At 70.4% G+C, this 112,275-nt stretch carries 106 protein-coding genes and 2 riboswitches (2 of these 108 cut by a window edge); of the genes, 40 read left to right on the top strand and 66 right to left on the bottom strand.

The window, feature by feature from the left end:
- From AB0M24_RS02620 to AB0M24_RS02605, 4 genes are all read left to right on the top strand, one after another.
- Positions 1 to 870: the 3' portion of a nitroreductase family protein gene (locus tag AB0M24_RS02620; RefSeq protein WP_363759933.1), read on the top strand. Its footprint begins 126 nt before the window's first position; only the last 870 of its 996 coding nucleotides appear in the window; its start codon lies off the left edge, out of view; the stop codon is at positions 868 to 870.
- A complete protein-coding gene (gene ppsA / locus AB0M24_RS02615; protein WP_363759930.1) occupies positions 867 to 3,113 on the top strand; it encodes a phosphoenolpyruvate synthase in 2,247 nt (748 codons plus the stop codon). The genes AB0M24_RS02620 and ppsA overlap by 4 nt, the downstream gene beginning before the upstream one ends.
- Positions 3,114 to 3,289: 176 nt before the next feature.
- On the top strand, positions 3,290 to 3,784 hold the full coding sequence (locus AB0M24_RS02610; protein WP_363759927.1) for a flavodoxin domain-containing protein: 495 nt from the start codon (positions 3,290 to 3,292) through the stop codon (positions 3,782 to 3,784).
- Between the two features lie 109 nt (positions 3,785 to 3,893).
- The gene (locus tag AB0M24_RS02605; RefSeq protein ID WP_363759924.1) at positions 3,894 to 4,445 is read left to right on the top strand and encodes a DoxX family membrane protein; all 552 of its coding nucleotides are present in this window, start codon (positions 3,894 to 3,896) and stop codon (positions 4,443 to 4,445) included.
- 49 nt (positions 4,446 to 4,494) lie between these two features.
- Here AB0M24_RS02605 and AB0M24_RS02600 read toward each other — a convergent pair whose 3' ends face one another.
- The 8 genes from AB0M24_RS02600 to AB0M24_RS02565 all read right to left on the bottom strand — a co-directional run bounded on the left by AB0M24_RS02600 (position 4,495) and on the right by AB0M24_RS02565 (position 13,646).
- Positions 4,495 to 5,082: a hypothetical protein gene (locus AB0M24_RS02600; RefSeq protein WP_363759922.1), complete on the bottom strand. Its 588-nt coding sequence runs from the start codon at positions 5,080 to 5,082 to the stop codon at positions 4,495 to 4,497.
- Positions 5,083 to 5,145: 63 nt separating this feature from the next.
- On the bottom strand, positions 5,146 to 5,964 hold the full coding sequence (gene ppk2, locus AB0M24_RS02595; protein WP_363761550.1) for a polyphosphate kinase 2: 819 nt from the start codon (positions 5,962 to 5,964) through the stop codon (positions 5,146 to 5,148).
- Complete coding sequence (locus AB0M24_RS02590; RefSeq protein ID WP_363759919.1) at positions 5,952 to 8,474, bottom strand: HAD-IC family P-type ATPase; 2,523 nt, start codon at positions 8,472 to 8,474, stop codon at positions 5,952 to 5,954. The genes ppk2 and AB0M24_RS02590 overlap by 13 nt, the downstream gene beginning before the upstream one ends.
- A gap of 37 nt (positions 8,475 to 8,511) precedes the next feature.
- Positions 8,512 to 8,964 carry a universal stress protein gene (locus AB0M24_RS02585; RefSeq protein ID WP_363759916.1) on the bottom strand — a complete coding sequence of 151 codons (453 nt, stop codon included), beginning with the start codon at positions 8,962 to 8,964 and terminating at the stop codon, positions 8,512 to 8,514.
- A gap of 21 nt (positions 8,965 to 8,985) precedes the next feature.
- Entirely contained in the window at positions 8,986 to 11,565 is a 2,580-nt protein-coding gene (locus AB0M24_RS02580) for a GNAT family N-acetyltransferase (protein WP_363759913.1), read from the bottom strand.
- Positions 11,562 to 12,014, bottom strand: a complete 453-nt coding sequence (locus tag AB0M24_RS02575; RefSeq protein WP_363759910.1) for a universal stress protein — start codon at positions 12,012 to 12,014, stop codon at positions 11,562 to 11,564. Before AB0M24_RS02575 ends, AB0M24_RS02580 begins: the two co-directional genes overlap by 4 nt.
- Before the next feature lie 193 nt (positions 12,015 to 12,207).
- A complete protein-coding gene (locus tag AB0M24_RS02570; protein WP_363759907.1) occupies positions 12,208 to 13,083 on the bottom strand; it encodes a universal stress protein in 876 nt (291 codons plus the stop codon).
- Complete coding sequence (locus tag AB0M24_RS02565) at positions 13,080 to 13,646, bottom strand: CBS domain-containing protein (RefSeq protein WP_363759904.1); 567 nt, start codon at positions 13,644 to 13,646, stop codon at positions 13,080 to 13,082. Before AB0M24_RS02565 ends, AB0M24_RS02570 begins: the two co-directional genes overlap by 4 nt.
- Between AB0M24_RS02565 and AB0M24_RS02560 the strand changes: the two genes are divergently transcribed.
- The gene (locus AB0M24_RS02560) at positions 13,645 to 14,061 is read left to right on the top strand and encodes an SHOCT domain-containing protein (protein WP_363759901.1); all 417 of its coding nucleotides are present in this window, start codon (positions 13,645 to 13,647) and stop codon (positions 14,059 to 14,061) included. The genes AB0M24_RS02565 and AB0M24_RS02560 overlap by 2 nt on opposite strands.
- 77 nt (positions 14,062 to 14,138) lie before the next feature.
- On the top strand, positions 14,139 to 14,795 hold the full coding sequence (locus AB0M24_RS02555) for a response regulator transcription factor (RefSeq protein ID WP_363759898.1): 657 nt from the start codon (positions 14,139 to 14,141) through the stop codon (positions 14,793 to 14,795).
- A 3-nt stretch (positions 14,796 to 14,798) separates the two neighbouring features.
- Here the strand turns inward: AB0M24_RS02555 and AB0M24_RS02550 are convergent, their stop codons facing one another.
- Positions 14,799 to 16,463, bottom strand: a complete 1,665-nt coding sequence (locus AB0M24_RS02550; RefSeq protein WP_363759895.1) for a GAF domain-containing protein — start codon at positions 16,461 to 16,463, stop codon at positions 14,799 to 14,801.
- A 141-nt stretch (positions 16,464 to 16,604) separates the two neighbouring features.
- Between AB0M24_RS02550 and AB0M24_RS02545 the strand changes: the two genes are divergently transcribed.
- Genes AB0M24_RS02545 through AB0M24_RS02530 form a run of 4 tightly spaced genes read left to right on the top strand, consistent with a single transcriptional unit; the run spans position 16,605 to position 21,865 of the window.
- A complete protein-coding gene (locus tag AB0M24_RS02545) occupies positions 16,605 to 17,603 on the top strand; it encodes a nitroreductase (protein ID WP_363759892.1) in 999 nt (332 codons plus the stop codon).
- Positions 17,604 to 17,652: 49 nt separating this feature from the next.
- Positions 17,653 to 19,977, top strand: a complete 2,325-nt coding sequence (locus tag AB0M24_RS02540; protein ID WP_363759889.1) for a phosphoketolase family protein — start codon at positions 17,653 to 17,655, stop codon at positions 19,975 to 19,977.
- Positions 19,974 to 20,993 (top strand): acetate/propionate family kinase, encoded by a 1,020-nt coding sequence (locus tag AB0M24_RS02535; protein ID WP_363759886.1) that lies wholly within the window; start codon positions 19,974 to 19,976, stop codon positions 20,991 to 20,993. Before AB0M24_RS02540 ends, AB0M24_RS02535 begins: the two co-directional genes overlap by 4 nt.
- A complete protein-coding gene (locus AB0M24_RS02530) occupies positions 20,990 to 21,865 on the top strand; it encodes a universal stress protein (protein ID WP_363759883.1) in 876 nt (291 codons plus the stop codon). The genes AB0M24_RS02535 and AB0M24_RS02530 overlap by 4 nt, the downstream gene beginning before the upstream one ends.
- Here the strand turns inward: AB0M24_RS02530 and AB0M24_RS02525 are convergent.
- Positions 21,862 to 22,659, bottom strand: a complete 798-nt coding sequence (locus AB0M24_RS02525; RefSeq protein ID WP_363759880.1) for an SDR family NAD(P)-dependent oxidoreductase — start codon at positions 22,657 to 22,659, stop codon at positions 21,862 to 21,864. The genes AB0M24_RS02530 and AB0M24_RS02525 overlap by 4 nt on opposite strands.
- 66 nt (positions 22,660 to 22,725) lie before the next feature.
- On the opposite strand from AB0M24_RS02525, the gene AB0M24_RS02520 reads away from it, so the two are divergent.
- The gene (locus AB0M24_RS02520; RefSeq protein ID WP_363759877.1) at positions 22,726 to 23,136 is read left to right on the top strand and encodes a MarR family transcriptional regulator; all 411 of its coding nucleotides are present in this window, start codon (positions 22,726 to 22,728) and stop codon (positions 23,134 to 23,136) included.
- On the opposite strand, the gene AB0M24_RS02515 is transcribed toward AB0M24_RS02520, so the two are convergent.
- The 5 genes from AB0M24_RS02515 to AB0M24_RS02495 form a co-directional block, all read right to left on the bottom strand.
- Positions 23,120 to 24,112 (bottom strand): hypothetical protein, encoded by a 993-nt coding sequence (locus AB0M24_RS02515; RefSeq protein ID WP_363759874.1) that lies wholly within the window; start codon positions 24,110 to 24,112, stop codon positions 23,120 to 23,122. The two genes, AB0M24_RS02520 and AB0M24_RS02515, sit on opposite strands and share 17 nt — an antisense overlap.
- Positions 24,109 to 25,326, bottom strand: a complete 1,218-nt coding sequence (locus AB0M24_RS02510; protein ID WP_363761548.1) for an MFS transporter — start codon at positions 25,324 to 25,326, stop codon at positions 24,109 to 24,111. Before AB0M24_RS02510 ends, AB0M24_RS02515 begins: the two co-directional genes overlap by 4 nt.
- A gap of 44 nt (positions 25,327 to 25,370) precedes the next feature.
- The gene (locus AB0M24_RS02505) at positions 25,371 to 26,234 is read right to left on the bottom strand and encodes an alkaline phosphatase family protein (RefSeq protein WP_363759871.1); all 864 of its coding nucleotides are present in this window, start codon (positions 26,232 to 26,234) and stop codon (positions 25,371 to 25,373) included.
- 206 nt (positions 26,235 to 26,440) lie between these two features.
- Complete coding sequence (locus AB0M24_RS02500; RefSeq protein WP_363759868.1) at positions 26,441 to 26,803, bottom strand: cupin domain-containing protein; 363 nt, start codon at positions 26,801 to 26,803, stop codon at positions 26,441 to 26,443.
- Positions 26,800 to 27,168, bottom strand: a complete 369-nt coding sequence (locus AB0M24_RS02495) for a nuclear transport factor 2 family protein (protein ID WP_363759865.1) — start codon at positions 27,166 to 27,168, stop codon at positions 26,800 to 26,802. Before AB0M24_RS02495 ends, AB0M24_RS02500 begins: the two co-directional genes overlap by 4 nt.
- A 105-nt stretch (positions 27,169 to 27,273) precedes the next feature.
- Between AB0M24_RS02495 and AB0M24_RS02490 the strand changes: the two genes are divergently transcribed.
- The gene (locus AB0M24_RS02490; protein ID WP_363759862.1) at positions 27,274 to 30,234 is read left to right on the top strand and encodes an AAA family ATPase; all 2,961 of its coding nucleotides are present in this window, start codon (positions 27,274 to 27,276) and stop codon (positions 30,232 to 30,234) included.
- Positions 30,218 to 30,619 carry an SRPBCC family protein gene (locus tag AB0M24_RS02485; protein ID WP_363759859.1) on the top strand — a complete coding sequence of 134 codons (402 nt, stop codon included), beginning with the start codon at positions 30,218 to 30,220 and terminating at the stop codon, positions 30,617 to 30,619. The genes AB0M24_RS02490 and AB0M24_RS02485 overlap by 17 nt, the downstream gene beginning before the upstream one ends.
- Before the next feature lie 2 nt (positions 30,620 to 30,621).
- On the opposite strand, the gene AB0M24_RS02480 is transcribed toward AB0M24_RS02485, so the two are convergent.
- Both AB0M24_RS02480 and AB0M24_RS02475 read right to left on the bottom strand, forming a co-directional pair.
- Positions 30,622 to 32,781: a caspase family protein gene (locus AB0M24_RS02480; RefSeq protein ID WP_363759856.1), complete on the bottom strand. Its 2,160-nt coding sequence runs from the start codon at positions 32,779 to 32,781 to the stop codon at positions 30,622 to 30,624.
- Positions 32,781 to 33,149, bottom strand: coding sequence for a hypothetical protein (locus AB0M24_RS02475; protein ID WP_363759853.1), 369 nt, complete (start codon positions 33,147 to 33,149; stop codon positions 32,781 to 32,783). The genes AB0M24_RS02480 and AB0M24_RS02475 overlap by 1 nt, the downstream gene beginning before the upstream one ends.
- 291 nt (positions 33,150 to 33,440) lie before the next feature.
- Between AB0M24_RS02475 and AB0M24_RS02470 the strand changes: the two genes are divergently transcribed.
- The gene (locus AB0M24_RS02470) at positions 33,441 to 35,045 is read left to right on the top strand and encodes an AAA family ATPase (RefSeq protein ID WP_363759850.1); all 1,605 of its coding nucleotides are present in this window, start codon (positions 33,441 to 33,443) and stop codon (positions 35,043 to 35,045) included.
- Positions 35,029 to 36,150, top strand: coding sequence for a helix-turn-helix transcriptional regulator (locus AB0M24_RS02465; protein ID WP_363759847.1), 1,122 nt, complete (start codon positions 35,029 to 35,031; stop codon positions 36,148 to 36,150). The genes AB0M24_RS02470 and AB0M24_RS02465 overlap by 17 nt, the downstream gene beginning before the upstream one ends.
- On the opposite strand, the gene AB0M24_RS02460 is transcribed toward AB0M24_RS02465, so the two are convergent.
- Positions 36,133 to 37,800: a condensation domain-containing protein gene (locus AB0M24_RS02460; RefSeq protein WP_363759844.1), complete on the bottom strand. Its 1,668-nt coding sequence runs from the start codon at positions 37,798 to 37,800 to the stop codon at positions 36,133 to 36,135. The two genes, AB0M24_RS02465 and AB0M24_RS02460, sit on opposite strands and share 18 nt — an antisense overlap.
- 104 nt (positions 37,801 to 37,904) lie before the next feature.
- Between AB0M24_RS02460 and AB0M24_RS02455 the strand changes: the two genes are divergently transcribed.
- From AB0M24_RS02455 to AB0M24_RS02400, 12 genes are read left to right on the top strand one after another with little or no spacing between them, the layout of a single operon-like run.
- The gene (locus AB0M24_RS02455) at positions 37,905 to 38,447 is read left to right on the top strand and encodes a GNAT family N-acetyltransferase (protein WP_363759841.1); all 543 of its coding nucleotides are present in this window, start codon (positions 37,905 to 37,907) and stop codon (positions 38,445 to 38,447) included.
- A gap of 49 nt (positions 38,448 to 38,496) precedes the next feature.
- The gene (locus AB0M24_RS02450) at positions 38,497 to 39,450 is read left to right on the top strand and encodes a 3-oxoacyl-[acyl-carrier-protein] synthase III C-terminal domain-containing protein (protein WP_363759838.1); all 954 of its coding nucleotides are present in this window, start codon (positions 38,497 to 38,499) and stop codon (positions 39,448 to 39,450) included.
- Entirely contained in the window at positions 39,447 to 40,697 is a 1,251-nt protein-coding gene (locus AB0M24_RS02445) for an ATP-grasp domain-containing protein (protein ID WP_363759835.1), read from the top strand. Before AB0M24_RS02450 ends, AB0M24_RS02445 begins: the two co-directional genes overlap by 4 nt.
- Positions 40,694 to 41,950 (top strand): diaminopimelate decarboxylase, encoded by a 1,257-nt coding sequence (locus tag AB0M24_RS02440; protein WP_363759832.1) that lies wholly within the window; start codon positions 40,694 to 40,696, stop codon positions 41,948 to 41,950. The genes AB0M24_RS02445 and AB0M24_RS02440 overlap by 4 nt, the downstream gene beginning before the upstream one ends.
- Before the next feature lie 16 nt (positions 41,951 to 41,966).
- Positions 41,967 to 42,224 carry an acyl carrier protein gene (locus tag AB0M24_RS02435; protein WP_363759829.1) on the top strand — a complete coding sequence of 86 codons (258 nt, stop codon included), beginning with the start codon at positions 41,967 to 41,969 and terminating at the stop codon, positions 42,222 to 42,224.
- Positions 42,224 to 43,120, top strand: coding sequence for a hypothetical protein (locus AB0M24_RS02430; protein WP_363759826.1), 897 nt, complete (start codon positions 42,224 to 42,226; stop codon positions 43,118 to 43,120). The genes AB0M24_RS02435 and AB0M24_RS02430 overlap by 1 nt, the downstream gene beginning before the upstream one ends.
- Entirely contained in the window at positions 43,117 to 43,632 is a 516-nt protein-coding gene (locus AB0M24_RS02425; RefSeq protein WP_363759823.1) for a hypothetical protein, read from the top strand. Before AB0M24_RS02430 ends, AB0M24_RS02425 begins: the two co-directional genes overlap by 4 nt.
- Complete coding sequence (locus tag AB0M24_RS02420; protein WP_363759820.1) at positions 43,629 to 44,804, top strand: acyl-CoA dehydrogenase; 1,176 nt, start codon at positions 43,629 to 43,631, stop codon at positions 44,802 to 44,804. Before AB0M24_RS02425 ends, AB0M24_RS02420 begins: the two co-directional genes overlap by 4 nt.
- Positions 44,788 to 45,156, top strand: a complete 369-nt coding sequence (gene acpS / locus AB0M24_RS02415; RefSeq protein WP_363759817.1) for a holo-ACP synthase — start codon at positions 44,788 to 44,790, stop codon at positions 45,154 to 45,156. Before AB0M24_RS02420 ends, acpS begins: the two co-directional genes overlap by 17 nt.
- Before the next feature lie 4 nt (positions 45,157 to 45,160).
- A complete protein-coding gene (locus AB0M24_RS02410) occupies positions 45,161 to 46,078 on the top strand; it encodes an ATP-binding cassette domain-containing protein (RefSeq protein WP_363759815.1) in 918 nt (305 codons plus the stop codon).
- 2 nt (positions 46,079 to 46,080) lie between these two features.
- Positions 46,081 to 46,818 carry an ABC transporter permease gene (locus tag AB0M24_RS02405; protein ID WP_363759812.1) on the top strand — a complete coding sequence of 246 codons (738 nt, stop codon included), beginning with the start codon at positions 46,081 to 46,083 and terminating at the stop codon, positions 46,816 to 46,818.
- A gap of 28 nt (positions 46,819 to 46,846) precedes the next feature.
- On the top strand, positions 46,847 to 47,449 hold the full coding sequence (locus tag AB0M24_RS02400) for a class I SAM-dependent methyltransferase (protein ID WP_363759809.1): 603 nt from the start codon (positions 46,847 to 46,849) through the stop codon (positions 47,447 to 47,449).
- Positions 47,450 to 47,451: 2 nt separating this feature from the next.
- Here AB0M24_RS02400 and AB0M24_RS02395 read toward each other — a convergent pair whose 3' ends face one another.
- From AB0M24_RS02395 to AB0M24_RS02360, 8 genes are all read right to left on the bottom strand, one after another.
- Positions 47,452 to 48,324 carry a hypothetical protein gene (locus AB0M24_RS02395; RefSeq protein ID WP_363759806.1) on the bottom strand — a complete coding sequence of 291 codons (873 nt, stop codon included), beginning with the start codon at positions 48,322 to 48,324 and terminating at the stop codon, positions 47,452 to 47,454.
- Positions 48,325 to 48,370: 46 nt separating this feature from the next.
- The gene (locus tag AB0M24_RS02390) at positions 48,371 to 50,023 is read right to left on the bottom strand and encodes a choice-of-anchor B family protein (protein WP_363759803.1); all 1,653 of its coding nucleotides are present in this window, start codon (positions 50,021 to 50,023) and stop codon (positions 48,371 to 48,373) included.
- 62 nt (positions 50,024 to 50,085) lie between these two features.
- A complete protein-coding gene (locus AB0M24_RS02385) occupies positions 50,086 to 51,318 on the bottom strand; it encodes a cation:proton antiporter (protein ID WP_363759801.1) in 1,233 nt (410 codons plus the stop codon).
- A 31-nt stretch (positions 51,319 to 51,349) separates the two neighbouring features.
- Positions 51,350 to 51,580: a zf-HC2 domain-containing protein gene (locus tag AB0M24_RS02380; protein WP_363759798.1), complete on the bottom strand. Its 231-nt coding sequence runs from the start codon at positions 51,578 to 51,580 to the stop codon at positions 51,350 to 51,352.
- Positions 51,577 to 52,185: a sigma-70 family RNA polymerase sigma factor gene (locus AB0M24_RS02375; RefSeq protein ID WP_363759795.1), complete on the bottom strand. Its 609-nt coding sequence runs from the start codon at positions 52,183 to 52,185 to the stop codon at positions 51,577 to 51,579. Before AB0M24_RS02375 ends, AB0M24_RS02380 begins: the two co-directional genes overlap by 4 nt.
- A 59-nt stretch (positions 52,186 to 52,244) precedes the next feature.
- A complete protein-coding gene (locus tag AB0M24_RS02370; protein ID WP_363759792.1) occupies positions 52,245 to 52,949 on the bottom strand; it encodes a flavodoxin family protein in 705 nt (234 codons plus the stop codon).
- A complete protein-coding gene (locus tag AB0M24_RS02365) occupies positions 52,946 to 53,368 on the bottom strand; it encodes an SRPBCC family protein (RefSeq protein ID WP_363759789.1) in 423 nt (140 codons plus the stop codon). Before AB0M24_RS02365 ends, AB0M24_RS02370 begins: the two co-directional genes overlap by 4 nt.
- A gap of 11 nt (positions 53,369 to 53,379) precedes the next feature.
- A complete protein-coding gene (locus AB0M24_RS02360) occupies positions 53,380 to 55,302 on the bottom strand; it encodes a thiamine pyrophosphate-binding protein (RefSeq protein ID WP_363759786.1) in 1,923 nt (640 codons plus the stop codon).
- 75 nt (positions 55,303 to 55,377) lie between these two features.
- On the opposite strand from AB0M24_RS02360, the gene AB0M24_RS02355 reads away from it, so the two are divergent.
- Positions 55,378 to 55,992, top strand: a complete 615-nt coding sequence (locus tag AB0M24_RS02355; RefSeq protein ID WP_363759783.1) for a hypothetical protein — start codon at positions 55,378 to 55,380, stop codon at positions 55,990 to 55,992.
- Here the strand turns inward: AB0M24_RS02355 and AB0M24_RS02350 are convergent.
- Together AB0M24_RS02350 and AB0M24_RS02345 are read right to left on the bottom strand one after the other, a co-directional pair.
- A complete protein-coding gene (locus AB0M24_RS02350; protein WP_363761546.1) occupies positions 55,940 to 56,425 on the bottom strand; it encodes a hypothetical protein in 486 nt (161 codons plus the stop codon). The genes AB0M24_RS02355 and AB0M24_RS02350 overlap by 53 nt on opposite strands.
- Positions 56,426 to 56,465: 40 nt before the next feature.
- Complete coding sequence (locus tag AB0M24_RS02345) at positions 56,466 to 57,344, bottom strand: helix-turn-helix domain-containing protein (RefSeq protein ID WP_363759780.1); 879 nt, start codon at positions 57,342 to 57,344, stop codon at positions 56,466 to 56,468.
- Between the two features lie 175 nt (positions 57,345 to 57,519).
- On the opposite strand from AB0M24_RS02345, the gene AB0M24_RS02340 reads away from it, so the two are divergent.
- Complete coding sequence (locus AB0M24_RS02340; RefSeq protein ID WP_363759777.1) at positions 57,520 to 57,783, top strand: hypothetical protein; 264 nt, start codon at positions 57,520 to 57,522, stop codon at positions 57,781 to 57,783.
- A gap of 51 nt (positions 57,784 to 57,834) precedes the next feature.
- Here AB0M24_RS02340 and AB0M24_RS02335 read toward each other — a convergent pair whose 3' ends face one another.
- Positions 57,835 to 58,455, bottom strand: a complete 621-nt coding sequence (locus AB0M24_RS02335; RefSeq protein ID WP_363759774.1) for a TetR/AcrR family transcriptional regulator — start codon at positions 58,453 to 58,455, stop codon at positions 57,835 to 57,837.
- Positions 58,456 to 58,549: 94 nt separating this feature from the next.
- Between AB0M24_RS02335 and AB0M24_RS02330 the strand changes: the two genes are divergently transcribed.
- The 3 genes from AB0M24_RS02330 to AB0M24_RS02320 are packed head-to-tail and all read left to right on the top strand — an operon-like array spanning position 58,550 to position 61,472.
- A complete protein-coding gene (locus tag AB0M24_RS02330) occupies positions 58,550 to 59,740 on the top strand; it encodes an acyl-CoA dehydrogenase family protein (RefSeq protein ID WP_363759771.1) in 1,191 nt (396 codons plus the stop codon).
- Entirely contained in the window at positions 59,692 to 60,735 is a 1,044-nt protein-coding gene (locus AB0M24_RS02325) for a phosphotransferase family protein (RefSeq protein ID WP_363759768.1), read from the top strand. Before AB0M24_RS02330 ends, AB0M24_RS02325 begins: the two co-directional genes overlap by 49 nt.
- A gap of 8 nt (positions 60,736 to 60,743) precedes the next feature.
- Positions 60,744 to 61,472 carry a glucose 1-dehydrogenase gene (locus AB0M24_RS02320; RefSeq protein WP_363759765.1) on the top strand — a complete coding sequence of 243 codons (729 nt, stop codon included), beginning with the start codon at positions 60,744 to 60,746 and terminating at the stop codon, positions 61,470 to 61,472.
- Here the strand turns inward: AB0M24_RS02320 and AB0M24_RS02315 are convergent.
- From AB0M24_RS02315 to AB0M24_RS02215, 21 genes are all read right to left on the bottom strand, one after another.
- Complete coding sequence (locus AB0M24_RS02315) at positions 61,469 to 62,479, bottom strand: MBL fold metallo-hydrolase (RefSeq protein ID WP_363759762.1); 1,011 nt, start codon at positions 62,477 to 62,479, stop codon at positions 61,469 to 61,471. The two genes, AB0M24_RS02320 and AB0M24_RS02315, sit on opposite strands and share 4 nt — an antisense overlap.
- Positions 62,476 to 63,945 carry a class I adenylate-forming enzyme family protein gene (locus AB0M24_RS02310; protein ID WP_363759759.1) on the bottom strand — a complete coding sequence of 490 codons (1,470 nt, stop codon included), beginning with the start codon at positions 63,943 to 63,945 and terminating at the stop codon, positions 62,476 to 62,478. Before AB0M24_RS02310 ends, AB0M24_RS02315 begins: the two co-directional genes overlap by 4 nt.
- Positions 63,942 to 64,262: an EthD family reductase gene (locus AB0M24_RS02305; RefSeq protein ID WP_363759756.1), complete on the bottom strand. Its 321-nt coding sequence runs from the start codon at positions 64,260 to 64,262 to the stop codon at positions 63,942 to 63,944. The genes AB0M24_RS02310 and AB0M24_RS02305 overlap by 4 nt, the downstream gene beginning before the upstream one ends.
- Positions 64,262 to 64,639 carry a hypothetical protein gene (locus tag AB0M24_RS02300; RefSeq protein WP_363759753.1) on the bottom strand — a complete coding sequence of 126 codons (378 nt, stop codon included), beginning with the start codon at positions 64,637 to 64,639 and terminating at the stop codon, positions 64,262 to 64,264. Before AB0M24_RS02300 ends, AB0M24_RS02305 begins: the two co-directional genes overlap by 1 nt.
- Positions 64,632 to 65,870, bottom strand: a complete 1,239-nt coding sequence (locus AB0M24_RS02295; protein WP_363759751.1) for an FAD-binding protein — start codon at positions 65,868 to 65,870, stop codon at positions 64,632 to 64,634. The genes AB0M24_RS02300 and AB0M24_RS02295 overlap by 8 nt, the downstream gene beginning before the upstream one ends.
- A complete protein-coding gene (locus AB0M24_RS02290) occupies positions 65,867 to 66,226 on the bottom strand; it encodes a nuclear transport factor 2 family protein (protein ID WP_363759748.1) in 360 nt (119 codons plus the stop codon). Before AB0M24_RS02290 ends, AB0M24_RS02295 begins: the two co-directional genes overlap by 4 nt.
- 31 nt (positions 66,227 to 66,257) lie before the next feature.
- The gene (locus tag AB0M24_RS02285; protein ID WP_363759745.1) at positions 66,258 to 67,445 is read right to left on the bottom strand and encodes an ABC transporter substrate-binding protein; all 1,188 of its coding nucleotides are present in this window, start codon (positions 67,443 to 67,445) and stop codon (positions 66,258 to 66,260) included.
- A gap of 120 nt (positions 67,446 to 67,565) precedes the next feature.
- Positions 67,566 to 68,192: a TetR/AcrR family transcriptional regulator gene (locus tag AB0M24_RS02280; RefSeq protein ID WP_363759742.1), complete on the bottom strand. Its 627-nt coding sequence runs from the start codon at positions 68,190 to 68,192 to the stop codon at positions 67,566 to 67,568.
- A 58-nt stretch (positions 68,193 to 68,250) separates the two neighbouring features.
- Positions 68,251 to 69,009, bottom strand: coding sequence for an enoyl-CoA hydratase/isomerase family protein (locus AB0M24_RS02275; protein WP_363759739.1), 759 nt, complete (start codon positions 69,007 to 69,009; stop codon positions 68,251 to 68,253).
- A gap of 28 nt (positions 69,010 to 69,037) precedes the next feature.
- A complete protein-coding gene (locus AB0M24_RS02270) occupies positions 69,038 to 69,757 on the bottom strand; it encodes an SDR family oxidoreductase (protein ID WP_363759736.1) in 720 nt (239 codons plus the stop codon).
- On the bottom strand, positions 69,757 to 70,527 hold the full coding sequence (locus AB0M24_RS02265) for an SDR family oxidoreductase (protein ID WP_363759733.1): 771 nt from the start codon (positions 70,525 to 70,527) through the stop codon (positions 69,757 to 69,759). Before AB0M24_RS02265 ends, AB0M24_RS02270 begins: the two co-directional genes overlap by 1 nt.
- Positions 70,524 to 71,726, bottom strand: coding sequence for an acyl-CoA dehydrogenase family protein (locus AB0M24_RS02260; protein ID WP_363759730.1), 1,203 nt, complete (start codon positions 71,724 to 71,726; stop codon positions 70,524 to 70,526). Before AB0M24_RS02260 ends, AB0M24_RS02265 begins: the two co-directional genes overlap by 4 nt.
- 2 nt (positions 71,727 to 71,728) lie before the next feature.
- Positions 71,729 to 72,640 carry a phosphotransferase family protein gene (locus tag AB0M24_RS02255; protein WP_363759727.1) on the bottom strand — a complete coding sequence of 304 codons (912 nt, stop codon included), beginning with the start codon at positions 72,638 to 72,640 and terminating at the stop codon, positions 71,729 to 71,731.
- Positions 72,637 to 73,824: an acyl-CoA dehydrogenase family protein gene (locus AB0M24_RS02250; protein ID WP_363759724.1), complete on the bottom strand. Its 1,188-nt coding sequence runs from the start codon at positions 73,822 to 73,824 to the stop codon at positions 72,637 to 72,639. Before AB0M24_RS02250 ends, AB0M24_RS02255 begins: the two co-directional genes overlap by 4 nt.
- Positions 73,821 to 74,954: a thiolase family protein gene (locus AB0M24_RS02245; protein WP_363759721.1), complete on the bottom strand. Its 1,134-nt coding sequence runs from the start codon at positions 74,952 to 74,954 to the stop codon at positions 73,821 to 73,823. Before AB0M24_RS02245 ends, AB0M24_RS02250 begins: the two co-directional genes overlap by 4 nt.
- Positions 74,951 to 75,337 (bottom strand): OB-fold domain-containing protein, encoded by a 387-nt coding sequence (locus tag AB0M24_RS02240; protein ID WP_363759718.1) that lies wholly within the window; start codon positions 75,335 to 75,337, stop codon positions 74,951 to 74,953. The genes AB0M24_RS02245 and AB0M24_RS02240 overlap by 4 nt, the downstream gene beginning before the upstream one ends.
- A gap of 4 nt (positions 75,338 to 75,341) precedes the next feature.
- Positions 75,342 to 76,130 (bottom strand): enoyl-CoA hydratase/isomerase family protein, encoded by a 789-nt coding sequence (locus AB0M24_RS02235; protein ID WP_363759715.1) that lies wholly within the window; start codon positions 76,128 to 76,130, stop codon positions 75,342 to 75,344.
- 76 nt (positions 76,131 to 76,206) lie between these two features.
- Positions 76,207 to 77,220, bottom strand: a complete 1,014-nt coding sequence (locus AB0M24_RS02230; RefSeq protein WP_363759712.1) for an acyl-CoA dehydrogenase family protein — start codon at positions 77,218 to 77,220, stop codon at positions 76,207 to 76,209.
- On the bottom strand, positions 77,217 to 79,694 hold the full coding sequence (locus tag AB0M24_RS02225; protein ID WP_363759709.1) for an ATP-binding cassette domain-containing protein: 2,478 nt from the start codon (positions 79,692 to 79,694) through the stop codon (positions 77,217 to 77,219). The genes AB0M24_RS02230 and AB0M24_RS02225 overlap by 4 nt, the downstream gene beginning before the upstream one ends.
- Positions 79,695 to 79,704: 10 nt before the next feature.
- A complete protein-coding gene (locus AB0M24_RS02220) occupies positions 79,705 to 80,574 on the bottom strand; it encodes a branched-chain amino acid ABC transporter permease (RefSeq protein WP_363759706.1) in 870 nt (289 codons plus the stop codon).
- A gap of 75 nt (positions 80,575 to 80,649) precedes the next feature.
- Positions 80,650 to 81,378, bottom strand: coding sequence for an SDR family NAD(P)-dependent oxidoreductase (locus tag AB0M24_RS02215; RefSeq protein ID WP_363759703.1), 729 nt, complete (start codon positions 81,376 to 81,378; stop codon positions 80,650 to 80,652).
- A gap of 19 nt (positions 81,379 to 81,397) precedes the next feature.
- Between AB0M24_RS02215 and AB0M24_RS02210 the strand changes: the two genes are divergently transcribed.
- Complete coding sequence (locus AB0M24_RS02210) at positions 81,398 to 82,435, top strand: alcohol dehydrogenase catalytic domain-containing protein (RefSeq protein ID WP_363759700.1); 1,038 nt, start codon at positions 81,398 to 81,400, stop codon at positions 82,433 to 82,435.
- Positions 82,436 to 82,505: 70 nt separating this feature from the next.
- A complete protein-coding gene (locus tag AB0M24_RS02205) occupies positions 82,506 to 83,180 on the top strand; it encodes a ferritin-like domain-containing protein (RefSeq protein WP_363759697.1) in 675 nt (224 codons plus the stop codon).
- On the opposite strand, the gene AB0M24_RS02200 is transcribed toward AB0M24_RS02205, so the two are convergent.
- From AB0M24_RS02200 to AB0M24_RS02190, 3 genes are all read right to left on the bottom strand, one after another.
- Positions 83,170 to 83,766, bottom strand: a complete 597-nt coding sequence (locus tag AB0M24_RS02200) for a hypothetical protein (RefSeq protein WP_363759694.1) — start codon at positions 83,764 to 83,766, stop codon at positions 83,170 to 83,172. The two genes, AB0M24_RS02205 and AB0M24_RS02200, sit on opposite strands and share 11 nt — an antisense overlap.
- 171 nt (positions 83,767 to 83,937) lie before the next feature.
- Positions 83,938 to 84,534 (bottom strand): LuxR C-terminal-related transcriptional regulator, encoded by a 597-nt coding sequence (locus AB0M24_RS02195; RefSeq protein ID WP_363759691.1) that lies wholly within the window; start codon positions 84,532 to 84,534, stop codon positions 83,938 to 83,940.
- A gap of 38 nt (positions 84,535 to 84,572) precedes the next feature.
- Positions 84,573 to 86,315: an FAD-dependent oxidoreductase gene (locus AB0M24_RS02190; protein WP_363759688.1), complete on the bottom strand. Its 1,743-nt coding sequence runs from the start codon at positions 86,313 to 86,315 to the stop codon at positions 84,573 to 84,575.
- A 140-nt stretch (positions 86,316 to 86,455) separates the two neighbouring features.
- On the opposite strand from AB0M24_RS02190, the gene AB0M24_RS02185 reads away from it, so the two are divergent.
- Complete coding sequence (locus AB0M24_RS02185; protein WP_363759685.1) at positions 86,456 to 89,251, top strand: AAA family ATPase; 2,796 nt, start codon at positions 86,456 to 86,458, stop codon at positions 89,249 to 89,251.
- Here the strand turns inward: AB0M24_RS02185 and AB0M24_RS02180 are convergent.
- Positions 89,248 to 89,727, bottom strand: coding sequence for a cupin domain-containing protein (locus AB0M24_RS02180; protein WP_363759682.1), 480 nt, complete (start codon positions 89,725 to 89,727; stop codon positions 89,248 to 89,250). The genes AB0M24_RS02185 and AB0M24_RS02180 overlap by 4 nt on opposite strands.
- Before the next feature lie 66 nt (positions 89,728 to 89,793).
- Here AB0M24_RS02180 and AB0M24_RS02175 point away from each other — a divergent pair, with 66 nt between their 5' ends.
- Positions 89,794 to 90,675 carry a LysR family transcriptional regulator gene (locus AB0M24_RS02175; protein WP_363759679.1) on the top strand — a complete coding sequence of 294 codons (882 nt, stop codon included), beginning with the start codon at positions 89,794 to 89,796 and terminating at the stop codon, positions 90,673 to 90,675.
- Here AB0M24_RS02175 and AB0M24_RS02170 read toward each other — a convergent pair.
- From AB0M24_RS02170 to AB0M24_RS02160, 3 genes are read right to left on the bottom strand one after another with little or no spacing between them, the layout of a single operon-like run.
- On the bottom strand, positions 90,672 to 91,385 hold the full coding sequence (locus AB0M24_RS02170) for an SDR family oxidoreductase (protein ID WP_363759676.1): 714 nt from the start codon (positions 91,383 to 91,385) through the stop codon (positions 90,672 to 90,674). The genes AB0M24_RS02175 and AB0M24_RS02170 overlap by 4 nt on opposite strands.
- A gap of 1 nt (position 91,386) precedes the next feature.
- Complete coding sequence (locus AB0M24_RS02165) at positions 91,387 to 92,334, bottom strand: NADP-dependent oxidoreductase (RefSeq protein WP_363759673.1); 948 nt, start codon at positions 92,332 to 92,334, stop codon at positions 91,387 to 91,389.
- Positions 92,334 to 92,711, bottom strand: a complete 378-nt coding sequence (locus AB0M24_RS02160; protein ID WP_363759670.1) for an ester cyclase — start codon at positions 92,709 to 92,711, stop codon at positions 92,334 to 92,336. The genes AB0M24_RS02165 and AB0M24_RS02160 overlap by 1 nt, the downstream gene beginning before the upstream one ends.
- Positions 92,712 to 92,858: 147 nt before the next feature.
- Here AB0M24_RS02160 and AB0M24_RS02155 point away from each other — a divergent pair, with 147 nt between their 5' ends.
- The 3 genes from AB0M24_RS02155 (at position 92,859) to AB0M24_RS02145 (ending at position 97,273) form a co-directional block, all read left to right on the top strand.
- A complete protein-coding gene (locus tag AB0M24_RS02155) occupies positions 92,859 to 94,403 on the top strand; it encodes a Na+/H+ antiporter (protein WP_363759667.1) in 1,545 nt (514 codons plus the stop codon).
- A gap of 103 nt (positions 94,404 to 94,506) precedes the next feature.
- Positions 94,507 to 95,580, top strand: coding sequence for a methyltransferase (locus tag AB0M24_RS02150; RefSeq protein WP_363759664.1), 1,074 nt, complete (start codon positions 94,507 to 94,509; stop codon positions 95,578 to 95,580).
- Positions 95,573 to 97,273, top strand: a complete 1,701-nt coding sequence (locus AB0M24_RS02145) for an FAD-dependent monooxygenase (RefSeq protein WP_363759661.1) — start codon at positions 95,573 to 95,575, stop codon at positions 97,271 to 97,273. The genes AB0M24_RS02150 and AB0M24_RS02145 overlap by 8 nt, the downstream gene beginning before the upstream one ends.
- Here AB0M24_RS02145 and AB0M24_RS02140 read toward each other — a convergent pair.
- The 7 genes from AB0M24_RS02140 to AB0M24_RS02110 all read right to left on the bottom strand — a co-directional run bounded on the left by AB0M24_RS02140 (position 97,266) and on the right by AB0M24_RS02110 (position 106,025).
- Positions 97,266 to 98,663, bottom strand: coding sequence for a hypothetical protein (locus AB0M24_RS02140; RefSeq protein ID WP_363759658.1), 1,398 nt, complete (start codon positions 98,661 to 98,663; stop codon positions 97,266 to 97,268). The two genes, AB0M24_RS02145 and AB0M24_RS02140, sit on opposite strands and share 8 nt — an antisense overlap.
- Positions 98,664 to 98,746: 83 nt before the next feature.
- Positions 98,747 to 99,562 carry an ECF transporter S component gene (locus AB0M24_RS02135; RefSeq protein WP_363759655.1) on the bottom strand — a complete coding sequence of 272 codons (816 nt, stop codon included), beginning with the start codon at positions 99,560 to 99,562 and terminating at the stop codon, positions 98,747 to 98,749.
- Positions 99,559 to 101,154: an ATP-binding cassette domain-containing protein gene (locus tag AB0M24_RS02130; RefSeq protein ID WP_363759652.1), complete on the bottom strand. Its 1,596-nt coding sequence runs from the start codon at positions 101,152 to 101,154 to the stop codon at positions 99,559 to 99,561. Before AB0M24_RS02130 ends, AB0M24_RS02135 begins: the two co-directional genes overlap by 4 nt.
- Complete coding sequence (locus AB0M24_RS02125; protein WP_363759649.1) at positions 101,151 to 102,260, bottom strand: energy-coupling factor transporter transmembrane component T; 1,110 nt, start codon at positions 102,258 to 102,260, stop codon at positions 101,151 to 101,153. Before AB0M24_RS02125 ends, AB0M24_RS02130 begins: the two co-directional genes overlap by 4 nt.
- Entirely contained in the window at positions 102,257 to 103,117 is an 861-nt protein-coding gene (locus AB0M24_RS02120; protein ID WP_363759646.1) for an ABC transporter substrate-binding protein, read from the bottom strand. The genes AB0M24_RS02125 and AB0M24_RS02120 overlap by 4 nt, the downstream gene beginning before the upstream one ends.
- A complete protein-coding gene (locus AB0M24_RS02115; RefSeq protein ID WP_363759643.1) occupies positions 103,114 to 103,674 on the bottom strand; it encodes a flagellar hook-length control protein FliK in 561 nt (186 codons plus the stop codon). Before AB0M24_RS02115 ends, AB0M24_RS02120 begins: the two co-directional genes overlap by 4 nt.
- Complete coding sequence (locus tag AB0M24_RS02110) at positions 103,674 to 106,025, bottom strand: hypothetical protein (protein ID WP_363759640.1); 2,352 nt, start codon at positions 106,023 to 106,025, stop codon at positions 103,674 to 103,676. Before AB0M24_RS02110 ends, AB0M24_RS02115 begins: the two co-directional genes overlap by 1 nt.
- Before the next feature lie 83 nt (positions 106,026 to 106,108).
- Positions 106,109 to 106,238, bottom strand: a riboswitch (cobalamin riboswitch).
- Between the two features lie 74 nt (positions 106,239 to 106,312).
- Positions 106,313 to 106,435: riboswitch (cobalamin riboswitch) on the top strand.
- Positions 106,436 to 106,467: 32 nt separating this feature from the next.
- On the opposite strand from AB0M24_RS02110, the gene AB0M24_RS02105 reads away from it, so the two are divergent.
- A complete protein-coding gene (locus AB0M24_RS02105) occupies positions 106,468 to 107,466 on the top strand; it encodes a prenyltransferase/squalene oxidase repeat-containing protein (RefSeq protein WP_363759637.1) in 999 nt (332 codons plus the stop codon).
- 248 nt (positions 107,467 to 107,714) lie between these two features.
- On the opposite strand, the gene AB0M24_RS02100 is transcribed toward AB0M24_RS02105, so the two are convergent.
- On the bottom strand, positions 107,715 to 108,929 hold the full coding sequence (locus tag AB0M24_RS02100; protein ID WP_363759634.1) for an MFS transporter: 1,215 nt from the start codon (positions 108,927 to 108,929) through the stop codon (positions 107,715 to 107,717).
- Between the two features lie 17 nt (positions 108,930 to 108,946).
- Positions 108,947 to 112,275 carry the 3' portion of a diguanylate cyclase gene (locus AB0M24_RS02095; protein ID WP_363759631.1) on the bottom strand. It continues 16 nt past the right edge of the window, so only the last 3,329 of its 3,345 coding nucleotides appear in the window; its start codon lies beyond the right edge, outside the window; it ends in the stop codon at positions 108,947 to 108,949.

The raw sequence follows: 112,275 nt of genomic DNA, 5'->3' as shown, positions 1-112,275 counted from the left end.
GCCGACCGCGCCCGGACACTGCCCGCGACCGACCCTCTCGGCGCCGATCTCGTCATCAGCTGCGGTGCGGCCCTGCACCACCTGCGGGTCGGGCTCGCCGCGCTCGGCTTCCGGGCGAAGGTGCACCGGTTCCCGAACCCCGCGCTGCCCGACCACCTCGCCGCGATCGAGTTCGAGCCCGTCGAGCCCAGCGAGTCGCACGTCGAGCTGGCGTCCGCGATTCCCCGCAGACGCACCGATCGCCGCGCGTTCTCGTCCTGGCCCGCGCCTGACGAGATGCTGCGGCAGCTCGTGGAGACCGCGCGGGCCGAAGGCGTGGAGGCCCACGTCGTGTCCGGGAAAGCACGGGACGAACTGCTGATCGCGATCGGCAAGGCCGCGGACATCCAGGAGGCCGATCCGGCCTACCGGGCCGAGATCCGGCAGTGGAGCGGCGTCTACCCCGGCGCGTCGGCCGGTGTCCCCGCCGCCAGCATCCCGGCCGGGTCGCACCAGTACGGCAACCTCCGGATGCGCGAGTTCGCACCGGGATCGCTGATCCAGGGCGACCGCGGTCTGCTCGGCGATGACGCCGGAACCCTCCTCGTGCTGAGCACTTCATCCGACGACGACCTCTCGCGGCTGCGTGCGGGCGAGGCGACCAGCGCGGTGCTGCTCGAAGCCACCGCCGCGGGCCTCGCGTCCTGCCCGCTCAGCCAGCCGCTCGAGGTCGCCGAGACCAGGGAACTCGTGCGCGACGAGGTCCTCGGTGGCTCCTCCTGCCCGCAGCTGGTGATCCGCGTCGGCTGGGCCGGGTTCAACGCCGACCCGCTGCCCGCCACGCCCCGTCGTCCCGTCATCGACCTGCTCCGCGACCAGGAGCAGAAGTGACCACCTACGTCCGCGAGTTCAGCACCCTCGGCAAGAACGACACCTCCATCGCCGGCGGCAAGGGCGCCAACCTCGGCGAGCTCACCCGCGCCGGCCTGCCGGTGCCGCCCGGTTTCGTCGTGACCGCCGAGGCGTTCCGCACGTCGATGAGCCAGGTTCGCGACGACGTCGCCGCCGAGCTGGTGATCGCACTCGACCGCGGCACCTCGCCTCGACGCCTGGAAGAAGCAGCTGAGCGGATGCGCGAGCTCGTGCGGAAAGCAGGTGTGTCCGACGACGTGCGGCACGCTGTCCTCGAGGCCTATCGCGACCTCGGCCAGGACGAGTCCGTGGCCGTCCGGTCGTCGGCGACCTCCGAGGACACCGCGGGCTCGTCGTTCGCGGGCATGAACAGCACGTTCACCAACACGCGCGGCGCGCACGCCCTGCTGGACCGGCTGCTCGACTGCTGGGTCTCGCTGTTCGGCACCCGATCGATCGCCTACCGCGCCGAGCAGGGCATCACCGACGAACCCGCGATCGCCGTCGTGGTCCAGAAGATGGTGAACTCCGAGCGGTCCGGGGTCATGTTCACCGCCGACCCGTCCAGCGGTGACCGCGACAGGATGCTCGTCGAGGCGTCGTTCGGGCTCGGCGAGGTGGTGGTCAGCGGATCGGTCGAGCCGGACACCTACGTGTTGCGCCGCAAGGGCGACACGGTGTCGCTTGTGGACACTCGGGTGGGCCGCAAGTCGCACAAGATCGTGCGTGGCGCGAACGGCGGCGACGAGCGGGTCGACCTCGACACCGAGGAGTCCCACGCGCGGGTGCTGACCGAGGCCGACGCCATCGCGATCGGCCAGCTGGGCCAGCGCGTGCAACGGCATTACGGCGAACCTCAGGACACCGAGTGGGCCATCGCCGACGGCAAGACGTGGCTCGTGCAGTCCCGGCCGATCACGACGCTGCCGGAGGAGGCGCCGGAGTCGTCAGGTCCGCTGGTGGCCGGCCTCGCCGCGTCTCCAGGTGTCGCTTCGGGCCGCGTCCGGGTGCTGAGCTCCCCCGACGAGGGTCACCGGTTGCGTGACGGCGAGGTCCTGGTCGCCGAGATGACCAACCCCGACTGGGTGCCGACGATGCGCCGCGCGTCCGCGGTCGTCACCGATGGTGGTGGCATCACCTGCCATGCCGCCATCGTGGCCCGTGAGCTGCGGGTGCCGTGCGTGGTGGGCACGGGGTCCGCCACCTCGCTGCTGAAGGGAGGCCGGCTCGTCACCGTCGACGGCAGCACGGGCGAGGTGCGCGCGGGCTCGGCTCCGATCACCACGGCACCGCGCATCGTCCCTCCGGTGGTGCAGGCGACCGAAGCCCTCGGCACGCGCGTGTACGTCAACCTCGCGCTACCCGAGCACGCCGTGGAGGTGGCCGCGATGCCGGTGGACGGCGTCGGGCTGCTGCGGGCGGAGTTCATGCTCACCGAAGCTCTCGGTGCCGAACACCCGCGCCGGTTCCTCGCCCAGCGCGGGCCCGACCACTTCATCGACGCCATGACGTCGTCGCTGCTGCAGATCACCCACGCGTTCGCACCCCGGCCGGTCGTCTACCGCACGACGGACTTCCGCACCAACGAGTTCCGCGAGCTCAAGGGCGGCGAGGTGTTCGAGAAGCACGAGCACAACCCGATGATCGGCTATCGCGGCTGCTACCGGTACGTCGACGACCCCATGCTCTTCAGCCTCGAGCTTCAAGTTCTCGCACGCGTGCGGGAGCAGACGCCGAACCTGCACCTGATGATCCCGTTCGTGCGCACCAAGTGGGAACTGGACGCCTGTCTGGAGCAGATCGACCGCAGCCCGCTCGGTCACCACCGCGGCCTGCACCGGTGGGTCATGGCCGAGGTTCCCTCGGTGGCGTACTGGATTCCCGAGTACGCGCGCGCCGGCATCGACGGCGTTTCCATCGGCAGCAACGATCTCACTCAGCTGATGCTCGGCGTGGATCGCGACTCCGAGCTGTGCGCGGACCTGTTCGACGAGTCCGACCCCGCCGTGCTCGACATGATCGGCCGCATCGTCGGCGCCGCGCGTGACGCCGGCATCACCTCGTCGTTGTGCGGGCAGGCACCGTCCAACAAGCCCGAGTTCGCGGAGAAGCTCGTCGAGTTCGGCATCACCTCGATCTCGGTCAACGCCGACGCGGTTCCTGCGGTACGAGCCGCGATCGGGTCGGCCGAACGGCGCCTGTTGCTGAGGCAGAGTCGATAGTCCCTGTTCTTTCGAGACGCCTTTGAGGACGCTGAAGCACGGCGGCGGCGCGCGAGGCGCAGATTGTCACGATCGAACCGAACCGCGCGCTGCCGTCCCCAGGGCAGCCGGCGTCCCGCCAGCGGTGAGCACAAAGGCTCTGCCCCGCCGCTGGGCCGAGCCACGATGGTGTCGGTATGACTGAGATCCTCGTCGCCTACGCGACCAAAATGGGTGCTACCAGGGAAATCGCCGAAGCGATCGCCGCACGGATCGGCTCGGCCGCGCACGAGGTGACGGTGCTGGACGCCGCGGACGTCGACTCCGTCGAGCCGTACCAGGCTGTCGTGCTGGGCAGCGCGCTCTACGCCGGCCGGTGGCGGAAGGACGCTGTGAAGCTGTTGACCCGAAACGAGGAGCTGCTGCGGACCCGGCCGCTGTGGCTGTTCCACAGCGGTCCGCTCGGGAGTCGTCTGTCGCCGCAGCAGGCGCCGCGCAAGGTGCGTGAGCTCGCCGCGCGGGTCGGTGCGGAGGAGCCGTTCACCTTCGGTGGCAGGCTCACGCCGGAGACCGCGGTCGGCTTCTTCGCCAGGAGGATGGCGCGGGGTTCGATGGCGGGTGACTTCCGGGACTGGGACGAGATCGGCCGCTGGGCGGGCGCGATCGCCCAGCGGTTGGTCGAGGCTCGGTGACCGAGTCCGACGGCGCCGTGACGTCCCGGTCGAGTCGGGACCAAGGGCCGCGTACGGGCACGACCTCCCCGAGAAGACTCGACGTGACAGAACATCTTGGGAGGTAACGATGTCCGCTGTTCACGCTCCTGCCCGCACCCGGACGGACACCGGTGCGGCGGCCCTCGCGGTGCTGCGCGTCGCGACCGGGTTGTTGTTCCTGTGGGCGTTCTTCGACAAGGCGTTCGGTCTCGGCTATGCCACGCAGCCCAAGAACGCCTGGTTCTCCGGCGGTTCACCCACGAAGGGTTTTCTCAGCCGCGTCGACGTCGGGCCGTTCGAGTCGGTGTTCCACGACATCGCCGGCGCATGGTGGGCCGACGTGCTCTTCATGGCAGGCCTGTTCGGGATCGGGGTGGCGCTGGTGCTCGGCATCGGCCTGCGGATCGCGGCTGCCGGCGGTGCGGTCATGATGCTTCTCATGTGGGCCGCCGAATGGCCGCCCGCGCGGCACACCGCGACCGGTGAGGCGACGATGTCGACCAACCCCGTCATCGACTACCACATCGTGTACGCCCTGGTGCTGATCGTGCTCGCGGCGACCACTTCGAGCGCTGTCTGGAGCCTGGCACGCTGGTGGAACGACCTGCGGGTCGTGAAGGCCAACCCCTGGCTGCGGTGACGAATCGGACCAGTGGGTGCCGCGTTCGGCGACGCGGCACCCATCGGCCTCAACGTCCCGTCCAGTCCGGCGCGGTCAGCTCCCACTCGAGCTTCCACCAGCGCAGCCGGATTCGCATGTGCAGGAACCTGACCACGCCGTAGAACAGAGTCATCACACCGGTCAGCACGCTCCACAGCAAAAACGCGATCATGAACGCGCCGACCACCGCTCCCTCATGGGTCATCGGCGGGTCGACGGCCTCACCGCCCCGGTCTGTCCAGATCCGCACGGTGGCGCCGGACCGCATCTCGTACGCGGCGGGCACGACGCCCTTGTGCACCGAGCCGTCGGGCAGTCGCCAGGTCGCGGTCGCCGGCGTCTTCTCCACCGTCCCGTCGCTGTGCCCCCGCATCTCCGGGGTGTCCTCGACGAGAACGGCGTCGACCTGTGTCCTGCTCGCGTGCTCCGCGTCGACCCGCGCCTCGTACCCCGTGTAGGTCTCGGAACCCACCGCACCGGCGACGGGGACGGCGAGCAGAGCCACCGCGACGCCCAACGCGAGTACGGCGCCTTCGATCCGGTCGCCGTACGTGGCGAGCGGGTTGCGGCCGGGGAAGACCCTGCGGACTAGCCGGGACATCGGGTGCGCGGTCATGGTCCACCTCCGTCACCCAGGCTCCCCGGTGGACGCGGCGGTCCAAAAGGGACCTTGGTCATGTCACCGATGGGCCGCTGGTCTCGCCTTGACGACCAGCTGGGCGGCGTGATCGGGCACTTCTCGCTGCAGGGCGCGGTCCGTGCGCTGGTAGCCGCTCGACGGCGGCCGGACCGGCAGCTCGATCCTCGGCGCGGTGACCTCGCGGTAGTCGACGGTGCTGAGCAGGTGGGCGATCATGTTGATCCGCGCGCGGCGTTTGTCGTCGCCTTCGACCACGTACCACGGGGATTCGGCGATGTCGGTGTGCACCATCATCTCGTCCTTCGCGCGGGAGTAGTCCTCCCAGCGCGTCAACGACTCCAGGTCCATCGGGGACAGCTTCCAGCGCTTGAGCGGGTCGTCGAGCCGTTTGCGGAACCGGCGTTCCTGCTCGGCGTCGCTGACCGAGAACCAGTACTTGCGCAGCAGCAGACCGTCTTCCACGAGCATCCGTTCGAAGACAGGGCATTGCCGCAGGAACAACCGGTGTTCCTCCGGCGTGCAGTAACCCATCACGCGTTCGACGCCCGCGCGGTTGTACCAGCTGCGGTCCAGCAGCACGATCTCGCCCGCCGCCGGCAGATGTGCCACGTAGCGCTGGAAGTACCACTGGGTGCGTTCGCGTTCGCTCGGCGCGGGTAGGGCGACGATCCGGGCGACGCGCGGGTTCAGGTGCTCGGTGATCCGCTTGATCGCCGAGCCCTTCCCCGCCGCGTCCCTGCCCTCGAACGCCACCACCAGCCGGGCGCCGGTGGCCTTCACCCACTCCTGCAGCTTCACCAGTTCCGTCTGCAACCGCAGGAGTTCCTGCTCGTACGCTTCGCGTTTCAGCCCGCCCATGTGCGTTGCCGCCACTTCTCCAGCTCCACGACGACGTACGCCGCCGCACTCAGGATGAGGACGACCAGCCACGGCTGCCACCCGAGCGGCGCGGTGTGGAACAGCGAGTTCATGAACGGCACGTAGGTCAGCAGCAGTTGCAGGCCCGCGGTGAGCGCGACGCCGACGAGCAACCACCGGTTCGGTCCGGTGCCGGGTCGCCACTTCTCCAGCGATCGGCAGTTGGCCAGGTAGGCGATCTGGGCGCCGACGAAGACGTTCACGGCGACCGTGCGCGCGACCTCCAGCGTGGCGCCGGAGGAGAGCTGCCAGCGGAACGCGCCGAACGAGCACGCGAGCAGGATCGCGGAGACGAACACGATCCGGCCGACCAACCTCCGGGTCAGCAGCGGTAGTGACGGCGGCAGGGGTGGCCGTTTCATCACGTCCGCCTCGCGCGGCTCGAACGCCAGCGTCAGTCCCAACGCGACGGCGGTGGTCATGTTGATCCACAGGATCTGCACCGGCAGGATCGGCAGCGCCGCGCCGAGCAGGATCGCCGTGAGGATCACGAGGCCTTCCGCCATGTTCGTGGGAAGCGTCCAGATGATGAACTTGCGCAGGTTGTCGAAGACCGCGCGGCCTTCCTCGACGGCGGCGCGGATCGAGGCGAAGTTGTCGTCGGTGAGCACCATGTCGGCGGCTTGCTTGGCCACCTCGGTGCCGCCTTTGCCCATCGCCACACCGATGTCGGCCCTGCGCAACGCAGGAGCGTCGTTCACGCCATCCCCGGTCATCGCGACGACGTCTCCCCCGGCCTGGATCTCCTCGACCAGCCTCAGTTTCTCCTCGGGGGCGACGCGGGCGTGGACGGACGAGATGCCGAACTCGGCCGCGATCGTGCGTGCGGTGGCCGGGTGGTCTCCGGTGATCATCCTGACCTCGATGCCCGCGGCCTGGCAGGCCCGCACGGCCTCGATCGCCTCGGGGCGCGCCGGATCGCTCATCGCGACCACGCCGAGGAACTCCACGGAGCCGTGAAGGCCCTCCTCGCTCAGCTCTACGCCCGCCGCGCGGCCGATCGCCAGCACTCGCAGGCCCGCGTGCGCCAGTTCTTCGGCCTCGGGGCTGTGGCGGAGGCCGGCGAGAGCGAGAACCCGCTCGACCGCTCCCTTGACGTAGACGACGCCGTTGCTGTGCCGGGTGGCCATGAACAGCCGCTCCGAGCTGAACGGCAGGGTGTCCACGCGCTCCGGCACGTTGGCGGCGTCCAGCCCGGCTTTGCGCGCCGCCACGACGAGTGCGGCCTCGGTCGGGTCGCCCACGGGGAGCCAGCGGCCGTCGTCCTCGACGATGCGCGCGTCGTTGCAGGCCAAGCCCGCCAGCAGGCACTCGCGCAGTGCCGGAGTCACCGCGGGCGCCACGGTTCCGGACGGGTCGTAGCCGATGCCGGACAGCTCGAACCGTTCTCCCGCGACGATCACCGTGCCGACGGTCATCGCGTTGGCGGTGAGGGTTCCGGTCTTGTCGGTGCAGATGACGGTGGTGCTGCCCAGCGTTTCGACGGCGGGCAGCCTGCGGATGATCGCGTTGCGGCGAGCCATCCGCGCGACCCCGATCGCCAGCGTCACGGTGACCGCGGCGGGCAGGCCTTCCGGGATCGCGCCGACCGCGAGCGCGACCGCGGCGGTGACCATCTCGGCGAACGGTTCGCCGCGCAGCACGCCGACCACGACGCTCACGGCCGCGAGCCCGAGGATCACGACGGTGAGAACTTGGCTGAACCTCGCGAGCTTGCGGGTCAGCGGTGTCTCGACGGTGGCCGTCGTGCCGACCAGCCGGTGCACGCGGCCGATCTCGGTGTCCGCGCCGGTCGCCACCACGACGCCGCGCCCGCCGCCCGCGGTCACGAGCGTGCCGGAGTACGCCATGTTGGCGCGGTCGGCCAGTGCGGTGTCCGAGGGCAGCGCCAGCGGGTTCTTCGCCACCGGCAGGGACTCGCCGGTCAACGCCGACTCGTCGACGCGCAGCTCGCTGGTGCCGACGAGCCTCAGATCGGCACCCACCTGATCGCCGGCCTCGAGCAGGACGACGTCTCCCGGCACGAGCTCGGTGGACGGCACCCGCGCCGGCAGCCCGTCGCGCACCACCGTCACCTCGGTGCGCACCATCGACGCCAACGCGTCCAGAGCCCGTTCGGCGCGTGCCTCCTGGACGAACCCGATGATCGCGTTGATCACGACCACGCCGAACACCACCGAGGCGTCGACGACCTCACCGAGCGCCGCGGTGATCGCGGCGGCGACCAGCAACACGTAGATCAACGGATGGTGGAACTGCCCGAGCAGCCGCACCACCCAGCCCGGCCCGCGCCGGGCGGGCAGCTCGTTCGGACCGAGCTCGGCCAGACGTCGCCGCCACTGCCCCACGGACAGTCCGGTGTGCTCGTCCGTCTCCGCGATGAGCACCACCTCCGCGACCGGCAGGCCGTGGTGGGCGACGTCCTCGCGCTCCGCCGTGCTCAGCGGCATGACCCGCTCGCAACGTCGATCTCGCCGCGCAAGGCCTTCACGACGTGACCTCAGCGGGGGCGCGGTCGGTCACCGGGATCACGACGATCGGGGCGTGCGCGTGCCGGACGACGTGCATGCTGGTCGAACCGAGCACCATCTGCCGGATCCGGTGGTCGGTGTGCGAGGCGACGACCAGCATCACGGCACCCTGCGACGCGGCCTCCAGCACCTCGGCGGCGTCACCGCGCAGGCTGCGCCGCACGATCTCCGGCAGGTCGGCGCGGCCATCGCCAACGCGCCGCACCGCCTGCTCGATCAGCTGTTCCGACGCACCGATCTCGCGCTGGGCCGAGGTTTCCGTCCAGTCGACCAGCGCCTCGTACTGCCAGGCGTTGACGACGTGCAACGGGCAGCCGCGCACGACCGCCTCGTCCAGCGCCCACGCCAGCGCGCGGTCTGATGCCGGTGTGCCGTCGATGCCGACGACGATCGGGTCTGACTTGCTCATCGCGTTCTCCTTGTCTTGTGGTCAGCTGGTCCGCAGCCGGCGCAGGAACGGGTCGGACTGGTGCGCAGGAGTGACTCGCACGCGCGCGTCCACGACCAGACAGCCGTTTTCCGTCACCACGAGCGGGTTGATGTCGAGTTCGGCGACTTCCGGCAGCGCGGTGGCGAGTCCGGCCACGCGCAGCAGGACGTCGCGCACCGCCACCGCGTCCACTTCGGACAGCGCGCGTCCGGCCGCGCGGAAGCCGTGCACGAGGTCGTCCGCGTCCGCTGTGGACAGTGGCGCGAGCGCGGCGGCACGGTCGTCGACGACGTCGGTGTCCACGCCGCCGAGCCCGGTGACCACCAGCGGCCCGAACTTGTCGTCCGTCGCGATGCCCACCAGCAGCTCGCGTCCACCCGCCGCCATCGGTTGCACGAACACGCCGCGCAACCGGTCGCCGAAGCACTCCTGGAAGCCGCGGAAGGACGCCGCCACCGCACCCGCGTCCGCGACGCCGAGCTCGACACCGCCGCCTTTGCTCTTGTGCAGCAAGTCGTCCGCGATTGCTTTGAGCGCCACCGGCCCGCCGTAGGCCTGCTGGGCGGCGATCGCGTGTTCCTCGGTCGTGGTCAGGGTTCCGCCGAGCACCGGCAACCCGAACGCCTTCAGCAGCTTCACCACCTCGTCCGGCGACAACCAGCCGTCCGCACGACGTGCCACGATGCCCCGCGCGGCGTCCAGGTCGATCCTGTCCAGCCGCGCGAACTCCGCCGGCCTGGCGAGCCAGTCCGCGCGTTCCACGAGCCGGGCGAGTGCCGCGGCGGCCCGTGCTGGTTCGGCGTAGCAGGGAACGTCGCCGTCGAGTCGTGCGGTCTGGCCGGTGCGGACCGCGAGGAGAGGCTTGTCCTCCAAGCGGTGCACGCCGGCGGTCGGGTCGCCGAGCGCGGTCGGCACGGTCACGGTGATCACCGCGTCCACGGACGGGTCCGCCGCGAGGACGTCCAGGCAGCGGGCGAAGCTCTGCTCGCCGACCACGGCCGTCGTGTCGATCGGGTTGCCCGTGCCGGCGGTGCCCGGAAGCAGCTTTCCCAACGCCCGCGAGGTTTCCGCGGACAGTTCGGCCATGCGCAGGCCTTCTCGCACGCACGCGTCCGCAGCCAGCACACCGAGCCCGCCCGCGTTGCTCAGCACGGCCACGGACCGGCCGCGCGGGAGCGGTTGCCGGCTCAACGCCATCAGCGCGTCGGTCAGTTCTGGCACGCTGTCGACCGCGATCACACCCGCCTGCCGGAACAACGCGTCCCTGATCACCGACGGAGTGGCGGTCGAGGCGGTGTGCGAGACCGCGGCGCGTTGACCGGCTTCGCTGGTGGCGGCGCGGATCGCGAGCACCGGCTTGGTCCTCGCGACCTGGCGGGCGAGCCGGGAGAACTTGCGCGGGTTGCCGAAGGACTCCAGGTACAGCACGGCGAACCGGGTGTCCGGGTCCTGGCTCCACCACATCAGCAGGTCGTTGCTGCTGATGTCGAGCTTGTCGCCGGTGGAGACCAGGTTCGACAAGCCCAGTCCCAGCCGTCCCAGCTCCTCCCGCACCGCGATCGCGACGCCGCCGGACTGGGTGACCAGGCCGATGTCCCCCGCGAGCGTGGCGCCCGCCGCGAAGGTGGCGTTCATCCGCACCGCGGGCGAACTCGTCGACACACCAAGACAATTGGGTCCGACCAGGCGCATCCCGTGCTTGCGGACGACCTCGCGCAGAGCACCGGACTCCACGCCCGAGGAGATCACGACCAGAGCGCGCGTTCCCCGACGGCCGCACTCCTCGGCGACCGCGGGTATCGCCTTCGCCGGCACGCACAGGACGGCGAGTTCGGGTGCCTCGGGCAGTTCCTCGATCGAGGCGTAGCAGTCGACGCCCGCCACCGACTTCGCGTGCGGGTTGACCGCGTACAGGTCGCCGGTGAAGTTGCCGTCGGCCAGGTTGCGCAGCACCGCGTGGCCGACGGAGTCCGCTGATCGTCCCGCGCCCACCACGGCGATGGAGCCGGGGCGCAGCACGTGGGTGAGGCTGGCGGCGTCGGCGACCGACTCGCGGGCGCTGACGGCGTCGAGGTAGTGCTCGGCGGGCTCCAGCACGAGCTCGACGTACATGACCTCGCCGTCGGGCACGATTCCGACGACGAAGCCCATGTCGGTGAACACCCGCAGCATCCGGCCGTTGATCGTGAGCACCTCGGCGGTGAAGCGGCGCACGCCCCGTGAGCGGGCCAGCGAAGCCAGGTGTTCCAGCAGGAGCGTGCCCAGGCCGCGGGTCTGCTCGGCGTGCGACACGACGAGCGCGACCTCGGCGAAGTCCGTCTCGCGCACGACCACGTAGCTGGCCGCGCCGAGCAGCCGTTCACCGCGGAACGCCCCCATCACCACGTGGCGCGGCTCGTCCGGCGACACCATGCGCTCGACGAAGTCCTGGAGCTGGCGTGGCGAGGTGCTGAAGAACCTGAGGTAGCGGTCCTCCACCGGAAGCGTCCGGTGCAGCTCCAGCAGCGCGGACACGTCTCCGGGACCCAGCTCGCGCACGGTCACCGCGGAACCGTCGGTGAGCAGCGCCACGGCGGTCATCGCGACGGTCCCGGTTCGCGGATCACGACGACCGGGCAGGCGGCGTGGCGAACGCAGTAGGCGCTGACCGAACCGAGGATCGCCTCGACGATCGCGCTGTGGCCGCGGTTGCCGACCACGAGCAGCTCGGCGTCCTGCGACGCCTTGACGAGCGCGTCCTTCGGGTCGCCCTCGACCAGGATCCGCCGGAGCTCCACGCCCTCGAAGCCCTGCGTCGCGGCGTCCAGCGCCTGGTGCGCCGCGGACTCCAGCGCCTGAGGTGACATCCGCATCATGACCTCGGCGGGCAGCGGACCGATCATCACCCCGGAGTCCGGGTGCCACGCCGAGATCACGTCGACCGGGCACCCCCGGCGCCGGGCGTCCTCCACGGCCCACCGCAGTGCCGCCCGCGCGGCCGCTGATCCGTCGACGCCGACCACGACGGGCCGGGATTCGTTCTCGCTCATGCACTTCAGCCTCGCGGTCGGGGCCGCGGGCGTTGAGTGGCCGCGGTCCCGCACCGCTCGGGACCTTCGTCCCCGGCCCAGGCGCTGTCCTGCGAGTTCGTTCGGTGAGAGGCGCGAGCGAGGGACCCGGAGGCGGTGCCGTCTCCGGGTCCCTCGGCTGCCACTGTCGCGGACGAGACTCGCAGGACTGCGCCTAGTCGGGCCGCACGATCGCCAACGGGCACGGCGCGTTGTAGACGAGTGCCTGACTCGTCGAGCCGAGCAGCATGCCGGCGAACCCTCCGTGCCCGTGGCTGCCCACCACCACGAGCTGCGCCTCGGCCCCGAACCGCAGCAACGCCCGCACCGGCCGGTCGCGCATCACCACGGGATGCACCCGCACGTCCGGGTACTTCTCCTGCCACCCCGCCAGCCGCTGCGCCAGCAACCGCCGCTCCTCGCCCTCCACCTGGCTCCAGTCCACGGTGAACCGCGACGCCGTGTAGGCGCCCTCGACCATGAAGTCCGTCCAGCACATCACCGCGGTGAGTGGAGCGCCGCGCATCGACGCCGACTCGAAGGCGAACGCCAGCGCGGCCTCGCTCGTCGGCGATCCGTCGACGCCGACGACCACAGGGCCGTCGGGCACGGCCGCGCCGCGCACCACGACGACAGGGCTCTTGCCGTGTGCTGCCAAGGCGAGTGCGGTCGAGCCGACGATCATGCCGGTCACCGTGCCCAGGCCCTGCGACCCGACCACGACGAGCCGCGCGGTCTTCGACTCCTCGATCAGCAAGCTCACCGAGCCGCAGCAGACCACCTCGGTCGTCATCTCGACCTCCGGTGCCGCCGCCCGCGCGGCCGCCAGCGCCTCGTCCAGCTTGTCGTGGCCGAGCTGCTCGAGCGCCTGGCGGATCTCGTTGCCGGTGAGGATGATCTCGGGGTACCCGCGCACCGGGAGCACGTAGGCGTGCACGAGCCGCAACGGAACCTTGTGCCGGGCGGCCTCCTGCGCGGCCCACGCGGCGGCGGCCAGCGCCGAGGAGGAGCCGTCGACACCGACGACGATCGGGGCGGATGGGGCCTTCATCGTTGTCCTCCAACAAGAACTCGGGTGTGCAGGACGCCGGGAACGGCGTCGGCGAGTGCGACGAGAACCCTCTCGGTGTCGTCGTCGGTGCTGTCCGCGCCGATCACGGCTTCGCCGTCGTCGACCGTGACCGTCCACTTGCGACCGCCGCCGTAGACGTCCAGCACGCGCTGGACCTCCGCGGCCACGGTCGTGTCGGTCCTGGCGAGCACGCGGACCAGATCGCGGCGCGTGACGACGCCGATGACGGTGGAGCCGTCGACGATCGGGACGCACCGGCGGCGGTCGTCGATCATGACGCGGGCCAGCATCCCGGCGGGTGCGGCGGCGTCCATCGCGACGGCGGGGGTGGTCATCACGTCGCTGACGAGGGCGTTGGACTCTTCGAGGTACTTGCCGCGCACCAGGTCGGCTTCGGTCACGATGCCGACGAGTCGTTTGTCGTCGTCGACGACGGGCAACGCGGTGAACCCGTGCGAGACCATCAACGCCGCCGCGCCCTTCAGAGGCACGGCCGGTGTCACGGTGATCACCGGGCTGGTCATGATGTCGCGAGCACGCATGGCGGATCTCCTTTCCCCGGGCCGGCCACGCCCGTGCCGCGGCCTCCGCCGGGTTCCATCGCACGTCTCGACGATTCCGCCGCGTCCGGCACGCGGACAGGGCGGACGTGCCCACCGCGAACGGGCACTTGGACTCTCCGCGCGGTCGCCCGGCAGGCACACGCTGAACTCGACGACCACGGAGGAGATGGAGATGTACCCGTACTACGGCGGCCCGATGGGCTGGGGTGGCTTCGCCATGATGGCGCTGACGATGCTGGTGTTCTGGGGTGGCCTGGCCGCGCTGGTGGTGGTGCTGTTGCGCCGGTTCCCGCACACCCGGCCCTCGCATCGCATCCTGGAGGAACGGCTGGCCAAGGGCGAGATCGACACGGAGGAGTTCGACCGGCTGCGCAGGGCTCTCGACGCCCGGTGACAGGGTCTTTGGTCCCTGTGGGCCCTCTTCAAGACGAGAGATCGTGAGCGCGGGACAATCGAGGAGAGGTGGTTGCGGTGGTGTCGCGAGTCTTCCTGGTGGACGACCACGAGATCGTCCGGGTCGGGATCAGGGAGCTGCTCAGCGCCTCCCCCGATCTGGAGGTCGTGGGCGAGGCGTCCTCGGTCACCGAGGCGCTCACGATGATCCCCGCCACCAACCCCGACGTCGCCGTGCTCGACGTGCGGCTGCCCGACGGCAACGGCATCGAGCTGTGCCGGGAGCTGAAGTCCCGCCTGCCGGACCTCAACTGCCTGATGCTGACGTCGTTCACGGACGACGAGGCGTTGTTCGACGCGATCATGGCGGGCGCCTCCGGGTTCGTGCTCAAGCGCATTCTGGGCACCGACCTCACGACGGCGGTCAAGACCGTCGCCGATGGACAGTCCCTTTTGGACGCACGCTCGACCGCCGCACTGCTCAACCGCATCCGCCGCGAACGCGAGCAGGGCGACCCGGTTCGCGCGCTCACCGAGCAGGAGCGCACCGTGTTCGACCACATCGGCGACGGCCTGACGAACCGGCAGATCGCGGAGAAGATGTTCCTCGCGGAGAAGACCGTGAAGAACTACGTCTCGCACCTGCTCGCCAAGCTCGGCCTCGAACGCCGCACCCAGGCCGCCGTGCTGTCCTCACAGCTGCGCAAACCCACCCACGACAACGAAACCGGCTGAGGCTCAGTCCAGCGGAACCCGCCAGGTCACCCGAGTGCCACCGCCCGGCTCGTCCGCGACGGTGAGCGCGCCGTTCAGCTCCGTCGCGCGCTGCTGGAGGTTGCGCAGCCCACTGCGCGCGACCTCGGGCGGCATGCCCAGGCCGTTGTCCACCATCGTGATGATCAACGCGTCGCCCGCCTCGACGGTGAGCGTCAGTTCCGTCGCGCGAGCGTGCCGCAGGGCGTTGGTGACCGTCTCGCGCACGACCGCTTCGGCGTGCTCTCCGATGTAGCCGGGCACCAGGCTGTCGATGGTGCCCGACATCCGGATCGCGGGGCTCAGCTCGGCGCCCTCGGTGATCTCGGCGACGAGGTTGAGCAGCCGGCGGCGCAGCCCGGTGTCGTCCGAGTCGGCCTGCAGGTCGAAGATCGAGGTCCGGATCTCCAGCACCGTCTGGTCGAGCTGGTTGACCGCCTTCTGCACCCGTCTGCGGGCTTCCGGGTGGGTCACCCACGTCAGCGCGCCCTGCAGGCTCATCCCGGTGGCGAAGAGCCGCTGGATCACGTGGTCGTGCAGGTCGCGGGCGATGCGGTCGCGGTCCTCCAGCACGTCGACCATGCGCTTGGCCTGCTGGTTCTCCGCGAACTCGATCGCGACCACGGCCTGGTCGGCGAACGACGCCAGCAACGGCATCAGGTCCGCCCCGAACGCCGCGGAGTCCTCGTCCCGCACGGCGAGCAGGATCCCGGTGACCGACGTGCCGGTCCGCAGGGGCAGCACCGCCGCGGCGCCGGTGTGCGCACCGAGCCGGCCGTCCACGTCGTCGATCAGCGCCGGTGCCGCCGTCGCCAGCACCTGAGCGAGCACAGGGGCGTCCGCGGGGAACTCTCCTGGAGCGATCTCGTTGCCCGCCTGCGCGGCCCTGCGGAGCTGATCGCCGTCACGCAGCAGCACCGCGGCCCATGACGCCGACGCGAGCTCGACAGCGCGCTGCACGATCAGCCGCAACGCGTCCTCGGCGGTCGCACCTCCCAGGAGCTGGGCGTTGATCTCGGCGGTCGCTTCCAACCACCGCTCGCGCATCCGCGAACGTTCGAACAGGCGGGCGTTCTCGACGGCCACGCCGGCCGCCGCTGCCAGCGCCTCCAGCACGACCTCGTCGTCCGCGGTGAAGTCCCCGCCGTCCTTCTTCTCGGTCATGTAGAGGTTGCCGAACACCTCGTCCCGCACCCGCACCGGCACGCCGAGGAAGCCGTGCATCGGCGGGTGGTTGGGAGGGAAACCGACCGAGGCCGAGTGCTCGGTGAGGTCGTGCAGCCGGATCGCCCTCGGGTCCTTGATCAGCAGACCGAGCAGGCCCTTGCCCTCGGGCAGGTGCCCCATGTGCGAGCGCGTCTCGGGGTCGATGCCGACGTAGACGAACTGGGAGAGGTTGTGCCGCGACCCGAGCACGCCCAGCGCGCCGTACCGGGCGCCGACGAGCTCCACCGCGGCCTGGACGATGCGCTGCAGCGTGGAGTCCAGCTCGAGCCCTGCGCCGACCGCGAGCACCGCGTCGAGCAGGCTCTGCATCTTGTCCCTGGTCGACCCGATCTCGGCCAGCCGGTCGCGCATCTCGTCGAGCAGGTCGTCCAGCCGCAACCCGCCGAGCAGGCTGCGGGCGGGCGTCTCCTCCCGTTCTCCCATGGATCAAGCCTTGCACGGGGTGGGTGCGCGGCCAAGCGGTCCCGGTCAGGTCGGGACCTTTGATGGTGGGTCCGTTCTCGGAGGGCGCGGACAGTGGTGGGACGACACGTTCTACCAGGCAACACGATGAGGTGAAGGACGATGACCGAGGTGACCGCGGCGCTGGGACTGGGGCCCGAGCAGATCACGAGCGCGCTCACGGCCGCTTCGCTCGCGCCCTCCGTCCACAACACGCAGCCGTGGCGGTTCCGGGTCGGGCGCGACCGGATCGAGCTGCATCCGGACCCGTGCCGCAAGCTGGCGGCCACCGACCCCGAGGACCGCGAACTGCGGCTGTCCTGCGGGGCGGCGCTGTTCAACCTCCGGCTGGCGCTGCAGAGCATGGGCGTGCGCCCGCTGGTGTCGATGCTGCCCGGCCACGACGCGCCCGGCGCCCTCGCCGTGGTGCGCCGCGGCGGCACGATCAAGATCGACGACGAGCACCGCGCACTGCTCGCGGCCGTGCCCCGCCGGCGGACGAACCGCAGGCCGTTCCTGGAAGCCGCCGTCGACTTCAGCCAGCGCCACGCTCTGGTGCGCGCGGCCGAGCTGGAACGCTCCTGGCTGCACGTGGTGACGACGCCGGAGCAACGTGCCCAGCTCAAGCGGTTCGTCCTGCAGGCACACCAGATCCAGCTCGGTGACGAGGGCGTCCAGGCGGAGCTGGCGGCGTTCACCGGTCACCGCCCCGGCGCGGCCGACGGCGTGCCACCCGCGTCGGCGGGAGTTCGTCCGGAGATGCAGGACGAGTGGGTGTTCCGCGACTTCCAGGGCCCCGAACGGCACCCCGGCAAGGACTACGAGTCCGACCCGCTCGTCGTCGTCCTCTGCTCTCACTACGACGGGCCGCTCGGGGATTTGCAGGCCGGGCAGGCGATGCAACGAGTCCTGCTCACCGCGACCGCACACGGGCTGTCCGCGTCGTTCCTGTCCCAGCCGGTCGAGGTGCGGCGGGTGCGCGAGGACCTGCGCCGCGCGCTCGGCGGGATGCTCGTGCCGCAAACCGTGCTGCGCCTGGGGTTCAGCACTCCCGTCCCCGCGACACCGCGACGCCCCGTCGCCGAGCTGCTGATCGACTCCGAAGAGCGTGCGCCCTGCTAGCACGGCCGTGTACCCGGCACAGGCACCAACCCCGAGCGAGGAGCGCGAGATGTCGAACGCCGGCCTGGAACTGGTCGACGCGTACTGGAGAGCCGCCAACTACCTGTCGGCGGGCCAGATCTACCTGATGGACAACCCGCTGCTGACCGAACCGCTGCGCCCCGAGCACATCAAACCGCGGCTGCTGGGCCACTGGGGCACCACGCCGGGACTGAACTTCGTCTACGCGCACCTCAACCGGATCATCCGCGAACGCGACCTCGACCTGATGTTCGTGACCGGCCCCGGCCACGGCGGCCCCGCACTGTTGGCCAACACCTGGCTGGAGGGCACCTACAGCGAGACCTACCTGGACGTGCCGCGTGATGCCGAGGGCATGCGCACGCTGTTCCGGCAGTTCTCGTTCCCCGGCGGCGTGCCCAGCCACGTCGCCCCGGAGGTGCCCGGCTCGATCCACGAGGGCGGTGAGCTGGGCTACTCGCTGGCGCACGCGTTCGGCGCGGCTTTCGACAACCCGGACCTGATCGTGGCCTGCGTGGTCGGCGACGGGGAAGCCGAGACCGGCCCGCTCGCCACCAGCTGGCACGCCGGCAAGTTCCTCAACCCGCGCACCGACGGCGTGGTGCTGCCGATCCTGCACCTCAACGGCTACAAGATCGCCAACCCCAGCCTGCTCTCGCGGATCCCGCACGACGAGCTGGACGCGTTGCTGCGCGGCTACGGCTACGCACCGTTCTACGTCGAAGGCGACGAGCCGAGGTTCATGCACGCCCGCATGGCGGACGTCCTCGACCAGGTCGTGGACGAGATCCACCGCATCAAGGGCTCCGGCGAACGGCCTAGCTGGCCGATGATAGTGCTGCGCAGCCCCAAAGGCTGGACCGGACCCTCCGAAGTGGACGGACAGCCGGTCGAGAACACCTGGCGTTCCCACCAGGTTCCGCTGGCCGGAGTGCGGGACAACCCGGACCACCTGCGGCAGCTGGAAAAGTGGCTGCGCGGCTACCGGCCCGAGGAACTCTTCGACGAGCACGGCGCGCCACGGCCGCATCTCGCCGGCCTCGTCCCGGACGGCATCCGCCGGATGGGCGCCACTCCGCACGCCAACGGCGGACTGCTGTTGCGCGAGCTGAAGATGCCCGGCGTCCGGGCGCACGCCGCCGAGGTCGTCAAGCACGGCACCACGCACTCCGAACCGACCAGGGTGCTCGGCCGGATGCTGCGCGACATCGTCCTCCTCAACGCCGACGCCCGCTCGTTCCGGATCTTCGGGCCGGACGAGACCGCGTCCAACCGGCTCGACGCCGTCTACGACGTGACCGGAAAGCAGTGGCAAGCAGAGACGGTGCCGGTCGACGAACACCTGGTCCACGACGGCAGAGTCGTCGAGGTCCTGTCCGAGCACCTGTGCCAGGGCATGCTGGAGGGCTACCTGCTCACCGGCCGCCACGGGCTCTTCAACTGCTACGAGGCGTTCATCCACATCGTCGACTCGATGTTCAACCAGCACGCCAAGTGGCTCAAGACGCACCAGAAGCTGGAGTGGCGCCGCCCGATCGCGTCGCTCAACTACCTGCTCAGCTCGCACGTCTGGCGGCAGGACCACAACGGTTTCTCCCACCAGGACCCCGGTTTCATCGACCACGTCATGAACAAGAAGTCCGAGATCGTCCGCGTCTACCTGCCCCCGGACACCAACACCCTCCTGTCGGTCGCCGACCACTGCCTGCGCAGCAAGGACTACGTCAACGTCGTCGTCGCCGGCAAGAACGACACCCCGGACTGGCTCTCGGTCGACGAGGCCGCGTTGCACTGCGCGCGCGGCGCCGGCATCTGGGAGTGGGCGAGCAACGACGAGGACGAGCCCGACGTCGTGCTGGCCTGCGCCGGCGACGCACCCACCGTCGAAGTGCTGGCCGCGGCGAAGCTGCTGCGCGAACACCTGCCGTCGCTGCGAGTCCGCGTGGTCAACGTGGTCGACCTGATGCGCCTGCAGCCGGACACCGAACATCCGCACGGCATGCCGGACCGCGAGTTCGACGCGCTGTTCACGACGGACCGCCCGGTGATCTTCGCCTACCACGGCTACCCGTGGCTGATCCACCGCCTGACCTACCGGCGCACCAACCACCCCAACCTGCACGTCCGCGGCTACAAGGAAGAAGGCACGACCACCACACCGTTCGACATGCTGGTGCTCAACGACATGGACCGCTACCGGCTCGTCATCGACGTCGTCGACCGCGTGCCCGGCCTCGGCCAGAAAGCCGCCCGGCTGCGCCAGCACCTGCAGGACCAGCGCGCCCGCCACCACGACTGGATCCGCGAGCACGGCGAGGACCTGCCCGAGATCCGCGACTGGACCTGGCAGTGAACGTGCTCGTGGTCAACGCGGGCTCCTCCAGCCTGAAGCTCCGGGTGCTCGGCGAGGACGACATCGTCCTCGCCGACCGCACCGCCGAACGCTGGTCCGGCGAAACCGGCCCACTGGAGGAGTTCGTCCGCGACGCGCCACCCGTCGACGCCGTCGGGCACCGCGTCGTGCACGGCGGCTCCGCGTTCACCAGCGCCACCGCGATCGACGCCGACGTGCGCACCGGAATCGAGGCGCTCACCGGGCTGGCACCGCTGCACCAGCCCCGTGCGCTCGCCGGCATCGACGCGGCGGCGCGGCTGTTGCCCGGCGTGCCCCAGGTCGCCTGCTTCGACACCGCCTTCCACACCACGATGCCCCCGTCCGCCACCACATACGCCGTGCCCGCGTCGTGGCGACGCAAGTGGGACCTGCGCCGGTACGGGTTCCACGGCCTGTCGCACGCCTACGCGTCCCGACGAGCAGCTGAGCTGACGGGCCGGCCGAGCGCCCGGATCGTCAGCTGTCATCTCGGTGCCGGGGCGTCGCTCGCCGCTGTCGTGAATGGACGGTCGGTCGACACGACGATGGGCTTCACCCCGTTGGCGGGCCTGGTGATGGCCACCCGCAGCGGTGATGTCGACGCCGGCCTGCTGATCTGGCTGCAGCGCGCCGGACTGGCCCTCGACGACCTCGAAGACGGCCTGGAACGCCACTCCGGCCTCGCGGGGCTGTCCGAGATCGGCGGCGACCTGCGCGACGTGCGCCAAGCCGCGGACAACGGTGATGAGCACGCCGTGCTGGCGCTGCAGGTGTACGTGCACCGGCTGCGTCAGGGCATCGCCGCCATGACGGCCTCGTTGGGCGGCATCGACGTGCTCGTGTTCACCGGCGGTGTCGGCGAGCACGACGCCGCGCTGCGCACGGACACCGTCGCCGGCTTGGAGTTCCTCGGCCCGCTGCGGGTGTTGGTCGTCGAAGCCCGCGAGGACGTCGAGATCGCCACCCAGACCCGGACGCTCCTGAAGGAGGGATGACCGTGACCAGGCCGGTGGTCGTCGGACTGGACGGCTCGAAACCCGCCACGCACGCGGTGCGCTGGGCAGCCGAAGAGGCGGTCAGGCGCAAGACCGGACTCGTGATCACCCACACCTGCGTGCTGGTTCCGGCGCGGACGCTCGAGCTGATCGCCCCCGCGGAGTCCTATGCCGACGGTGTTCTCGAGGAAGGCCGGCAGTGGCTCGCCGACGCCACCGCGGCGGCGCTGAACGCGGCCCCTGAGGTGGACGTGACGACCGAGTTGAGCGCCGGCAACGCGGCGGAACGACTCATCGGCCGTTCCGCGTCGGCCGGTCTGCTGGCGCTGGGTTCCCACGGCCGCGGAGGATTCACCGGCCTGCTCGCCGGTTCGACCGCGGTCGCGGTGACCGCACACGCGCGCTGTCCTGTCGTCGTGGTGCGCGGCACCGAGCCGGCCCCGGACGCCCCTGTCCTCGTGGGCGTGGACGGATCACCCGCCAGCCATGCCGCTCTGGCGTTCGCATTCGAGGCCGCCACCTCGCGCGGAGTCGCCCTGCACGCGGTGCGGACGTGGTGGGACCTCACCGCCGAAACCGCCTGGCAACGAGGACTGACCGCCACGAACCTCGCGGCGATCGAGGCTGCGGAACAACGGCTGCTGGCCGAGCAGGTCGCTGACCATTCGGCCGCGCATCCCGACGTCCCCGTGCAGCAGATCCTCACCCGCGATCGCCCCGCACACACTCTCGTCGAACACTCGGCGCACGCGCAGTTGGCCGTGGTCGGCACCCGAGGACGGGGTGGTTTCCGCGGCCTGCTGCTCGGGTCGACCAGCCAGGCGTTGCTCCACCACGCGCACTGTCCCGTCGGCGTCGTTCGGTCGACCTAGCCGACCAGTCGCTCGGTCACGTCCCACAACTCACGCTGAGCGGCCGCACTCCTGCCGGGTTCCGGGCAGCGCAACGGCGCCGCGCCCTTCACCGAGAAGTAGCCGCCGGTGAGGGCCGGATCGGTCGCGAGCCGGGTGATGATCCCGGCACCCCGGCTCGGATCGCCGACCCGCAGCGCGCGCAACGCCTTCTCCAGCAGTCCGGCGAACGGAAGCTCGCGGCCCAGGCCCGTGGTGTTGAAGCCGGGGTCGCAACACACCGCGGTGACGCCGTCGAACCGGCGGGCGAGCTCTTCGCTGAACATGATGTCCATCAGCTTCGTCCTGCCGTAGTGGACGGACGACTCGCGGCGGGTGTACTCGCCGGTGAACGCCAGGTCGCGGGCCGGGTCGAGGTCGCCGGCGTGGCGCGCCGCCTCCGACGCGACGGTCACGACCCGCGCCCGTGAAGCGGTCAGCCGGTCGCGCAAGGCGTTCGTGAACACCCAGGGCGCCAGGTAGTTCACGGCGGTCATCTCGGCGAACCCGTCGACCGTGACGCGCTGGCTGAACGCGTGGATGCCGGCGTTGTTGATCAGCACGTCGATCCGGTCGTAGCGCTCGCCGACGGCCTTGGCGGCGCGCCGGACGTCGTCCAGCGAGGACAGGTCGGCCTCGAACACATCGGCGCCGCCGATCTCCACGGCGGCCGGATTGCGGGCGACGACGCCCAGGGTGAAGCCGCGGCGGGCCAGGTCGAGCGCGACGAGGCGACCGAGGCCGCGGGTCGCGCCGGTGATGACAGCGGTGGGCATGACACTCCTATATCGTGAGGTACCTCAGTTATACCTGATGCTGAGGTACCTCACGAAAGGGTGCTCATGCGGTCGAGCGAGGTCGGTCTGCGGTTCCTGACGACGTCCGCGCAGCTCAGGCGTGCGGTCGACGACCACATGGCCGCCTGCGGCGTCTCACTCGCGCGGACGAAGGTCCTGCAGGTTCTCGCCCGGCTCGGCCCGGTCAAGCAGACCGACCTGGCCACCGAACTGGGGATGGCCGCGCGCTCGATCACCCAGGCCGTCGAGGCGCTGGAGCGCGACGGGCTCGTCGACCGCACGGCCGCCGACGACCGGCGCGCCAAGGTGGTGACGTTGACGGAGAACGGCCGCGGAGCCCTCGCGGCGGGTGAGGCGGCGGGCGACGAGGTCCTGCGGTCGATCTTCGGCAGGCTGTCCCCCGCGCAGCTGGACACGTTGGACGAACTGCTCGCAGTGATCAACGAGACGCGTTGAGAGCGGAGGGCGACTCCGCCTCCGGGATCAGCAGCCGGGCAGCCCCGGATCCGTCCGTCGGCACCGCCCACACGTCGGAGTGCCCTCCCCCACGCGGAACTCCGTACGCGACGGTCCGCGCGTCGAGCCAGGCAGGCTGGTCGTCGACACTGCGTTCCTCGGCGAGCGGTGTCACGCGGCCATCGGCCAGATCGAGCACGGAGAGCCGCCAGCCCTTGGCCGGATCACCGTCCACAGCGGACTTGAAGGCGATCCGCCCGCCGTCCGGTGACAGCGACGGACACTCGACGTTGTCGCGCACCGTGCGCACGGTGCGCGCCGAGAAATCTCCTTCCACCAGGTATCGGTGGTTGCCGGTCGACATCGTCGCGAAGAACCGGTTCTCGTCCTGCGCGAACGTGATGCCCCAGAAGTTCAGGTCAGCGGACTGATAGGGGCTGCCGTCGACCGTGACGCTGAAATCCTCCAGCGTTCCCTCAAGTACGCCGCTCGCAGTGTCCAGCATGCCGGCGCGCGTGGAGAACTTTCCGCCGTTGTAGGAGTCCCCGGTGACGAAGACGGTCCACGCCACCCGGTGCCCGCCGGGCGAGACCCTGGCCCGGTTGGGCAGCCCCACCAGCGGAATCTCCTGCTGCACGGCCAGCGCGGCGTCGACCACGACGAGCTGGTAGGTGGTCAGCCCGTTCTCCGGACGCAGGCAGACTCCGGTCCCGGCGGCCGCGTACACCCGGTTGCAGGCCAGGTTCGACACCGCACGCGCACCGCCGGGGTCGTTCGCCGCCACCGTGGCGAGGCGCCCGCGTTCGCCGTCCGCCGTGCTGCGGAACAGGTAGCGCGGACCATTCAGAGTCACCGTGTCCGCGGTTGCCGCGGCTTCGCGGTTGCGGGCACCGACGAGTCCTGTGTAGACGACCGCGGTGGCGATCAGGGCGGCCACGCCGGCCAGTGCGAGCAGAATCCGGGTGCGGGTGGTCAAGCGCGCACCGCCTTGCGCGGAGTCAGCAGCAAGGCAGTGCCGACGAGGGCCACGAGCACCATGCCGGCTGCCACGCCGAGGGCTGTGTCCGCGCCGGCGACCTGCCAGAGAAGTCCGAAGAGGACGGACGAGACGAAGTACGACAGCGCCTGCCCGGTCTGCACGATCGAGATGCCGGTGGTGCGCAGGGCTTCGGGCAGGATCGGGCCGGCGAGCGCCATCAGCACGCCGTCGGTCGCGGCGTAGAAGGCGCCGTGGAAACCGAGGGTGAGCGCGAGCAACGGCCACCCCGCCGCCGGGCTGAGCAGCAGCAGGTACACCGCGGCCAGGCCGCCGTAGCCGCACATCATCACCGGCAGGCGGCCGACCCGGTCGGCCAGTGCGCCCAGTGGCGCGGCCAGCAGGAGGTAGACGAGGTTGGTGCCGACCGCGAGCAGCGGAAACCATCCGTTCGCGATGTCTTCCTTGCGCTGCAACAACAAGTAGATGAAACCATCGCCGATGGTCGCCATGCCCAGCACGCAGGCGGCCAGCAGCAGCCGCCGCACCCTGACGTCACGCAGCAACGAGCCGACCGCGCGAGGCGAAACGCTTCTCGCGGTCGCGGGCGCGGAACGCCTGTCCCGCACGAACAAACACAGCAGCAGCACCCCGCAGGCCGCGATGCAGAAGCTCGTCACGAACACGGCGTCGAAACCATCCGCGCCGGTGGACGATCCCGCAGCAGCTAGCACGGCCACCGCCACCAACGGCCCGGCGAACGCACCGGCGCTGTCCATCGCCCGGTGCACGCCGAACGCGCGCCCGAGCATCGATTCCGGCGCGGACAACGTGATCAGCGCGTCCCGTGGAGCGGTGCGCAGGCCTTTGCCCGTGCGGTCGACCGTCAGCACGGCCCCGATCGCGGCCGCCGAGGAACCGGCGGCCAGCAACCCCAGCTTGGCCACAGCCGAGAGCCCGTACCCGATGCCGGCGACCAGTTTCTTCCGCCCGGCGCGGTCGGCGAGGTACCCGCCCGCCAGCCGCAGGACGGCCGTCGCCCCGGTGTACAGCCCGTCGAACAAGCCGTAGGACAACGGGCTCAGGTGCAGGCCGAGCACCAGGTACACCGGCAGCACGGCGGTGACCATCTCGGACGAGACGTCGGTGACGAGACTGACCGTCCCCAATGCCAGGACATTTCCGCCCAGCGCGCCGAGTGTGCGCCGGGACAGGCCGCCGGGATTGTCCCGGCGGCCGATCGTCGACAGGTACACGACTACTGCCACACATCCAGGATCGGCGACTTCTGCGCCGCGTTGCCGATGCCCGGCAGGCCGTGGGCCGCCTCGATCGTCCTCAGCACGGTGTAGTGGTTGATCGACTCGCTGTAGCTGCCCGCCTTGACGTGCGCACCGGTGAACGTGGTGAAGATCTGGTTCACCGAGGTGCCGCTGTCCTCGTCGAAGGTGACGATGAGCAGGCTGTTGTGCGTCTTCGCCCACTTCGCGTAGGCGTCGAGGTTCTTCTTGAGCCAGCTGTCGCCCGTCCCGATCGAACAGTCGTGCATGTCGTTGCACATGTCCGGCGTCACGAAGGCGACGTCGGGGAGCTTCGTGAAGTCGCTGGGGAAAGCGGAGAACTTGCGGTTGCTGGACGCGGGCACGTTGCTGAAGTCCACCCACGAGTTGTGCTTGCGCTTGTAGGTGCCGCTCGTACACCCGGTGTAGCCGTCGGACGGCATCGCCTCCGAGTACCCGACGAACTTCTTCCCCTTGCCCGCCAGCTGGGTCGCCAGGTTCTCCTTCGCGCCGAGGTTCTGCGGACAGGCGTCGTCGTCGACGCCGTGCGTCGAGCCCGAGAACAGGGCGACGTAGTTGGGCTGGCTCGGATGCGTGATGCCGAACGACTTCGTGAACTTCGCGCTCTGCGCCGCCAACTGGTTGAAGTAGGACGCGCTGGAGCTGCCGTTGATCGAGGAGTACTTCTTGTTCTCGAACATCACCAGCACGATGTGGTCGAAGGCGGGCACTGACGCCGCCGCGGGCTCGACCGCGGTGACCGCGTCCGCCTGTGTGGCGACGACGGCCGCGGCGATGCCTGCCGCCGCCATGGTCGCGACCGCGATCCGCTTGACGAGCATGGAACCTCCAGGAACTCGAGCGGCGGCGCTGGAAGTATTGCTCGCTGATGAACCTCGTCGTGCGGCTGTGAATCATCCGGACCGCCCGAACGGCCCGGTAAACCGAGCGAAACGTTCCCAAATCCGACAATCAGCGGGCGAGACGTTGCCCGATCTGACAGCGGGGCGCGGCTGTCCGGTGCCGGACAGCCGCGAAGCCGGTGCGACTACTGACTTTCGGCGTAGTGGCTGGCTCCCCACCAGTCCACGACGATCACGTCCTCGTCGCCGACCACCCAGGCGTCGTGCCCCTCGGGCAGGCTCGTGACCTGGCCGGGGGTGGCGTCGAACTCGGTGCCGTCGGCCATCAGAACCCTCAGCGTGCCGGACACGTGGTACTGGAAGTGCGGCGCCTGGCAGAGGTCGGTGCCCGCGATCGGCTTGACGTGGGTGGACCAGCGCCAGCCCGGCTGGAGAACCAGCCTGCCGACCTCGCGGCCGCCGTCGAAGCGGAGCAGTTCCACGCGTCCGCACTCGAACTCGCGGACCTCGTCGGGCTTGTCGAAGTCGAGGTGGCCGAAGGTGGTCATCGCGCACCGTCCCACGCCTGCACACCGTGCTGACGGATGATGCGTCCGCCGGCGAGGTCGAGCACCGCGGCGCACAGCACCCTGGTGCCGTCGGGATAGCGGCACGACTCCAGGTACGCGACGTGGTCGCCGGTGACCACCACGCGGTCGAGGGAGTGGGTCATGTCGCGGGCGGCGATGTCGTCCAGGTAGGCGGCGATCTCGTCGCCCCGCAGGACTCTCGGGGTGCTCGGGGAGTTGACGCTGTCCACGATGCTCAGTTCAGCGTCGTCGGTGTAGAGCGCGGACAGCGTGGCCGCGTCTCGCTCCTCGATGCCGCGGCGCAGTGCCTCGACGTCGAACGTTCTCTGCTCGGTGGTGCTCATGGTTCCGCTCCTTCCTGGGGTGTGGGAGAAGCGTGCGGTGCCACCGTCAACGCACCGTCAAACCCGCGCGTTGCCCAAGTGACGTGATCGATCGACACTGACGCGGTGAGCACTTCGCTGGCGATGCGCCTGTTCGGCGCGTTCGAGGTCGTGGCCGACGGCACGCCCGTCGTGCTGCCGCGCCAGCGCAAGGCCTGCGAGCTGCTGGCCTGGCTCGCGGTGCATCCCGGCCAGCACTCGCGGTCACGGCTGGCTGCCCGGTTCTGGCCGGACGTGCTCGACGCCAGTGCCCGCGCGAGCCTGCGCAGCGCGATCTGGACGTTGCGCGGCGCGCTCGGGCCGGCGCGGGCGTGGTTGCTGGCCGATCGTGACCGCGTCGAGCTGAGGGCGGACGGGCTGACCACGGACCTGCGCCTGTTCGACGAGCTGGTCGCCGAGGGGAAGCTCGCCGAGGCCGAGCGGGTGCGCGGTGGAGACGTGCTGCACCTCTTCGACAGCGACTGGGTCTTCGAACTGCGCGCCGAGTACGACGACAAGTTCGCGGCGCTGCTCGACAGGCTGGCCCAGGACGGCGACCAGGACTACGCCCATCGCGCGCGGCGCCTGCGCGGCCGTGTCGACCTGCCTGCCGACACCGCGCCAACGGTGCCAGAACACGAACTCGTGGGCCGTGGCACCGAGATCGCCGCGGTGCGCCGGTGCTGGGACGCGGCGCGCGCCGGGTCGGGCACGGTCGTCGCGATCACCGGCGACGGCGGGATCGGCAAGACCCGCCTGGCCGACGAGGTGCTGGCGATCGCGGGTGCGGACGGGGCGCGGTCCGCGGGTGGCGCGGGGCCGTCCGTCCCGTTCGGAGTGTGGCTGGAAGCGCTGCGAACGCTGGCGGGCGACTCCCTGCCGGACGCGTGGTGGCCGCAGGCTCTGTCCGGACTGATCCCCGCTGCCGCGCCCAGCCGACCGGCGCCGGGCCACGATCTCGACCGGGTCCGCGTGTTCGAGGCCGTGGTCTCGCTGCTGACCTGGGCGTGCCGGTCGGGTCCGGTGGCGATCGTGCTGGAGGACCTGCACCTGGCCGACCCGTCCAGTCTCGAGCTGCTCACGTACGCGGGCAGGCGGGTGACCAAGCTGCCGGTGCTGCTCGTGGTGACGCGCCGCCGTCTGCCACCGCGCCCGGACGTCGACAGGGTGTGCGCCGCGCTGCGGGCCGGCGGAGCGCTGGGGGCCGAGGTCGACCTCGCTCCCCTGCCCCGCGAGTCGGTGCGCTCGCTGGCACGCGCGACCGCGACGTTGTCCGCCGAGCAGGCCGAGCAGGTGGTGGCGGTGGCGTCGGGCAGTCCGCTGCTGACCGTGGAGCTGGCCCGCGCGCTGGCAGGGGGTGCGGACGCCGCCGAGGGTCTGCGGTCCGCGACCCGCTGGGCGACCGGCCGGTTGCACGGTTCCGCGCGCGTGTTCGTCGAGCTCGCCGCCGTCGTGGGTCGTGATCTGCACCGCGCCGAGATCGCCGCGCTGCCTGGGCTCGCCGATCCCGCGCGGGCGGCCGCCGAAGCACTGGGCTCCGGGCTGTTGCGCGAGCGCGACGGCACGATCGGGTTCCGGCACGCCCTGCTCGCCGAAGCGGTCGCCGCCGACCTGCCGGACCCGCTGCGTTCCCGCCGGCACGCCGCCATCGCCGAGGCGTTGCGCGGCGCGCGGCTCAACGCACCGCGCCGGGCCGCGGAGATCGCCCGGCACCTGCGGCTCGCCGGGCACGACGAGCAAGCCGTGGCGCACTTGGTGAAGGCCGCCGCCGCCGCACGATCGGTGTGCGCGTTGGTCGAAGCCTCCACCCTGCTCACCGAGGTCACCGAGATCGACCCGCACGACCCGGACACGTTCGTCGAGCTCGCCGAGGTCGAGGCCTGGCGCGGGCTGCTCGGCGAGTCGGACGCCGCGTTCGACCGGGCGCTGGAGCTGATCGCCCCGCTCGACCGGGGCGCGCTGGTGAGCGCCTGGCTGCGCCGGGGCCGGTGGCTGCGCGGCGGGCTGTGCATCCCTCGCGAGTGCCGCCGTTCCTACGCCGCCGCGCTGGACGTGCTCGACCGCGACCCGGACGCCGACCAGGACGCGCGGATCGAGGCACTCGCGGGCATGGCCTGGGCGGAGGCCGTGACCGGCGGCGTGGCAGCGGCGGAGGAACTGCTCGTCGCGGTCGACGCGCTCACCCAACGCGGGCCGGTCGGGGACCTGCTGGCGCACGACGTCAGCGTCGCCCGCGCGCACATCCTGCTGCGCACGGGCCGTTTCGCCGACAGCTACGCGCCGCTGATCGCTGCTGCTGCGGCGGCCAACCGGGCAGGGCGTCCCGACCTGGCCTTCCCGAGCCTGCTCAACGCCGCGTCGGCCGCCGCCTGCCTCGGCGCGTTCGACCGCGCCCTGGACTTCATCGACCGCAGCGTGCCGCTCGTGGCCCCCAACGGACTGCTTCGCCTGGGTGTCTACGCGCACTCGGCGCAGGTCGCCGTGTTGTGCCGGCTCGGCAGGGTCGGTGAGGCCGCCGCACGCTGCGACCAGGGTGCCGTGCTGGCGGAGCGGCTGAACGTGTCCGAACTGGTCGGTCTCGTCCACCACGACCGAGCCACCATCGCCCGCACCACCGGCGACTGGGACAGGGCCGCCTGCGAGCTCGCCACCGCGCTCGACCTGAACGCCCCGGTCGGCCGCGCGCTGGCCCGCCTGTACCGCGCCGACGCACTGGCCCGCGCGGGCAGGCCGGACGAAGCGGAGGCGGAACTGCGCGCCGTCACCGGGGAACCGGTGTCGCCCGCCGACTTCCCCGACACGCTCGTCGCCCGCATGTCGGCGGTGCAAGGCCTGATCGCCGCGAGGCGGCAGGATCCCGAGCTGGCCAGGCGGCGGCTGACCGAGGCGGTCCGCGGCTGGCAGCGCCGCGCCGGGTCCACCGGCCAGGGCTACGTCGCCGCGCTGATCGACCTGGGCCGCCCACCGCTGACCGCGCTGGTGGAGCCCGACCGCGAGCTGGCCGCGGTCACCGCCGACCTGAGAGGCATCGATGCCGACGTTCGCTGAGACCGCGCACAGCGCCGCCCCACCCGAGGAGGTGTGGAAGCTGCTGTACGACCCGAGCCGCTTCCCGGAGTGGTGGGCCGGCGTCGGCACGGTCGAACCGTCCACTCAGGACGGTGAGCCCTACACCATGTACCCGGACGGCTACCCGGACTTCCCGATGCCCCAGCTGCTGCACGGCGACCAGCGCCAGGGCAACGTCACGATCTCCTGCCTGGTGTCGGACCTCGTGTTCGCGTGGAGGCTGCACGAGGTGGACGGCGGCACGCGGATCGACGTGCACGTCGAGATCCCCGACGCCGAGACCCACCGCCTGGACACCCAGCGGGAGGTCATTCACCGGTCGGTGGGCGCCCTCGCCGCGCTCGCCGCCCGGGAATGCGGATGACTTCACATCACCAGACGGCGGGCCGCCGTCAGCCCGGCGACCACCAGCACCGGAACCATGATCAGGTAGCTCTGGGTCGTGAACCCGAACGGCATCGCGGAGAGCACGACCAGGAGCACGCACCAGGTAGCCACCATGGCTCCGGCCAGCTGCGGCGGTCGCGCCCGCGCCGCCAACCACGGCACGACCGGAGCCCCCAGCGCCGCGCCGTACGCCAGGCCGGCCCAGACGAGGTCGTCCGCGACGAGCAGGGCCCCCTTCCACACCAGCACGGCCGACACCGCCAGCCCGGACAGGGTGAGCACCACCAGGTACCACGGCGGCAGGGCCGCGGAGAACGACGCGATCGGTTCGCGGCGCACGATCCCCGCGGCCGCCAGTGCGGACCCGATCAGCGACAGGACTCCGGCGGCGCCCACGTAGTACGCCGCGTCGTAGGGAGCGATGCTTTCAGAGTAGATCAGCTCGAACAGCAGCAGCGACACTCCGGCGAGCGCGAGTGATCCCGCCGCCACGAGCACTCCGGCACCCACTGCGCGAGCGCGCGGCTGCACGACGCTGAGCCCGCCGACCAGTGCGGCCAGCCCGAGCGACACGAAGTAGATCCAGAGCGTCGGGCGGTTGACCAGCATCGGGTCGCCGTAGCGGTAGTCGCTAGGCACGGCCAGCAGCAACAGGAAAGCGGCTCCCAGCGCCATCAGCACGCAGCGGGGCACGGGATCGGCGGCACCGGTGTCCTGACTGGACTGTTTCGGTGGATCTTCGACGGGCTTGCGTTGCCCGCTCGCCCCCGGCTGCCCGCTCTGCTCCGGCCGCCCGTCCGCCTCCGGCGGCCTGCTCTGCTCCGGCTGCCTGCTCTGCTCCGGCGTCACCGGTGCCATGGGCATCGGCCGCTCCACCACCACCGGGCGACTCGCGGTCACCGGACGCACCACAGGTGGTGTGACAACGGGCTTCGCGACCTCCGACAGCACGGTGACGACCGCGTTCCCCGTCGGCCCGCTGATCTCGATCCGCCCCTCCGAGTCGGGAGCGGCCTGCTGCAGCGACACCCTGATCTCGTCCTCGACCAGCTCGACCCGGATCCACGGCTCCGACGCCGTCACCGTCACCGCCCGAGCCAATGGCGGACCACCCAGCACCACCGCGTGCGAACCAGGCGTGGAGAACCGAAGCACCGACACACTCGGTCGGATCATCGCGTCGTTCAACGCTGCGGCCGCCGCCCCGGCCACGGTGCTGATGTCCGTGCTCGCCAGCTGCGTCAACGCCAGGTGCGCTCCGGCCGCGACCTCCAGGTTGGCGCTGGACAACCGCGACCGCAGCTCTGCCACCGCGCCCAGCCGCGTGAACATGTTCGAGTCCGCGACCGCCGCCGCCAGATCGGCCGGCATCGCGGCGGGTTTGATCCTGCGCCGCCCGGAGCGCGCCAGGTACAGCTCGCCCTGCATCTCGATGTCGCGTGACGGCGTCTGGTTCGGGTTCTCCTGCCGCACCCGCTCGAACACGTAGTCGTACAGCTCGTTCAACGAGATCAGGCCGTCCTCGTCCCGGTCGGCCTCGCCCGTCGACAACCCCCGCACCAGCGCCGAGGTGAACACCGACGGTTCCGGCGCGTGGTCCTCGGCGAGGTGGTCGCCCTCGAAGGCGTACTCCATCGCGTTCGACGCCGTGATCACCGCCCGGCCGCGGCCGGGCGACAGCGTGGACAGGACGTCCACGTCGCCGGCCGCCCGCACCGCGACGCCCTCGCTGAACGCGCCGCCGTAGCAGCAGTCCAGCAGCAGCACGATGCTGCGCGACCGGCTCTGCCGCATGCAGCGCCGCACGAAGTCCGCGGGCACCGCCGTCGAGCCGAGGCGGTTCGGCCGGGTGTTGCGCGCGGCGAAGAACAACTCGCCCGACTCGCTCTTCACGCCGTGGCACGAGAAGTGCAGCAGGAGCACGTCGTCCGGCTCGCCTTCGAGGAACAGGTCCTCGACCCGTTCCTGCACGACGCTCGCCGTCTCGTCGCGCACGACCTCGACCGAGAACTCGCTGACCCGGCGGTCACCCAGGACCTCGGCCAGCGCCTCGGCGTCGGCGGCCGGCGAACGCAGGCGGCTCAGCCCCTCGTGGTCGTACGAGGAGTTGGCGATGATCAACGCCAGCCGCCTGCCCATCAGGTGTGCCTGGCGACGAACAGCGCGATCAGCTTGTCCTGGTCCTCGCTCGACGCGTCGGCCAGCTCCAGGACGTCGCCGTCGATCTCCACCCGCACCGCGCGCTGCACCGGGGTGCCGCGGCCCAGCCAGCTCCGGATCGCGGTGACGATCGTCTGCAGCGCCGTCGTGGACTGGCCGAGGGTGACCAGCAGGCCGCCCACCGTCGCCACGTCCAGCGCGCGCGAACCCTCCGGTGGCGGGCCCGCACGAAGCGCGGTCACCGCGCGCACGTCCAGTTGGAGAAGATCCTGTCGCAGGTAACCCGTCACCTGGTCGAGGCGTTCGGCGTCCGCCCCGTGCTCGGCGAGGTGCACTCGAAGGTTCATGGCGCCTCCTCACCTCGATTTCGCCCGAAGGGGCATCACTGTTAGCCGACAACTACCTCGAGTTGGCCGCGCCAGGCAGCCGGCACTACTCCATTAGTGGAATCGGTTGCTGAAATTGCTGTCGCGGCCGCTATCGGCGCAATAGCGTTTCCCAATGCGCAATGGTTGAACCAGTTGCGTCCGATGAGCTGATCGACGTTGCCGATGACCCGTGCATAACATCGACGCGTTCGCATTTTGGTGGAATTGCGGAACACGGGGGACTTCGTGCTGGGCGCCAGGTCAGCCATTGTGGGAAGACGATCTGACATCGACGCGTTGCACCAGGTGGTGGCACGGGTAGTGGCTGGTGAGCCGCAGGTCGTCGAGATCTACGGAGAGACCGGAATGGGCAAGACCCGACTGCTCGACGAGCTAGCCCGAACGGTTGAAGACCACTCACTGGAATTGGTATTGGGACGGGCCGGGGATTACCCGCGCACCGAGCGTTTCGGGATCGCGGAAGCGGATGAGGAAATCGCCGCCGTCATCACGGCGATGGGTGCCGATACCGAAGCGCACCGGGTGCACCGCGCGGTGCGTCAGGTGCTGGTGCGGCGGGCGCGGCCGCCGGGTCTCGCTCTGTTGCTGGACGACGTGCACCTGGCGGACGAGGCGTCGCAGGAGTTGCTGGAGAACCTGGTGCTGGATCTGCCGGCGGTGCCGTTGCTGGTGGCCGTCACGTACCAGGGGCATCGCGTGCCGCCGGGGCTGCCGGGCGCGCTCGCGCGGACCAGGGCGGCGGTGACCCGGCTGGCGCCGGCGCCGCTCGACGAGGACGCGGTGGCGGAGCTGCTGCCGGATCTGCCGGTGCGGCGGAGACGGTCGCTGGTGGCTGTCACCGGCGGGAATCCGTTGTACGTCGACGCGCTGGCACTGGCCGACGAGCGCACGCTGGCCTCGTTGGCCGCGCCTGACCGGAGCGATCCGGAGGACATGCCGCGCCGGTTGCGGGCGTTGCTGACGTCCGAGCTGCGGACGCTGGACGACGACAAACGACTCACCGCGCACGCCGCTGCCGTCGCGGGTGATCCGGCTGAGCTGGACCTCGTCGTCGGCATCGTGGACAGGCCGGAGAGCGCGGTGATCGAGGCGCTCGACGAGCTCGTGGCGATCGGCGTGCTGCACAACGTGGGCCCGCGGTTCCGGTTCCGGCATCCGCTGGTGCGCGCCGCCGCCTATCAGTCGGCTGGGCCTGCCTGGCGGATCGCCGCGCATCGCCGGGCGGAGGTGCACCTGCGGGGGCGTGACGGCGCGCTTGCGTTGCGCGCGCACCACTTGAGCAGGGCGGGTGCCGGTGATCAGGAGGCGGCCGAGACATTGCTGGAGGCTGCGGCCGCCGTGATGGAGACGGCGCCGGCGTGCGCGGCGGACTGGTTGCGGACGGCGGTGCGGATGCTGCCGGCGTCGCATCCGCGGTGGTCGGAGCTGGTGCTGTTGCTGGCCAGGGCCGTGGCGGTGAGCGACCGTCCGTTGGAGAGCAGGGAGATCCTGCACGACGTGCTGGACTCCGCCGGTGGGCAACGGCGTGAGGCGGTGCGGTTGTACGCGCTGGCCGATCGGTTGCTCGGGCGGCTGGACGAGTCGCGGGCGTTGCTGGAGACCGAACTTCTCGCGGGCGGTGAGGGCGGCGGGCCGCTGATCGTGGAGCTGGCGGCGGCGGAACTCCTGCAGGGCGACCTCGTGGCGTGCGCGAGGCACGCTCGCGAGGCTGTTGAGGACGGACTCGACCACAGTGACCGCGGGCAGGTCGCGGCGGGCACGACGTTGCAGGGACTGGCGGCGCTGCTGCAAGGAGACGTGCCGAGCGCGCGCGAACGGCTGGCGGAGGCGGCGCGGAGTGGACGGGCTGGGTGACGCGGAACTGCGTGATCACCTGCACGTGTTGCCGCCGCTGGCGTGGCTGGAGCTGCACCTCGAGCAGTACGGCAACGCGGAGCGACATCTCGCGCGTGGCAAGGAGATCGCACTCAGCAACGGGCGTGCGCACGTCATGCCGTACCTGTTGATCTCGAGCTCGGCGCTGGCGGAGCGGACCGGACGACTGGACGTGGCGTGGCAGGAGGGGCTGGACGCGTACGACGCCGCGGTCGCGATCGGCAGCGCGGAGCTGATGGCGATGGCGACCGCGGTGCGGCTGCGGACCGCTGTGTGGCAACAAGGTCCGCATGCCGCGCTGGAGCTCGCGGCCACCGCGTCGCCCAGTTCCGCGTGGTGGACGGCCGAAGCGGACGCGGCGGTCGTGACGGCACAGCTGCTCGCCGACCGGCCGGCCGCGGTCGTCACCACGGTCGCCGGACACCTGAGTCCCGAGGCCGCCGATCTCGCGGCGGTGCACTGGTGCTCGTCGTTGGCCATGGCGAAGTCGGCGCTGAAGTCGTGGGACGAGGCGCTGGAGCTGTCCGAGCAGGCGCTGGGGCTGGCGTCCGCGCTGGATCTGCCGTTCCACCGCGGACTGGCGCACCTGGCCCGCACCAGGGTTCTCGCGCAGTGCGGCCAGCTGCCCGCGTCCGTCTCCGAGGCCGAGGCGGCGGCGGACTGGTTCACCCGTGCCGGGTCTCCCCTGCACGTCGCGATGGCGTTCGCATTGGGCGCGGAAAGCCTTGCCACCGCAGGAGATCTGCAGGGCGCGCGGGCTGGCTTCGGGCGTGCCAAGGAAGGCTACGCGGCGTGCGACGCGAGCTGGTTGCTCGCGTCGGTCCGCAACAGCGAGAGCAGGTTGGGTGCCCGGTCTCCCCGCCCTCGTCGTCCGGAAGCCGCCGGCACCGTGGACGCCCTCTCCGGACGGGAACGCGAGGTGGCCGAGCTCGTGGCGGCCGGGCTGACCAACCGGGAGATCGCCACGAAGCTGTTCCTGTCGGTGAAGACGGTCGAGGCGCACCTGGCGCGGGTGTTCACGAAGCTGGACGTCAAGTCCAGGGTCGGGGTCGCGCAACGACTGGCTTCACGCGATCTCGGCTGACCGGCCCGTTCCCGCCGCCACCACCGGCTGGGCCGCCCACGCCGCCTGATCGGTGAGATCGGTTGGGGCGCAGGAGACCACGACGTACCGGCTCGGCGCCACGGTGGTGTAGCGACCGGGCAACGCGGCCAGACACCTGACGTGCACCTCCCGTGGTGTCACGGGCTCGGTGACGTAGGCGACCAACTCCCCGTCGTGGTCGAAAACGCGGGCCGGGCCGTCGACGACCTCGTCGAGCAGGAGTTGCACCGCAGCGATCTCCACCCAGCACGCGTCCCGGTACACCCAACCGGCACCGCGCTCGATCGGGCTGATCCCCGTCAGCACAGCCACTTCCGCCACCGGTACCGGCCGCTCCGCCGAGGCGACGACCAGAGCTTCCACGCCGCGCAGGAACGCCTCGATGTCCGGCTCCGGCAGGTACCGGGTGTCGCCGTAGAGCGCGAGCTCCACCTCGCGGCCCGCCCGGATCACGGTGAAGTAGCAGGCCACGGGATACGAGGTCGCGGGCAGCCACTGGAAAGCCGTGTCCGCCAACGCTCCGGCCACCTCCCCCAGGTTCGGCGGTGCCGGGTCGATCACGCGGTCCTCCTGGTGCGCGCCGACGTCGTTGAAGACGCAGTCGCGCTGGAACCGCGTGCCGCGTTCGTCGGCCACCGCGTCCATCACCGGCCAGAGCTTCCTGGCGTCGAACTGGCTGTAGCGGTAGGCGTTCATGGTCGCGAGCCGCACGCCACGCACCACGTCGTCCACAGTGGACGAACTGAGCTCGAACGGCACCAGCGCGTCCTGGGCGATCGTGCCGACGTAGGACGCCATGCCCGGCCGGAACCGGTTGCCGCAGATGGACACCAGCGCGCCGAGCGGGTTGCCGGTGCGCACCGCCAGCAGCGTCGCCGCCAGCGCCAGCAACACCGTCGAGTGGCTGACACCCGTGCGCGCCACCAGGGACGGCAGCACTAGGCCCGCCGCGCGCGACTTCAGGTAGCCCTCCCGGCAGCCTGCCGGACCCAGCGGCGGGTGCGAGAACATCGCCTGCGGCATGCGGCGCAACTGCGTCTCCCAGAACCGCAGCGCCGACTCGGCACGGCGGCGTGCCGGTGACTGCGACTCGTGCTCGGCCTGGTCGAGTGGCTGCACCGCAGGAGTCCCGACGGTGCGCGCGGCCGGATCTTCGAGCATCTGCCCGAACTGACCCGCCAGCAGCTCCATGCTCGCGAAGTCCGCGGCCAGGTGGGACAACGCGAGTGCCACCACGTGCGGGCTGCCGTCCCGGGTGGAGATCGCGACCCGCAACGGGAGATCGCGGCCGAAGTCGAACCGCGTGCCCGCGATGCGTTCGCGCAGCGCCGGTTCGGTGTCGCCCTCGTGGATCTCCGCGACCAGCGTGCCCTCGCTGACGACGGTCTGGACCGCCTCCGGACCGGGTTGGACGGTCGTGCGCAACGACTCGTGCCGCGCGAGCAGCACGGCCAGCGACTCCCGGATGTCCTCCAGCCCGCACCCGTCGGGCACGGGTACGAACCGGCACAGGATGTCCGAGCGTTCCTGCTCCTGTTCGCCGATCCACTCCAGAACGTTGGCCTGTCCCAAAGTGACCGGCGTAGAGCCTTCACGTGATCCGGTGAACTCCACCTCGAGCTGTCCCATTCCGCGCACGCTAGACACCGGATCGGCGCACAGCATGGGGTGAAACCCTGCATTGGCGCCGTTACGGGTAGCCCGGGGCGGGACGCGGCGACACGATCGGCGGCATGACCGTCTTGACCGTGCGCCGCCCGGATGCCCGCGAACTGCTGGACGAACTTGTCGCCGTGCACGGCGAAGTGCATCGCGAACCCCGGTTCGCGGGCATCGACTACTTCTCCGACGAACGGTTTCGCGACCGGCTCGTCGTGGCGTTGCGCCAGCCGGGGTTCGAGCTGGTCGCGGCGTTCGACGGCGACGAGATCGCCGGGTACCTCTACGGCTGGGCGTTGCCGCGGTGGACCCGCTGGTGGACGCCGTTGAAGACCGCGCTGCCGTCGTCGGTGACCGAGGAAACCGGCAGCCGCACCGTGTTCATCCAGGAGATCATGGTGCGGCGGCCGTGGCGCGGCAACGGGATCGCCCGCACCCTGCACGACGACTTCCTCGCACACCGCGCGGAGGAACGCGGCCTGATCTGCGTGCAACCGGACAACGAGCCGGCGCGATCGGCCTACCTGCGCTGGGGCTGGAGCCCGGTCGCGCGCACGGCGTTCACCGACGGACCTGAGTTCGACTGTCTCCTGAAACCCTTGAGGGGTCAGATGTAGGGACAGCCCTCATGCTGGCGGGGCGCTACCCGACCTAGCGTTCCGCCCCATGTCGAGGGTCACCACGCTGGAGCGGATCGCCGCCTTCACACCGGATCGGTCGGTACCGATCGAGGATCTGGGCGAGCGGCTCGGGCTGGGCAAGTACGTGGTGCGGATGTTCCGCAACCTGCACGGGTTCGACCAGGTGCGCGACGACCCGGCGATCGACGTGTTCGCCCTCGTCGCCGCCGCGGGTGAGCGGATCGTGAAGGAACTGCCGGATCCCGGTGTGGTCAAGTACGTCCTGTACGCGCACACCGTGCTCGACGTGACGCCGTCGACGATCGACGCGGCCGACGTCATCCGTCAGGCGCTCGGGCTGCCGGACGCGGAGGCGTTCGCCGTCACGCAGCAGCACTGCGCGAGCGGACTGGCCGCCATCGACGTCGCGGGCGAACTGCTCAGGGCGGACGACGATCCGGACGCACGCGCGCTGGTGCTCACCGGCGAAAAGCCTGTCACCGCGCGGTTTCGGGTCGTCAACAACACGACGATCCTCGGTGAAGCGTCGACCGCGTGTCTCGTGAGCGCCGGCGGCACCGGCGACGTCGTGCGGTCCTACGCCACCAAGACGCAGGTGCTGCTGTCCGACGGGGTGTACCTCGCCGAGGACCTCGTGAAGGAGTTCAACGACAACTACGTGGCTTTCCTCGCCGAAGCGGTGACCAAGGCCCTCGACCGGGCCGGGGTCACGCTCGACGACATCACGATGCTGGTGCCGCACAACGTGAGCAAGCTGCTCTGGCAGCGGACGCTGGACGAGATCGGCGTCGCCAGGTCGAAAGCGTTCTTCGACAACATCGCGCGCTACAGCCATTGCTGCTGCGCGGACCCGTTCCTCAACTACGCCACGCTGCGCGACGAGGGCCGGCTGACCGACGGCGGGCTCTACCTGCTCACGTCGGTCGGCCTCGGCGCCACCTACGCCGCGATGGTGATCGAGCACAGGGGTGGCAGATGACAAGCGACTACCTGCGGGCCATCAAGGCCGCGCTCACCGGTTCCCCCGCCACACCGCTGGCGCTGGTGTGCAACTTCGAGGCCGAGGCCCGGTGGGCGACGAACCACGTCGGGCTGCCCGCCGCCGCCCTCTCGGCGTCCACGGACGTCGTGCGCCGCATGGAACAGCTCGGCGCGCTGCTGGCCGGGCCGGACGACGTGCTGATCGCGTCGCACGACCTCGACCCCGGTTTCCGCCGGTACGCGGAAGAACTCGGGTTCTCCTTGCCTGAGGTTCTCGTGCCCTCCCGTACCGGCGGTTCCACGACGGAGAACGCCATCGGGTCACCGGAGCTGCTCAAGGCGTTGCACGGCAGGCAGCTCCTCCCGATGGGCACGACCGTCGACGAGGAGAAGCTCGCCGACGCGGCGGGCATCCCTCTCGCAGTGCCATCAGCCGATGTCTTCGAGCGTGTCAACGGCAAGATCTACGGCCGGAGGCTGGTGGAGGACACCGGACTGCGCCCAGTGCCAGGCCACACCGTGGAATCGGTCGCCGAGTTCGACTCGACTCTGCACGGCGTGAGCGGCACGGTGGTGGTGAAGGACTCGTACGGCGTGTCCGGCAAGGGACTCGTCGTGCTCGACTCACCCGCCAAAGTGCAAGGTCTGCGCAAGCTGGTGCACCGCCGAGCCTCCCGCACCGGCGACGACCGACTGCACGTCGTGGTCGAGCACTGGCTGCCGAAGCGGTGCGACCTGAACTACCAGTTCACCCTAGCGCGGGACGGCTCGGTGACGTTCGACTTCGTCAAGCAGGCGCTCACCGAGCACGGTGTCCACAAGGGACACATCATGCCGGCCGAGCTGACTGAGACGCAGCACGAAGAACTGAGGCACGCGGCAGACGTTGTGGGTGCCCGGTTGCACCGCGACGGGTTCCACGGCGTGGCGGGTGTGGACGCGATCGTGGGCGTGGACGAGGTGCTGTACCCGGTGCTGGAGATCAACGCCCGGCTGAACATGTCGACCTACCAGGGCGGCGTCGTCGAGCGGCTCGTTCCGCCCGGCCACACGTGCCTGGCCAGGCACTACCCGATCGGCGACAGCGGGTTCGCCGACGTCCGCCGGGTGCTGCCGCGCGACGTCGTGGTGACGTGCTTCGGCACCGCGGCCGCCGGACGGCTCTACACCATGTCGTTCGCCCCGGACCGGGCCTCGCTGGAGGCGTTGGACGCCGCGACCACTACCGCACTGGAGTCGTTGTGACTGAGGAGTTTGCCGTACAGGGACATCCCATCAGCGCGCTCGCCGAGGAGTTCGGCACACCGCTGTACGTCTACGACGGCGACGTGCTGCGCGAGGTGTACCGGTCACTGCGCGGCCTGCTCGACCCGAGGGTCGACATTCTCTACTCCGCCAAGGCCAATCCCAACGTCAGCATCTGCGCGGTGCTGCGGTCGCTCGGCGCGGGCATCGAGGTCTCGTCGCTGGTGGAGCTGATCACCGCGCACCGGGCCGGCGCGGACGTTCGCGACATCCTGTTCCTCGGGCCGGGAAAGTCGCGGGAAGAGCTGCTGGCGTGCGTGGAGATGGGCGTGCATGCCGTCGTGTGCGAGTCGCTGGACGAGGTGGAGCAGCTCAACGACCTGCACGTGCCCGGCGGGGTGGACGTGATGCTGCGGGTGAACCCGTCGTTCACCGCGAAGGGCGCGCGCCTGTCCATGGGAGGCAAGCCTCGTCAGTTCGGCATCGACCAGGCCGTGCTGCTGCGGTCACGCTCGTTCCTGCGCTCGTTGAAGCACGTGCGGGTGATGGGTGTGCACGGCTACATGGGCACCCGGATCCTCGACGCGAGCAACGTCGTGGAGAACACCCGCGGCATCCTCGCCGCCGCCGAGGAGCTGTCCGCCGAGCTCGGGTTCGACCTGGAGACGGTCGACATCGGCGGCGGGTTCGGGGTGCCGTACTTCGAGAACGAGAAGGACCTCGACGTCGAGGCGCTGGCGCTGGGCGTCAACGCGGCGGTCGCGGACTTCCTCGGCCGAAACTCTTGCCGCGTCATCACCGAGCTCGGCCGCTATTTGGTGGGCTGGTGCGGCACGTACGTCGTGCGGGCTCGCTACGTAAAGGAGTCCATGGGCGAGTGGTTCGTGGTCGCCGACGGCGGCACCAACCACCACATGGCTGCCGTCGGCATCGGCAGCTTCGTCAAGCGCAACTTCCCGGTGCGGTCGCTGACCCGCTACGAGGAACCCGCGCACCGGCCGTACAACATCACCGGCCCCCTGTGCACCCCGAACGACGTGGTGGCGAAGCAGGTCGCACTGCCCGAGGTCCACCCAGGCGACCTGCTGGGCGTCGAACGCTCCGGCGCGTACGGCCCGTCCGCCTCCCCCGGCCTGTTCCTGAGCCACGGCTATCCCGCCGAGGTGCTGGTGCTCGACGGCACACCGCACCTGGTGCGCCGGCGGGACACCGCGGAAGACCTGCTGGGCAAGCAACAACTCATCCCGGTCTGACGAAGGAGTGTCTGTTGTGGACAGATTGACCGTGCTCAAGACGATCACGAACGCCCTCACCGAGGTCATGCAGCGCGACTACTCCGACGCCACGGAGGACACGCGGCTGTTCGAGGACCTGCACCTCGACTCGACATCGGTGCTCACGCTGCTGATGGCACTGGAGGACCACACCGGCATCGAGGTCGACCCGGAGTCGTTGCAGATGGAGAACTTCCGCACGGTGGGCACGCTCGCCGACTACCTCGAGGCCAACCTCGACGTCGCGGTGTGATGCTGACCCTGACGGCGGCGAGCGCGGTGGTCGCCACGCACCGCAACCCGTACGTGCCCGACGAATGGCTGCTGGCCTACCAGCGCGACCTGATGGCGCCGTTCGGGGTGGAGTTCGACGCCGAACGGCTGGCGCGCGGTACCGGAGTCCTGTTCCAGGAGCTGGCTTCGTCGGCGCTGGAACTGTTACCGGCGCCGCCGAAGCCCGATCTGGTGGTGGTCGCGCACGGTCTGCCCGACCACTACCCGTTCCGGTCGATCGGCGGGCACGTGGACAAGCTGCTCGGTGGCGGGTCGGAGAACTTCGCGATCTCCGAACATGGTCTGCGTGCGCCGTTCACGGCGTTGCGGGTCGCTGCCGCCTATCACCGCTCCGGTCGTTGCGCGGTGGGAACGGTGGTCGTGGTCGAGCAGGGCACGTTCGGCAACGAAGAACCGCTGGCTCGGGACGGGCTGGCGGACACCGCCGCTGTGCTGGTGCTCGGGGATGGTGGGCCGTGGGAGATCACGGCCGTGCCACCGGCTTCTGAAGACTTGGCGGGGATGGTGACCGCGCTGGCGTCCGGCAACCCGACGGGCGCGGCGACCACCAGCGCATACGGCAACCCGGCGAGGACCGCGACCGCCACCGCGCCCGGAGATCCAACGAGACCGTTGACCGCGCCGAGCGAGCGGCCGCTGGTCGTCGCCGGTCCGTTCGCCGGTGACCTGCCAGACCTACCGGTGCACCGCGTCCCGCCCGGTTCCTATTGCACCAGCGTGTGGCTGGCACTGGCCCGCCACCACGAGGAGTGGGCCCAAACCCACGACGCACTCGTCCTGTGCGACACCGATCCCCGCACCGGGCGAAGCCACGCGGCGCTGCTGCGCCGTGCCAGTCAGGAAGGCACGACATGAGTTCTTATGCGGCGGAGCTCGACCGGTTGCACGGCGACGCCCTGGTGACCGCGCCCAGCGGGGTGGCACTCGCCTCTTCCGACAGGATCAGTTCGCCGGACCATCCGTTGCACCGCTTCGGACTTGGCGTCGGGCGCGGGACGCCGTCGGACGGCGAGGAGCTGGACCGGTTCGCCACAGGTCTGCTCGGGCTGCACCGCGACCTGCTCCAGCGCGGTATCGACCACGCCATGACACACCTGGGCGGGCGCACGTCGCAGGGCTCGCCGCTGCTCGACCGCCAGCTCGTCCAGGCCACCCTCGGCGACGTCGCGGTCGAGGTGCGGGAGAACGCCGCGCTGCCCACTGACGATCCGCATGCGAGGTGGCGCGCTCATCAGGGGCTGGTCGACGCGGGACGGCTGCTGCTGAGCCTGCTCGGCGCGAGCAGCTTCCTCGTGTCCGGGCCCGGCGGCGACCTGCACCTCGCCGAGGTCACCGGCAACGTCTACCTGCACCAGGAGAACGAATGACCACCCTGCTGAGCCGAGACGACCAGCTGCTGCGGCTGCGGGCGCACTGCCGCGAGGTGGCGCCGGCGCTGCGCGAGGTCGGCCTGGCGCTCGACCGCGATCCGGACGCCATCACGGACTTCCTTCACCTGCCCGCGTTCGCCGTGCTGGACCAGGTGTTCACGCCGCCGGAGTTCCGCCGCCCGTCCTCGATCGAGCCTTTCGACCCGACGTGCACGGCGTTGTGCGTGGTGCTGGAGGTCCTGTCCCACGGCGATCCCGGCGCGATTCTCGCCGGGCCGGGCGCGGGGCTTTCCCGTGACGTGGTCAGGGAACTCGGTGACGACGAGCAGCGCGAGCACTTCTTCGGCCGGGCCCACGACGGTCCGGTGTGGACGTTCTTCGGGCTCACCGAACCCGGCAAGGGATCCGCGGCACTGGAGCTGGAGACCACGCTCACCCCGGACGGCGACGACTGGCTGCTGAACGGGGAGAAGCGTTACGTCGGCAACGGCGCGCGGGCGCAGATCGGCGTCGTGTTCTGCCGTCGCGCGCCCGGACCGTGGGGCATCGAGGCGGTGATCGTCGACCCGGCCGCGCACGGGTTCCACGCCGAGCTGCTGCCCATGATCGGGCTGCGCGGTGCGCGGATCAGCGCGCTGCGGTTCGACAACGTGCGCATTCCCGCCAACCGCGTGCTCGGCAGGCACCGTCCGCCCAGCAGGCGCGGGGTCTACGGCGCGCTGCACGCGTTGCTGCGGTTCCGGCCCGGACTGGCCGCCATGACGCTCGGCCTCACGCAGGCGGCGTGCGACTACCTCACCGAGCACAAGCCTTCGCTGTCGCGCTGGAACGAGCTGCGCGTGCAGGGCGTGTTCGACCGGGTGGCGGCGGTGCGGCGGATGATCCTCGACGTCGCGGGCGACATCGACCGCGGTGTGGTGAACCCGCACCGGATCGGCGTGGTCAAGATGCGCGCCGCCCAGCTCGGTGAGCAGGTCACCAGGCTGGCCGCCGAGCTGCTCGGGCCGGCGTCGCTGATCGAGCACCCGTGGCTCGAGAAGGTCTACCGCGACCTGCGGGCGTTCGAGTTCATGGAGGGCACGTCCAACCTGCACCGGCTGTCGGTGTTCCAGGGGCTGCTCAAGCACGACTTCTTCGGGGAGGGCGACACCGATGAGGCTGGGCGTTGACCTCACCGAGCTGGACGAGCTGGACGCGTTGCTCCGGCGGAAGTGGTTCCGCCGCTTCGTCTTCGCCGACGCCGAGCTCGCGCACGCCGACGGGCTGGCCGCGACCAGGCGGGCCGAGTTCCTGGCCGGCCGGTTCTCCGCGAAGGAGGCGGTGCTCAAGGTGCTGGGCCGCGGGTTGTTCCAAGGCGTTGTGCCGCACGACATCGAGGTGACCCGCGCGGACGGCGGTGAGCCGTGCGTGACGCTGTCGGCCACCGCGGCACGAGCGGCGGCGGAGGCCGGGATCAGCGAGGTCAGCGTGTCGATCACGCACAAGCGCGATCTGGTCGCCGCCGTCGCCGTGGGGTGGTGACGCCGTGATCTTCGCACGCGGCCTGCGCAAGTCGTTCGGCGACGTGGAAGCCGTGCGCGGCGTGGACCTCGACGTCGCGGCGGGTGAGGTGGTCGGCCTGCTCGGGCCCAACGGCGCGGGCAAGACCACCACCATGCGGATGCTGACCACGTTGCTGCGCCCCACTTCCGGCACCGCGGTGGTCGCGGGAGCGGACCTGCTGACCGAGCCGGCGCTGGTGCGGTCGCGCATCGGGTACGTGGCGCAGACCGGCGGCACCGAGCCGCGCTGCCGGGTGCTGGAGGAGCTGGAGTTCCAGGCCGACCTGTACCGGGTGCCGCGGTCGCGTGCCGCGGAACTGTGCGAGGTGTTCGGACTGTCCGGTTTGGAGCGTCGGCCCGTCGCCTCCCTGTCCGGCGGGCAACGCCGCAAGCTCGACATCGCGCTGGGCCTCGTCCACTCCCCCGCACTGCTCCTGCTCGACGAACCCAGTCTCGGCCTCGACCCGACCAGCCGCGACGACCTGTGGGCGCACCTGCGGGCGTTGCCGGACACCACCGTCGTGCTGACGACGCACTACCTCGACGAGGCGGACGCGCTGTGCGACCGTCTGCTGGTGGTGGACAACGGCGCTGTGGTCGCGTCCGGCACGTCCGCGGAGCTCAAGGCGCAGCTGCAGGGGGACGTGATCACCGTCGAAGTGTCCGGTGGCGCTTCGTTGCTGGAGTCGCATCCCCTCGTCCGCTCCGTCGCCGTGTCCGGTTCGTCCGTGCGGCTCACCGTCGCCGACGGTCCGCGCGCGCTGGCCTCCTTGTTGCGGGTGCTGGAGGACGCCGGGTTCGAGGTCTCCTCGGTAGAGCTGCACCGACCGACACTGGACGACGTCTTCCGCGCGGTGACGGGCCGTTCCCTGGAACTGCCCGGCCGAGTGGTGGTGGGGTGATCATGCGCGACACGTATCTGGTCTTCCGCAGACAGCTCGCGATGTCCTTGCGCGGTCCGCTGTGGCTCGTGGTCGGTCTCGTGCAACCGGTGGTGTACCTGGTTTTCTTCGGGCCGCTGTTGCAGGGCCTCGACCTCGGCGCGGACTCGTGGCGGGTGTACATCCCGGGCTTGCTCGTACAGCTGGCTCTGTTCGGTGCGGCGTTCGTCGGCTTCTCGGTGATCGCCGACGTCCGGTCCGGTGTGGTGGAACGGATGCGGGTGACACCGGTCAGTCGGCTCGCACTGCTGCTGGGACGCGTGCTGCGGGACGTGTTGCTGCTCGTCGGGCAGTCCTGCGTGCTGCTGGTGGTCGCCGTGCCGTTCGGCCTGCGCGCACCGGTTCTCGGCGCGGTGCTCGGCGTGCTGTTGATCGCCCTGCTGACCGCCGGCCTGGCGAGCCTGTCCTACACGATCGGGCTGGCCACGCGCAGCGAGGAGTCGTTGGCACCGTTGCTGAACAGCGTGACCGTGCCGTTGTTGCTGTTGTCCGGCATCCTGCTGCCCATGTCGTTGGCCCCGCCGTGGCTCGACGTCGTCTCGCGCCTCACGCCACTGCGGTACGTGGTCGACGGCATCCGCGACGCGTTTCTGGGCCACTACGCGACGGGCAACGTTCTCACGGGCTTCCTCGTGGCGACGGGAATGGCGGGACTGGCCATCGCCTGGGGAGCACAGGTCTTCCGTCGTGAGGCGGCCTGACGACCCCAGGCTGGGGCACGATGGGCTCGTGACGGATTCAGGGACTGCCGCCTACGACCACTGCGCCGATCTTCCGCCGTTGGTCGCCACGGCGGTGCGGGCGGCTCGCCAAGCCGGTTTCACACATTCCTGTCGCCCCGAGCAGGGTCAGCTGCTTCGGACGCTGGCGGGCGGCGTCGGCGCCGGTGTGATCGGCGAAACCGGCACCGGGTGCGGGGTCGGCCTCGCGTGGCTGGTCTCCGGCGCGCGCCCGGACGTTCGGATCGTCAGCGTGGAACGAGACCCGAAGCGAGCCGGGATCGCGGCCGCGGTGTTCGCCGACGAGCCGCGGGTGGAGGTGCTCACCGGGGACTGGCGGGAGCTGGCCGGCAGCGCGCCGTTCGATCTGCTCGTGCTCGACGGTGGCGGTCAGGGCAAGGGCGCTGAGCCACCACTCGAGCCCGCGGACTGGCTGCGGCTCGGTGGCGTGGTCGTCCTGGACGACTTCGCCCCCATGACGACCTGGCCGCCCGTGCACGAAGGACGGCCCGACGACGCCCGCCTGTACTGGCTGGACCACCCGCGGCTGCGTGCCGCCGAGGTCAAGGTCACGCCCTCGGCCGCGTCCGTGGTGGCGACCTTCGTGGGCTGACTTCACTCGACGGCGACGGTGAGCGCTGCCGTGTGCAGCCTTCCTCCGTGGCGGAACTCCAGGAACAGCCGGTACTCGCCGCGCTCGGCGAACACGGCGCGGAACGTCAGCTCGCCGTTGATCAGCGGTGCGCCGAGCGGCTCGACGGGATGCAGGTGCGTCGCGGACAGCAGCATCGTGTGGAAACCCGTCATGTGCCCGTTGGCGCCCAGATGCGGTTCGAGCGCCTCGACAGGCGATCCGTCCGGCGCACGGATGGCGAAGCGCAGCTTGCGTTCGCTCATCAGGGGCAGCGCGGCGGGCTCGTCCACGCGGGTGACCGTGTACCCCGATTCGGTCCGCGACGACGCGTCGGGTGCGGGCACCGGCACGAGGTCGGTGTCACCGGCGAGGCTGAACGGCACGCCGAGCACGACCGGGTGCAGCGGATCCTTGGTGTCGAGCGGGATGAACTCGGCGAACATGCGGTAGGCGCCGCCGTCGGGCAGGTCCACCGAGGTGCGCCAGGTGTCGCCGTCGAGCACGGGGTGGACGTGGCGGAACACGTGCATGTCGTCGCGGACGACGAAGAAGTGGAGCTGTTTGGTCTGGTTGTCGATGAACCGGGTCACCGGCATGCCGTCGCCGCCGAGGATCCGGAACGCGACGGGGACGGCGGTGCCTCGATCAGCGGGCATCACGACCCGTTCGAACCGGTAGCCGGACTCGCTCTCGGACAGGCCGTCGCTGTGCGAGGCGGGCACGACCGGGCCCATGTTCTGGTGCTGCGCCGGGGGTGTGGTGCGGCCGAACATCATCACCGCTCCCCCGACCACCACGACAACGGCCACCAGGGCGAAGATCCAGTCCACGAAACTCAGCTTGCGCAAGGCCACTCCTCGGGCGTGGGTGGCTGCCGGGCAACCACCCACGACCCTGATCTCAGAACTGCAGGCTCCACGCGTCGATGTAGCCCGTGTCAGCGCTGGCCACGTCCTGCACCTTGAGCTGCCAGGTGCCGTCCGCGGTCTTCGCCGAGGCGTCGACGGTGTAGGTGGTGAGCACGTTGTCCGCCGAGTCGTTGCTCGACGCCTTCAGCCGGAACGTGGCGCCGTCCGGGGAAACGAGGTCGATCACCAGGTCACCGCGGTACGGGTGCTTGATGTCCACGTTCACCTTCAGCGCCGACGGGGCCTTGCCCGTGACACCGGAGACGGCCACCGACGACGTGACCGCCGCGCCCTTGTCCGGGATCTGCACGTCGGCCGTGTTCTCGAACTTCTTGCCCGCGGGCGGGGGTTCGGTCGTGCCGAGGTTCGGCTTCACCACGACCAGGCCCTGCTCGATGCCGTTCACCAGGACGATGCCGCTGGCGAAGTACGGGTAGTTGCTCCACGCGCCGTTGAACTTGGCTTCGTCCGACGCCGGGTAGATGTCGAAGAAGCCGGCCTCGCTCAACTGGGCGTTGGCGACACCGCTGACGTCCAGAATCCGCAGCCCGGCCTGGTAGTTGGCCTGGTAGGAGTACTTGCCCTTGATGTACTGGTTGTGGTCGATCGCGCTGGCCGGCGAGCTGTAGACGCCGGTGTGCACGGGGTTGGCCAGCGAGGCCAGGTCCCAGATGTAGGTCTTGGTGCGCTTGTCGGTGCCGCGCGACTCGTCGAGCTCGTCGTCCAGCAGGAAGTACCGCTGGTCCTCGGTGAGCCAGCCCTGGTGCGAGTACTGGGCGCCGGAGTAGCCCTTGCGCGCGATCTGCACCGGGTTGGCCTTGTCGGTCACGTCGACGATCGTCAGCGTGTCCTCGTTGGAGTTGAAGCAGATCTCCCGGCCGCGGTAGGTCGTGTCAGGGCCGCGGTAGACCACGCACTGGTTGTCGTGCGTGTACCCGTCCTGCGAGACGCAGCCCGCGTTCTTCGGCTGCTTCGGCGTGCGGATGTCGACCATGTGCGGGCCGCCGCTGCACGTGTTGGAGCCGATCGCGTACGCGTACCCGGTCTCCTCGTTGATGGCGATGTTGTGCGCCGGGCCGAAGTCCTTGTACAGCGCGTCGGCCGTGAACGTCTGGGGCGAGGTGATCGTCCGCAGGCGGGTCAGGTCGAACACCTGCATGCCGTGGCCGGTGATGAAGTCCGCGACGATGAACGCGTGGTCCTTGTAGACCTTCATGTCGCGCCACGAGCTGCTGCCGCCGTTGGACGGCAGGTTGCCCAGGAACTTCGGCGCGGTCGGCGTGCTGACGTCGACGAACGCCGTGCCGTTGGTGCGGCCGACGATCGCGTACTCCTTGCCGGAGGACGGGTCGGTCCAGCCCCAGATGTCGTTGCCGTTGCCGCCGCCGATCTGGGCGAGCGGCAGGACGCTGAGCAGGTCCACGTTCTTGCACGGGTAGATGTCGGCCTTGCCGTTGACGCACGGCACGCCGGCCGCCGTGTTCGTGACGGCGTGCCGCTCGGCGGGCTGGAAGTCGGCCATGAACGTTCTGGCCGCCGCCTGTCCCTCGGGAGTGTCCGGATCGTGCGCCGAGGCGCCCGACATCGTGAGGGCGATCGCGGACGCCGTCAGCACCGCGAGCGCCCCCAGGCGCAGGGTTTTCATGAAGTTGGGCTCCTCACGGAAATCCCGGCTGCTCAGGACGCCGCCGGGTGCAGGGTTTCCGATCAGTCACCGACGGTAGGACGACCGTCCACTCCGTGTGCACCTTCGTTCGTCGGGTCTGTGTTACGACTGGACAACAGGCTGACGGCGCCGGCCGGGAACAACAGGACCGACAGCAGTCCGGCGCAGACGAGCGCGGCGGCCGTCACCGCGGACATCGCGCCGAGCACCACGCCGATCTGCGTCGCCGTGACGATGAACGGCAGCGAGGTCGCCTGCAGCAGGCCCACCGCCGCCACCTCTCGCGCAGGAAGGGTGCGGACGAAGACGAGCGCGGGCAGACCACGAACGAGCAGCAGCGCGAGGAGGAACAGCGGCACCCGCGCGAGGGCGGAGGGCTCGGCGAGCAGCCCGCTCAGGTCGAGCCGCACCCCGCTGGTGATGAAGAAGACCGGGATGAGGAAGCCGTAGCCGACCGCCTCCAGCTTGATCCGGAACCGGGGGTGCGACGAGGTGTCGCGGTCGACCAGGCTCACCACCACGCCGGCGAGGAACGCGCCCAGGATCGTCTCCAGCCCGATCCGCTCAGCCAGCGCGACGAACGCCACCAGCAGCAGCACCGCGGCTCTCACCCGGATCTCCGCGGTCGTGTCCTGCAGCCGCGACAACACGTCTCCGAGCCGGTGCGACCGGCCCGCGAACGCGATGACGAGCCCGGTGACCACGACCAGCCCCGCGAACACCGCCAGCGACCCCGCCCGGCCGGTGACCGTGCCTCCGGTCGTCGAGAACACCAGTGACAGCAGCACGATGGCGGCGAAGTCGGCGACCGAGGCGGCCGTGATCGTCGACTGCCCGGCCGCGGAGTCGAGCCGCCCGGTGTCCTTGAGCACCGCCACGACCAGACCCAGCGAAGTCGCGGACAACGCCACCGCGAGCAACAGCGGGCTGCGCACCCACTCCGCAGCGCCGAAGCCGAGACCGATCACCAGTCCGACGCCGATGCTGATCGCGTAGCCCAGCAGGGCGAGCCACGTGGTCGGGCCGCGCAGACGACGCGGGTCGAACTCCAGCCCTGCCAGGAAGAGCAGGAACGCGAGACCCAGCAACGCCACGATCTGCACCGGCAGGTCGATCTTCACCCAGCCGAACCCCGACGGGCCGACCACGATCCCGGCGACGATCTCCAGCACGACCGCCGGCACGCGCAGCCGCGGCGCGAAGCCGAGCAGCAACGGCGCGGTCACCGCGATCGCCGCGACGATCAGCAGGTTCACGAACTCCACATCGGGCATGGAGGTTCAGTGCCACCGGCGGGCGCAGGCGTTACGCCCGCGGCCAGTTCCGGAAAGCGTCGAGCAACCGGTCGCGGGTGTCGTCCGACAGGGACTCCGCCGGCAGCTCCCCCAGTTCGGAGATGGTGGCGCGGAACTGGTCGAGGTAGCGCTCGCAACCAGGGCACTCGGCGAGGTGCTCCACGAAGGCGTGTTCGCTCCGCTCGTCCAGCGCGCCCTCGAGGAACGCGGTGACGAGCTCGACGAACTCCTCGCAGGTCATGCGGCTCCCCCGGTCGCCAGATAAGCCTCCAGCCGGGTGCGGACGAGAGCGCGGCCCCGGTGCAGCAGCACCCGCTGGTTCGCGGGCGAGATCTCCAGCATCGCGCACACCTCCTCCGACGTGTGCCCCTCCACGTCGCGCAACGCCACCACCACGCGTTGCCGTTCCGGCAGCTCGTCCAGCGCCTTGCCCACCACGTCGTGGAACTCGCTGTTGAGCGCCCACGGCTCCGGGAAGTCCCGCCAGTGACCGGGATAGGCGTCGTCGGCACCGCGGAACCGCGACGGGTCGACCGTCGGGCCGCCATCGGGTTCGACGCTGGTCCACGGAACCGTGCGCTTCTCCTTCACGCCTCGCTTCTTCGCCGTGTTGACCAGGATCCGGTACACCCAGGTGCGCAGCGACGACGTGCCGTGAAACCCGTGCACACCGCGGATCACGGCCAGCCAGGTGTCCTGCACGACCTCCTCGGCCGAGGCGTCCGTCGACACGAACGCCCGCGCGAGCCGCAGCATCGAGGACGACCAGGAGTCCAGCAGCGAGGCGAACGTCGTCTCGTCGCCGGACCGGAGTCCGGCGACGAGCACGTCGTCCGAGGGCAGCACGCGCTGGAATCTACTCCCGGCTGGGCACGACACCGGGGTTGCGAAGGGTTTCGTAAGAACTACCGGTACTCGGGGTTGTCGAAGTCGTACCGGCATCCGGCGTCCCATCCCGAGCGCTGGTTGCCGTGCGCGGGAATGCCGCCCGCGTCCTTGAGCATCCGCGCCATGTGCAGCAGGTTCCAGGTCATGAACGTGGTGTTGCGGTTGGTGAAGTCGTTCTCCGGGCCGCCGGAGCCGGGGTCCAGATAGGACGGTCCGGGTCCCGCGGGGCCGATCCAGCCCGCGTCGGCCTGCGGCGGGATCGTGTAGCCGAGGTGCTGCAGGCTGTAGAGGACGTTCTGCGCGCAGTGCTTCACGCCGTCCTCGTTGCCCGTGATCAGGCAGCCGCCGACCCGGCCGTAGTACGCGTACTGGCCGGCGTCGTTGAGCAGGTGCGAGCAGGCGTAGAGCCGTTCGATCACCTGCTTGGTCACGGAACTGTTGTCGCCGAGCCAGATCGGGCCCGCGATCACCAGGATCTCGGCGGCCATCACGCGCTCGTAGATCTCCGGCCAGGCGTCGGACGCCCAGCCGTGCTCTCTCATGTCCGGCCACACGCCGGTCGCGATGTCGTGGTCGATCGCGCGGATCACCTCGACCCGCACGCCCTGCTTCTCCATGATCGACCGGCTGACGTCCACCAGTCCCTCGGTGTGGCTGCGGTCCGGCGAGCGCTTCAGCGTGCAGTTGATGAACAACGCCTTGAGGTCGGAGTAGTCGGTCATGCGAATCGCTCCTTCAGCGCGGCCAGGCCGGGCAGGAACACGCCGTCCCTGACCGTGGCGACCACCGCGGGTTCGTCGGACAGGTCGCAGTCGAAGTCGGCGGTCCACTCGACGAGCGACCGCGAGTCGGAGGCGGGCGTGACGCGCAGGGCCGCGCGGTAGTCGCGCACCGGCAGGCCGCCGCTGTCCTGGAAGGCGATGCGGGTGGTGCGCTCGTCGTCGTCCAGCGCCACGAGTCTCTCGCGCAGGCCGCCGATGGCAGGGAACGTTCGTTCCGCGCCCACCTGGTCGCCTGCTCCGTGCACCTCCGGAGGCGGCAGGTGCGGGTGCCACGAGCCGATGGCGGAGAAGTCGCGCAGCAGCGGCCACACCTCGTCCGGTGGTGCGTCGAGCAGGGCGCTGGTCACGATCCTGGGCATCGAGGGTCCTTTCAGAGGAGTTCGGCGTCCTGTTCGACGCACAGCAGAGCGGGTCCTTCCGCGGCGAAGAGCTCGATCATCGCCTCGTCGAGCTGGTCACGCCGGTCGACGCGGATGCCGGTCGCGCCGCACAACCGGGCGTAGTCAGCCCAGTCGGGGTTGTGCAGCGAGGTGTGCCAGACCGGGTAGTCCTCGGCCAGCTGTTCCTTGCTGATCTTGCCGAGGGCGTTGTTGTTCAGCAGCACGTGCTTGATCGGAATCCCGTACTTCACCGCCGTGGTCAGCTCGGTGGCGTACTGGCCGAACCCGCCGTCTCCGGTGACCGCGACGATCGGCCTGCCGGGCGCGGCCGCCCACGCGCCGATCGCCGCCGGATACCCGAAGCCGATCGACCCGAGGTAGCCCGACATGAGCACCGGCTGGCCCTTCGACTCCAGGTACCGGCCGAGCGAGTACGCGTGGTTGCCCACGTCCACCGTCACCACGGCGTCGGCGCTCAGGTGCTGCGACAGCGCGGCGAACACGGCCGCCGCGGACACGCCTCGCCCGCGGTCGTCGGCGGCGCGGCGAGCCTTCTCGTGACGCCAGATCTCCCAGCGTGCGGCCACGTCCGGGCGCTGGTCGGTCGCCTTCACCTCGTCCAGCGCGTTCGACAGCGCGGTCAGCGTGAGCGCGGCGTCGCCGAGGACGTCGGCGGTGACGGCGTCGAACCGGCCGATGGCGGCGTGGTCGTCGTCGATCTGCACGATCGGCTTGTACGGCGCGATTCCCGTGTGGTTCGCGAACGACGCCCCGACCACCACGAGCAGGTCCGACTCGTTCATCAGCCAGCTCGCGACCGGCGTGCCGCTGCGGCCGAGCACGCCGCACGCCAGCGGATGCGAGTCCGGAATCAGGCCCTTCGCCTTGAACGTGGTCAGCACCGGGGCGTTCAGCCGTTCCGCGAGCATCCGCACCTCGGCGCGGGCGTTCCACGCGCCGTGCCCGGCGATCAGCACCGGCCTGCGGGCGTCCCGGATCAGCGCCGCGGCCGTGGACAACGCGGCGTCGTCCGGTCGCGTCCGGCGGTCCGACAGCCTCCCGTCGGGTGTCGCGGCCCTGGCCTCGGACGCCAGCACCTGCACCTCGTCTGGCAGCACGAGGTGGGCGACACCGCGTCCGTCGATCGCGTGCTTGACCGCCAGCGCGGCGAGCTCAGCGTGATCGCTTCCACTGTGGACGGTCGTGGTGGACACCGACACGTCCTTGAACACCGACGACAGGTCGACGTCCTGGAACGCGCCCCGCCCCAGCACCTTCGACGGCACCTGCCCGGAGATCGCGACGACCGGCGCCTGGTCGAGCTTGGCGTCGTAGAGCCCGGTGAGCAGGTTGGTGGAACCCGGCCCGGCGATCGCGAAGCAGGCCGCGGGCCGTCCGGTCAGCTTGCCGTACGCGCTCGCGGCGAACGCGGCGGCGCCTTCGTGCCGGATGCCGACGTAGGTCAGCTCACCGCGTTGTTCCGCGCGGCGCAACGCCTCCGCGAACCCGAGGTTGGAGTGGCCGACCATGCCGAACACGTGCGTCACGCCGTGCGCGACCAGCGTCTCGACCATCGCGTCCGCGACGCTGCGCGGCCGTGTGTCCAGTTCCGGAAGCTCGACGTACACGCCGTCGGCCCGTTCCTCCACCGCGTACGACGGCACTCCGTCGGAGAACCCGGCGGGCGGCTTGCCGGTCAGCGGGTGGTAGTCGTACCCGTGCCACGGGCAGCGCAGCCAGCCCTTCTCGATCGCGCCCTCCCCCAGCGGGCCGCCCTGGTGCGGGCACCGGTTCTCCAGCGCGCCCAGGCCGGCCCCGCACCGCGACAACGCGACGGTCCGGCCGTCCACGACGACGCTGCGCACCCGTCCGTCCTCGGGGACGTCCGAGGGATCCACCCGATGCCACGACATGTAACGCCTCCTCGGTGAGCCGACACTGACACCTCAGTTCCCGCGCACCGGACCGGCGTTACACGAGGAGACGACATGAATTTCGACGCAACCCGCCGAGCGCTGCACGGCATCGCCGAACTGGTGCTCGCCGGCCCCCAGTTCGACCGCAGCGGCACGATCCGCCTGCGGATCACCCCCGGCGGCTTCGGCACCGTCGCCGAACCGGACCTGCGCGTGGAGGGCGACCACCTGGTCGCGAACGGCCTCAGACTCCCGCTCAAAGGCACCTCCGCCGATCTGGCGCTGGCCGCCGGGTTGCAGGTCCGGCCGTTGAACGACGTCTACCGCGACGGCTCCGGCGTCACACCCGACGAGGTCGTCGACGTCGACCCGGACGCCGCCGTGGTCATCGCCGACGCGTTCGCCCAGGGTGACAGGGCAATGCGCGAGTTCGCACCTGACCAGACGCCCGTGCTCTGGCCGGAGCACTTCGACCTCGGCATCGCCCTCGACGAGGTCAACTACGGAATCTCGCCCGGCGACAAGCACTTCACCGAGCCGTACGCCTACGTCGGTCCGTGGAAGCAGCGCGCCGGGGCGTTCTGGAACACGGCGTTCGGCGCCGCCTACCCGCTGTCCCGGCTGGACTCGATCGTCACTTTCTTCCAGGAAGGGCGCGCCGAAGCGGCGAAGAGTGATCTGCTCTGACGATCACCGGGAGGATCAGGCGGCGGTCGCCGACCTGCAGGACCGCATGGAGCCGCCGCACGCTGTGAACTCGTTCGCAGGGCTCGCGGACGACCGTCGGCCAGTCGACGCAATCGAGTGGCTTGCCGGGCTCCAGGTCTGTCCGCAGGAGCACGACCTCATCAGGCCCCGAGGGATCCCAGCCGAGCTCCGCCAGGCTGCAGAACATCCCATACGAGTCGACGCCCCGGTAACGGCGCCGGCGCATCTTCTTGCGTCCGGGCAGCCGCGCGCCGGGTGGTGCGTAGGGCACCTTGTCCCCCACTGCGAGCAGGGGCGGTCCGCCGAAGACGACCTTGGACGGTTCACGCTGGCCGAAGTCGACCCACGCCACCCAGACCCGGTCGGCATTCGGATGGCAACGCACCTCGACGACCTGCGCAACTCGCGCCAGTCACGGTGCGCGAGCGTAGTGTCGGCCCGCCGCAAGCGGTTCAAAGTTGTGCGGCACCAGCCCATAAGGCCCCGAACGCTTGCCGGGCAGGCGTCACGCGATCTTTGCCCATCAGAATGTCCACGTTGGACTCGTTGTTCGGGCGAACCACATAACCGAGCTGCCCGTCGTCGTCCACGTACCCGGAAAACTGCTCGTAAAGGAGCGGTTCATGGTGAACCAACGATTCGACGTCCAGCCGGTAGAACACGGCATATGCCATCACCGGCTGCTCAGTACGCCGGAACGTGCAGTTCTGATACACCCGATCCGAACCAGCCCGGGCACTGAGCAACGAGCGGAACCTGCGTACCACGTCATCCTGTTCGGCAAGATTCCCCGTCAGCAGAAATCTGTATTTGCAACCCTTTTGCAAGTTCTCGGCCACGGTGTGCAGGAACTGACCTGGCGCGGCGGTCCCACCATCCATACTGATCACGTTGAAGCCCAGGTTGAGAGGCATGATGTCCGCCGCGACGCAGTATCGCTCCAACCGCAGTGCTTCGTCGTCGAGGATAAGGCCTTCGCCGACCGCGGTTCCGAGCTGCTGAGCGGCGGTTTCAATGTGCTCAGCCAGAAGTCTGCCCAACCTCGCCACAAGCGCGGACTGCCTGCTGGCCTTGGCCTGAATGTCGCTCAGCGCGTGGTCGACGTATCTCGCGAGCGGACTGGGATCCAACATTGGCCCTGTCGGCTCACCGTGGACGAGGTAGTCCAGGCTGACACCGAAGAAGTCGGCGAGCGCCACCAGCTTCTGCAGGCTCGGACGCGTCTGGTCGCGGGTGTACTGCGACAACGCGGCCGCGCTGACGCCAACGGCATCGTGGATGGGGCGTCGATTTCTGCTGTACACGCTCCGATCGATCAGGAGCGTGAGCACCTCGCCCAGCTTTATTTCTCGACCCTTCACTTCACTCCCACCTCCAGCGTCAACCATCGCCTGCCTTCGTAGCAGGAGGCGCTTTAAGTACAGCTTAACATCACCGAAGCCTCCCTGAAAGCGAACCTTGACTGGGCACCAAACTGCCTCATACTGGCCTTCAGAATTGGGCGGCTTGACCGAAGTCGGGACGGTGGTCGCAATGTTCGTGTTGATCTTTTTTGTTGGAGCATTGCTCGGCCTGCTCATCGGAGTGGCGGCCTGCGTCCACTACGTTCGACAGGAAATGACCGCCCGGATCGCCCCGACGATGTCACTCATGCAATTGCAGTTGGAAAACGTGCAGTCGTCGGTCAACCTCGCACTGGCCACCTGGCACGCGGACGTCCACACGAGCCACACCGCACGGTCGGGCACTGCGGAACTGCCCCGGCCGTAGCGAGAATCGGTCCCGCGACGAGGGAGGACGTCGCGGGACCGCAACACACGATCAGGCCTGGCAGCCGACCAGGCGCAGGGCGAGGTCGCCGTACTGGTAGGCCAGCTGCTCCACCGAGAACTCGCCGCCGTCGTGGAACCAGTTCGCGACGCCCATGCCCATGTCGAGGATCGAGTACGAGGCGAGGCGCGCCGAACGGACGTCGAACACGCCTTCGGTGGCGCCGCGTTCGATGAGCTTGCGGAAGCTGCGCTCATAGGTGCCGCGGCGGCGCAGGACGCGGTCGCGGTCCGGCTGGTCGAGGTTCGCGATCTCGCGGTTGCCGACGAACGCCTCCAGCTGGTGGCGGGCGTGGTACCGGACGTGCGCCTCCACCGCGCGGCGCAGCTGGTCCCGCACGTCGGCGGCACTGCCGGCGGCCTCGGCGTGCGTCGCGATCAGGGCGTCCATCGTGCCGAGCATGATCTCGGCCAGCAGCACCTGCTTGCCCGACACGTGCTTGTAGATGCTGGGGCCGCGGATGCCCACCGCCGCGCCGATGTCGGCCATCGTCGTCGCGCGGTAGCCCTGCGTGGCGAACAGCCGCAGGGCCGCGACGCGGATCGCGGCGGCACGGTCGCCGGGCAGGGCAGCGGGCACGTCGCCCGGTCGATGCGGTCGTTCCACCTTCACGCCGACAGGCTAGCGGATGTTAGCCACGATTGTCTTGACATCGGCAGACCAGAGAGTTGTCATGGCTAATGAGCATTAGCCATCTGGAGGTCGAGTGCCGATCGAGTTCGAAGCCGACGAGCGGGCCACGCGGATCGCGGCGCGGGTCAGGGAGTTCGTCCGGCACGTCGTCATCGCGGAGGAACAGGCGTGTGACGGCGTGCTGCACGACGGGCCGGAGCCACTGCGGCTGCGGCTGCAGCAGGCGGCGCGCGACGCCGGGGTGTTCAGCCCTCACGTGTCACCGCGGTGGGGTGGGCTCGGGCTCGACCTGCGCGGTCAGGCCGTCGTGTTCGAGGCGGCCGGGTACTCGCTGCTGGGGCCGCTCGCGTTGAACATCGCCGCGCCGGACGAGGGCAACGCGCACCTGCTGGAGAAGGTGGCCACCGAGGCGCAGCGAGAGCGCTACCTCGCGCCACTGGCCAGGGGCGATGTGCGGTCGTGCTTCGCGATGACCGAGCCCGCGGGCGCCGGGTCCGATCCGAGGGCGCTGACCACCACCGCCACCCGGATCCCCGGCGGCTGGCGGATCGACGGCCACAAGTGGTTCATCAGCGGGGCTGACGGTGCCGCGTTCACCATCTGCATGGCACGGACCAGCGGCGCACCGGGTGACGCCGGCGGCGCGACGATGTTCCTGGTCGACGCCGACAACCCCGGCATGAAGATCGTCCGCAACATCAAGACCCTCGACGAAGGGCTGTTCGGCGGGCACAGCGAGGTGCTCTTCGACGGCTGCGAGGTCCCGGACGACGCGGTGCTCGGCGAGATCGACCGCGGATTCGACTACGCCCAGGTTCGGCTCGGGCCCGCCCGGCTCACGCACTGCATGCGCTGGCTCGGCATCGCCGTGCGGGCACAGGACGTCGCACTCGACCGCGCCGCCACCCGGTCCGCGTTCGGCCGGCCGCTCGACCAGCTGGGGATGGTGCAGCAGCTCGTCGCCGACTCGGAGATCGACATCGCGGCGGCGCGGGCACTGCTGTGGCAGGCGTGCTGGGAGCTCGACCAGGTGCGTCCCGGCGCGCAGCAGACCTCCATCGCCAAGACGTTCGTCGCCGAGGCCGTGCACCGCGTGGTCGACCGGGCGGTGCAGATCTGCGGCGCGCTGGGGATCTCCGCGGACACCCCGCTCTCGCGGCTGTACCGGGAGGTCCGGCCGTTCCGCATCTACGACGGCCCGTCCGAGACGCACCGGTGGGCGATCGCCCGGCGCGCCGCGAAGGCCAGGGCCGCGGCGCGATGACCGTCGCCGGACTCGACACCGAGGCCGTGCGACGGTTCTTCGCACGGGAGATCGGCAGTGGTCCCGTCCGGATCGAGCTCCTGCACGGCGGCCGCTCCAACCTGACCTACGTGGTGACGGACGGGACCCGGCGCTGGGTGCTGCGCCGCCCGCCACTGGGACCGCTCACCCCCACGGCCCACGACGTCGGGCGCGAGTACCGGGTCATGGCCGCGCTCGGGCCGACGGACGTCCCGGTGCCGCGGACCGTGTTCTCCTGCACCGACCTCGGGGTGATCGGCGTGCCGTTCACCGTTGTTGAGCACGTGGACGGGCTGGTGGTGCGCGACGGCACCGTTTTGTCCACAGAGGACGCACGAAGATGTGCCGAGGCGCTCGTCGACGAGCTGGCCGCGCTGCACGCACTCGACCCCGCGGAGATCGGGCTCGGCGACTTCGGCCGTCCCGAAGGGTTTGCATCGAGGCAGGTGACTCGCTGGCGCGGGCAGTGGGACCGGGTCGCCACCCGTGACTCCACCGCGGTCGAGGACCTGCACGCCCGGCTCGTCACCGCGTTGCCACGGCAGAGCGGCGCCGCCCTCGTGCACGGCGACTACCGCTGGGACAACACGATCCTCGCTCCCGGCGACCCCGGCCGGATCGCGGCGATCGTCGACTGGGAGATGGCCGCGCTCGGCGATCCGCTCACCGATCTCGGCCTGCTGCTCCTCTACTGGGACCCGGTCGTGACGCCGGTGCTGGGCGTCCGGCACGTCCCCAGCGCCAACACGGGATTTCCACCCGCGGACGACCTCGCCGAGCGGTATGCCCGGCGGTCCGGCCGTGACCTGTCCGGGCTCCGGTTCCACCAGGCGCTCGCGTGTTTCAAGCTCGCCGTCATCGCCGAGGGCATCCACGCCAGGCACCTCGCCGGGCGGACCGTCGGCACCGGCTTCGACACCGTCGGCTCCGCGGTGCCCGATCTGCTCGCTCTGGGCCACGACCTGCTCGCCTAGGAGGATCCATGCGACTGCCCGGAAAAGTCACGCTGGTCACCGGCGCCACGGGAGGCATCGGTGAGGCGATCAGCCGCCGTCTCGCCGCGGAAGGCGCCAGGGTCGTGGTGACCGACGTCGACGCCGAACGGTGCGAAGCCCTCGCCGCCGAACTCCCGGACGCGCTCGGCCTCGCGCTCGACGTCACGTCCGAGGAGGCCTGGCAGAGCGTCGTGGCGGAGATCGGCAGGGTCGACGTGCTGGTGAACAACGCGGGCATCGGCGAGCCGTGGACGGTCGAGACGGAGACGATGGAGACCTGGGAGAAGGTCATCGCGGTCAGCCAGCGCGGGGTGTGGCTCGGCATGAAGCACACCGGCCCCGCCATCGAACGCGCCGGCGGCGGCTCGATCGTCAACATCGCGTCCATCTTCGGCACCGTCGGCGGGTTCGGGACGCACTTCTCCTACCACGCGGCGAAAGGCGCCGTCCGGCTGATGACGAAGAACGCCGCGCTGCACTGGGGAAAGCGGGGCGTCCGGGTCAACTCGGTGCATCCGGGGTTCATCGAGACGCCGCTGTCCCGCGAGCTGTGGCACGGGACCAGCCGGTACGCGGCCATGGTCGACGGGACACCGCTCGGCAGGCTCGGGCGGACCGACGAGGTCTCCGGTGCGGTGGTGTTCCTGGCTTCGGAGGACTCCAGCTTCGTGACGGGGTCCGAGCTCTACGTCGACGGAGGCTGGACAGCCCGCTAGGGGCTCAGGCGGTAGCGGGCCACACCGTCCACTTCGGACATCGTGGCCCTCTTGCGTGCCACGAGGACGTCCAAGTGCGCCACCGTCTCGTTCACCGCGAGCATCCGGTTGAAGTCGGTCAGGTCGTCGAACGCGACCGAGCGGCGCGTCCAACCGAGCTTCTGTGCGACCTCGAGGCCGTCCCTCGCTCCGGCACCCAGGGCGTCCTCGGTCTCCGCGAGCCGCCTGTCGTGGTGGTCCAGCAGTTCCTCGACGCGCGTGTGGACGCTGGTCGAGACCGGCCCGTGCGCGGGGAACAGCCGGGTGTCCGGGAACGTCGTCATCAGTCGCAGCGAGTCGAGGTAGTCGCCGAGCGGCAGATCGGGCGTGCCCAGCTCGAACCCGATCGACGGAGTGATGTGCGGCAGCACGTGATCGCCGGAGAACAGCACGCCGCGCTCCTCGTCCAGGAACACCACGTGTCCCCGCGTGTGCCCCGGCGTCGGCACGACCCGCAGCCCGAGCGGCAGCACACCCGCCTCCAGCCACGTGTCCGGTGTCTCCCAGCCGGACGGGTCGAACTCGCCGTAGCCGTCGGTGAGCCGCCCGGCCAGCTCACCCGCCCCGCCCCTGCGCAGGGTCGCGAGCGAGCTCACCGGGACGTCGGTGCGCAGTTCCGCGAGCATCGACAGCCCAGGCTCCTCGCCCGCGCCGAGGTGCACGCGCGCGCCGACCCGGCGGCGCAGGTCGACGGCCTGCGTGTAGTGGTCGCGGTGGATGTGGGTGACGAACACGTCGGTGATCTCGGTGATCCGGCGGCCGAGGCCCGCCAGCGCGTCCCGCAGCACGGCGATGGACTCGGGCAACGTCCAGCCGCCGTCGATCAGCACGAGACCGTCGTCCTGCTCCAGCACGTAGACGTTGACCGCGTGCAGGCCGTCGTTCGGCAGTGGCAACGGGATCCGGTGCACGCCGGGCGCGACCGTCTCCGTGCCGCCGGTCGCCCACCTGCCGCGGTCGAAGCTCACGACAGGTCCTTCGCGTGCAGTTCACCGGCCAGCTCACGCGCGCGGACCCGGTCGAGCTTCCCGACCCTGGTCTGCGGCAACGCCTCGACGACGTAGACGAACTCCGGCCACTTCGCCTTCGACAACCCGGCGTCCCTCAGGAACCCGGTGATCTCGCCCAGCTCGACGGGGCCGTCCCCGCGAGGCACGACGAGCAACGCCACCCGCTCCCCCAGCACGTCGTCGCGCACCGGCACCACACAGGAGTGGTCCAGCCTCGCGTACCCGGAGATCGCGCGTTCGATCTCGGTGATGTCGATGTTGCGGCCACCGCGGATGATGACGTCCTTCTCCCGCCCCATGATCGTGACCAGTCCGTCCACATCGGACATCACGAGGTCACCGGTCGGGAAGAACCCGTCACCGGTCAGCTCCGGGGGTTCGACCCTGCCGTCCCGCGTGTAGCCGAGGAACAGCGACGGGCCGCGCACCTGCGCACGCCCGACCTCACCCGGTCCGAGCACGGCGCCTTCCGGTGACACGGCACGCAGTTCCGTGCCGGGGAACGGCCTTCCGTCGTGACCCAGCCGGATCTCCTCCGGTTCGTCGGGCAACGGCGAGGTGTGGCCGAGGCACTCCGACATGCCGAAGACGCGAAGGATCCGGGTACCGAGCGTGGTCTCGGCGCGGGCGAGCGCGGCGCGGTCCATCGGTCCACCGCCGACCGTGATGGAACGAACTCCGCTCAACGCCCGCGGTTCGGCCACGGCGGCCAGCTGCAACGCCATGGTCGGCACGCACATCGTCCACCGCGCCCGCGCCTCGGCCAGTCGTCGCACCACGATGGGCGGGTCCCACTTCGCGGTCAGCACCAGCGGGCCGCACAAGAGCAATGAACAGTAGACGCCGAAGCAGAACGCGGCGGTCGAGGACAGCGGCACGATCGCGGCCACGGCGTCACCGGCGGCGAGCCGGTTGATCACGATCGTGCGCTCGCAGGCGTACCTCAACGCCTCCTCCGACTGCACGACACCCTTGGCGCGGCCGGTCGACCCGGACGTCAGCCCGATGAACACACCGCCGTTCCACCGATCGGCATCCGAGCGTTCCTCCGCAGCCACCGCGGTCCAGCCGTCGAGCACCTCCGCGGCCTGCCCGCCGACACCCCATTCGTCCACAGCGGACGGTTCGGCCACGACGACGTCAGGCCTGATGTCGTCGAACGCCGCCGCGAACTCGGCGCGCGTGGTGTGGCGGTTGACCGCCGCGAGGACACCACCGGTCAGGCCGACGGCGAGCGCCGCGACGACCGTGCGCCACGAGTTGTCGGCCTGGACCAGCACGGTGCCGCGGGGTCCGATGACGTCGGCGAGCTCCTTCGCGCGGTGGAGCAGATCCAGCGCGGTGTGCTCGCCCTCGTCGTCGACCACAGCGACGAAGTCCGCCCGTTCGGTGCGTTCGGCGAAGTCCAGCACCGCTCTCTTCATTCCGCGACCATCTCCCGTTCGGTGCCCATGACCGCGATCCGCCTGCCGCGCATGTCCCCGACCTGCGCCACCGCCGCGGCCCATTCGGGACTGTGCAGTGCCTTGCGCAGGTCCTCCTCGCTGTCGAAGCCGAGCACGGACATGCCGTCCCAGCCCTCCGACCGCGGCTCGAACGCCGCCTCGATCTCGGTGTGCCGCCACGACCGCAGCCCCGGCAGCCGGTACGTCAGCTCGGCGTGGTCGGTCCGCCACCAGGTGATGAACTGCTCGTGGGTCCACTCCGGCGGCCTCGCCGCCAGCAGCACCAGGGTGTACATCACCGGCCTCCTTCGAACCGCACACCGGGCGAACGGCCGATCAGCAGCCGTTCCAGCCGACCGGCGTCGCTGATCTGGCCCGCCGCCACGAAGTTCGCGACGGGTTCACCGGCCCGCCGGACCTCGCCGAGGAAGAACTCGTCGCGGCCGACGGTGCCCGCCGCCAGTCGATGATGCGTCAGCGTGCCCTTCTCGCGCTGGGCGAGATAGCCCTCCATCGCGGCCCGGCCGCCCGCGAAGTCGGTCGCGCCGGCGTCCGTGGAGAACAGGATCGAGAACGAGAAGTCGTCGTCGATCAGGTCCAGGATCCGCGACGGCGTGTCGCTGTCCATGATCTCGAACCACGCCGTCAGGAACGGCGCCTTGTCCTCAAGCACGGTGAACCTCCTTCGTGCGCAGTGCGGCCATCCTGCCCGCGCGGCGGCCGGAGACGACGGCCAGGCACAACCCGCCGCCATAACCCTCGTGGTACACATCGGACAGATCCGCGCCCACTGGGAAAAGTCCGTCGATCGGCTGACCGGCGACGTCGAGTGCCGTGCCGGCCTCGTCCGCCTCGATCCCGCCGAACGTGAACGTGACCGCGGGGACGACCTCGGCGGTGAACACCCGGCCGCTGCCGAGCCTCGCGCGTGCTTCCGCGTCCAGCTCGAAACCCAGGGCGTTGTCCACAACGCCGACGCGACCGCCCCGGTCGCGTGAATAAGCCCAGCGGTCGAGTTGCGGGCTGCCGGGAACGAACGGCGTCTCGGCCGCCTCTCGTTGCACCTTTTCCGACCAGAGCAGCAGACCGCGACCACCGCGCGCTGCCAGTGCCATCGCGTTGTTGTGGTCACCACGCGTCTCGTCGGCGAACCGCCGCCCGGACGCGTCCAGCAGCACCCCCGAATCGCTGTGGTACAGCGCGAACGCGATGTACTCGATCGGACTGAGCGGCTCGGCGCCCGCCGCGAACAAGTGTCCGTAGAAACCCGTGTTGTCGGTGTTCACCGAGGCACCCAGCTTCGCCGCCAGTGCCGCACCCGTACCGCGCGACCACGGGTTCGACCGCAGCGGCGGGACGAACCCGCCGCCGACGAGCCCGGCGCGGACGTCCGGGTCCGCCTGGCGCCCACCCGTCGCGAGCACCAGCGACCTGGTCGTGATCCGTTGTCGTCCGGCCGGAGTGGTCACGTCGAGCTGATAGCCGTCCCCGTGCCGGGTCACGTCGTCCACGACCGCGTCAGTGACGATCCGCCCGCCTGCCGCGGTGCACGCCCGGCACAGGAGTGCGAGCTGCAGCGGCATGTCGAACTTGTGCCCGCGCCCCGCGAGTGCCCGCTCCTCCCCTGTCACAGGCGGAGCGAAGCCGGACAGCCACATGATCGCGTCGTGGTAGCCGTCGACCACCACCAGGCCGTGCCGCTGGTAGCGGCCGGGATCCTCGCGGCGCAACGCTTTCTCGTTCTCGATCGCCCACACGTACCCGCCCGAGATCGCCGCGGAACCGCCGATCGCCGGTGCGCGTTCGAGCACCAGCGTCCTGGCGCCCTCGGTGGCCGAGGTGACCGCCGCGGAGAGGCCGGCCAGCCCCGCGCCCAGCACGACGGTGTCGAACTCCGTGCTCATGAGCTCACCGGCCAGTCGACGAGCGCGAACGAGGTGCTGAAGAACGACTGGTACCGCGCGATCAGCCCGCGCGGCGACACGACGGCCGCCGAGTGGAACGCGCCCACCAGCTTGCCGGACTCGGTGACCACGCCGTAGACCATCTCGGTGTCGCCGTCCGCGCAGTAGCGGAGCACCTCGTGGACGCGCTCGACGGCATCACGTCCGGAGATGTACGCCGCGAAGTCCTCTTTGGACTTACCGCTGACCTCGCGGCCCGGCAGCGCGATCAGGAATCGCAGGTCCGGTTCCATCAGCTCGAGGGCTTTGGCCGGGTCCTGACTGTCCATGCTGGCCAGATACTCTCGCAACGCCACTGTCACTCTCCCTTGAGCGGTGAGGCGGTGTTCAGCGGGTGGGTGGCGTGTAGAACGTCCCCTCCGAGATCCACTTGCCGTCCTTGACGACGACCCTTTGCACGTCCCGCGTGCCCATGTGCTTGTCAGGACCGAAGCTCATGACGGGGGCGACGCCGGGATCGACGTTCTTCGCCTGCTCGTAGGCTTTCGCGAGCGACTCGGAGGTGACCGGCCCCTGGATGGTCTTGGCGATCTGGCAGAACACCTTCGCCGCGGTCCATCCCCACAGGGCGATGAAGTCGGCCGGCTGGCCCGGTTCGTACTTGGCCATGGCGTCCCGGAACTCCTGCACCGCGGGGTCGGAGTCGTTGGGGGACTTCACGAACTGCACCGCGCGAGCACCTTCGGCGGCGGGCCCGGCCAGGATGAGGGTCGACGCCGCGGCCACCGGGGCGTACCCGTACGTCGGTGCTGTCAGGCCCTGCAGCTTGGCTTCCTTCATGAAGGCCGCGGCCTCGGGCGAGGCGAGGATGAGGATCACCGCGTCCGGGGACTTCCCCGTGAGCTGGCTGATGACCGGGCTGTAGTCGGTGGACTGGAACTTCACCGGGAACAGGCTGGTGCTCATCGACGGGTCGGACTTCTTGGCGACGGCCTCGGCCGCCTGGGCGACCTTCACGAACGCGGCGGGGTCGCTGTGCACGACCACGACGTTCTTCCTGCCGTCCTTGGCGACCCACTCGCCGAGTGCGGCGGCCTGGTCCTCGTACAGCGTCTGCGTGCCGAACAGGTTGGCACGCGGTGGCGTGTACCAGGAGTCGAGCCCGCCGAGCTCGTTCAGGATCGGCACCTTGGACTGCTGGAGCACGAACGGGAACGCGGCTTCCGCCTGCGAGGTCCCGTTCGCCGCGACGATGGCCGCGACCTTGTTCTGCCCGATCAGCTCGCGGGCGATCTGGACGGTCTGCTGCGGGTCGAACGCGTTGTCCTTGACGATCCAGTTCACCTTGCGGCCGTTGACGCCGCCCTGGTCGTTGATCATCTTGAAGTAGGCGTCGGCACCGGCGCGCTGCGGGACACCGGAGGCGCTGACCGCGCCCGACAACGGGTACCAGGCACCGATGGTGATCTCTTCGCTGTTCGTGCCGGTCGAGCTCGCGCTCATGCAGGCGGTGAGGGCGAGAACCAGGGAAGCGGCGACGCTGGCGACTCTGACGTGCGTCGAGCGGAGGCGCATGATGGCTCCTAGCAACCTGAGTTCAGTTCAGTTTGACTGTAGCTGCGGTCCCCCGCCCGGACAAGAGACGCGCGAAACTATCCAATCAGGAGCGTGGCCCGAAAAGCCTTGCCAGTACGGCTATTCCGTGACCATGCGTACACAACAGCCTTCGATGAGGTCACGAACCTCGGGCAGCGGCGTCGATCCGCTCGGCCGGTACCAGCGCCACACGCTCACGATCAGGCCGAGCAACGCCAGCGCGAGCGTGTGCGCGTCCCGCACCGGGAACGCGCCCTGGGACATGCCCTGGGTGAGCAACCGCGTCCAGTCGCGTTCGACGAGCTGCACCAGCTCGCGTGCCGCGCGGCGTTCGGTCTCCTCGCGCTGGGACGTCCTGGTTCCCGCCAGCAGGACCATGTTGTTCTGCAGGATGCGCATCTGCAGGATCTCGTGCTCGGACACGGCGAACGCCACCCGCACGGCGGCGCGCAACGCCTCGACGGGGTCCTTCTCGTCGCGGGTCGCCTCGACGAACTGGTCCCGCGAGCGCTGCAGCTCCAGCCGCATGATCGTCAGCAGGCAGTGGGCCTTCGACTCGAAGTAGTGGTACAGGGCGGTCTGCCCGATCCCGACCTGCTGGGCGATCGCGGACCACTTGGTGTTCTCGTACCCGGTCTCGCCGAAGTACTCGATCGCCGCAGCCAGGATCGCGCCGCGCTTGGACCGCGGTCCCTCGTCCGGATCCACGAGCCTTGCCCCCGTCATGGCCTACCCTCTCGTCGAAGTTCTTCCCGAGCGTAGTCCCAACTTGAATTCGGTACAGTCACGAGGTGTAACGAGGTCGTCGTTTGCTCAGGAAAGCCGCGACGCCTTCACACCCGTGTGCGGACACGCCTGCGTCGGCGATCGCGCGGGACTCGTCGTCCAGGTGCGCGCTGAAAGGCACCTGAAGTCCTTGCCGGACAAGGCGTTTGGTGACCGCGAACGCCTGGGTCGGCCCCGCCGCCAGTTGCGCCGCGAGCTCGGTGGCCGCGGGAATCACTTGTTGTGGTGGGACGACCGCGGTCAGCAACCCGGCGTCCAGCGCTTCCGTCGCGTCCATGGTGCGGTTCGTCAGGAGCAGGTCCAGCGCGCGTCGTGGGCCGATCAGCCGGGGCAACGACCAGCTGACGCCCGCGTCCGGGGTGTACCCGATTCCGGTGTAGGCGGCGACGAAGGTGGCGTCGTCCGCGGCTATCGCGAGGTCCGCAGCGGCGACGAGGCCGAGTCCGGCACCGGCGACGGCACCGTGCACGGCCGCGACCAGCGGGGCGTCCAGGGTGGCGAAGATGCGCAACGCTTCGTGCAGCGCCGAGGTCACCTGGAGCAGGTGGCCGCGGAGATCCGAGACGGCGGCGAACTCCTTGAGGTCTCCGCCGAGGCAGAACGACCGCCCCGCACTGGTGAGCAGCACTGCGCGGACGTCCTCGGACCGGGTGCGGTGGGCAGCGTCCAGGAGGCCACGGGCAGTGGCCAGGTCGATTGCGTCGCGGGTCAGACGCACATGGGCGACGCCGTCGCGGACTTCCACGTCGGCGGTCATGGCCGGCCGCCAGACCACACCAGGGCCGTCATCGCGCTGTCCAGCCGCCGTCGACCACCATGACCTGGCCGGTGTAGTACGAGGACGCGTCCGAGGCGAGGAACAGCAGCGCCCCGTCAAGCTCGCTCACCTCGCCTCCCCGGTTCAGCATGGTGTTGCGGTCCACCCAGCGGCGGGAACGCTCGTCGGAGAACAGGTCCTCGGTCATCTCCGTGCGGAACCAACCAGGTGCCAGGGCGTTCACGCGGACGCCGGCGCCACCCCACTGGCCCGCCAGCTCACGGGTGAGTCCGATGAGCCCCGCCTTCGACGCGGCGTAGCTCGCGCCACCCAGCGGCGCGCCCGACACGAGACCGAGGATCGACGCGACGTTGATGACGCTGGTGCCACCGTGCGAGACCATCAGCTGAGCGAGGTGGAACGGTGCCACCAGGTTCACTGCGAGCACCGCGGCGAACGAGTCCGCGGTCTCCTTGGCAGCCTGCGTCTCCCCCGGCACGCCCGCGTTGTTGACCAGGATGTCGAACCGGCCCGTCTCGGCGACCACGGTCTCGGCCAGCCGGACCCGATCTTCCTCGACCGAGACGTCACAGCGGATCACGCCCACCCCCAGTTGCCGCAGCCGGTCGACGCGGCGGGCGGCGGCGAACACGGTGGCTCCCGCCTCGGCCAGCACCGTGGCGAACCGGGCGCCGAGGCCCGACGAGGCTCCTGTCACGACGGCTGTTTTGCCTGCCAGCGAGAACATCAGGAGTCCACGGCGATCGGGAGGGCGGTCGCGCCGCCGTCCAGCACCAGTGCCTGGCCGGTCATCCACGACGAGGCGTCCGAAGCGAGGAACAGCGCGGCGTTGCCGACGTCCTCCACCGTGCCGAGCCGGCGCAGGGGCAGCTTCGCGGTGAGCACCGGCTCGCGCGCCTCCCAGACCGCCCGTGCCAGCTCGGTCTTGACCACGCCGGGGGCGATGGCGTTGACCCGGACCTTCGGGCCCAGCTCGTAGGCGAGTTGACGGGTCATCAGCAGCATGGCCGCCTTGGTGGCGTTGTAGTAGCCGATCTGCGGGTCGACGATCAGGCCGCCGACCGAGGCGATGTTCACGATCACGCCACCGTGCGACGACATCCAGGCGTGCCAGGCGGATCGGCTCCAGGCGATCATCCCGTACTGGTTGACGCGCACGGTTTTCTCGGCGCGGGGCAGATCCAGTTCCAGCAGATCACCCATGTACGGGTTCGTCGCCGCGTTGTTGACCAGGACGTCCAACCGTCCGAAGTGGAGCATCGTGTCCGCGACGCACCGCTCGGCGTGGTCGGGTTCACCCGCGTTCGCGACGACGTCGAGGACGTCGCCCGTGCCTTCGCCGCGCAGGAGTTCGGCGCGCGCGTCCTTGAGTCCCTGCTCCTTGCGAGCGGCGATCACGATGTGCGCTCCCGCGGCCCGGAACGCCCGCGCGATGCCGAGCCCGATACCGCGCGAACCGCCGGTGATCACGGCCACCCGACCGTCGAGAACCTTCACAGCTTCTCCTCGTACTTGGCGAGTTCGTGACGGGCGACCGTGCGCAGATGCACCTCGTCGGGCCCGTCCGCGATGCGCAACGCACGGGTGATCGAGAACAGCCTGGCCAGCACGGTGTCGTCGCTGACCCCCGCGGCGCCGTGTGCCTGCACCGCGCGATCGACGACGCGGTGGGCGACCTCCAGCGCGGCGACCTTGATCGCCGCGACCTCCATGCGCGCGGCGGCGTTGCCGATGGTGTCCATCAACCACGCCGACTTGAGCACCAGCAGGCGCACCTGTTCGATCTCGATGCGGCTGCGCGCGATCCACTCCCGGACCACGCCCTGGTCCGCCAGCGGGCCGCCGAACGCGAACCGTGCGAGCGTTCGGTCGCACATCAACTGCAACGCTCGTTCGGCGAACCCGACCGCGCGCATGGCGTAGTGCATCCGGCCGGGCCCGAGCCGTCCCTGCGCGAGAGCGAACCCCTCTCCCTCGCCACCGAGCAAGTTCTGAGCCGGCACGCGGACGTTCTCGAAGAGCACGTCGCCGTGGCCGAGCCGGTCGGTGTAGCCGAACATCGGGAGATCGCGCAGCACCGTGACGCCAGGGGTGTTGCGAGGGATGAGCACCATGCTCTGCTGCCGGTAGGTCGGCGCGTCCGGGTCGCTGACCCCCATGAGGATGATCAGCTCGCAGTCCGGGTCGAGGATGCCGGAGGTGTACCACTTGCGGCCGTTGACCACGTAGTCGTCGCGGTCGCGGGTGATGCGGGTGCGGATGTTGCGTGCGTCGGAACTGGCCACGTCGGGCTCGGTCATCGCGAAGCACGACCGGATCCGGCTGTCCAGCAACGGTCGCAGCCACCGTTCCTGCTGCTGCGGGGTGCCGAAGAGCGCGAGCAGCTCCATGTTCCCGGTGTCCGGGGCGGAGCAGTTGAACACCTCGTTGCCGATGATCGAGCGACCCATCTGCTCGGCGAGCGGCGCGTACTCCAGGTTGGTCAGCCCGGCACCCCAGCTCCCGTGGGACAGGAAGAGGTTCCACAAGCCCTCGGCGCGGGCCTTCTCCTTCAGCTCCACCATGATCGGTGGCAGTGCGTGCGGGTTCGAAGCAGAAGCGATCTGCTGGTCGTACAACGGTTCGGCGGGCAGGACGTGAGTGTCCATGAAGGACGACACCCGGTCCAGCAGTTCGGTGGAGAGCGCGAAGTCCATGGCTACCTCCAGGTCAGAATGTCCACGGCGGACCGGATCATCGCGGCGATCGTCGGCGGCAACCGTTCCTGGTCCGGGTCGTGCCGCTTGCCCTCGCGGTGGCGGCGCAGGTTGTGGCCCATGATCGCGGCCATCTTCATCCGCCCGAGCGCGCGGAACCACGCCATCGCCGGCAGTTCGTGACCGTCGTAGATCTCCAGCAGCTCCTCCTCGCTCGGCAGACCGGGCACGGCACGACCCAGTTCGGGGAAGTTGCGGTGGTCGGCGAACAGCAGGAACCAGCCCAGGTCGACGCGCTGGTCACCGGTGCTCCAGATCTCCCAGTCCACGACCGCGGTCGCCGTGATCCCGGTGAACAGGACGTTGCCGAGCCGGAAGTCGCCGTGCACCAGCACCGGCGGCCCGTCCTCCGGGACGTCCTCACCGAGCAACCGCAACAGCTTGTCGGCTCCTGGCCGCAACGAGGCCGGGACGGCGTGCATCGTCCGGCTCCACCGCTCCAGCTCCCCCGCCACCCCGACAGCGGGCTCTCCGGCGACCGGACCGGAGTCGTGCAGGCGCCGCAGCACCCGAGCCGCCTCGACCATCCTGTTGTGCGCCAGCTCCGATGTGAGCGGGTGCTCGTCGAGGACGGGCTCGATCGCCTCGCCCTCGGCGAACTCCATCGCGAACCACCCAGGCGGCTCCTCGTCGACCGCGACGACACCGGGCACCGGCACCGGCGAGCCCTGCAACGCGCGCAGGACTCGTGCCTGTCGCAGGACGTCGTTGCGCCCCACCGGTTTCTGGCCCGGCGGTACTGCCTTCACGACGTAGGTGCCGTTGAAGGTGTAGGTGAGGCCCGAATGCCCGCCGGGCAGGACTTCCAGCTCGCCAGCGCCGAGTCGCGCGCGCACCCGTTCGGACAGAGTCATCTGGACGGCTCCTTCGGCAGTCCCAGCACGCGTTCGGCCAGGATCGTCCGCTGGATCTCGTCGGACCCGCCGGCGATGCTGTAGCCAGGAGCGCCGAGCAGGTGCTCGGTCCAGGCGAACGTTCCCCACTCGCCGGTGTCCGCGACCAGCTTCGGTCCGAGCAGGCGCAGCACGAGATCACTGGTGCGCCGCATCGTCTCGGTGGCGTAGAGCTTCCCCACCGACGCCTCGGCGCCGGGTTCACGGCCCGCGGCGAGCGCGGCCGTGACCCGCAGGCCGATCAACCGCTGGACCAGCGTGCGCACGAAGAGCTCCGCGGTCTGCTGCCGTTCGGCGTCGGTCAGCACCGGCCGGTGGCGGGCCAGGTCGATCGCGCGGTCGGCGTTGTCCAGGCCGAGCGAGCCGGAGTCCAGCCGTTCCGCGGCGAGCACGCTGAGCGTCACCTTCCAGCCCTGCCCGACCGGACCGAGCCGGTCGGTGTCGGGGACGGCGACGTCGTCGAGGTAGACCTCGTTGAAGCTCGATCCGCCGGTCATCTGCCGGATCGGGCGCACCGTGACGCCGGGCGCGTCCATCCGCACCAGGAACACCGTGATGCCGGCGTGTTTGGGCACGTCCGGATCGGTCCGGCACACCGCCACGCCCCAGGTCGACACCGTCGCGCCGGACGTCCAGACCTTGTGGCCGTTCAGGATCCACCTGTCCCCGTCGCGCACGGCACGGGTCCGGACGGCCGCGAGGTCGGAGCCGGCCTCGGTCTCGGAGAACAGCTGGCACGCCAGCTCGTCGGTGCGCAGCATCGGCCGCAGCCACCGGTTCTTCTGCTCCTCGGTGCCCCACAGCTCGATCGCCGGGGCGACCAGGTGCTGGGTGACGGGGAAGATCTCCGGGCGGCGAGGCAGGTCGAACTCCGCCTCCTCGGTGCGGTAGAGGTGCTCGTAGAACGCGGGCAAGCCGCGTCCGCCGAGCTCCACCGGCCTGCTCAGCGCACCCCAGCCCGCGTCGAACCGGGTCCGTTCCCAGTCCTGGCGCTGAGCGGTGTGCTCGTGTTCCTCTTCCTCGGTCCAGTTCTCGAACACGGCCACCGAGTCGTCGCCGGTCCCCCAGGCCGCTTCCGGCTTCCGATCAGCCACAGTGGACAGCCAAGCTCTGGCTTCCGCGCGGAACTCCGCCGGCCCGCTCATCGGCTCAGCACCGTGCACGCGCTGACTCCGGGAGCGCCGTAGACGTGGGTGAACCCGATCCTGGGGCGCCCCGGCACCTGCCGCGCACCCGCCCGGCCGCGCAGCTGCTGGACGATCTCGTAGACCTGCCGCAGCCCGGACGCGCCGATCGGCTCGCCGTTGGCGATGCAGCCGCCGTCGGTGTTGACCGGCAGGGTGCCTCCGATCTCGGTGGCCCCCGCCGCGATCAGCTTCTCCTGCTCGCCGTCCTCGCAGAACCCGCACTCGGCCAGGTGCATCACCTCAGCCCCGCTCTCGGTGTCCTGCAGCTGCACCACGTCCACATCGGACGGTCCGAGCGAGGCCTGCTCGAACGCCGCCCTGGCCGCGTCCCTGCTGACACTGGTCAACGGGCCGGCGTCGACCAGTGGGCTGAACACCTCGAACGAGCCCGCCCGCCGCGTGCGCACCACGGCCGAGCGCAGCGCGACCGGATCCCGGGTGGTGACCGAGGAAGAGCACAGGACCACCGCCACCGCGCCCTCCCCCGGAGAACAGAACATGAAGCGGGTCAGCGGGTCGTTGACCATGCCGGACGCGAGGATCTCGTCCGCGCTGACCTCCTTGCGGCGCCACGCTTCCGGTGTGAGGCTCCCGTTGCGGTAGGCCTTCTCCGCGACCAGCGCCAACGTCCACGGCGTGATGCCGTGGTCGTGCATGTAGCGCTGGATCTTCATGCCGAAGAACTGCGTGGTGACCATCAGCCCGTCACGCCCGTAGGCGTCGTCCAGGCCCCAGTCCTCGGGGCGTGGGTCGAACGCACCTCGCGGATGCTTGTCGAAGCCGACCGCCACGACGACCTCGGCCATCCCGCTCCGAATCGCGTTGACCGCCGAGACGAGCGCGGAACCGCCGGTGGCACACCCGTTCTTGACGTTGACGAACGGAATCCCGGTGAGCCCGAGGTCGGCGACCAGGGTGTCGGCGAGCCCGGCGGCGTCGCTGCCACCGAACGCCGCCCCCACCCGAGCCCAGTCCATCCCCGCGTCGGCGAGCGCCGCGGTGATCGCCGCGACCGCGTGCTCCCGCCCGGTCCGCTCGGACCGGGCGAACGACGTGCGGGCGGCACCGCAGATCACCACTCCGGTCATGACGCCACCGGCCCGGGCGGTGTCTGGCGAACCCGTTCGATGAGAGGCGCGGGCGAGAGGCCCGGAGGCGGTGCCGCCGCAGCGCCCTCATACCGGGCGGCGGTGCCGCCTCCGGGCCCCTCGGCCGCTGCTGTCGCGGACGGGTTTGCCGGACACGGCCTGGCCCGCGGCACACCGGCCGACGCCTTCACCGACAGCCTCATCCCGATGTGGACGTCGTCGAGATCCGGCACGTCGAGCACCGCCGCCACCCGGACGCCCTCGCCGTCGAGCTCGACGTAGCCGAGCGCGAACGGCCGGAAGCCGCCCTCGGGCGCGACGTACGGCGGCGACTTCGGTGCGAACCGCTGCACCGTCCACGTCCACAACGTGCCATCCGCCATCTCGTCAGCGCCCCGTCCACTTGGGCTCGCGCTTCTCCAGGAACGCGGCGACACCCTCGGCGGCGTCGTCGGAGTTCAGCGTCACGCCCACCGCGAGGTGCTCCATGACCATCAGCGACTGCGTGTCCGCGTCGAGGCTGCGGTCGATGGTCATCTTGGTGATCCGCATCTGGAACGGGCTCTTGTCCGTCAGGTGACCGATGAACTCGTCCACAGTGGAGTCGAGCTCCTCCGCCGGCGCGGACTTGTTGATGAGACCGAACTTCTCGGCTTCCGCACCGGAGAGCAGCTTGCCGGTGAGCATCAGCTCCTTCGTCTTGCGGATGCCGATCATCCGAGGCACCCGGTAGATCGGGCCGGCGCCGCCGAAGAGCCCCCGGCGCATGTGGAAGTCGCCGATCTTGGCCTCGTCGGACGCGATCGCGAAGTCGCAGGAGATCATCAGCTCGAAGCCGCCCGCGGTGACGTACCCCTCCAGCACCGCGACCGACGGGGTGTTCATCGAGTAGAGCCGGTCGCAGACCTTGGCCGAGATGACCGCGACGTCCATGGCCGTCGAGCTGCCGATGTACTCGGCCTGCAGGCTGTCCAGGTCGAACCCGGAGCAGAACGTGCCGCCGCGGCCGCGCAGCACCAGCACGCGCAGCTCCGGGTCCTTGTCCACCTCGGCGATGATCTCGTCGAGCCGCTCCAGGATCGGCACGGTGACGCAGTTCTTCTTCCACGGCCGGTTCAGCCACACCCTGGCCACGTGCCCGTCGCGCTCGAACTGGATCTCGTCTTCCACGGCCATCTCGGTCTCCTAACTGAACTGGATTCAGTTCAAGTTCTAAAGGCGGGAAGCGCCCGCTGTCAATGGGGTGAAGCGGTCAGGCGAGTCCCAGCACGCCGGCGAGCTCCGCCAGACGGTCCTGGGTGGTGCCGAGGAGCACCTCGGAGGAACGTGCCCGCCGGACGTGGCGGTGCGCGGGATGTTCCCAGGTGAAACCGATTCCGCCGTGCAGCTGGACGTACTCGGCGACCGCGAGCTGGTAGGCGGACGAACAGACGGCGGTCGCGGCAGCCGCGACCGGCAGCTCTGGCGACTCCGCGGCCACGCACGCGGCGGCGTAGGCGGCCGCCGACCGGGCGGCCTCGTACTCGACCAGCAGGCCGGCCAGCCGGTGTTTCACCGCCTGGAAAGAGCCGACGGGCCGTCCGAACTGCCTGCGTTGCACCACATAGGACACCGTCGACTCCAGGGCGTGCCCGATGCCGCCGACCTGTTCGGCCGCCAGAGCCGCACGCCCGACGTCGAGCACCCGTGGCACGATCTCCGCGCTGCCTATGGGAATCGCAGGTGCGCCGCGGAACTCGAGCAGAGCCTGCGGCCGGGTCTCGTCGAGCACGCGCCGGGGAGTGCGCGCCACCTCCTCCGAGGCGAAGACCTGACCGTTCGCGCTGACCAGCACCAGGTCGGCGTCCGCCCCGTCGAGAACGAAGTCCGCCGTCCCGTGCAGCGTCCCGTCACGGACCTGGACGTCGCCCCCGAACGCCACAGTCGCCGTGCGAGTCCCGTCGACGATCCCCGGCAGATAGCGCGCACAGGCCTCGGTGTTCCCGCTGTACAGCAACGTGTGCGCGGCGAGCACGACCGTCGGGAGCAACCGGGAAGCGCACAACGCCCGCCCGGCTTCCTGCAACACCACGGCCAGCTCGGCGAACGTGCCTCCGGCGCCGCCGTAGTCCTCGGGAATCGCCAGTCCCTGGACGCCGAGCTCACTCGCCATCCGCTTCCACTGGTCGCCGCCGTGCTCGGCGAAGAAGTCCCGCGCCACCGCACGGAGCTCTCGCTGCTCCGGGGTTTCGCCGAGCAGCGCCGGGTCGATCCGGGGGTACGTCATGTCGTCTCCAGCGCCGTCACGCCCAGCGCGACGGCGTGCTCGCCGCCGAAGTACGCCGACTCGGCCCGGCCGGTGAACTCGGGATCGGTGGCCGCACCCCGTGCGGCCACTACGCCTTCGTGCAGCACCACGACCTCGTGGCAGGTCGCCATCGCCCGGCTCAGCAGCTGTTCCAGCAGCACCACCGTCATGCCGCCGCTCGCGAGCTCCGCCAGGCGCGTGTAGACCTCGTCGACCAGTGCGGGGGCGAGGCCGAGCGCGGGTTCGTCGACGATCAGCACGTCCGGTTCCGCCATCAGGGCGCGGGCGATGGCGAGCATCTGCTGTTCGCCGCCGCTGAGCCCGGCGGCCTGGACCGCGAGCCTGTTGCGGACGCGCGGTGGCAACCACTCGGTGGTCTCGTCGAGCCGCGACCGCATCCGTGCGCCCCTGAGCCCTGCGGCATAGGCTGCGACTTCGAGGTTCTCCTTGAGCGACAACGTCTTGAACAGCGCCCGCCCTTCCGGCACCAGGCTGGACCGCACGGCACTCACGTCACGAGTGCCGCCGGAGGGCCGCAGCGAGCCGTGCAGAATCCGGCCGAGCGTGCTCTTGCCCGCGCCGTTCGCCCCGACCACGCCGAGCACGGCACCCTGGTGGACGGCCAGGTCGATCCCCCGCAACGCCGCGACGCCGCCGTAGTGGTGCTCGATCCCGGCGAGCCGGACGACCACCGGCGCGTCGGCTGCCCGTGCCGCGGGCCGGGTGCGGGCGGCGGACGTGCCGAGGTACGACGCGAGGACCGCGCTGTCCCGCAACACCTCTCCCGGTGGGCCCTCGCCGATCGGCTTGCCGAAGTCGAAGGCCACGACCCGGTCCGCGACGGCGAACAGGTCGTCCAGCACGTGGTCGATGATCAGCACCGCGGCGCCGCCGTCGCGCAGCCGCTCGATCTGTTTCGCCGCCGTGGCGCGCTCGTCCGCGTCGAGCCCGCCGAACGGTTCGTCCAGGACCAGCAGCTTCGGGTCCTCCGCGATCGCCCTGGCGAGGTCCAGGCGCTTCTGCAGGCCGAACGGCAGGTCCGCGGGGTTGCGGTCGGCGACCTCGGCGAGACCCACCCGCCCGAGCAGCTCGTGCACGACCGCGCGGTGCCGCGACGTGATCCGGCGTTGCGTGCACAGGAGGTTCTCCGCGACGGTGAGCTCGTCGAACGTCTCCGCGTGCTGGAAGGTGCGCCCGATCCCGAGCCGCCGCCGAGCCGTTGCCCGGGACGTCAGCAGCTGCTTGCCGTCGAACTGGGCGGTGCCCTCGACCTTGCCGCCGCCCGCGAGTCCGGAAAGGACGTTCAGCAGGGTCGTCTTGCCCGCGCCGTTCGGGCCGATGACGGCCAGCACCTCGCCTCGCCGCACCGAGAGCGACGCTCCTTCCAGAGCCTTCAGGCCACCGAACCGCACCGTCACGTCGTTCAACGACAGCAGTGGCGGACCTTCCGGTGCCCTGCGGACGACTTCCGGTGCAACAGACGGCGCCACGGGGCGGGATTTCCTGGGCAGCCACCGGAAGAGTTTGCCGAGGAACGGCACCACGCCGCCGGGCAGGAAGAGCAACGCCGCGATCAGCACCACGCCCTGCACGACCGGCTGGGGCAGTCCCGCCGCACCGGCGAGGGTGGGCGACCAGGCCAGGTAGACCCCGCCGACCACCGCGCCCAGCACGCTGCCGACACCGCCGAGCACGCACGAGGCGATCAGCGAGACCCCGAGGTTGAGCGAGAACAGGTCCGGGCTGACGAACCCCGTGATCAGACCCAGCAGCACCCCGGCGACCCCGGTGAACGCCGCGCTCACCGCGAACGAGAGCGCCGACTGCGCCTCGGGCGCGATGCCGACCGACTGCGCCACCAGGGGGTGCGACTTGGCCGCGACCAGCCGCATCCGCAGCGCGGACCCCTTCGCGATGACGGCGATCGCCAGGCACACCCCGGCCGCGGCGACGGACACGAGCTGTGTTTCGGTGCCACCGCTGGGAAGCGGCCCCGCGAGCGTGGAGATCTGCGCGACGGGGACGCCCTGGTCGCCACCCGTCACGGCGGTCCAGCGGTTGATCACCTCCAGCGAGACCAGGCTGAACGCCAGCGTCAGCAACGCGATGTAGAGCGTCGAGAACCGGGCGCCGGCGAACCCGATGAACCCGCCGAGCGCCGCGGCGGAGACGACGGTGCCGAGCACGATGGTCTCCACCGACCAGCCGTGCCCGCTGCCGTACGCGGCGAAGTACGCGCCCAGCGCGAAGAACGCGGGATGGCCGACCGACCAGACGCCGGACCAGCCGGCGAGCAGCCCGACCGAGAGCACGACGATCGTGTAGACGGCGGCCAGCGCCACCGAGTACGCCTGGTACGGCGGGAGCGCGCCCGAGCTCATCACGGCGACCACCGCGGCCGCGGCGAGCAGGCAGAGCAGCGCCTGTGCCGTTCTGGAGCGGAGAAAGGACATTGGCGTTACCTCACACCCGTTGGAACGTGCGTGTGCCGAACAGACCCTGCGGGCGGATCAGCAGCACGAGGACGGTGAAGGAGAAGACGAAGGTGTCGCGGAAGCTCGCCGAGACGTAGCTCGCGCCGAGGTTCTCCAGCACGCCGACGACCAGGCCGCCGACAACCGCGCCGTACATGCTGTTGAGCCCTCCGAGGAAGATCCCCGCGAACGCCCGGAACAGCGGCGCCGCCAGCACGGTGGGCACCAGGCCGACCTTCGGCGCGTAGAGGCACGCGGCGAGAGCGGCGAGCCCGAGTCCGAGCGCCCAGGCCATCCGCGCGATCCGCTGCGCGCTGACGCCGATGATCTGCGCGGTGTCGGCGGACTCCGCGACCGCGCGCATCGCCGAGCCGACCGTGGTCCGTCCGAACAGGAACGCGACCAGCGCCATCGCCACGCCCGCGACCGCGATGGTCAGCAGGCTCTGCGCGGGAATCGCGACCTCCCCGACGCGCACCGTGCCGTCGACGATGCTCGGGAACGCCTTGGGCTGCGTGCCCCAGAGCTCGCTGATCGCGCTCTCGGCGATGAGCGCGACACCCATCGTCACCACGAGCGCGGCGAAGAGCTGACCCTGCCCGAGCGGTCTGATCACCACCTCGCGGACGACCAGCCCCGCGACGACGGTGATCGCCACCGCGCCCAGCACGCCGACGAGCACCGCGAAACCGTTGTCGTGGAAGGTGATCGCGACGTAGAGCCCGAGCGTCGCGAGACTCGCCAGCGCGAAGTTCACGACGTCCGTCGCGCGGTAGATGATCACGAGCCCCAGGCCCATCAGTCCGTAGATCGCCCCGCTGGCGACCCCGCTGACCAACACGAGCAGGAGTTGATCCACGTCATCCCTCTCCGTTGAGGACAAAGTGAACTCAGTTCAGTTGACGGTAGACGCGCGTCCGGCCGATGACAAGCCTCAGACCGTGAACCGGCCACCGTTCGCGAGCACGACCGCGCCTGCCACGTTCGCCGACTCCTCGCCCGCGAGGAAGACCGCGACGTCCGCGATCTGCTCCGGCGTCGCGTACGGAAGGCCCGCGAACGCCTGACGCAGCACTGCCGGCGTGCGTGCCGCCATCCCGGTGTCCGTCGGCCCCGGTGCGACGACGTTGATCCGGACGCCGAACGGGATGACCTCCTTGGCGACGGCCTGCGCGAGTGCGTGCACACCCGCTTTGGACGCCGCGTAGTGCGGGTAGCCCGCGGGTGCGTCGAACGCGGACGACGAGCCGACCACGACGATCGTGCCCGCTCGGCGCGGCACCATCGCCCTCACCGCGGCGCGCAGGACGTGGAACGTGCCGTCGAGGTTGACGCTCATCACCCGTCGCCAGGCTTCCGCGTCGAGCGACGCGGTCACCTCCGGCGGCCGTCCTGCCTCCAGCGCGTCCGCGATCCGTTGCTTCGCCCGCGGATCGTCCACCCCGGCCGCGTGCACCACGACGTCCAGCCTGCCGAGGCCGGCGACGAGCTCGTCCACCTGACGGGGATCGGCCACGTCGACCACCACTCCCCCGTCCGTCGCAGTGATGTCCGCTCGCACGACCTGAGCGCCCTGCGCGGCGAGTTTGCGCGCGACCGCGGCGCCGATGCCCGACCCCGCGCCGGTCACGAGAGCCACTCGACCTTCCTGAACTGAGTTCATTTCTGTATCGTGGGCCGCTGTGACCGGGACACGCAAGACTCAGGCGGTACGACTGTCCACCTGGCGCGGCCTGCCCGAGCTCACCGAGGCCGAGGTGCGCGATCCCGCCGGTGACGAAGTGCTCGTGGAGGTCGAGGCGGTCGGCGTCTGCCACTCGGACCTGCACGTCCTCGACGCCCTCCCCGGCGCGTTGCCCTATCGCCTGCCTTTCACGCTCGGCCACGAGATCGCCGGACGGGTGGCCGCGATCGGCGCGCACGTCCAGGACGTCACGATCGGCGAGCGAGTGGTCGTCTACGGACCGTGGGGCTGTGGACAGTGCCGTCGATGCCTTGCGGGGCAGGACAACTACTGCGACCACCGCGCCGGCCTCGGCTGGTCCGGGGCGGGACTCGGCCGCGACGGAGGCATGGCGGGCCACGTCCTCGTGCCGCACTCCCAGTACCTCGTCCCGACCGGCTTGGACGCCACCCAGGCCGCGCCTCTCACCGACGCCGGGCTCACGCCGTACCACGCGATCGCCGGCCTCGGCGATCTCGGCGAGGACTCCGCGGTGGCCGTCGTCGGCGTCGGCGGCCTGGGACACCTCGCCGTCCAACTCCTGCGCGCCCTCACCCCGAGCCGGGTCGTCGCCGTAGACACCCGCGAGGACGCGCTCGACCTCGCCCGCGCCTGCGGGGCCCACGAGGGCGTCCTCGCAGGCCAGGCCACGGCCCTGCGCGAAGGGACCCGCTTCGACGCCGTCCTCGACTTCGTCGGCACCGACACGACGCTCGCGCTGGGCGCCGCGACGTTGCGCGCCGGCGGCACCCTCGCCGTGCTCGGCAGCGGGGGCGGGCACCTCACGATCGGCAAACCGGGTCCACTCCCCCAGGGCGCGAGGCTGACCCTGCCGTTCTGGGGCACCAGGCCGGACCTGCACGCCGTCGTCGCGCTCGCCGAGGCCGGAAAGCTCTCCGTGACCACGGACGTGCGGCCGCTGAGCGACGCCGTCCAAGCCTTCGACGACCTCAGGTCCGGCCGCGTGCTCGGCCGTGTCGTGCTCGTTCCGCAGTGAGCACCGGAACCTTCACAGAACCTCCCCACAACCCGGCCAACGCGGGCGGCGATCCGGCCGTCTTCCGATCATGTTCACCACATGGGTCGAGAACTTCGAGGCCGAGGCCGAGCGCCGGAAGCTGGCGGGTGACCCCGACTGGAGCGTGGGCGCCCGGTTGCACCCCGACGTCGTCAAGAGCGTGCAACGCTTCCAGGTCGGCGAGTCCGGCGACGGCGCCAACCTGATCGCCAAGGCGGGCACCGGGACGTACGGCACGGCGGTGCGGATGTTCGTCGCCGAGGAGCAGAACCACGCGCGGATGCTGGAGCACCTGCTTCGGGCTGCCGGACAGCCGACCATCAGTTCGCACTGGACGGACGCGGTGTTCGTGCGGCTACGCCGTGCGCTGGGACTCCGGCTGGAGCTGATGGTGCTGCTCATCGCGGAGACCGTGGCGCTGCGGTACTACCGCGCGTTGCGGGACGGCAGTCGTGACCCGCTCGTCGCGGACGTCGCGGATCGGATTCTGCGGGACGAGGAGCGGCACGTTCCGTTCCACCAGGCCCGGCTCGGCCGGGTCGGCCGAGCCGCGCGGGCGTTCTGGTGGCTGCTGTTCGCCGGAGCCGTCGTGACCGTCGCGCACGACCACGGGCCAGGCCTGCGGCAGCTCGGCGTCCGGCCGTGGCAGTTCGTCGTGGAGACGCTCGGCATGGTGCGACGCCAAGGGATCATGGGCGGCGTCGCCCACGAGATCAGCAGGTGACGGTGACGGTCGCGTTCGCCAGGAACGACACGTGGACGTGGTCCATGTGGTTGGCCGTGGGGCTGCCGCGGTCCTCCATCGCCTTCCAGCCGCTGCCGTCGTTCATGCGCTGGCGCCAGATCACGTAGGTGACGCCGAACGCCTTGCGGTTGGCCAGCACGTAGTCGGCCAGGGCGTTGCCCGTGGTGGTGTTGACCATGAAGTCCAGCGCGAGACCGGTCGGGTGGTCGCCGCCGCCGGACCGGCCCACGGCACCGCCGATGTCGGTGACGTCGAACTTGCCGTCGATGTGGTGACCCACCTGCGCCACGTGCGGTTTCACACCCTCCAGGGTGGTCGGGCAGGGCGGTGGTGGAGGCGGCGGAGGCGGTGGGGGCGGCGTGGTGGTGGTCTCCACCGTCGTCGTCGTGGTCACCGGAGTCGGCGTGGTGGTCGACGACGTGACAGACGACGTGCTCTGGCTGATCGAGGTGGACTGGGCGGCCAGGTTGGCGGCCGCCAAGGTGGGGTCCACCGGCTCGTCCGAACCGCGGACTACCCAGAAGGTCGCGGCCATGCTCGCGCCGAGGGTGACGGCTACCGCCATGGGCAGCCTGCGACTGGGTAACTGCGGGGGTCTATGTCGGCCCTGCATTCGGGGGAACACCTTGCGTTGGGGACGGGGGCACGCTCACACGGCGGGCAATGTTACGAAATGAGCACGGGGAACCCCACGGCCGGGTGGGGATGCTCACATTTCGACCCAAAAGTGAACCGATCAGACAATGAGGCCGTAGCGCATTGCGTGAGCGACCACGTGGGTGCGGTTGCGCAGGCGAAGTCGCCTGGTGATCGCCTGCACCACCGCCTTCACGGTGCGCTCGGACAAGCCCATCTCGGCGGCGATCTCCACGTTCTCCCTGCCGTCCGCGAGCAGCCGCGCGACCTCGACGTCACGGGGCGTGAGGCCCGCCGCGTTGAGCCCCGCTTCGTCGAGCAGGAACCTGACGTGCCTGAGGAGGCCGCCGACCAGTGATGGAGGCAGCAGGCCCTCACCCGCGGCGGCCGCGCTGATGGCGTGCACGAGGCGTTGGGCGGTGAGCGCCGACTTGGGGAGGATCGCCTGCACCTGGCATTCGACGGCCAGCAGCAGCTGAGGCTCGGCCAGGTCGTCGAGCAGGAGCACGACGGGACAACCGTGCGTGTCGGCCGCGCTGCGCAGCAATGGTGTCGTGCGGCTGTCGAGGCGGTGTGCGGCGAAGACGAGGACGTCGGCGCCTTCCTCGACCATCCGCACCTCCGGCCGCTGGGCGAGCATGACCCCGAGCCCCAGGAGGGTCATTTCGTCGGTGGCGAGGGCACGCACGGAGATCATGCGGCAACACTGCCGCGTGACCGCCGGGGACGCGTACGTCAAACGACTGTCGACTTGAGGTGGTGCCTGCCGACGTACCGCCGGTTCAGCGCCTGGTGCACCGAACGCACGGCTCCGGAACCCTCGCCGACCGCGGCGGCGACGCGTTTCATCGAGTCCAGCCTGACGTCACCGGCCGCGAACACACCGGGCACGCTGGTCTCGAACGGCAGCGGGCCGGGTTCCAGCCCCTGCCAGCGGGTGCCGAGGTGGTCGGGCGTCAGGTGGGCGTCGGTGAGGACGAAGCCGGTCGTGTCGACGGCGAGGTCGCGCAGCCAGGACGTCGCGGCCACCGCGCCGATGAAGCTGAACAGGCCCCGGCACTCGACTTCCTCGGTGGTGCCCGTGTCCTTCGCGGCCACCGAGATGCCGGTCAGGTGTTCGGATCCGTGCAACGCCGCGACTTCGCTGCGCAGGCGGATCGTGATCCGGCGGTCCGCCAGGACGCGGTCGACCAGGTACGACGACATGCGAGCACCGAGATCCGCCCCTCGCACCAGCAGTGTCACGTGACTCGCGTGCCGGGCGAGGTGCAGAGCGGCCTGGCCCGCCGAGTTGGCGCCACCGACGACGACCACCGGCTCGCCCGCGACGCTCTGGGCCTCCAGATCCGTCGCGGCGTGGTAGATCCCGGCACCGACGAAGTGGTCCCACCGCTCGACCGGCAGCGATCGGTACGCCGCGCCGGTCGCGATCAGCACCGTGCGCGCGGCCATCTCCTCGCCGTTCGCCAACGTCAGCAGCAGGCCGTCCTCCGCGGGACGAAGGTCGGCGACGGCGCACGGGCTGACGAGCTCGGCGCCGAACTTCAACGACTGCACCGCGGCCCGCGTGGTCAGGTCGAGGCCGCTGAGCCCGAACGGGAAGCCGAGGTAGTTCTCGATGCGAGCGCTCGTGGCCGCCTGCCCGCCGATCACGACGCCGTCGAACAACACCGTGCTCAGGCCTTCGGAGGCCGCGTAGACGGACGCGGCGAGCCCGGCCGGCCCGCCGCCGATGATCGCGAGGTCCGCGACGCCCCGGCCAGTGCTCCGGTAGGACAGTCCGAGCCGTTCGCTGAGCGCACCGGGCGTCACCCGCACCAGCGTCTCGCCCGCGGTGAACGCGACCGGCAGGTCCTCTGTTCGCAGGCCCGCGTCGGCGAGTGCCGCCGTCCCGCTTTCGGACGTGCTGTCGAGCCAGAGGTACGGAAGGCCCATGCGGGACAGGAACACACGCAGCGCGAGGCCGTTGCCCGACCGCGGATCGCCGACGATCTGGGTGGACTGCTCCGATCCCCAGCGCAGCATGCGGCGACGGGCGAGGAACCCGCGCAGGAAGAGGTCGCCGAGGTCGGTCTGCTGGGCCATCAGCCGCCGGAACGACGGCTGGTCGACGACGTGCACGGTGCCCGCCTCGGCCGCCCTCACCGCGAGGTTGCGCCGCTGACCGGTGAGCAGGCTCAGCTCGCCGGCGAACCCACCCGGACCAGAGACGAGGAACGGTTCCCCGCCGTTGGCCGACGTGCGGATGCGGTAGGAGGCGAGGGTCGCGGTTCCACAGAGGACCAGATCGCAGTTCGCGTCGCCGACCTCGTACAGCAACTCCCCCGCCTCCACGTCGCGCTGAACGCCGTAGGTCGCCGCCCTGGCGAGCTGGTCGGGGTCGAGAACCTGGTTCGCCACCTGGAGAAGGTCCTCCGGGCGTGACCCGAGTTCCGGGAACGACGTCCCGTCGGCGAGGGCGTGGTCGGCGCTGTGCATGGCGGTGGGGCCTTTCTCGGGGAATCGCTCTCACGGTGGCACTGCGAAGAACCGAGAGATCTCTTGAGCGGTGATCTCGCCCCTCGGGGGCAATTCCCGCTGCCCCTGCCGACGTCGGCGAAGTGGCTAGGATCAGCGGGATGCCGACCCACTTCGCTTGCACGGGTGCCGGCTCCGTTCCGCTGGTAGGGCGCAAACGCGAGCTGGCCCGGTGTGAGGAGCTGCTCGCGGAGATCGGACCGGGTGGTCAGGTCGTCCTGCTCGAAGGGGACGCCGGCATCGGCAAGACGACTCTGGTCGGCGCGGTGGCCAGGATCGCCGCCGAGCAGGGCTTCCGCGGGTTGCACTGCAACGGCGTGCAGAGCGAGACCACGTCCGGGTTCGCCGCGCTGCACGAGCTGCTCCAGCCGTTGCTCGGCGGGCTGGCGGTGTTGCCCGCCGGGCAACGGCGGGCGCTGGAGGTGGCGCTCGGGCGCGCCGAGGGTCCGCCGCCGAACCGCCTGCTGGTCGGGCTCGCCACGCTGGGGCTGCTGGAGGAGCACGCGGCCGAACAGCCTGTGTTCGTCGCGGTGGAAGACGCGCAGTGGCTCGACGCGTCCACCGCGCAGACCATCGCGTTCGTCGCGCGGCGCCTGGTGAACACGCCGGTGCTGCTGATGCTGACGATGCGCACCGACGGCACCGACCACGCGCTCGACGCCGGGGAGGGCCCAGCCGACGTCATCCGCTCCATCCCGCTGGTGGACATCGCGCTGGGGCCGCTGACCGAGGCCGAGTCGGAAGAGCTGGTGCGCGAACAACGGCCGGCGCTCGACGCGCAGACCCGGCGGCTGGTGCTCACCGAGTCCGCCGGCAACCCCCTCGCGCTGGTCGAGCTCGCCCGCGTGGCGACGAACCGGCAGGACCTCGGCGCCGATCGGTGGTGGCCGACGACCCGCAGGCTCGAACAGGCGTTTCTGGCCGGGGTGGCGGAACTTCCCGAACGCGGCAGGCGCCTCCTGCTGCTCGTCGCGGCGGCGCCTGAGGCGTCGCTGAGCCAGCTCATGGGAGCTGCGGCAGCCGCGGGCCTGGGACTCGACGACCTCGCGCCGATCGAACGCGCGCGGCTCGTGGCGCTCGACGGCGACCGGGTGCTGCTGCGGCATCCGCTCGTGCGCTCGGCGGTCTACGGCGCAGCCTCGTTGGCCGAACGCGTTGCCGCGCACCAGGTGCTGGCCGCGGCGGCGACCGATCCGGACCGCGCGGCCTGGCACGCGGCCGCGGCCGTCACCGACCACGACGACGAGGTGGCCGCCAAACTCGAAGCCACGTCCGTCCGTGCCCGCGCCCGCAGCGCCACCGCCGAAGCGGTCGCGGCTCTGCGCAGGGCCGCAGCCATCTCCTCGTCCACAACGGACCGCGCCCGTCGTCTCGCGACCGCGGCGGAGATCGCGCGTCAGGCGGGAGACGTCGCCGACAGCACGGCGCTGGTGCGGGAGGTGTGGGGATCGGCGGAAGACCCCGACGTGCTCACCCTGCTGGCGCTGACGCAGGTCGCCCTCACCAGCAGCGCGCTGGTGCCCGGCCGCAGCACCGAGGACCTGCTGGATCTGGTGGGGCGGCTCGCAGGACCGTCCGGCACCGAGAACCCGACGCAACGACTGCGCGTGCTGGCCACGGCCGCCACCGCGCATTGCACGCACGGACTGCCGGACGACGTGCGCGACCGGCTCCGGCACGCCGTCGACGACGCAGCAGGTGAGGACGGCGGACTGCTCGCGCTCGTCGCCCGCGTGCTGCTCGCTCCGGCCGAGCACGCGGCGCAGGCGCGTGAGCAGCTTCCCGGCCTGCTGCGGTTCGTGCGCGAGAGCTACCTCTCCGACGACGTCGAACGATCGCCCAGCCGGCCGCAGATCATCATCGGCCTCGGGTTGATGACCGAGTCCGTGCACGACCCGGCCGCGGCGCTGGACTGCTGGAACATGGGCGTGACGCACTTCCGCCGCGCGGGCATGCCGGGTGACGAGGCGTGGATGCTGCACGAACGCGCCAGGATCCGGGTCGTGCTCGGCGAGGTGCGGGACGCTCTCACGGACGCGGGCTTCGCCCAGGAGGTCGGCACCGCACTGGGGCTGCGGGTGGTGGCGGCCTTCTCCGCGGCCACGTCGGCCATGGCGCACGCGTGGCGCGGTGACGACCAGCGGGCGCTCACCGCGCTCGACGACAGCACCGCGCTCGCGGGAACCGACCGGCTCGTCGTGCTCAAGGCCAGGGCGAGCTGGGCGGCAGGACTGGTCGCGCTCAACCAGAACCGGCACGAGGACGCCTGGACAGCGCTCAGCGCCGCGCAGGCACACCACACCACGAGGCTCTGGTCGTTGGGAGACTTGACCGAGGCGGCCGTGCGCGCGGGCCGGATCGACGAGGTGCGGCCGGTGCTGGAACGGGCCTGTGCCACCAAGTCCGCGTTCGCGAGCCCACACCTGGACAACCTCGTACACCGTTCGCTCGCGCAGACGGGCGACGACCCCGAACAGCATTTCGCGCTGGCGTTGGCGGCGGAAAGCCCTGCCGCGCTGGAGGTGGCCCGCACCCGGCTCGCCTACGGGCAGTGGCTGCGCCGCACTCGCCGCATCGTCGACGCCAGGGATCAGCTCGGCGCCGCGTTGCGCGCCTTCGACGCCGCCGGTGCGCGTCCCTGGGCCGACCGTGCCGCGAGCGAACTCCGTGCGGCCGGAAGTGCCCCTGCCCGCGCCAAGGCACCGAAGCCGTTGAACGGCCTCACCGCGCAGGAGCTGCAGATCGCCCGTCTCGCGGCGGCCGGGATGACGAACAAGGAGATCGCCGACCAGGTCTACGTGTCGCACAGGACGGTCGGCACGCACCTGTACAAGATCTTCCCGAAGCTGGGCATCACGAACCGCACCCAGCTCCGGGACGCGTTGGGCGACGACTAAAGAGCCGGCGGCGGACCCACGATCTCGATGCCGTACGCGGCCGCCATCGCGCCGAGTGCGGCCGGATCCGGCGGCAGGTCCTCGAGCGGAGGCGTCGCCGTCCCCGCCTTGAGCACGAACTTCTCGAACCCGGCGGGCGTGTGCAGGGTGAGGAACCGCGCCTCAGGACTCGTCACCACGAAGGCGTGGGACAGCTTGCGGGGCAGGAAAGCCGCGGCGCCCGCCCCGACAGGGCGCGTCTCGCCGTCGACCTCGACCCGCAACTCTCCTTCGAGCACGAGGAAAGTCTCGTCGTCGTGGTTGTGCAGGTGCGCCGGGCTGTTGTAGCCGCGCTCGCCCAGGTGCTCGAGAACCGCCAGCTGGTCGCCGGTCTCCGTGCCGCCGGTCCGGATCCGGATCAGGGCCCCGAGGAACCACACGGCCTGCTGCTCGTCCGGCGTCAGGATCGCCGGCTTGGTCGGAAGATGGAACGTCATACCTCGATCAGACAACCGCGCACCTATAGCTGTCCAAGACCTGTTCGCTTGGATAACATAGCGAGAATGCATACGTCGCCGGACGCAGGCGTGGAACTGCGGTTGCTGCAGGCGTTGATCGCCGTCGCGGACGAGGCGAGTGTGAGCGCCGCGGCCGAACGCCTGCGCATCGCCCAACCGTCGTTGAGCAGGCAGTTGCGGCTGCTCGAACAACGACTCGGGCTGCCGTTGTTCGAACGCGCCGGCCGGCGGCTGCAGGTCACGCGGGCGGCCGAACCCGTGGTCGCGGCAGCCCGTCAGGCTCTCGACGCGGCGGACGACGTGCTGCGGGTGGCACAGCAGGCCGCGCAGGGGCAGGTCGGGCGCCTGGCCATCGCGGTGCTGCCCGGTTGCTCGCCGGTGCAGCTCGTCGGCGCGCTGGCCCGGTTCCGCCGGCAGCACCCGCTGGTGGCGGTCAGCATCACCGAACTGGTCGACGAGGACCAGTGGCGGGCGTTGCGCGAAGGAGCGGTCGACGTCGCGCTGAACCTGATCGAACCGGCTCCCGGCGACCTCCACCACCAGGTGCTGTCGGCGGAGCAGGTGTGCGTGGTCGTGCAGGAGGACCATCCCTTGGCGGGCAAGGAGTCCGTGCGGTTCGCCGACCTCGCCGGCGAACCGCTGACCTTCTTCAACCGCTCGGATCAGCCCGTCGGGTATCTCTGGCTCGCTGACCAGTTGCGCGCGGCCGGTGTGCGCACGGTGGTGCAGGAAGCCACGTTGACCAACATCGTCGCCACCGTCGCGGCAGGGCTGGCTGTGTCGGTGATGCTGCAGTCGTTCCAGACCATCCTGCAACCGCCGGGGGTGCGGTTCGTCCCGCTCGAGGACTGCGCGATCGACCTGATCCTGACCTGCCGCCGCGGCCCGGTCTCCGTGGCCGTCGACGCCTTCCGGCGCGAGTTCTAGTCCACTGTGGACGCGGCGCGCAGCTGCGGGTAGAGCACCTTGAGCGGACCGGCCAGGCCTGCCTTCACCCGGCGGCTGAGATCGTCGGCGAGGACCTCGAACTCGCCCGCTTCCACGCCGTCGTACGCCGCCCGCACCACGTCCGCGGGAGCGAGCTTGGCCGCGGAGACACCGGTGGCCATGCGGGTGTCCGCGTAGCCGAGGTGCAGCGCGACGACGTGGATCCCGTCCGCGGCGAGCTTGATCCGCTGGGTGTTGGTGGCCGACCACAACGCCGCTTTCGTCGCGCTGTAAGCATCTCCGTTGCCGACCCAGCTCAGCACGGACAGCACGTTGAGCAGGACTCCCCCGGCCGACCGCAGTGCCGGAGTGAAGGCGTTGGTCACGGCCAGCGCACCCCAGAAGTTCGTCTCGAACAACGCGCGGATGGCGGAAAGGTCGTCGTCCAGGACGCTGGAACCGTTGAGAGCGCCCGCGTTGTTGACGACGACGGTGACGTCCGGGGCCAGCGCGGCCGCCGCCGAGATCGACACCGGGTCGGTGACGTCGAGCTGGAGCGGCACGATCCGGTCGTCGTGCCAGTCACGCGGCGTGCGTGCGGCGGCGTAGACCTTGGCGGCACCGCGTTCGAGCGCCTGGTGCACGAAGTGCGTGCCGAGGCCGCCGTTGGCTCCAGTGACGAGCACGACGGAGTGGTCGAGCTTGGGCATGTCAGGCGAGCTCCTTGTCGATGACGAGAACTGTCTTGCCCGGGCCCGATTTCGTGGACTGGGCGAGGCCCGCCTGACCGAGCGGATAGGTGGCGGCCACGGTTGGCGTGAGCAGGCCGTCTTCGACCAGCTGAGCGAGCGCGGTCATGCCCAGCCGGTCCGACTCCACGAGCAGCGACACCGCGCGAACGCCTTGCCGGGCAGCGTCCTCCGCGACCGGCGCCAGGCTCTGGGCCAACGTCGCCACCAGCACTCCACCCGGTTTGAGCGCCGCAACAGCTTGTGCCGCATAGGATCCGACCGCCTCCAGCACGATGTCGAGATCACCCGCGACGGCCGTGAAGTCCGGCGTCGTCGTGTAGTCGATCAGCTCGTCGGCTCCCAGCGACCGCACGAACTCCGCGTTGTCCGGCGACACCTGCGCGATCACGTGCGCACCCCGTGCTTTGGCGATCTGCACCGCCAGATGCCCGACACCGCCCGCGGCGCCGGTGATCAGCACACGGCTTCCGGCACCGAGCCCGGCGGTCTCGACCAGTGCCTGCCAGGCGGTCAACCCGGCCAGCGGGAGCGCGGCCGCCTCGACGTGCGTGAGACGGTCCGGTTTCGGCACGAAGGCTCGTGCCGGACCGACGGCGAACTGCGCGTAGGCACCGTGGCCGCGCGGGAACGGCAGCAGGCCGAAGACCTCGTCGCCCGGCGCGTGGATCGTCACGCCCGGACCGACGGCCGCCACCGTGCCGGACACGTCCCAGCCGAGCACGAAGGGCAGCTGACCGATCAGCACGCCGCGCTCCCGGTTGTACACGTCGACCGGGTTCACGCTCGCCGCGCGCACGCGGATCAGGATCTCGCCGACGCTCGGTCGTGGGACCGGAAGCGAGGTGAGCCTCAGCACCTCGGGTCCGCCGAACTCGTCCTGGCTCAGGGCCAGCATGCTGTCCGTCATCAGAACATGCCGTGCGGGTTGGCGGAGTCCGCGGGCACAGCCTGGATGACGTCCCAGTGCTCGACGACCTTGTCGCCCTCCACCCGGAAGATGTCCGCCAGCGCCTGGCCGGGGTTGCCGGGCTCGAGATCCAGGTGCGAGTGCACGACGACGAGGTCGCCCTCGGCGATGACGCGCTTGATGTTCAGGCGCAGGTTCGGGAAACGTCCCCGCACGAACCGCATGAACCCGATGAAGGCCTCCGGGCCGTCGGCGGCACCGGGGTTGTGCTGGACGTACTTCGCGCCCATGTGTGCGGCGGCGGCCTTCTCCGGGTCGCCGTCCATCGCGGTTTGGTAGAACTCGATGACGATCTGCTTGTTCTGTTCCAGGCTCATGGCGGGATTGTCGATCCCGCCCTCGCACAGCCGCATGCGTCGAATGACTGAGCTTCGACGGACCGTTCCAACTCGACAGTCATTTGACGTACGCGCTCCTCGATTCCGTCCGGCAGGGTCGCCGCATCCGATCGAGGAGGAGCACGCGTGCAGGGGCCTGAACTTCTGGTGCTGCTGACCGGGGCGCTGGTCGTCACGTCCCTCGCCCGCCGGCGGGGCTGGCCCGCGCCGTTGGTCCTGGTGGCCGCCGGACTCGCGGTCTCGTTCCTGCCGGGCGTGCCGGCGTTCGAGCTCGACCCGCACCTGATCCTCATCCTCGTCCTGCCGCCGCTGCTCTACAGCGCCGCGCTGGACAGCTCGTACCTCAACATCCGCACGAACCTGCAGCCGATCGGGTTTCTGGCGGTGGGACTGGTCCTGTTCACGACACTCGTGGTCGGTGCCACGGCCAAGCTCGTCTTCCCGGACCTCCCACTGGCCGCCGCCCTCGTCCTCGGCGCGGTGGTGGCCCCACCGGACGCCGTCGCGGCCGTCGCCATCGGACGCAGACTGGGTCTGCAGCGCAGGGCGATGACGTTGCTGGTCGGCGAGAGCCTGATCAACGACGCCACCGCGCTCACCGCGTACAAGGTCGCCATCGCCGCGGCCGTGGGCACCGCGATGCACCCGCTCCGGGGCGTGGCGATGTTCGTCCTCGTGACGGTCGGCGGCATCGCCATCGGCCTGGCAGTCGGGGTGGTGGTCAGATTCCTGCGTTCGAGCTTCCGCGAGGGCGCGCTGGAGAGCGCACTCGGGCTGCTCGTGCCGTTCGGCGCCTACCTCCTCGCGGAAGAGGTCGCGCACGTCTCGGGCGTGCTCGCCGTCGTCGTGGCGGGCCTCTACCTCGGCTACCACGCACCGCGCGGCTCCGTCACCACGCGACTGCAGGACGCCGCCGTCTGGCGTTCGGTGGACGTGCTGCTCGAGTCGTTCGTCTTCGCGCTGATCGGCCTGCAACTCCCGTCGATCATCGGTTTCGTCGATCTCGGGCTTGTTCTCGGCGCCACTGCCGTTCTGCTCGCCGCGGTCGCCGCCAGGTTCGTCTGGATGTATCCGGCCGCGTGGATTCCGTACCGCCTGTCCCGGCGCCTGCGGGAACGCGAACGCCCTCCGCACAACGGCCAGCTCACGGTCATCGCCTGGGCGGGCATGCGCGGCGTGGTGACGCTCGCCGCCGCGGCCGCGATCCCGGAAGCCGTGCCAGGACGCGACGTCATCGTCTTCTGCGCCTTCGTGGTCACCATCGTCACCCTGCTGTTGCAGGGCACCACTCTCCCGCGGGTGATCAGCAAGATCGGCTTCGAGGGCGACGACGCACGGAAGGACGCCCTGGCCGAGGCGCAGGTTCAGCACCGGGCCGCCCAGGCGGCGGTCGACCGGCTGGACCAGGAGCTGGACGAGATCCCCGAGCACGTGCGCGCACAACTGCGCGCGCTCGCCGAACACCGGGGCAACGCGGCGTGGGAACGGCTCGGGCGGCAGGACGACGCGGAGAGCCCGGCGGCCGTCTACCGGAGGCTGCGCCGAGCGATGGTGAAGGCCGAGCGCGAGGAGTTCGTCAGGGCGCGGGACCGGAAGGAGATCGACGACGAGGTGCTCTTCCGCGTGCTGCGCGAGCTGGACCTGGAGGAGGCCGCGCTGTCCCGCGAATAGCCTGGCCGTCGACATCACCGAGAATGCGCACTCATTTCAGAATGCATTCTTGACTTATGAACCCTAGGCATTTTCGGGGATTCAGCCGCGTTACGTTCGAACAATGGCTATCACACGACAACAGGTCACCCAGCACCCACTGCTCGAACTGACAACTGGTTTCATGAGCTTCAAGACGTTCGCCGCCGCGGTCGAGCTCGACGTCTTCACCAAGCTGGCCGGCGGGCGCGAGGTCACGCTGCCCGAGTTCGCGCAGCTGGTCGACCTGCAGGAACGTCCCACGCGACTGCTGTTGCCCGCACTCGTGTCGTTGAAGCTGCTGGAGAAGAAAGGCGAGTTCTATCGCAATTCGGCGGTGGCCGAAGAGTTTCTGGTGAACGACAAGCCGTACTTCTTCGGCGGCTTCGTGCAGTTCTACAGCCATGCGCTGTACCAGGGTTGGGAACACCTGGTGGGTGCACTGCGGGCGAACACTCCGGTGCTCGCGCCACCGGACGGCGACACCGTGTTCGGATCAGAGGACGACTTCATGATCCGGTATTTCTGGGAGGCCATGCACGCGCTGGCCGGATTCACCGGACTGGCGCTTTCGGAGGCCTACGACTTCAGCGCGCATCAGCGGGTGCTCGACGTCGGCGGCGGGTCGGGCGGCATCCCGATCGAGCTGTGCCGCCGGGTGCCCGGACTGACCGGGACCGTCTACGAGCTGCCGCACGTGTGCCCGATCGTCGAAGAGAAGGCGGCCGCCGCCGGGCTCGCCGGTGTGGTCGGCGCGCAGGCCGGTGACTTCACGAAGGACGAGCGGCTGCCGTCCGGGTACGACGCGATGATCCTCAGCCAGGTGTTGCACGTGCTGGACGAGGAGAACGGCCGCGCGCTGCTGAAGAAGTGCTACGACGCACTGGAACCGGGTGGTGCGGTGTTCGTCTGCGAGCTGCTGCTCGACGCGGATCGGTCGGGGCCCGCTCCGGCCGCGTTGATGGGGCTCAACATGCTGATCGCGCACCACGGTGGGGAGAACTACTCCGACCAGGAGTACCGGACCTGGCTCGCCGAGGCCGGGTTCGTGGATCTGGAGGTCGTGCGGTTCGAGGCCGCCGGAGCGACCGGTGCGGTGATCGGGCGCAAAGGGACCGGGCACAGGGTGATCGGGAGCGAGGGGACCGGCGGTGTCTGAGTCGCAGCGTGTTCCCGTGCTCGTCGTCGGCGCGGGTGCGGCCGGGCTGACCGCGGCCGTCCTGCTCGACCGGCTCGGGGTCGAGTTCCTCGTGGTCACCGCGCGCGACTCCCCTTCCCTGCTGCCTCGCGCCCACGTCGTCAACCAGCGCAGCATGGAGATCCTCAGCGACATCGGCGTCGCGGACGACGTCTACCGGCTGGGGACGCCGGCCGGGAACATGACGCACGTCGGCTGGTACAGCGGGGTCGGCGGGCAGCGCCTCGGTGTGCGGGAGCTGTGGGGTGCGGGTGGCGCCAATCCCGCGTGGGCGGCGGCCAGCGCCTGCCGGACGGCGAACCTGCCGCAGCACCAGCTCGAGGAACTGTTGCTGGGCAAGGTTTCGCCTGACCGGATCCGGTTCGGGCATCGGGTGAACGCGATCTTCAACAACGAGGACGAGGCAGTCGTCGAGGTGCACGACGGCTCGGAGTCCTATGTGGTCACTGCGGACTACGTGCTGGCGTGCGACGGCGGGCGCACCATCGGTCCCGCGCTCGGCATTCCCGTCGAGGGCGTCGAGGAGATCGCGCGGATGGTCAGCGTGCACTTCGGCGCCGACCTCTCCGGGGTGCTCTCGGACGACGAAGTGCTGATGCGGTGGTTGCTGCGTCCGGAAACCGGCGTGGGCGTGAGCCTGCTGCCGCTCGGCCCGCACAAGTGGGGCACCCGGTCGACCGAGTGGGTGCTGCACCTCAACGAAACCCCGGACAGCCCGCTCGACGACGACGCGGCGCTGCGCGAGCTGTGCTCGGTGCTCGAACTGGACGATCCGCCGGCGGTGCACCGGATCATGCGCTGGACGGTTGGTGGCTCGGTGGCGGAACGCTTCCGCGACGGCCGGGTGTTCCTGCTCGGCGACGCGGCGCACCGGCTTCCCCCGACCGGTGGCCTGGGTTTGAACCTGGCGGTGCAGGACGCGGGCAACCTCGCCTGGAAGCTGGCGGCTGTCTTGAACGGCACCGCGGGCGCGGGCCTGCTGGACACCTACGAGGACGAACGCAAACGGGTCGCGGCCGCGAGCGTCCACCAGTCGGTGCAGAACGCGATCGGCCACCTGCTGATCGTGCAGACGCTCGGCATGGGCCCGCAGAGCGATCCGGTCGCCAACATGCTTGCACTGCAACGGTTGTCGAGCGGACTCCCGGAGGACGAGGAGTTGCGCGACGCCGTGCGGCAGGTGTTCGCCGCGCAGTCGTCGGAGTTCGACGCGCTCAACCTGGAGTACGGCTACTCCTACACGTCGGCCGCCGTGTTACCGGACGGAACCCCGGAGCCGAACAACCCCGATCCGGTCCGCGTGTACCGGCCGAGCACCCGGCCTGGCGCGCCCCTACCGCATGCGTGGCTCGAAGACACGCGAGGTGGACGGGTGGCGATCGGAGCGCTGGTGCGTCCGGGGCGGTGGCTGCTGATCGTGGGCGAGAACGACGTCTGGAGCGACGCGGCCCGTGAGGCCGGGCTGGACGTCGTGCGGATCGGTGGCGACTACCTCGATCCGCGCTCGACCTGGGCAGCGGTGCGGGGCACGTCGGCGGGTGGCGCGGTGCTGGTGCGGCCGGACCGCGTGGTGGCGTGGCGGTGCCAGGACGCCGTGCCCGACCCGAAGGTCGCGCTCAGCGCGGCGCTGAACGCGGTGCTCGGTTCTACTTGAGGTACAGCTCCACTTCGGCGATCCAGTCAGGCATGCCCTTGTAGGCCTTCCGGTACCGGGCGAGGATCTGCTGCTTGGTCATGTGCTCCAGTTCGTCCTTGACGATCGTATCGGCCAGAACGGCGGAGATCTTCGTGTGCTGAGCGGACGACAGAATGATCGACGGGGCCTTCTGCAGGTCGTGCCCGAGATGCTTGAGCACGGCCTGCTCGATGATGTGGTGAGCCTGGTACTTGCCACCGTGCCCTCTGGTGAACACCGCGAAGGACTCGAACGGCCCGATGACGCGCCGTCTGTTCAGTGCGGCGGCCATGACCGGCTGGCCCTTGTCGAACTTCTTCACGAGGGTCTCGGCCGCCTCGCAGGACAACGTGCGGCTGACTCGGTCCCCGGCGTTCACCGCCTTGATGAAGGCCTTGCCCTCCGCGTTGGGCGAGATCGCCTTCTTGGCGACGTTCTTGGCGACGGCCTTCATCTTCAGGATGAGGCCGAGCGTCACCTTGGTGCCCTTGGCCGCGCCCTTCTTCAGCGCGCCCTTGACGATCAGTTTCGCGCCGACACCGGCGGCACCCTTGGCGGCGCCGCCCGGTGTCGGCACGTAGTCCAGCGGACCGAGCCCTTCGGATTCGACGCCGACCGCGGCACCGGCGTCCACGACGAAGTTCCCCTCGCGGTCGACGAGCCGGGAGATGCCTTCGGCGTGGAACGTCCGGTACCCGATGATCTCCTTGGTCTCCGGGTCCAGCACGACGCCACTGATGCGGCCGCGGTTCGCCGGCAGGTCTTCCTCGAAGTCGCTGATGCCTTGCGGACCTGACTCGTCGTCCATGATGATGCCGCCGTCGTGGCCGTGCGGCGGCTCACCGGGAAGCTGGACGCTGTCCGGTGACGCGATGATCGGCTCCATCTCCAGTTCCGTGTTGACGAGCGCGGTGCTCGTGCCGACGTTCGGACCCCACAGGAAGTTGACGACGTCCGCGATCTGATCCCGGGGAAGGGTCTCGACCCGCTTCTTCTCCCGGATGAGGAACTCCAGGTCCCGCTGCATCTTGGCGCGCACGGTCTGCATCGCGAGCACGAGCCTGGGTCCCCCGACCGCCCGGCCGGCCTCCTCGTCGCGGAGCACCGCCTCGTCGAGCTTGGCCAGCCGGGGCAACAGGTCGTACATCGCCAGACCCTGGATCTTGCCGAGCACGACGCCGTTCTCCTCGGAGCGCTGCACCACGAACCCCGTGCCCGGCGCCTTCGCCGCGCCCGTCAGCAGGGCGTCGACGGCGCGATTGCCCGCGAGACGCTGCAGTCCGCCCAGGGTCGCCGGCGTCGCGGCGGCCCGTTGAGGCGACGTGTCCGCCGCGCGCGCTGTTTCGCCGTGCTCGCGTGCGCTACCCATGGGAAGAGCAAACCCGTCGGGATCAGACGCGGACAAGCGAACCGTGCGCGTCCTCCGGTGCAGAGATCGTTGCCCGAACGGGCTCAGCCGGAGAACGTCGGGAGGGTGCCGTAGGAGGCCTTGCGGGAGGCGCGGCGCAGCGTCGCGAGCACGGCCGGGCCGATCACCAGGATGGCGATGGCGTTCGTGACGGCTCGGCCCGTGTCCCAGCCCGCCGTCGAGGTCAGCAGGGTGAAGATGGCGAACCGGTGCAGGTTGCCCAGCACGGAATCACCTGGCACGTAAGAGATGTGGCCGTCGTGGTACGGCACCTCGACGTCGGTGACGAACGGCCAGAACCACAGGTTCATCAGGAACCCGAACAGGTACGCCACGACGATGCCGTAGCCGATCAGCATGGCGATCTCGGCCTTGCCGGTGACGCGCCTGGGCAGGAGGCCCGCGCCCATGCCGATCCAGGCCGAGCACATCATCTGGAACGGCAGCCACGGACCGACGCCCGCGGTCAGGAGGGCCGAGGCGAACAGCGAGGTGCAGCCGAGGACGTAGCCGAAGCCGGGCCCGAACACCCGGCCCGCCAGGATCAGCAGGAAGAACACGGTCTCGATGCCCGCAGTTCCCGCGCCCAACGGCCGCAGCGCCGCGTTCACCGCCGAGAGGACGCCCAGCATCGCCAGCGCCTTGGAGTCCATGCCTCCTTCGGACAGTTCGGCCAGGACGATGACGATCAGGATGGGCAGGATGCCGATGAACACGAACGGCGCGTCCGGGCCGTGCTGCATCGACTGGGGGTCGACGCGGACGAGCAGGGGCCAGACGAACATCATCAGGCCGGCGATCGAGGCCAGCGTCAGGACGACCGCCGAGCGCTTGCCGATCTTGACGGCCGACGTGCTCACCGCACCTCCTGGGGCAGGGCCGCGCGGACGTCGTCGACGGTGAGCCAGGGTTCGCCGAGGATCTTGGCCACCTGGGTGGCGAACGCGGGTGAGCCGCCCAGGACCTCGGCGGTCGGGCCGTCCGAGACGACCTCGCCTTCCGCCATGACCACGACGCGGTGGGCGATGGTGGCGACGAACTCGACGTCGTGCGTCGCGACGACGACCGCCCGTCCCTCGCTGGTCAAGCCGCTGATCATCTGGGCGAGGGCGGCTTTCGCGGTGTAGTCGAGGCCTCGGGTCGGTTCGTCCAGCAGCATGATGCGCGGGGCGGCGGAGAGCTGGACCGCGAGCACCAGGGCCAGGCGCTGGCCTTCGGACAGGTCGCGCGGGTGTGCGGCCGGGTCGATACCGGGGGCCAGACGGTCGAGCAGGCCGCGGCACGACCCTGGCGAGGCACCGGACTCGGCATCGGCCGCGGCGCACTCGGCCGCGACGGTCTGCAGGTACAGCAGGTCGCTCGCGGTCTGCGGCACCATGCCGACGAGCTTGCGGCCTTCGGTGCTGCTCAACGACTTCGGGTCCGCGTCCCCCACGCGGACGGTGCCGCCCTGGCGAGGGCCGGAGCCCTGCACCGCCCAGAGCAGCGACGACTTGCCGGAACCGTTGCGGCCCATCATGGCCAGCACCTCGCCGGCGCGTAGTTCGAGGTCCACTTCGCGCACGGCGACCTTGGGTCCGTAACGGACCACTACCCCCGAGGCGGTCAGCAGGCTCTCGCCCGCGGTCGGGGTCCTGGTCAACGGGCGGCCCAGCGTGAGCGACGACGTGCGGCGGCGGGCGTCCCGGACCGACATCGGCAACGGGTCCCAGCCCGCCAACCGTCCCAGTTGGACGATCGGCGGTGCGATCGGCATGTCCCGCAGCACTTCCGGAGGCGTGCCGTCGACCACTCCCCCGCTGCCCGACACGTAGATCATGCGGTCGGCGAACGGGATCACGCGTTCCATCCGGTGCTCGGCCATCAGCACGGTGGTGCCGAGGTCCTCCACCAGGCGGGCCAGCGTGGCCAGCACGTCCTCGGCGGCGGTCGGGTCCAGCGCGGACGTGGGTTCGTCCAGCACCAGCACTTTCGGGTGCGTGGTCAGGACGGAACCGATCGCGACTCGTTGTTGCTGACCGCCCGACAACGTGCGCAACGCGCGGCGGCGGAGCGCGGCGATGCCCAGCAGGTCCAGGGTCTCCTCGACGCGGCGGCGCATGACCTGGGGCGCGAGCCCGAGCTGTTCCATGCCGTAGGCGAGCTCGTCCTCGACGGTGTCCGTGACGAAGCCCGCCAGCGGGTCCTGGCCGACCACGCCGACCAGGTGGGCGAACTCGCGCGGCGGCCGCGACCGAGTCGACACGCCTGCCACCGAGACGTCGCCTTCGAGGTGGCCACCGGTGAAGTGCGGGACGAGGCCGTTGATCGTGCCCAGCAACGTCGACTTGCCCGCGCCGGTCTGCCCGGCGAACAGCACGAGCTCGCCCTCGCCGATGGACAGCGTGATGTCGCGCAGCACCGGGTCGACCCGGCCCGCGTACCAGAAGCTGACGTGGTCGAGTTCGATCATGCGGCGGCCACTTCTTCCAGTGTTGCGAAAGGGGGTTCGGGAGCTGGAGTCAGGAACGCGGGCAGCACGCCGATCAGCACGCCCGCGAGCGGCTCCCACGACAGCAGCGGCCAGGACAACTCGATCAGCGACGGGTTGAGGTTCGCCGGGTCCACGAGCGACGTCATGAACAACACCACCGCGACCCCGATCCCGCTGGCGGCCACGACGAGTTCCGGCAGATGCCAGCGGTCCGCGCGATACCGCGTGCGCTGGACCCGCCTGCCTGCCAGGCGGAAGCCGATGAGACCGATCACCAGGCCCGCCGACAGGACGGGCGCGGCCAGGTAGCGCGGGGTCGAGCCGTCCAGCGTGGCGTAGATGCCGACACAGGCGCCGATCAGGCCGATGATCATCAAGGTACCGGTCAGCAGCCGGTGCCGGGCCTCGACCAGACCCGCCCGGCCGTAGCCGCGGGAGTCCATCGACGCCGCGAGCTGCAGCGAACGGGACAGCGCGTCCTCGAGGATCGGGATCATGATCGAGTGGATCACCTGTAGGCGTTTTCCCGAGCCACCACGAAGTTTGCGGGCACGCCTCACGCGCAGCACGCTCTCGGCCAGCTGCGGGAACACCGACAGGGCGACGATCACGGCCGTGCCCACCTCGTAGAGCGCCGGTGGCATGGCTTTGAGCAGCCGCTTCGGGTTCGCCAGCGCGTTGGCCGCACCCAGGCAGATCACCATGGTCGCCAGCCGGAGCCCGTCGTAGAGGCCGCTCAGCAACGACTCCGCGGACACGTCCCCGAACAGCCGGATGCCCGCCGCCCACGCCGGCAGCGGGATCTCCGGCAGGCTCAGGAGAATCGTCGTCCCCTCGGCGCCGCCGAACACGAACCGGAAGCCCACCCGGATCACCACGATCATCGCGCCCAGGGCCAGGTAGAGCCGGAACGCCAGCGCCCACGGTGCCTCAGAACGGCGTGACACCACCACGAACCCGGCCACCGCGACGATCGTGAGCAGCAGCCAGGGGTTCGTGGTGCGGGTCGCGGCCACGGACAGGCCGAGCGACCACACCCACCAGGCGGCCGGGTGCAGGTCGCGCGGCAGGAAGTACGACGTCACCCGTCGGCCCGTTTCCTGCGGCGTGCCACGAAGAACCCGGCGACCGCCAGCACCAGGACGGCGCCTCCCGCGGCCCAGGGCGCGTAGTCGCTCGCCCCGGACGTCCGTTTGACGACCGCGTTCACGTCCTCGGCGTTCTCCCCGCCGCTGAACGCGATGTTGCCAGTCGGATCCTTCGCCTTCGGACTCGCGCTGGCCCGCGGTTTCGGCGGCGGCAGCGCCCCGGTCGGCGCACCCGGTTGAGGCGTCTCCGTCGCCTGGTGCCCGGCTTCCGGTGGTGTGTCTTGAACCGGCCGCTGCACCTCGCCGGGGTTGTCGGTGACCGGTTTCTGCTCCTCGACCGCGGTGCACGGCGTGTTCTCCGTGCCGGGACGAACGGCGGCGATGCGAGGAACCGGATTCGAGTTCGCCGTGGCGTTCAAGGAGAACGACCAGCCCTCGAAGCCGCCGGGGATGAACCGGCGGTTCTTCACGCCCCACTGGCTGTAGTCCCACGCGCAGTTGTTCGCGGCGTGCCAGTACGACCAGTAGGCCTGGGCGGGAGGCGTGTCGATGCACCGCTCGTCCGCGGCGCCGGGCTTGTTCTCGATGCGGCAGACGAACCCCTCGCCCCACCGCTGCACGCCCGCGATCTGGAAGCCGGCGCCCTTGATCGCGTCGAGGCCGCTGCCCGCGGTGGTCTGCGGGTTGCACCGCACGATCGCGTCGCCACCCAGCTGCTGGAAGTCGACGACGACGGTGACGCCCTTGTCGTCCTTGCAGAAACCGGGATATCCCTTGCTGTGGTCGATCGCCCGCGCGGCCGGCGCAGTGCCCAGGAGCAGGGTCACGGCGCCGGCGATGGCGAGAGTCCTCACAGGGCTGGGTTCTTGGGCGTCACGCGGGGCGGCGGGTTCGTGGTCGCGGTCTTGTTCAGCGAGAACGACCAGCCCTCGAAACCACCGGGGATCACGTTGCGGTTCAACGCGCCCTGGCTGCTGTAGGTCCAGGACGAACCGGAACCGTCGGCGTGCCAGTAACCCCAGTAGGCGGAGGCGGGCGGGGTGTTGAAGCACGCCTCCTTGTAGGTGGGGTTGCCGGTGACCGGGATGGTCTCGGTCGCGGACGGGCGGCCGTTGAGACGGCAGACGAACCCGAGACCCCAGCGGGTCGTGCCGGCGACCGGGATTCCCGCGTCCTGCAACGCCTTGATGCCGGTGCGGGCGGTGCCGGGGCTGGCGTTGGGCGAGCACCGGGTGATCGTCGGCGCGGCCACCCCGCCGTTGCCGTCGAGCTCCTGGAAGTCGACGACGATCGTCGTGCCGGTGAGCGCGTCCGATCCGGTGCAGATGCCGTCATAGCCCGCCGCACTCGCCGGTGCGGGTGCGGCGACCAGTCCGGTGAGGACGATCGCGGCGGCGAGAACTCTTTTCATCACTTGACCCCCTGGAGAAATCGACGACGAACCAGCAGAACGAGCCCGGCGAGCAGCAGTGCGCCGCCGAGCGTGAAGTAGGACCAGAGCGGCGGTCGCCACGCAGCCGCCTGGGCGACGGGTGCGGGAACGGGCTCGGCGTCTGTCAGCGGGAGGCGCACCACCGGCGAGACCGGCGAGCCGTCCGCGCTGACCCACGAGCGGCCCGCGATGCCTTGTGCCGCAGCAAGACTCGTGCCGAAGTCGGTCAGGCCACCGTCGTCCTGCAGCAGACTGCCGAGGGTCTTCGCCGTGCCGCTCGCGTCCAGTCCGGCGGCCTGGCGGGCACCGGCGAGCGAGGCGCTGACCGCGATCGACGGCGCGCCACCTTCGTCCTCGACCACGCCCTTGCCGTTCGGCTTCGTGCTGAGCAGGGTGATGGCCTTCACGAACGCCGTCGCGCGCTTGTCCGACCAGTCGGCCGGAGTGCGGCCGGTCGGCGCGTCCTCCGTGAAAGGCTTGCTGTTCAACGCGGTCACGGCGGCAGCGGTCGCAGCGAGATCACCGGTTTCGCACCCGGTCGCGTCCATGCGCTCGGGGAACAGCCCGTCCCTGCACTGACGTACGGCGAGCGCCTCGATCGCCTGGCCTGGATCGCCGACGGTGGCCAGCACCGCCCACGTGTGACGGCGGACCGTGTCCTCGGAGTCCGCGTACGTGCCGGTGTCGGCGAACAACCCGTCCGCACCTCGCAGTTCGACCAGGTCTGCGCGCAACTCGTCCGCCCGACCGGACTTCTGGAACTGGGCGATGATCACGAGCTTCGCCAGCGGTTCGGCGTAGGCGGCCGCACCGGTTTCCTGACCGGCGCCGTGGGCGTAGGCGTTGACGGAGTCCGTTGTCAGCAGGAACTCCGAGGCCTTCTTCACGGCGTCCGGTTGCTCCTCCAACGCGCGCAACGCGAGCACCAGGTCCGCGGTCGCGTCGTAGTCGACGTAGGTCTTGTCGTTCTCGGTGACCTCGACGTGGTCGCCCCGCACCAGCTTGCCCGCCAGGTACGCGCCGAGCCGGGCGGCAGGGGTTTTCGGACCGGGCTGGACCTTCTGCGGCGCCGGGACGGGCTGGCGCACCACGGGCTTCTGCGCGGGTGCCTTGACCGTTGGGGTCTCAGTCCTGGTCGTGGGATGCGTGGTGGTCGTGATCGGCTCAGGCACAGTGCCTTTGGCGAGGGCGTAGAAACCCACCTGCGACAACCCGAGCGAAGCCTGTGCGCTCGCCCTGATCCACGTGTCGATGCCGGCGATTCCGCCCGTGCGTGCCGCCTCGTAGGCGGCCGGGTTGTAGGCGATGGCGCCGAGGTGACTCGCGAGCGCGTTGCCCGCGTCGGATTCTTTGGCCTGTGCGGACTTCAGGAACGCGGCACCCCTGGCCACCTCGGTGCCCGCTCCGCCCGCGTCGGCGAGTGCCTGCGTGATCAAGCCCGTGCTGTTGGTGTTCGGCGCCTCGGTACCTACACCACCGCCCCAGCCACCACCCGCGGTCTGGTTGGCCTTCAACCACGCCACGGTTTTCGCGATGGTCGCGTCGAGGCCGGGCGCACCGGCCTTGCGAGCCGCGAGCATCGCCGACAGCGCGAGGCCTGACGTGTCACCGTCCGGGGACGACGCGCCCGCTGCCTTGCCCTCGTCGCACGAGGAGACCCGCGGTCCATCAGGTCCTTCCACCTGACCGAAGAAAGCCCTGAAGTAGCCCTCGGAACACTGCTGCGTCACCATCTTGTCGATGGCGAGCTGGTCGTTCTCCCCCGCCACCGCGAGGCCGATCACCGCGAGAGCCTGGCCGAACATGTTGGCGTTGTTGGGCACCATGTCGGACCACTCGGGGTTCTTCGAGTAGTCGGAGACGCGGCCGGCGTCGACGCCGGACCGGCGGATCGCGCCCTTGACCTCGGCGACCAGGTCGTGGCCGTCGAAGTCGCGCGGATCACGGCCTGCGACCTGGGCTGCCAGCAACGTCTTCGCGACCGCGCCACCGACGATGATCTGGTCGTAGCCCTGGCCGGGAGCCAGCCCGTCCCACGTGTAGTAGTCGGTGGCGTGGCCCTGGTCGTCGAGGAAGTCGACGACGGGCTTGGCCAGCGCACCGTCACCGGACGCGTGCAGCGCGAAGATCACGTCGATCATCAGGCCGTGGTCCGGGAGGCCGCCGAGCGGGTTCTCCAGCGTGCCGTCGGGGCGCAGCTGACGGGAGAGCCAGACAGAGCTGGCGTGTGCGGACTGGTGTTCGGCCGCAGCGGCACCGCCGGCCAGTGCGGCGACGAGGCCCGCACCGGCGACCAACGCCAGCACGGCCGAGGACCTGCGCCGGTTCATGCTCCCCCTCCCCAGCTGCATGAAGGAGGGGCCTGGCGCGTGAAGCTCCGGAGGCCACCCCTGCTTCTCGCGACAGCGGTTGGACTTGTTCTGCTCCGCTCGACCGGTATTCCGACTCGCCGCTTCTGGGAGCGGCCCACGGTTGCGCGACAGTGCCGGAGTTCGACCGGCTTCCCCATCACGAGCGGAGGTGTTGAGTTGTCCTTGCCCGGCGGAGGTTAACACCCGCAAACCGGAGGCGAGCGTCACACCGCCGCTTCACGGTATCGGCAACACCGGCTCGCGCACCATGAGAACCTGATCGACGTTCAGCGCGGACGTGGGGGAAGCCGGTGGGAATCCGGCGCTGTCCCGCAACGGTGTGCCCCTCGGGGCGAGCCCGGTCACCCGCACCGCGCGGTGTTCACCAACTCCTGTCGTGGAAGTGCGGGAAAGGGTTTTCATGAGACGTCTTGTGTTCGCCGCTGTCGTGGCTCTCAGCGTGGCCACGGCCGCTCCAGCGGTAGCCGCGACCACCGACAAGGCCGACGCGGCATCGGGCTGGCTCGCCCGCCAGCTCGTCGACGGCGAGCGGTTCGAGGCCGACTTCGGCGGCCAGAAGTTCCCCGACCAGGGCCTGACGATCGACGCGATCTTCGCGTTCGCCGCCGCCCGCTCCTCGGACACCAACGCCGAGAAGGCGATCACCTGGCTGGCCAAGCCGGAGATCACCACCGGCTACGTCGGTTCCGGCACCGAGGCGTACGCCGGCGCGCACGCCAAGCTCCTGCTCGCCGCTCAGGTGCGGCACAAGAACGGCGCCTCGTTCGGCGGCGTGAACCTGGAAGCCGGTCTGCGGGGTCTGCTCGCGCCGTCCGGCCGGTTCTCCGACCGTTCGGACTTCGGTGACTTCTCCAACGCCTTCACGCAGTCGCTCGCACTTCTGGCGCTGGACCGGACTTCCGGCGGTGCACCGGCGTCGTCCGTGTCGTTCCTCGCCGGAACCCAGTGCCCCGACGGCGGTTTCCCGCTGAACTTCGGGCAGACGCCGTGCGTGAGCGACGTCGACTCGACCGCGATGGTCGTGCAGGCGTTGCGCGCCAACGGTGACAACGCGAATGCCGCCGAGGGCACCACGTGGCTGGCCTCGCAGCAGAACACCGACGGCGGATTCTCCGTCGGCACCAACGCGTCCAACGCCAACAGCACCGGCCTGGCCGCGGAAGCCCTGGCAGGCCACCGCCCGGCGGCCACGGTGAAGGCTCGGCAGTTCCTCAAGTCGCTCGCCGTCGGCTGTTCGGGTGCAGCAGCGGATCGGGGCGCGATCGCTTACGACGCAACGGGTTTCAACCCGAACACCGCGCCTCGCGCAACGGCGCAGGCGATTCTCGGCCTCACCGGGGTCAAGCTCGCGAACCTCGACGGCGGCGGCAACCCGGCCGCTCCGACGCTCGCCTGCTGACGCGGGGGTTCGGTCAGGCGGCGTGCTGGGAGGCACGCCGCACGACCGGCGCCACCTCAGTCAGGCGGCATGCCGGGAAGCACGCCGCACGACTGGCGGCGCTTCGGTCAGGCGGCATGCTGCGAAGCACGCCGCAAGACCGGCGCCACCACGATCAAGCGGCATGCTGCGAAGCACGCCGCAAGACCGGTGTCACCACGGTCAAGCGGCGTGCTGCGAAGCACGCCGCACGACCGGCGCCACCTCGATCAGCCCGCGTGCAGCGAAGCATGCCGCAGGACTGGCGTCACCCAAGCCAGCAGCACACCCACGAGCAACGCCACCACCCCGGCCGCGAGTCCCGCCCGCGGATCACCCGCCGCCACCGCCACGGCCCCGGCGAGTGCCGCGCCGAGCGGCTGCCCGAGACCCCACGCCACCATCCTGGCCGTGGTGTTCACCCGCGACTGCATGTCCTCCGGGCACACCTGCTGGCGGTAGGTGATCCCGTTGATGACCACCGTGGAGTTCGCGGCGCCCCAGTACACCACCGCCACGCACGTGATCAGCCAATGTCCGCTCACGAGCACGAACACACCGCCCAGCAAGGACAACGGCAACGCGGCCAGTGCCAGCCGCGCACCACCCCAGCGCTCGGTCAGCCGCGGCAGCACTCGGCTGGCGATGATCGCGCCCACACCCCAGCAGGTGAACACGGCCGCCAGCCGCACGTCCCCGCTCGGCGCCACCCCGAGCACGCGGTCGGCGAACGGCACCAGCACCGCCATCCAGGCACCCGTCGCGACCGAGTGCAGCGCGCCGATCAAAGTGAGCGTGCGGACGATCGGCTGCTGCCACAGGAACCGCAGCCCTTCCCGCACATCGGTGACGATCTCACCGGCCCCCTGCACCGGACGCGGGTTCGCCATGCTGCCGGCGATACCGCGCAACAACACCGCCGAACCGACCGCCGTCAGCGCGTTCACCGCCATCAGAGCCGCCGGTGCGACAACCGCTACCAACAGACCTGTGAGTCCGGGAACGACCAGTTCCACCACGGTCGTGCGGCCGTAGAGGGTCGAGTAGGCGGCAGTGAGCCGTTCTTTGCCCACCAGGGCAGGCAAAGCACCGAAGTTCGCGGCGTCGAAGAACACGAACGCCGTCTGCGTAGCGAACGCCACCGCGACGACGTGCGGAGCGGTGAGCGCACCCGCGAGCCACGCCAGCGGGATGCTGAGCAGCACGGCGGCGACCGTGAAGTCCAGCGCCACCATCATCTTCCGGCGATCCAGGCGATCCGCGAGCGCTCCGGCCAGCAGCCCGAACACCAGGTACGGCAACGCTTCCGCCACCGTGACCGCCGACGTCCAGCCCGCGGACCCGGTGAGCTGGTAGACGAGAACCGGCATCGCGACGGCCGCCACCACCGCGCCCGTCACCGACAGCACCCGTGCCGTCAGATAACGGCTGAAGTCGGTCTCCACTCCGGCAGCCTAAGTGTCTAGGCGAACGAGGCCGGGTCCACTTCGAAGGCGAGGGCCACCAGAGCGTCGAGATCCATCGCGGTTCCGGCGGCCATCGCGGCGTCCACCTCGGCATCGGTCAGCGTGCTGCGGATCCGGACCAGGGTGCCGTCCCGCACGGCGCGCTGATGTTTCGTCATCGGCAGGCCGTCCTGCTCGCGGATCACCTCGACGGCGCCGAGCATCCTGGCGGCCGACGCCGGGTCCACCGTGCTGAGCAGGTCGACGAGCGAGCTGAGGGTGTAGAGGACCGCGAACCGGTCGCCGAACCCGTGGTGGAAGTGGATGGCCGAGGTGTAGAGGCGGTAGGCCTCGACCGGGTCGCCTTCCAGCCTGGTGAGCCGGCCGAGGATGTGGAAGCCGTACGCCTCGCCGCCCATGTCGCCGATCCGCCTGCTGATCTCGACGGCTTCGACTAGCAGCGGGCGAGCGGCCGCGGCGTCGCCGAGGTCCACGCACACGTCGCCGAGACCGACGAGGTCCAGTGACAACGTGCGGAGGTTGCCGACCACGCGGTCCGCCTCGATGTTGTGCCGCATCAGGTCGCGCGCGGTGTGCAGGTCGCCCTCGAAGCGAGCGATGATCGACAGGTTGCCGCGCGCCGCGGCCAGCACGTTGGCGCGTTTTCCGTGCGCCTGCTCGATCTCGACGCACTCGCCGAAGCACGCGCGGGCCTGGTCCAGGTCACCGCTCTGCCGGGCGACCAGGCCGACGATGTTGAGCGCCTGGGCCACCAGGTCGTGGTCGCCGATCCGGCGGCCGATCAGCAGGCTCTCGGAGCCCAGCGTCAGCGCGGTCTCCTGGTCGTCCTGCTTGATCGCGAGGAACGCCGCGGAGTCCATCACCCTGCCGAGGACACCCTCTGGCAGGCCAGGCGCGTCCGCGAGCAGGCGGCGGTGCCATTCACGGCCCTCGCGGATGTGCCAGCCCTTCTGCCAGAACCGGTTGACGCCGAGGACGATCCGGGCGGCGGTGAGCGGGTCCCTGCCCGTCATGGCCTGGGTGTGCGCCGCGCGCAGGTTGAGGTACTCGTGGCTGACCCGCGCGTACCAGGCCGCTCCGTCGTGGCCGCCCAGGCCGCGGTCCGCGCGTTCGGCGAACTCGGCGAAGTACGCGGTGTGGCGCGCGGTCACCTCGTCGTCGGCCAGCTTCTCGCCCGCGTAGGCCCGGATGGTCTCCAGCATCGTGTACCGGAGCCCGTCCTCGGTCTGCCGCGCGCCGAGGAGGTTGCGGTCGACCAACCCGGTCAGCCGCTTGGTGAGACTCTCGTCGCTGATCTCCGAAGGAAGGCAGATCGCGGCGACGGCGTCGGCCGTGCAGCCACCGGCGAACACCGCCAGGCGGGTCAGCAACTCCTGGTCGTCGGCGTCGAGCAGCGCGAAGCTCCAGTCGATGGTGGCGCGCAGGGTCTGTTGCCGCGCCGGCAGGTCCTGCGGCCCGACCGCGGGCAACTCGGACCGTTCGTTCAACTGGGCGAGGATCTGGGGCGGCGACAGGACGTCGCAGTTCGCCGCCGTGAGCTCGATGGCCAGCGGCAGGCCGTCCAGCCGGATGCACACCTCGGCCGCGGCACGAAGGTCGTCCGCGGACAAGGTCAGCCCGTACACGGCCTCGGTCGCCCTGGACACGAACAGCGCGAGTGCGGGCCAGGACGCCAGCGCCTCGTCGGTCTCCTCCGGACGGGACGGCAGGCGGTCCAGATCGGGCACCGGCAGCGGCGGGACCGGGTAGACCTGTTCGCCGGACAGCCGCAACCGCTGCCGGCTCGTGGTCAGCACGCGCACGCCCGGCGCCGCCGCCAGCAGCGCGGCCACGAACGAGCCAGCGCTCAGCACGTGCTCGAAGTTGTCCAGCACCAGCAGCAGCTCGAGCTCGCTCAGCGCCTTGATCACCGCGTCGGTCAGCGGCTCGTTCGTGCCCTCCGGCACCTCCAGCACCGCGGCGACGGCGGACACCACCATCTCCGTCGTGGTGGCCTCGGCGAGCGACACGAACACCGCGCCGTCCGCGAACTCGTCCGCCACTGCTCCCGCGACGGCGACCGCGAGCCGGGTCTTGCCGATGCCGCCGGCGCCCGTCAGCGTCACCAGCCGCCGTTCGGAGAGGAGGTCGGCCAGCCGCGTCACGTCCCGCGCGCGGCCCACCAAGCTGCTGACCGCGGCCGGCAACCGTCGCCGGGCGTTGTCGGCACGGGCCACCGCCTCCTCGGAGACGCCCCAGTCGCCGTTGCCGCCCTGCTCCAGGTCGCCACGAGCGGCGAGTTGCGTCAGCCCGCGCTCGGCCTGTGCGATGAAACCGCCACTGCGCCGAGCCAGCCAGTGCACCAGTTCCCTCGTCGGCTCACCGTGCAACGTCGTGCGCAGCCACACGTGCAGCGCCGACTCGGACAACGGCGCCAGCACCGCGGTGTCGAGCAGCGGCAGCACCTGCGGCACCGGCCCGGCGGGATCGTGCATCGCCTGGACCAGGCCCACGACCCGCGCGCCACCGGAGCCGGCCAGCCGCCGCACTCGCCGGCCCACGTCCGCGAGGTCGGCGTCGGTGTCGACGAGCACCAGCACCCGCTCGCCGAGCCCGTCCGGTGTCACGGCGCCGTCGACCACGTCGAACCCGCGCAGCCCCGCCAGCTTGCCGACCTCGGCCAGGAACCTGCTGTGCCCAGCGCCGCGCTCGCCGGCAACCCTCAGCGCGCCGCGTCCGGACGCGTCCAGCCGCACGAGGAAGTCGCGCACCACCGCCAGTGCCGCGTCGCGCTCCAGCAACCTCTCGGACGACCGGCGCCCGCTCGCCTGCAGGTCGTCGCCCACCGCGCGGCCCCGCCCGCGGCGCTTGGCCAGGTAGTTTCGACGGTCGGCGAGCTCGATCAACGACTGCCGGTCGGGCGCGTCGTCCGGGTAGGTGGCCAGTCCGAGGCTGATCGACACCGACAGCGGCGGGTTTCCCGGGAACGGCTTGGTGCCGATGGCGTCCACCAGCCGCGTCGCGACCTGCAGCGCCTCCACCGCGCCCGTCTCCGGCAGCACCAGCACGAACTCGTCCCCGCCGTAACGCACCACCACGTCGGCGTCGCGCGCCACGCCCTTGGCCCGCTCGACGATCGACCGCAGCACGACATCACCGCGCGCGTGCCCGTACGCGTCGTTGACGGTCTTGAAGTGGTCGACGTCGAACACGAACACCGAGCAACAACCGCCGATGAGCCGCGCCCTGGCGATCGCGCCGTCGAGGCAGCCGTTCAGACCCCCACGCGCGAGCGCACCGGTGACCACGTCGGTCAGCAGCGTGCGGAGCACACCGCGGTCGAGAT

It is taken from the genome of Lentzea sp. NPDC051838 (genome assembly GCF_040681245.1).
Lineage (GTDB): Bacteria > Actinomycetota > Actinomycetes > Mycobacteriales > Pseudonocardiaceae > Lentzea.
This window is presented reverse-complemented; position numbering and strand designations above follow the sequence as displayed.

Excerpts from the sequence above, each read along its gene's own strand:
- AB0M24_RS02365 (WP_363759789.1), bottom strand. The coding sequence starts at position 53,368 with ATGCCCAGGATCGTGACCAGCGCCCTGCTCGACGCACCACCGGACGAG.
- AB0M24_RS02385 (WP_363759801.1), bottom strand. The coding sequence starts at position 51,318 with ATGCCCGATGTGGAGTTCGTGAACCTGCTGATCGTCGCGGCGATCGCG.
- AB0M24_RS02600 (WP_363759922.1), bottom strand. The coding sequence starts at position 5,082 with ATGACCGCGCACCCGATGTCCCGGCTAGTCCGCAGGGTCTTCCCCGGC.
- AB0M24_RS02280 (WP_363759742.1), bottom strand. The coding sequence starts at position 68,192 with ATGACGGGGGCAAGGCTCGTGGATCCGGACGAGGGACCGCGGTCCAAG.
- AB0M24_RS02200 (WP_363759694.1), bottom strand. The coding sequence starts at position 83,766 with ATGGCGGTAGCCGTCACCCTCGGCGCGAGCATGGCCGCGACCTTCTGG.
- AB0M24_RS02320 (WP_363759765.1), top strand. The coding sequence starts at position 60,744 with ATGCGACTGCCCGGAAAAGTCACGCTGGTCACCGGCGCCACGGGAGGC.
- AB0M24_RS02485 (WP_363759859.1), top strand. The coding sequence starts at position 30,218 with ATGCCGACGTTCGCTGAGACCGCGCACAGCGCCGCCCCACCCGAGGAG.
- AB0M24_RS02275 (WP_363759739.1), bottom strand. The coding sequence starts at position 69,009 with ATGACCGCCGACGTGGAAGTCCGCGACGGCGTCGCCCATGTGCGTCTG.
- AB0M24_RS02570 (WP_363759907.1), bottom strand. The coding sequence starts at position 13,083 with ATGAAGGCCCCATCCGCCCCGATCGTCGTCGGTGTCGACGGCTCCTCC.
- AB0M24_RS02160 (WP_363759670.1), bottom strand. The coding sequence starts at position 92,711 with ATGAGCCTGGAACAGAACAAGCAGATCGTCATCGAGTTCTACCAAACC.
- AB0M24_RS02565 (WP_363759904.1), bottom strand. The coding sequence starts at position 13,646 with ATGCGTGCTCGCGACATCATGACCAGCCCGGTGATCACCGTGACACCG.
- AB0M24_RS02550 (WP_363759895.1), bottom strand. The coding sequence starts at position 16,463 with ATGGGAGAACGGGAGGAGACGCCCGCCCGCAGCCTGCTCGGCGGGTTG.
- AB0M24_RS02605 (WP_363759924.1), top strand. The coding sequence starts at position 3,894 with ATGTCCGCTGTTCACGCTCCTGCCCGCACCCGGACGGACACCGGTGCG.
- AB0M24_RS02175 (WP_363759679.1), top strand. The coding sequence starts at position 89,794 with ATGCATACGTCGCCGGACGCAGGCGTGGAACTGCGGTTGCTGCAGGCG.
- AB0M24_RS02110 (WP_363759640.1), bottom strand. The coding sequence starts at position 106,025 with ATGAACCGGCGCAGGTCCTCGGCCGTGCTGGCGTTGGTCGCCGGTGCG.
- AB0M24_RS02245 (WP_363759721.1), bottom strand. The coding sequence starts at position 74,954 with ATGACCGGAGTGGTGATCTGCGGTGCCGCCCGCACGTCGTTCGCCCGG.
- AB0M24_RS02530 (WP_363759883.1), top strand. The coding sequence starts at position 20,990 with ATGACCGTGACCAGGCCGGTGGTCGTCGGACTGGACGGCTCGAAACCC.
- AB0M24_RS02190 (WP_363759688.1), bottom strand. The coding sequence starts at position 86,315 with ATGCACAGCGCCGACCACGCCCTCGCCGACGGGACGTCGTTCCCGGAA.
- AB0M24_RS02525 (WP_363759880.1), bottom strand. The coding sequence starts at position 22,659 with ATGCCCACCGCTGTCATCACCGGCGCGACCCGCGGCCTCGGTCGCCTC.
- AB0M24_RS02425 (WP_363759823.1), top strand. The coding sequence starts at position 43,117 with ATGAGTTCTTATGCGGCGGAGCTCGACCGGTTGCACGGCGACGCCCTG.
- AB0M24_RS02195 (WP_363759691.1), bottom strand. The coding sequence starts at position 84,534 with ATGATCTCCGTGCGTGCCCTCGCCACCGACGAAATGACCCTCCTGGGG.
- AB0M24_RS02235 (WP_363759715.1), bottom strand. The coding sequence starts at position 76,130 with ATGGCCGTGGAAGACGAGATCCAGTTCGAGCGCGACGGGCACGTGGCC.
- AB0M24_RS02520 (WP_363759877.1), top strand. The coding sequence starts at position 22,726 with ATGCGGTCGAGCGAGGTCGGTCTGCGGTTCCTGACGACGTCCGCGCAG.
- AB0M24_RS02545 (WP_363759892.1), top strand. The coding sequence starts at position 16,605 with ATGACCGAGGTGACCGCGGCGCTGGGACTGGGGCCCGAGCAGATCACG.
- AB0M24_RS02585 (WP_363759916.1), bottom strand. The coding sequence starts at position 8,964 with ATGAGCAAGTCAGACCCGATCGTCGTCGGCATCGACGGCACACCGGCA.
- AB0M24_RS02405 (WP_363759812.1), top strand. The coding sequence starts at position 46,081 with ATGCGCGACACGTATCTGGTCTTCCGCAGACAGCTCGCGATGTCCTTG.
- AB0M24_RS02460 (WP_363759844.1), bottom strand. The coding sequence starts at position 37,800 with ATGGGACAGCTCGAGGTGGAGTTCACCGGATCACGTGAAGGCTCTACG.
- AB0M24_RS02305 (WP_363759756.1), bottom strand. The coding sequence starts at position 64,262 with ATGTACACCCTGGTGCTGCTGGCGGCGAGGCCGCCGGAGTGGACCCAC.
- AB0M24_RS02140 (WP_363759658.1), bottom strand. The coding sequence starts at position 98,663 with ATGGGTAGCGCACGCGAGCACGGCGAAACAGCGCGCGCGGCGGACACG.
- AB0M24_RS02445 (WP_363759835.1), top strand. The coding sequence starts at position 39,447 with ATGACAAGCGACTACCTGCGGGCCATCAAGGCCGCGCTCACCGGTTCC.
- AB0M24_RS02575 (WP_363759910.1), bottom strand. The coding sequence starts at position 12,014 with ATGAGCGAGAACGAATCCCGGCCCGTCGTGGTCGGCGTCGACGGATCA.
- AB0M24_RS02255 (WP_363759727.1), bottom strand. The coding sequence starts at position 72,640 with ATGACTCTGTCCGAACGGGTGCGCGCGCGACTCGGCGCTGGCGAGCTG.
- AB0M24_RS02505 (WP_363759871.1), bottom strand. The coding sequence starts at position 26,234 with ATGCTCGTCAAGCGGATCGCGGTCGCGACCATGGCGGCGGCAGGCATC.
- AB0M24_RS02250 (WP_363759724.1), bottom strand. The coding sequence starts at position 73,824 with ATGAGCGGGCCGGCGGAGTTCCGCGCGGAAGCCAGAGCTTGGCTGTCC.
- AB0M24_RS02500 (WP_363759868.1), bottom strand. The coding sequence starts at position 26,803 with ATGACCACCTTCGGCCACCTCGACTTCGACAAGCCCGACGAGGTCCGC.
- AB0M24_RS02310 (WP_363759759.1), bottom strand. The coding sequence starts at position 63,945 with ATGAAGAGAGCGGTGCTGGACTTCGCCGAACGCACCGAACGGGCGGAC.
- AB0M24_RS02105 (WP_363759637.1), top strand. The coding sequence starts at position 106,468 with ATGAGACGTCTTGTGTTCGCCGCTGTCGTGGCTCTCAGCGTGGCCACG.
- AB0M24_RS02130 (WP_363759652.1), bottom strand. The coding sequence starts at position 101,154 with ATGATCGAACTCGACCACGTCAGCTTCTGGTACGCGGGCCGGGTCGAC.
- AB0M24_RS02380 (WP_363759798.1), bottom strand. The coding sequence starts at position 51,580 with ATGACCTGCGAGGAGTTCGTCGAGCTCGTCACCGCGTTCCTCGAGGGC.
- AB0M24_RS02610 (WP_363759927.1), top strand. The coding sequence starts at position 3,290 with ATGACTGAGATCCTCGTCGCCTACGCGACCAAAATGGGTGCTACCAGG.
- AB0M24_RS02450 (WP_363759838.1), top strand. The coding sequence starts at position 38,497 with ATGTCGAGGGTCACCACGCTGGAGCGGATCGCCGCCTTCACACCGGAT.
- AB0M24_RS02180 (WP_363759682.1), bottom strand. The coding sequence starts at position 89,727 with ATGACGTTCCATCTTCCGACCAAGCCGGCGATCCTGACGCCGGACGAG.
- AB0M24_RS02430 (WP_363759826.1), top strand. The coding sequence starts at position 42,224 with ATGCTGACCCTGACGGCGGCGAGCGCGGTGGTCGCCACGCACCGCAAC.
- AB0M24_RS02285 (WP_363759745.1), bottom strand. The coding sequence starts at position 67,445 with ATGCGCCTCCGCTCGACGCACGTCAGAGTCGCCAGCGTCGCCGCTTCC.
- AB0M24_RS02370 (WP_363759792.1), bottom strand. The coding sequence starts at position 52,949 with ATGACCGACTACTCCGACCTCAAGGCGTTGTTCATCAACTGCACGCTG.
- AB0M24_RS02185 (WP_363759685.1), top strand. The coding sequence starts at position 86,456 with ATGCCGACCCACTTCGCTTGCACGGGTGCCGGCTCCGTTCCGCTGGTA.
- AB0M24_RS02165 (WP_363759673.1), bottom strand. The coding sequence starts at position 92,334 with ATGACGGACAGCATGCTGGCCCTGAGCCAGGACGAGTTCGGCGGACCC.
- AB0M24_RS02480 (WP_363759856.1), bottom strand. The coding sequence starts at position 32,781 with ATGGGCAGGCGGCTGGCGTTGATCATCGCCAACTCCTCGTACGACCAC.
- AB0M24_RS02475 (WP_363759853.1), bottom strand. The coding sequence starts at position 33,149 with ATGAACCTTCGAGTGCACCTCGCCGAGCACGGGGCGGACGCCGAACGC.
- AB0M24_RS02580 (WP_363759913.1), bottom strand. The coding sequence starts at position 11,565 with ATGACCGCCGTGGCGCTGCTCACCGACGGTTCCGCGGTGACCGTGCGC.
- AB0M24_RS02360 (WP_363759786.1), bottom strand. The coding sequence starts at position 55,302 with ATGTCGTGGCATCGGGTGGATCCCTCGGACGTCCCCGAGGACGGACGG.
- AB0M24_RS02205 (WP_363759697.1), top strand. The coding sequence starts at position 82,506 with ATGTTCACCACATGGGTCGAGAACTTCGAGGCCGAGGCCGAGCGCCGG.
- ppk2 (WP_363761550.1), bottom strand. The coding sequence starts at position 5,964 with ATGGGCGGGCTGAAACGCGAAGCGTACGAGCAGGAACTCCTGCGGTTG.
- AB0M24_RS02390 (WP_363759803.1), bottom strand. The coding sequence starts at position 50,023 with ATGAAAACCCTGCGCCTGGGGGCGCTCGCGGTGCTGACGGCGTCCGCG.
- AB0M24_RS02260 (WP_363759730.1), bottom strand. The coding sequence starts at position 71,726 with ATGGACTTCGCGCTCTCCACCGAACTGCTGGACCGGGTGTCGTCCTTC.
- AB0M24_RS02225 (WP_363759709.1), bottom strand. The coding sequence starts at position 79,694 with ATGTCCTTTCTCCGCTCCAGAACGGCACAGGCGCTGCTCTGCCTGCTC.
- AB0M24_RS02270 (WP_363759736.1), bottom strand. The coding sequence starts at position 69,757 with ATGTTCTCGCTGGCAGGCAAAACAGCCGTCGTGACAGGAGCCTCGTCG.
- AB0M24_RS02115 (WP_363759643.1), bottom strand. The coding sequence starts at position 103,674 with ATGAAAAGAGTTCTCGCCGCCGCGATCGTCCTCACCGGACTGGTCGCC.
- AB0M24_RS02170 (WP_363759676.1), bottom strand. The coding sequence starts at position 91,385 with ATGCCCAAGCTCGACCACTCCGTCGTGCTCGTCACTGGAGCCAACGGC.
- AB0M24_RS02560 (WP_363759901.1), top strand. The coding sequence starts at position 13,645 with ATGGCGGATCTCCTTTCCCCGGGCCGGCCACGCCCGTGCCGCGGCCTC.
- AB0M24_RS02590 (WP_363759919.1), bottom strand. The coding sequence starts at position 8,474 with ATGCCGCTGAGCACGGCGGAGCGCGAGGACGTCGCCCACCACGGCCTG.
- acpS (WP_363759817.1), top strand. The coding sequence starts at position 44,788 with ATGAGGCTGGGCGTTGACCTCACCGAGCTGGACGAGCTGGACGCGTTG.
- AB0M24_RS02230 (WP_363759712.1), bottom strand. The coding sequence starts at position 77,220 with ATGACGTACCCCCGGATCGACCCGGCGCTGCTCGGCGAAACCCCGGAG.
- AB0M24_RS02215 (WP_363759703.1), bottom strand. The coding sequence starts at position 81,378 with ATGAACTCAGTTCAGGAAGGTCGAGTGGCTCTCGTGACCGGCGCGGGG.
- AB0M24_RS02355 (WP_363759783.1), top strand. The coding sequence starts at position 55,378 with ATGAATTTCGACGCAACCCGCCGAGCGCTGCACGGCATCGCCGAACTG.
- AB0M24_RS02420 (WP_363759820.1), top strand. The coding sequence starts at position 43,629 with ATGACCACCCTGCTGAGCCGAGACGACCAGCTGCTGCGGCTGCGGGCG.
- AB0M24_RS02495 (WP_363759865.1), bottom strand. The coding sequence starts at position 27,168 with ATGAGCACCACCGAGCAGAGAACGTTCGACGTCGAGGCACTGCGCCGC.
- AB0M24_RS02540 (WP_363759889.1), top strand. The coding sequence starts at position 17,653 with ATGTCGAACGCCGGCCTGGAACTGGTCGACGCGTACTGGAGAGCCGCC.
- AB0M24_RS02150 (WP_363759664.1), top strand. The coding sequence starts at position 94,507 with ATGGCTATCACACGACAACAGGTCACCCAGCACCCACTGCTCGAACTG.
- AB0M24_RS02455 (WP_363759841.1), top strand. The coding sequence starts at position 37,905 with ATGACCGTCTTGACCGTGCGCCGCCCGGATGCCCGCGAACTGCTGGAC.
- AB0M24_RS02240 (WP_363759718.1), bottom strand. The coding sequence starts at position 75,337 with ATGGCGGATGGCACGTTGTGGACGTGGACGGTGCAGCGGTTCGCACCG.
- AB0M24_RS02295 (WP_363759751.1), bottom strand. The coding sequence starts at position 65,870 with ATGAGCACGGAGTTCGACACCGTCGTGCTGGGCGCGGGGCTGGCCGGC.